Origin of the sequence: Micromonospora sp. NPDC005291 (assembly GCF_040607415.1) — a bacterium.
GTDB lineage: Bacteria > Actinomycetota > Actinomycetes > Mycobacteriales > Micromonosporaceae > Micromonospora.
The window spans coordinates 1-112,850 of the sequence record NZ_JBEXGR010000015.1; the positions used below are offsets into that span (position 1 = coordinate 1).

At 71.4% G+C, this 112,850-nt stretch carries 106 protein-coding genes, 1 tRNA gene and 1 pseudogene (1 of these 108 running past the window's edge); 62 read left to right on the top strand and 46 right to left on the bottom strand.

Annotated features, from left to right (window positions below; genetic code table 11):
- The first annotated feature begins 194 nt into the window (after window positions 1-194).
- From ABZT18_RS20225 to ABZT18_RS20245, 5 genes are all read left to right on the top strand, one after another.
- The gene (locus ABZT18_RS20225; protein ID WP_354996232.1) at window positions 195-605 is read left to right on the top strand and encodes an Asp23/Gls24 family envelope stress response protein; all 411 of its coding nucleotides are present in this window, start codon (window positions 195-197) and stop codon (window positions 603-605) included.
- Between the two features lie 140 nt (window positions 606-745).
- The gene (locus tag ABZT18_RS20230) at window positions 746-1,006 is read left to right on the top strand and encodes a hypothetical protein (RefSeq protein WP_354996231.1); all 261 of its coding nucleotides are present in this window, start codon (window positions 746-748) and stop codon (window positions 1,004-1,006) included.
- Between the two features lie 188 nt (window positions 1,007-1,194).
- Window positions 1,195-2,883 carry a methylmalonyl-CoA mutase family protein gene (locus ABZT18_RS20235; protein WP_355252159.1) on the top strand — a complete coding sequence of 563 codons (1,689 nt, stop codon included), beginning with the start codon at window positions 1,195-1,197 and terminating at the stop codon, window positions 2,881-2,883.
- 172 nt (window positions 2,884-3,055) lie between these two features.
- Complete coding sequence (locus ABZT18_RS20240) at window positions 3,056-3,973, top strand: tetratricopeptide repeat protein (RefSeq protein ID WP_354996229.1); 918 nt, start codon at window positions 3,056-3,058, stop codon at window positions 3,971-3,973.
- A gap of 66 nt (window positions 3,974-4,039) precedes the next feature.
- On the top strand, window positions 4,040-5,407 hold the full coding sequence (locus ABZT18_RS20245) for an arginase family protein (protein WP_355252162.1): 1,368 nt from the start codon (window positions 4,040-4,042) through the stop codon (window positions 5,405-5,407).
- Window positions 5,408-5,553: 146 nt separating this feature from the next.
- On the opposite strand, the gene ABZT18_RS20250 is transcribed toward ABZT18_RS20245, so the two are convergent.
- Window positions 5,554-7,518, bottom strand: coding sequence for a penicillin-binding transpeptidase domain-containing protein (locus ABZT18_RS20250; RefSeq protein WP_355252165.1), 1,965 nt, complete (start codon window positions 7,516-7,518; stop codon window positions 5,554-5,556).
- Window positions 7,519-7,805: 287 nt separating this feature from the next.
- Here ABZT18_RS20250 and ABZT18_RS20255 point away from each other — a divergent pair, with 287 nt between their 5' ends.
- Entirely contained in the window at window positions 7,806-12,887 is a 5,082-nt protein-coding gene (locus ABZT18_RS20255; protein ID WP_354996226.1) for an NAD-glutamate dehydrogenase, read from the top strand.
- 71 nt (window positions 12,888-12,958) lie between these two features.
- On the opposite strand, the gene ABZT18_RS20260 is transcribed toward ABZT18_RS20255, so the two are convergent.
- Both ABZT18_RS20260 and ABZT18_RS20265 read right to left on the bottom strand, forming a co-directional pair.
- Window positions 12,959-13,663 carry a class F sortase gene (locus ABZT18_RS20260; RefSeq protein WP_354996225.1) on the bottom strand — a complete coding sequence of 235 codons (705 nt, stop codon included), beginning with the start codon at window positions 13,661-13,663 and terminating at the stop codon, window positions 12,959-12,961.
- A 1-nt stretch (window position 13,664) separates the two neighbouring features.
- Window positions 13,665-14,912 carry a hypothetical protein gene (locus ABZT18_RS20265; RefSeq protein ID WP_355252168.1) on the bottom strand — a complete coding sequence of 416 codons (1,248 nt, stop codon included), beginning with the start codon at window positions 14,910-14,912 and terminating at the stop codon, window positions 13,665-13,667.
- A gap of 616 nt (window positions 14,913-15,528) precedes the next feature.
- On the opposite strand from ABZT18_RS20265, the gene ABZT18_RS20270 reads away from it, so the two are divergent.
- Entirely contained in the window at window positions 15,529-17,328 is a 1,800-nt protein-coding gene (locus tag ABZT18_RS20270) for a glycoside hydrolase family 6 protein (RefSeq protein WP_354996223.1), read from the top strand.
- A gap of 118 nt (window positions 17,329-17,446) precedes the next feature.
- Here ABZT18_RS20270 and ABZT18_RS20275 read toward each other — a convergent pair whose 3' ends face one another.
- The 3 genes from ABZT18_RS20275 to ABZT18_RS20285 all read right to left on the bottom strand — a co-directional run bounded on the left by ABZT18_RS20275 (window position 17,447) and on the right by ABZT18_RS20285 (window position 19,733).
- Window positions 17,447-17,833: a hypothetical protein gene (locus ABZT18_RS20275; protein WP_354996222.1), complete on the bottom strand. Its 387-nt coding sequence runs from the start codon at window positions 17,831-17,833 to the stop codon at window positions 17,447-17,449.
- A gap of 299 nt (window positions 17,834-18,132) precedes the next feature.
- Complete coding sequence (locus ABZT18_RS20280; protein WP_354996221.1) at window positions 18,133-19,128, bottom strand: hypothetical protein; 996 nt, start codon at window positions 19,126-19,128, stop codon at window positions 18,133-18,135.
- An 11-nt stretch (window positions 19,129-19,139) separates the two neighbouring features.
- Entirely contained in the window at window positions 19,140-19,733 is a 594-nt protein-coding gene (locus tag ABZT18_RS20285; RefSeq protein ID WP_355252171.1) for a hypothetical protein, read from the bottom strand.
- Between the two features lie 361 nt (window positions 19,734-20,094).
- Here ABZT18_RS20285 and ABZT18_RS20290 point away from each other — a divergent pair, with 361 nt between their 5' ends.
- The 8 genes from ABZT18_RS20290 (at window position 20,095) to ABZT18_RS20325 (ending at window position 30,289) form a co-directional block, all read left to right on the top strand.
- Entirely contained in the window at window positions 20,095-21,582 is a 1,488-nt protein-coding gene (locus ABZT18_RS20290; protein WP_354996219.1) for a catalase, read from the top strand.
- Window positions 21,583-21,825: 243 nt separating this feature from the next.
- Entirely contained in the window at window positions 21,826-24,168 is a 2,343-nt protein-coding gene (locus ABZT18_RS20295; RefSeq protein WP_354996218.1) for a nitrate- and nitrite sensing domain-containing protein, read from the top strand.
- Window positions 24,168-24,590, top strand: coding sequence for a roadblock/LC7 domain-containing protein (locus ABZT18_RS20300; RefSeq protein WP_354996217.1), 423 nt, complete (start codon window positions 24,168-24,170; stop codon window positions 24,588-24,590). Before ABZT18_RS20295 ends, ABZT18_RS20300 begins: the two co-directional genes overlap by 1 nt.
- Window positions 24,580-24,969 carry a DUF742 domain-containing protein gene (locus ABZT18_RS20305; protein ID WP_354996216.1) on the top strand — a complete coding sequence of 130 codons (390 nt, stop codon included), beginning with the start codon at window positions 24,580-24,582 and terminating at the stop codon, window positions 24,967-24,969. The genes ABZT18_RS20300 and ABZT18_RS20305 overlap by 11 nt, the downstream gene beginning before the upstream one ends.
- Window positions 24,950-25,552: an ATP/GTP-binding protein gene (locus tag ABZT18_RS20310; protein WP_354996215.1), complete on the top strand. Its 603-nt coding sequence runs from the start codon at window positions 24,950-24,952 to the stop codon at window positions 25,550-25,552. Before ABZT18_RS20305 ends, ABZT18_RS20310 begins: the two co-directional genes overlap by 20 nt.
- Window positions 25,553-25,639: 87 nt before the next feature.
- Window positions 25,640-26,677: a lactonase family protein gene (locus ABZT18_RS20315; protein ID WP_354996214.1), complete on the top strand. Its 1,038-nt coding sequence runs from the start codon at window positions 25,640-25,642 to the stop codon at window positions 26,675-26,677.
- Window positions 26,678-26,834: 157 nt separating this feature from the next.
- Window positions 26,835-28,592 carry a substrate-binding domain-containing protein gene (locus ABZT18_RS20320; protein ID WP_354996213.1) on the top strand — a complete coding sequence of 586 codons (1,758 nt, stop codon included), beginning with the start codon at window positions 26,835-26,837 and terminating at the stop codon, window positions 28,590-28,592.
- Window positions 28,593-28,873: 281 nt separating this feature from the next.
- Entirely contained in the window at window positions 28,874-30,289 is a 1,416-nt protein-coding gene (locus ABZT18_RS20325; RefSeq protein WP_354996245.1) for a sugar transferase, read from the top strand.
- Window positions 30,290-30,299: 10 nt separating this feature from the next.
- On the opposite strand, the gene ABZT18_RS20330 is transcribed toward ABZT18_RS20325, so the two are convergent.
- Window positions 30,300-31,430, bottom strand: coding sequence for a PP2C family protein-serine/threonine phosphatase (locus ABZT18_RS20330; protein WP_354996212.1), 1,131 nt, complete (start codon window positions 31,428-31,430; stop codon window positions 30,300-30,302).
- Between the two features lie 58 nt (window positions 31,431-31,488).
- Here ABZT18_RS20330 and ABZT18_RS20335 point away from each other — a divergent pair, with 58 nt between their 5' ends.
- Window positions 31,489-32,154 carry a MarR family transcriptional regulator gene (locus tag ABZT18_RS20335; RefSeq protein WP_354996211.1) on the top strand — a complete coding sequence of 222 codons (666 nt, stop codon included), beginning with the start codon at window positions 31,489-31,491 and terminating at the stop codon, window positions 32,152-32,154.
- Between the two features lie 32 nt (window positions 32,155-32,186).
- Here ABZT18_RS20335 and ABZT18_RS20340 read toward each other — a convergent pair whose 3' ends face one another.
- Entirely contained in the window at window positions 32,187-33,425 is a 1,239-nt protein-coding gene (locus ABZT18_RS20340; protein WP_354996210.1) for an ROK family transcriptional regulator, read from the bottom strand.
- Window positions 33,426-33,503: 78 nt separating this feature from the next.
- On the opposite strand from ABZT18_RS20340, the gene xylA reads away from it, so the two are divergent.
- From xylA to ABZT18_RS20355, 3 genes are all read left to right on the top strand, one after another.
- Window positions 33,504-34,691, top strand: coding sequence for a xylose isomerase (gene xylA, locus ABZT18_RS20345; RefSeq protein ID WP_354996209.1), 1,188 nt, complete (start codon window positions 33,504-33,506; stop codon window positions 34,689-34,691).
- Window positions 34,692-34,699: 8 nt separating this feature from the next.
- Window positions 34,700-36,127, top strand: a complete 1,428-nt coding sequence (gene xylB, locus ABZT18_RS20350; protein WP_354996208.1) for a xylulokinase — start codon at window positions 34,700-34,702, stop codon at window positions 36,125-36,127.
- A gap of 93 nt (window positions 36,128-36,220) precedes the next feature.
- Window positions 36,221-37,675 carry an MFS transporter gene (locus ABZT18_RS20355; protein ID WP_354996207.1) on the top strand — a complete coding sequence of 485 codons (1,455 nt, stop codon included), beginning with the start codon at window positions 36,221-36,223 and terminating at the stop codon, window positions 37,673-37,675.
- A gap of 175 nt (window positions 37,676-37,850) precedes the next feature.
- Here the strand turns inward: ABZT18_RS20355 and ABZT18_RS20360 are convergent, their stop codons facing one another.
- The 5 genes from ABZT18_RS20360 to ABZT18_RS20380 all read right to left on the bottom strand — a co-directional run bounded on the left by ABZT18_RS20360 (window position 37,851) and on the right by ABZT18_RS20380 (window position 44,157).
- Window positions 37,851-39,527 carry a glycoside hydrolase family 13 protein gene (locus ABZT18_RS20360; RefSeq protein ID WP_354996244.1) on the bottom strand — a complete coding sequence of 559 codons (1,677 nt, stop codon included), beginning with the start codon at window positions 39,525-39,527 and terminating at the stop codon, window positions 37,851-37,853.
- 95 nt (window positions 39,528-39,622) lie between these two features.
- A complete protein-coding gene (locus ABZT18_RS20365; protein ID WP_354996206.1) occupies window positions 39,623-40,669 on the bottom strand; it encodes a LacI family DNA-binding transcriptional regulator in 1,047 nt (348 codons plus the stop codon).
- Between the two features lie 67 nt (window positions 40,670-40,736).
- Entirely contained in the window at window positions 40,737-41,699 is a 963-nt protein-coding gene (locus tag ABZT18_RS20370) for a carbohydrate ABC transporter permease (RefSeq protein WP_354996205.1), read from the bottom strand.
- 1 nt (window position 41,700) lies between these two features.
- Window positions 41,701-42,747, bottom strand: a complete 1,047-nt coding sequence (locus tag ABZT18_RS20375) for a sugar ABC transporter permease (RefSeq protein WP_354996204.1) — start codon at window positions 42,745-42,747, stop codon at window positions 41,701-41,703.
- Between the two features lie 66 nt (window positions 42,748-42,813).
- Entirely contained in the window at window positions 42,814-44,157 is a 1,344-nt protein-coding gene (locus ABZT18_RS20380) for an ABC transporter substrate-binding protein (RefSeq protein ID WP_354996203.1), read from the bottom strand.
- Between the two features lie 251 nt (window positions 44,158-44,408).
- On the opposite strand from ABZT18_RS20380, the gene ABZT18_RS20385 reads away from it, so the two are divergent.
- Window positions 44,409-45,182, top strand: a complete 774-nt coding sequence (locus ABZT18_RS20385; protein ID WP_354996202.1) for a peptidoglycan DD-metalloendopeptidase family protein — start codon at window positions 44,409-44,411, stop codon at window positions 45,180-45,182.
- A gap of 52 nt (window positions 45,183-45,234) precedes the next feature.
- On the opposite strand, the gene ABZT18_RS20390 is transcribed toward ABZT18_RS20385, so the two are convergent.
- The 5 genes from ABZT18_RS20390 to ABZT18_RS20410 form a co-directional block, all read right to left on the bottom strand.
- Window positions 45,235-45,729, bottom strand: a complete 495-nt coding sequence (locus ABZT18_RS20390) for a TspO/MBR family protein (RefSeq protein WP_354996201.1) — start codon at window positions 45,727-45,729, stop codon at window positions 45,235-45,237.
- 147 nt (window positions 45,730-45,876) lie between these two features.
- A complete protein-coding gene (locus ABZT18_RS20395; protein WP_007464364.1) occupies window positions 45,877-46,020 on the bottom strand; it encodes a GPGG-motif small membrane protein in 144 nt (47 codons plus the stop codon).
- Window positions 46,011-46,787, bottom strand: coding sequence for a metallophosphoesterase (locus ABZT18_RS20400; protein ID WP_354996200.1), 777 nt, complete (start codon window positions 46,785-46,787; stop codon window positions 46,011-46,013). Before ABZT18_RS20400 ends, ABZT18_RS20395 begins: the two co-directional genes overlap by 10 nt.
- 10 nt (window positions 46,788-46,797) lie before the next feature.
- Window positions 46,798-47,073 carry a hypothetical protein gene (locus ABZT18_RS20405; RefSeq protein ID WP_354996199.1) on the bottom strand — a complete coding sequence of 92 codons (276 nt, stop codon included), beginning with the start codon at window positions 47,071-47,073 and terminating at the stop codon, window positions 46,798-46,800.
- Window positions 47,070-47,717: a nucleotidyltransferase gene (locus ABZT18_RS20410; RefSeq protein WP_354996198.1), complete on the bottom strand. Its 648-nt coding sequence runs from the start codon at window positions 47,715-47,717 to the stop codon at window positions 47,070-47,072. Before ABZT18_RS20410 ends, ABZT18_RS20405 begins: the two co-directional genes overlap by 4 nt.
- Window positions 47,718-47,818: 101 nt before the next feature.
- Here ABZT18_RS20410 and ABZT18_RS20415 point away from each other — a divergent pair, with 101 nt between their 5' ends.
- Window positions 47,819-48,511, top strand: a complete 693-nt coding sequence (locus ABZT18_RS20415; RefSeq protein ID WP_354996197.1) for a dTMP kinase — start codon at window positions 47,819-47,821, stop codon at window positions 48,509-48,511.
- Here ABZT18_RS20415 and ABZT18_RS20420 read toward each other — a convergent pair.
- A complete protein-coding gene (locus ABZT18_RS20420; protein ID WP_354996196.1) occupies window positions 48,496-49,188 on the bottom strand; it encodes an SDR family NAD(P)-dependent oxidoreductase in 693 nt (230 codons plus the stop codon). The two genes, ABZT18_RS20415 and ABZT18_RS20420, sit on opposite strands and share 16 nt — an antisense overlap.
- Window positions 49,189-49,348: 160 nt before the next feature.
- On the opposite strand from ABZT18_RS20420, the gene ABZT18_RS20425 reads away from it, so the two are divergent.
- The 4 genes from ABZT18_RS20425 to ABZT18_RS20440 all read left to right on the top strand — a co-directional run bounded on the left by ABZT18_RS20425 (window position 49,349) and on the right by ABZT18_RS20440 (window position 53,677).
- Complete coding sequence (locus ABZT18_RS20425; protein WP_354996195.1) at window positions 49,349-50,365, top strand: NAD-dependent epimerase/dehydratase family protein; 1,017 nt, start codon at window positions 49,349-49,351, stop codon at window positions 50,363-50,365.
- Window positions 50,366-50,441: 76 nt separating this feature from the next.
- On the top strand, window positions 50,442-51,356 hold the full coding sequence (locus ABZT18_RS20430; protein WP_354996194.1) for a MurR/RpiR family transcriptional regulator: 915 nt from the start codon (window positions 50,442-50,444) through the stop codon (window positions 51,354-51,356).
- A complete protein-coding gene (locus ABZT18_RS20435) occupies window positions 51,353-52,309 on the top strand; it encodes an N-acetylmuramic acid 6-phosphate etherase (RefSeq protein ID WP_354996193.1) in 957 nt (318 codons plus the stop codon). Before ABZT18_RS20430 ends, ABZT18_RS20435 begins: the two co-directional genes overlap by 4 nt.
- Window positions 52,310-52,687: 378 nt before the next feature.
- On the top strand, window positions 52,688-53,677 hold the full coding sequence (locus ABZT18_RS20440; protein WP_354996192.1) for a sigma-70 family RNA polymerase sigma factor: 990 nt from the start codon (window positions 52,688-52,690) through the stop codon (window positions 53,675-53,677).
- 72 nt (window positions 53,678-53,749) lie between these two features.
- Here the strand turns inward: ABZT18_RS20440 and ABZT18_RS20445 are convergent, their stop codons facing one another.
- Window positions 53,750-54,727, bottom strand: a complete 978-nt coding sequence (locus ABZT18_RS20445) for an NlpC/P60 family protein (protein ID WP_354996191.1) — start codon at window positions 54,725-54,727, stop codon at window positions 53,750-53,752.
- Between the two features lie 521 nt (window positions 54,728-55,248).
- Between ABZT18_RS20445 and ABZT18_RS20450 the strand changes: the two genes are divergently transcribed.
- Both ABZT18_RS20450 and ABZT18_RS20455 read left to right on the top strand, forming a co-directional pair.
- A complete protein-coding gene (locus ABZT18_RS20450) occupies window positions 55,249-55,749 on the top strand; it encodes a DUF6232 family protein (protein WP_354996190.1) in 501 nt (166 codons plus the stop codon).
- A 458-nt stretch (window positions 55,750-56,207) separates the two neighbouring features.
- Window positions 56,208-56,396, top strand: a complete 189-nt coding sequence (locus ABZT18_RS20455) for a hypothetical protein (protein ID WP_354996189.1) — start codon at window positions 56,208-56,210, stop codon at window positions 56,394-56,396.
- Window positions 56,397-56,433: 37 nt separating this feature from the next.
- Here ABZT18_RS20455 and ABZT18_RS20460 read toward each other — a convergent pair whose 3' ends face one another.
- The gene (locus ABZT18_RS20460; protein ID WP_354996188.1) at window positions 56,434-56,763 is read right to left on the bottom strand and encodes a DUF3817 domain-containing protein; all 330 of its coding nucleotides are present in this window, start codon (window positions 56,761-56,763) and stop codon (window positions 56,434-56,436) included.
- A gap of 25 nt (window positions 56,764-56,788) precedes the next feature.
- Window positions 56,789-57,217 (bottom strand): hypothetical protein, encoded by a 429-nt coding sequence (locus tag ABZT18_RS20465; RefSeq protein WP_354996187.1) that lies wholly within the window; start codon window positions 57,215-57,217, stop codon window positions 56,789-56,791.
- 130 nt (window positions 57,218-57,347) lie between these two features.
- Between ABZT18_RS20465 and ABZT18_RS20470 the strand changes: the two genes are divergently transcribed.
- From ABZT18_RS20470 to ABZT18_RS20480, 3 genes are all read left to right on the top strand, one after another.
- Window positions 57,348-57,689, top strand: a complete 342-nt coding sequence (locus ABZT18_RS20470) for a DUF6158 family protein (protein ID WP_354996186.1) — start codon at window positions 57,348-57,350, stop codon at window positions 57,687-57,689.
- On the top strand, window positions 57,689-58,027 hold the full coding sequence (locus ABZT18_RS20475; protein ID WP_354996185.1) for an SRPBCC family protein: 339 nt from the start codon (window positions 57,689-57,691) through the stop codon (window positions 58,025-58,027). The genes ABZT18_RS20470 and ABZT18_RS20475 overlap by 1 nt, the downstream gene beginning before the upstream one ends.
- Window positions 58,028-58,106: 79 nt before the next feature.
- On the top strand, window positions 58,107-58,646 hold the full coding sequence (locus tag ABZT18_RS20480; RefSeq protein ID WP_354996184.1) for a DUF1360 domain-containing protein: 540 nt from the start codon (window positions 58,107-58,109) through the stop codon (window positions 58,644-58,646).
- Between the two features lie 63 nt (window positions 58,647-58,709).
- Here the strand turns inward: ABZT18_RS20480 and ABZT18_RS20485 are convergent, their stop codons facing one another.
- From ABZT18_RS20485 to ABZT18_RS20495, 3 genes are all read right to left on the bottom strand, one after another.
- Window positions 58,710-58,904 (bottom strand): hypothetical protein, encoded by a 195-nt coding sequence (locus ABZT18_RS20485; RefSeq protein WP_053653058.1) that lies wholly within the window; start codon window positions 58,902-58,904, stop codon window positions 58,710-58,712.
- A gap of 23 nt (window positions 58,905-58,927) precedes the next feature.
- On the bottom strand, window positions 58,928-59,152 hold the full coding sequence (locus ABZT18_RS20490; protein ID WP_354996183.1) for a hypothetical protein: 225 nt from the start codon (window positions 59,150-59,152) through the stop codon (window positions 58,928-58,930).
- A gap of 399 nt (window positions 59,153-59,551) precedes the next feature.
- Window positions 59,552-60,646, bottom strand: coding sequence for a 3-deoxy-7-phosphoheptulonate synthase (locus tag ABZT18_RS20495; RefSeq protein ID WP_354996182.1), 1,095 nt, complete (start codon window positions 60,644-60,646; stop codon window positions 59,552-59,554).
- Between the two features lie 271 nt (window positions 60,647-60,917).
- On the opposite strand from ABZT18_RS20495, the gene ABZT18_RS20500 reads away from it, so the two are divergent.
- Window positions 60,918-61,133, top strand: a complete 216-nt coding sequence (locus ABZT18_RS20500) for a hypothetical protein (protein WP_354996181.1) — start codon at window positions 60,918-60,920, stop codon at window positions 61,131-61,133.
- Here ABZT18_RS20500 and ABZT18_RS20505 read toward each other — a convergent pair.
- The gene (locus ABZT18_RS20505) at window positions 61,100-61,858 is read right to left on the bottom strand and encodes a phosphodiesterase (protein ID WP_354996180.1); all 759 of its coding nucleotides are present in this window, start codon (window positions 61,856-61,858) and stop codon (window positions 61,100-61,102) included. The two genes, ABZT18_RS20500 and ABZT18_RS20505, sit on opposite strands and share 34 nt — an antisense overlap.
- 101 nt (window positions 61,859-61,959) lie before the next feature.
- Here ABZT18_RS20505 and ABZT18_RS20510 point away from each other — a divergent pair, with 101 nt between their 5' ends.
- The 4 genes from ABZT18_RS20510 (at window position 61,960) to ABZT18_RS20525 (ending at window position 66,495) form a co-directional block, all read left to right on the top strand.
- Complete coding sequence (locus ABZT18_RS20510) at window positions 61,960-63,249, top strand: pitrilysin family protein (RefSeq protein ID WP_354996179.1); 1,290 nt, start codon at window positions 61,960-61,962, stop codon at window positions 63,247-63,249.
- On the top strand, window positions 63,246-64,589 hold the full coding sequence (locus ABZT18_RS20515) for a pitrilysin family protein (RefSeq protein ID WP_354996178.1): 1,344 nt from the start codon (window positions 63,246-63,248) through the stop codon (window positions 64,587-64,589). Before ABZT18_RS20510 ends, ABZT18_RS20515 begins: the two co-directional genes overlap by 4 nt.
- A gap of 227 nt (window positions 64,590-64,816) precedes the next feature.
- Entirely contained in the window at window positions 64,817-65,842 is a 1,026-nt protein-coding gene (locus ABZT18_RS20520) for an aspartate-semialdehyde dehydrogenase (RefSeq protein WP_354996177.1), read from the top strand.
- 176 nt (window positions 65,843-66,018) lie between these two features.
- Window positions 66,019-66,495 (top strand): PPOX class F420-dependent oxidoreductase, encoded by a 477-nt coding sequence (locus ABZT18_RS20525; RefSeq protein ID WP_354996176.1) that lies wholly within the window; start codon window positions 66,019-66,021, stop codon window positions 66,493-66,495.
- An 18-nt stretch (window positions 66,496-66,513) separates the two neighbouring features.
- Here the strand turns inward: ABZT18_RS20525 and ABZT18_RS20530 are convergent, their stop codons facing one another.
- Window positions 66,514-67,095 carry a nucleotidyltransferase family protein gene (locus tag ABZT18_RS20530; RefSeq protein ID WP_354996175.1) on the bottom strand — a complete coding sequence of 194 codons (582 nt, stop codon included), beginning with the start codon at window positions 67,093-67,095 and terminating at the stop codon, window positions 66,514-66,516.
- A gap of 105 nt (window positions 67,096-67,200) precedes the next feature.
- On the opposite strand from ABZT18_RS20530, the gene ABZT18_RS20535 reads away from it, so the two are divergent.
- Window positions 67,201-67,617 carry a CBS domain-containing protein gene (locus ABZT18_RS20535; RefSeq protein WP_354996174.1) on the top strand — a complete coding sequence of 139 codons (417 nt, stop codon included), beginning with the start codon at window positions 67,201-67,203 and terminating at the stop codon, window positions 67,615-67,617.
- Window positions 67,618-67,692: 75 nt separating this feature from the next.
- Here ABZT18_RS20535 and ABZT18_RS20540 read toward each other — a convergent pair whose 3' ends face one another.
- Window positions 67,693-68,799, bottom strand: coding sequence for a crosslink repair DNA glycosylase YcaQ family protein (locus tag ABZT18_RS20540; protein WP_354996173.1), 1,107 nt, complete (start codon window positions 68,797-68,799; stop codon window positions 67,693-67,695).
- 199 nt (window positions 68,800-68,998) lie between these two features.
- Here ABZT18_RS20540 and ABZT18_RS20545 point away from each other — a divergent pair, with 199 nt between their 5' ends.
- The 5 genes from ABZT18_RS20545 to ABZT18_RS20565 all read left to right on the top strand — a co-directional run bounded on the left by ABZT18_RS20545 (window position 68,999) and on the right by ABZT18_RS20565 (window position 73,953).
- Complete coding sequence (locus ABZT18_RS20545) at window positions 68,999-69,370, top strand: SCP2 sterol-binding domain-containing protein (RefSeq protein WP_354996172.1); 372 nt, start codon at window positions 68,999-69,001, stop codon at window positions 69,368-69,370.
- On the top strand, window positions 69,370-71,430 hold the full coding sequence (locus ABZT18_RS20550; protein ID WP_354996171.1) for a glycogen debranching N-terminal domain-containing protein: 2,061 nt from the start codon (window positions 69,370-69,372) through the stop codon (window positions 71,428-71,430). The genes ABZT18_RS20545 and ABZT18_RS20550 overlap by 1 nt, the downstream gene beginning before the upstream one ends.
- 95 nt (window positions 71,431-71,525) lie before the next feature.
- Window positions 71,526-72,278 carry a lysophospholipid acyltransferase family protein gene (locus ABZT18_RS20555; protein WP_354996170.1) on the top strand — a complete coding sequence of 251 codons (753 nt, stop codon included), beginning with the start codon at window positions 71,526-71,528 and terminating at the stop codon, window positions 72,276-72,278.
- Window positions 72,279-72,359: 81 nt separating this feature from the next.
- On the top strand, window positions 72,360-72,968 hold the full coding sequence (locus tag ABZT18_RS20560; protein ID WP_354996169.1) for an isochorismatase family protein: 609 nt from the start codon (window positions 72,360-72,362) through the stop codon (window positions 72,966-72,968).
- Window positions 72,969-72,972: 4 nt separating this feature from the next.
- The gene (locus tag ABZT18_RS20565) at window positions 72,973-73,953 is read left to right on the top strand and encodes a DJ-1/PfpI family protein (protein WP_354996168.1); all 981 of its coding nucleotides are present in this window, start codon (window positions 72,973-72,975) and stop codon (window positions 73,951-73,953) included.
- Here the strand turns inward: ABZT18_RS20565 and ABZT18_RS20570 are convergent.
- The 6 genes from ABZT18_RS20570 to ABZT18_RS20595 form a co-directional block, all read right to left on the bottom strand.
- Window positions 73,835-74,557 carry a hypothetical protein gene (locus tag ABZT18_RS20570; RefSeq protein ID WP_354996167.1) on the bottom strand — a complete coding sequence of 241 codons (723 nt, stop codon included), beginning with the start codon at window positions 74,555-74,557 and terminating at the stop codon, window positions 73,835-73,837. The genes ABZT18_RS20565 and ABZT18_RS20570 overlap by 119 nt on opposite strands.
- Before the next feature lie 72 nt (window positions 74,558-74,629).
- A complete protein-coding gene (locus ABZT18_RS20575) occupies window positions 74,630-75,343 on the bottom strand; it encodes a response regulator transcription factor (RefSeq protein ID WP_354996166.1) in 714 nt (237 codons plus the stop codon).
- Window positions 75,316-76,458, bottom strand: coding sequence for a hypothetical protein (locus tag ABZT18_RS20580; protein WP_354996165.1), 1,143 nt, complete (start codon window positions 76,456-76,458; stop codon window positions 75,316-75,318). Before ABZT18_RS20580 ends, ABZT18_RS20575 begins: the two co-directional genes overlap by 28 nt.
- A 61-nt stretch (window positions 76,459-76,519) precedes the next feature.
- Window positions 76,520-77,698 (bottom strand): ATP-binding protein, encoded by a 1,179-nt coding sequence (locus ABZT18_RS20585; RefSeq protein ID WP_354996243.1) that lies wholly within the window; start codon window positions 77,696-77,698, stop codon window positions 76,520-76,522.
- Between the two features lie 118 nt (window positions 77,699-77,816).
- Window positions 77,817-78,212, bottom strand: coding sequence for a VOC family protein (locus tag ABZT18_RS20590; RefSeq protein ID WP_354996164.1), 396 nt, complete (start codon window positions 78,210-78,212; stop codon window positions 77,817-77,819).
- A 78-nt stretch (window positions 78,213-78,290) separates the two neighbouring features.
- Window positions 78,291-78,785 carry a hypothetical protein gene (locus tag ABZT18_RS20595; protein WP_354996163.1) on the bottom strand — a complete coding sequence of 165 codons (495 nt, stop codon included), beginning with the start codon at window positions 78,783-78,785 and terminating at the stop codon, window positions 78,291-78,293.
- A gap of 105 nt (window positions 78,786-78,890) precedes the next feature.
- Between ABZT18_RS20595 and ABZT18_RS20600 the strand changes: the two genes are divergently transcribed.
- Window positions 78,891-79,445: a hypothetical protein gene (locus tag ABZT18_RS20600; protein WP_354996162.1), complete on the top strand. Its 555-nt coding sequence runs from the start codon at window positions 78,891-78,893 to the stop codon at window positions 79,443-79,445.
- 137 nt (window positions 79,446-79,582) lie between these two features.
- On the top strand, window positions 79,583-80,017 hold the full coding sequence (locus ABZT18_RS20605) for a VOC family protein (protein ID WP_354996161.1): 435 nt from the start codon (window positions 79,583-79,585) through the stop codon (window positions 80,015-80,017).
- 254 nt (window positions 80,018-80,271) lie between these two features.
- Here the strand turns inward: ABZT18_RS20605 and ABZT18_RS20610 are convergent, their stop codons facing one another.
- Window positions 80,272-80,814, bottom strand: coding sequence for a PASTA domain-containing protein (locus ABZT18_RS20610; RefSeq protein ID WP_354996160.1), 543 nt, complete (start codon window positions 80,812-80,814; stop codon window positions 80,272-80,274).
- A gap of 803 nt (window positions 80,815-81,617) precedes the next feature.
- Between ABZT18_RS20610 and ABZT18_RS20615 the strand changes: the two genes are divergently transcribed.
- Window positions 81,618-81,920 (top strand): MerR family transcriptional regulator, encoded by a 303-nt coding sequence (locus ABZT18_RS20615; protein WP_354996159.1) that lies wholly within the window; start codon window positions 81,618-81,620, stop codon window positions 81,918-81,920.
- Between the two features lie 33 nt (window positions 81,921-81,953).
- Here the strand turns inward: ABZT18_RS20615 and ABZT18_RS20620 are convergent, their stop codons facing one another.
- Together ABZT18_RS20620 and ABZT18_RS20625 are read right to left on the bottom strand one after the other, a co-directional pair.
- Window positions 81,954-82,433 (bottom strand): hypothetical protein, encoded by a 480-nt coding sequence (locus ABZT18_RS20620; protein WP_354996158.1) that lies wholly within the window; start codon window positions 82,431-82,433, stop codon window positions 81,954-81,956.
- Between the two features lie 175 nt (window positions 82,434-82,608).
- Window positions 82,609-82,681: transfer RNA gene (locus ABZT18_RS20625), tRNA-Arg, on the bottom strand.
- 158 nt (window positions 82,682-82,839) lie between these two features.
- Here ABZT18_RS20625 and ABZT18_RS20630 point away from each other — a divergent pair.
- Entirely contained in the window at window positions 82,840-83,544 is a 705-nt protein-coding gene (locus tag ABZT18_RS20630) for a hypothetical protein (protein ID WP_354996157.1), read from the top strand.
- A gap of 232 nt (window positions 83,545-83,776) precedes the next feature.
- Here ABZT18_RS20630 and ABZT18_RS20635 read toward each other — a convergent pair.
- Together ABZT18_RS20635 and ABZT18_RS20640 are read right to left on the bottom strand one after the other, a co-directional pair.
- Window positions 83,777-84,715 (bottom strand): annotated as a pseudogene (locus tag ABZT18_RS20635) (alpha/beta hydrolase); the annotation flags it as partial.
- A 176-nt stretch (window positions 84,716-84,891) separates the two neighbouring features.
- A complete protein-coding gene (locus ABZT18_RS20640; protein WP_354996156.1) occupies window positions 84,892-85,332 on the bottom strand; it encodes an HPF/RaiA family ribosome-associated protein in 441 nt (146 codons plus the stop codon).
- 305 nt (window positions 85,333-85,637) lie between these two features.
- Here ABZT18_RS20640 and ABZT18_RS20645 point away from each other — a divergent pair, with 305 nt between their 5' ends.
- From ABZT18_RS20645 to ABZT18_RS20655, 3 genes are all read left to right on the top strand, one after another.
- Entirely contained in the window at window positions 85,638-86,390 is a 753-nt protein-coding gene (locus ABZT18_RS20645; RefSeq protein WP_354996155.1) for a single-stranded DNA-binding protein, read from the top strand.
- 261 nt (window positions 86,391-86,651) lie between these two features.
- Entirely contained in the window at window positions 86,652-87,716 is a 1,065-nt protein-coding gene (locus ABZT18_RS20650; RefSeq protein ID WP_354996154.1) for a cobalamin biosynthesis protein, read from the top strand.
- Entirely contained in the window at window positions 87,713-89,254 is a 1,542-nt protein-coding gene (locus ABZT18_RS20655) for a cobyric acid synthase (RefSeq protein WP_354996153.1), read from the top strand. Before ABZT18_RS20650 ends, ABZT18_RS20655 begins: the two co-directional genes overlap by 4 nt.
- 49 nt (window positions 89,255-89,303) lie before the next feature.
- Here the strand turns inward: ABZT18_RS20655 and ABZT18_RS20660 are convergent, their stop codons facing one another.
- Both ABZT18_RS20660 and ABZT18_RS20665 read right to left on the bottom strand, forming a co-directional pair.
- On the bottom strand, window positions 89,304-89,705 hold the full coding sequence (locus ABZT18_RS20660) for a rhodanese-like domain-containing protein (protein WP_354996242.1): 402 nt from the start codon (window positions 89,703-89,705) through the stop codon (window positions 89,304-89,306).
- 183 nt (window positions 89,706-89,888) lie between these two features.
- Window positions 89,889-90,662 carry an alpha/beta hydrolase gene (locus ABZT18_RS20665; RefSeq protein WP_354996152.1) on the bottom strand — a complete coding sequence of 258 codons (774 nt, stop codon included), beginning with the start codon at window positions 90,660-90,662 and terminating at the stop codon, window positions 89,889-89,891.
- A gap of 54 nt (window positions 90,663-90,716) precedes the next feature.
- Between ABZT18_RS20665 and ABZT18_RS20670 the strand changes: the two genes are divergently transcribed.
- The 6 genes from ABZT18_RS20670 (at window position 90,717) to ABZT18_RS20695 (ending at window position 96,504) form a co-directional block, all read left to right on the top strand.
- Window positions 90,717-91,238: a PadR family transcriptional regulator gene (locus tag ABZT18_RS20670; protein ID WP_354996151.1), complete on the top strand. Its 522-nt coding sequence runs from the start codon at window positions 90,717-90,719 to the stop codon at window positions 91,236-91,238.
- Window positions 91,235-91,903, top strand: a complete 669-nt coding sequence (locus ABZT18_RS20675) for a hypothetical protein (protein ID WP_354996150.1) — start codon at window positions 91,235-91,237, stop codon at window positions 91,901-91,903. The genes ABZT18_RS20670 and ABZT18_RS20675 overlap by 4 nt, the downstream gene beginning before the upstream one ends.
- 104 nt (window positions 91,904-92,007) lie before the next feature.
- Window positions 92,008-93,153, top strand: a complete 1,146-nt coding sequence (locus ABZT18_RS20680; protein WP_354996149.1) for a M48 family metallopeptidase — start codon at window positions 92,008-92,010, stop codon at window positions 93,151-93,153.
- A gap of 36 nt (window positions 93,154-93,189) precedes the next feature.
- A complete protein-coding gene (locus ABZT18_RS20685; protein ID WP_354996241.1) occupies window positions 93,190-94,542 on the top strand; it encodes a dipeptidase in 1,353 nt (450 codons plus the stop codon).
- Window positions 94,543-94,619: 77 nt separating this feature from the next.
- Window positions 94,620-94,826, top strand: a complete 207-nt coding sequence (locus ABZT18_RS20690; RefSeq protein ID WP_354996148.1) for a hypothetical protein — start codon at window positions 94,620-94,622, stop codon at window positions 94,824-94,826.
- An 85-nt stretch (window positions 94,827-94,911) separates the two neighbouring features.
- Window positions 94,912-96,504 (top strand): ATP-dependent DNA ligase, encoded by a 1,593-nt coding sequence (locus ABZT18_RS20695; protein WP_354996240.1) that lies wholly within the window; start codon window positions 94,912-94,914, stop codon window positions 96,502-96,504.
- 19 nt (window positions 96,505-96,523) lie between these two features.
- Here ABZT18_RS20695 and ABZT18_RS20700 read toward each other — a convergent pair whose 3' ends face one another.
- Window positions 96,524-97,252 carry a hypothetical protein gene (locus ABZT18_RS20700; protein ID WP_354996147.1) on the bottom strand — a complete coding sequence of 243 codons (729 nt, stop codon included), beginning with the start codon at window positions 97,250-97,252 and terminating at the stop codon, window positions 96,524-96,526.
- A gap of 103 nt (window positions 97,253-97,355) precedes the next feature.
- Complete coding sequence (locus ABZT18_RS20705) at window positions 97,356-98,177, bottom strand: SURF1 family protein (protein WP_354996146.1); 822 nt, start codon at window positions 98,175-98,177, stop codon at window positions 97,356-97,358.
- 183 nt (window positions 98,178-98,360) lie between these two features.
- On the opposite strand from ABZT18_RS20705, the gene ABZT18_RS20710 reads away from it, so the two are divergent.
- Window positions 98,361-99,764 (top strand): cobyrinate a,c-diamide synthase, encoded by a 1,404-nt coding sequence (locus tag ABZT18_RS20710; RefSeq protein WP_354996145.1) that lies wholly within the window; start codon window positions 98,361-98,363, stop codon window positions 99,762-99,764.
- Window positions 99,761-100,330, top strand: coding sequence for a GNAT family protein (locus ABZT18_RS20715; RefSeq protein WP_354996144.1), 570 nt, complete (start codon window positions 99,761-99,763; stop codon window positions 100,328-100,330). Before ABZT18_RS20710 ends, ABZT18_RS20715 begins: the two co-directional genes overlap by 4 nt.
- Before the next feature lie 10 nt (window positions 100,331-100,340).
- Here the strand turns inward: ABZT18_RS20715 and ABZT18_RS20720 are convergent, their stop codons facing one another.
- Window positions 100,341-102,470, bottom strand: a complete 2,130-nt coding sequence (locus ABZT18_RS20720) for a transglycosylase domain-containing protein (RefSeq protein WP_354996143.1) — start codon at window positions 102,468-102,470, stop codon at window positions 100,341-100,343.
- 121 nt (window positions 102,471-102,591) lie between these two features.
- Between ABZT18_RS20720 and cobC the strand changes: the two genes are divergently transcribed.
- The 3 genes from cobC to cobA are packed head-to-tail and all read left to right on the top strand — an operon-like array spanning window position 102,592 to window position 106,077.
- Window positions 102,592-103,695: an Rv2231c family pyridoxal phosphate-dependent protein CobC gene (gene cobC / locus ABZT18_RS20725; protein ID WP_354996142.1), complete on the top strand. Its 1,104-nt coding sequence runs from the start codon at window positions 102,592-102,594 to the stop codon at window positions 103,693-103,695.
- Window positions 103,695-104,780, top strand: a complete 1,086-nt coding sequence (cobT, locus tag ABZT18_RS20730) for a nicotinate-nucleotide--dimethylbenzimidazole phosphoribosyltransferase (protein WP_354996239.1) — start codon at window positions 103,695-103,697, stop codon at window positions 104,778-104,780. Before cobC ends, cobT begins: the two co-directional genes overlap by 1 nt.
- Window positions 104,781-104,820: 40 nt before the next feature.
- A complete protein-coding gene (cobA, locus tag ABZT18_RS20735) occupies window positions 104,821-106,077 on the top strand; it encodes a uroporphyrinogen-III C-methyltransferase (protein WP_354996141.1) in 1,257 nt (418 codons plus the stop codon).
- A gap of 206 nt (window positions 106,078-106,283) precedes the next feature.
- On the opposite strand, the gene otsB is transcribed toward cobA, so the two are convergent.
- A complete protein-coding gene (otsB, locus tag ABZT18_RS20740) occupies window positions 106,284-108,845 on the bottom strand; it encodes a trehalose-phosphatase (RefSeq protein ID WP_354996238.1) in 2,562 nt (853 codons plus the stop codon).
- A 41-nt stretch (window positions 108,846-108,886) separates the two neighbouring features.
- Window positions 108,887-110,287 (bottom strand): trehalose-6-phosphate synthase, encoded by a 1,401-nt coding sequence (locus tag ABZT18_RS20745; protein WP_354996140.1) that lies wholly within the window; start codon window positions 110,285-110,287, stop codon window positions 108,887-108,889.
- A gap of 306 nt (window positions 110,288-110,593) precedes the next feature.
- On the opposite strand from ABZT18_RS20745, the gene ettA reads away from it, so the two are divergent.
- The 3 genes in view from ettA to ABZT18_RS20760 are tightly spaced (at most 12 nt apart) and all read left to right on the top strand, a layout consistent with a single transcriptional unit that may run on beyond the window.
- Window positions 110,594-112,270, top strand: a complete 1,677-nt coding sequence (gene ettA / locus ABZT18_RS20750) for an energy-dependent translational throttle protein EttA (RefSeq protein WP_354996139.1) — start codon at window positions 110,594-110,596, stop codon at window positions 112,268-112,270.
- A 12-nt stretch (window positions 112,271-112,282) separates the two neighbouring features.
- On the top strand, window positions 112,283-112,729 hold the full coding sequence (locus ABZT18_RS20755; protein WP_354996138.1) for a thioesterase family protein: 447 nt from the start codon (window positions 112,283-112,285) through the stop codon (window positions 112,727-112,729).
- Window positions 112,726-112,850 carry the 5' end (the start) of a hypothetical protein gene (locus ABZT18_RS20760; RefSeq protein WP_354996137.1) on the top strand. Its footprint extends 601 nt past the window's final position, so 125 of the gene's 726 nt are visible here — the first part of the coding sequence; the start codon lies at window positions 112,726-112,728; the stop codon falls past the right edge of the window. The genes ABZT18_RS20755 and ABZT18_RS20760 overlap by 4 nt, the downstream gene beginning before the upstream one ends.

Sequence of the window (112,850 nt, forward strand, 5' to 3'; positions counted from 1 at the left end):
CGAAGTTCTGATCTGCCCCCGCTCGTCGAGCGGGATGTCGCGCCCCACCCCGCCGATCTAGGGCCTATCGTCGTGAGTCGATCTCCACAAGCGACAACGGTCCCTAGATCGACGAGGCAGTAGGCTCGCGGACGCGCGGGTGGTTTCCGTGCGGCCGGAGGCCGGCAGGCGTGGACTAGGGCGGGGAGTGGGACATGAGTGACGAGGCGACGCGGGAGCTGACCACGGTGTCGGCGGCGGCCGGCGGGACGACGCAGGTCTCCGACGAGGTGATCGAGAAGATCGCCGTCGCGGCGGCCCGCGCGGTGCCCGGGGTGGCCGAGTTGGGCGGGGACGTGGCCCGGTTCTTCAACTCGTTCCTCGACAAGGTGGGGCTGGACCAGGTGGGCGACGCCCGGCGGGGTTGCTCGGCCCACGTGACCGGGGACGCGGCCGTGGTGAACCTGGTGCTGGTGATCCAGGCAGGTCAGCCGGTTCCGGAGATCACCGGCCAGGTGCGGGCGCGGGTGACCGAGGCGGTCGAGGCGTACGGGTTGCGGGTCGACGAGGTCAACATCCGGGTGGACGACGTGGCGATGGGCGGGCCCGCGACTCCGACGGCCTGACCTCCGACAGGCCGGATCGGCTGGCGGCCTGTCGGCCGACGCGCTTGTCGGGCCCGGTGCCTCGGCGGTCGTGGGGGTGCCACTAGGCTCCTGGCGTCAAGGTCCTTAATGGACTACCTCGTCGGGAATGGACTATTTAGATGGCGAAAATCTCGCGTCGCCCCCGCCCTCGCAACGTCATCGCTGCTGTCGCTCTGGCCAGCGGCCTGGTGTTGGGCACCGCTTCGCCGGCTCTTGCGGACTACAACAGCCCGATGTACTCGACGATGTCGGCGTGCAAGGCGGCGCGGCCGGGGTACGTCTCCACGTGGACGTCGCCACAGCAGTGCTACCCGATGTACAACTGGAACGGCACCAAGTTGGTCGGATACGCGTTCCTGGTGAAGACCCGAAACAGCTAGATCAGTCGTCTGGCCACGGCTGCGGGAGCGGGTGGTCCCCGTTTCGGGATGACCGCCCGCGCCCGCATGCCTCCCGACCTGGAATCCGCTCACCTCACGTTACCCGCCGGTACGACGTGACTTAGCGATCGTTCAGGCGAGGGCTCTACACTCGGTGTGCAATCGAGGACCGAGGAGGAGCCCTGCGCATGGACGCCGACGAGATCGACGCCGGACGGGCACGCTGGCAGGCCCGGTACGACGCCGCGCGCAAGCGGGACGCGGACTTCACCACTCTCTCCGGGATGCCGGTGGAGCCGGTCTACGGGCCGCCGGAGGGCAGCGCGTACCCGGGCTTCGAGCGGATCGGCTGGCCGGGCGAGTATCCGTACACCCGGGGTTTGTATCCGACCGGCTATCGCGGGCGGACCTGGACGATCCGGCAGTTCGCCGGCTTCGGCAACGCCCAGCAGACCAACGAGCGCTACAAGATGATCCTCGGCGCCGGCGGCGGTGGCCTCTCGGTCGCGTTCGACATGCCGACGCTGATGGGCCGCGACTCGGACGACCCGCAGGCGCTCGGCGAGGTCGGCCACTGCGGCGTCGCCATCGACACCGCGACCGACATGCAGGCGCTCTTCGACGGCATCGACCTGGCCGACGTCACCACCTCGATGACCATCTCCGGCCCGGCCGTGCCGGTGTTCTGCATGTACCTGGTCGCCGCCGAGCGGCAGGGCGCCGACCTGTCCAAGCTGGACGGCACCCTACAGACGGACATCTTCAAGGAGTACATCGCGCAGAAGGAGTGGCTCTTCGACCCGGAGCCGCACCTGCGCCTGATCGGCGACCTGATGGAATACTGCGCCGCCGAGATTCCGCGCTACAAGCCGCTGTCGGTCTCCGGCTACCACATCCGCGAGGCCGGTTCGACCGCCGCGCAGGAGTTGGCGTACACCCTGGCCGACGGGTTCGGCTACGTGGAGCTGGGCCTTTCGCGCGGGTTGGACGTCAACGTGTTCGCGCCAGGGCTGAGCTTCTTCTTCGACTCGCACCTCGACTTCTTCGAGGAGATCGCCAAGTTCCGGGCCGCCCGCCGGATCTGGGCCCGCTGGCTGCGCGACGTTTACGGCGCGACCAGCGAGAAGGCCCTCTGGCTGCGGTTCCACACGCAGACCGCCGGGGTGTCGCTGACCGCGCAGCAGCCGGTCAACAACGTCGTACGCACCGCCGTCGAGGCCCTCGCGGCGGTGCTCGGCGGGACCAACTCGCTGCACACCAACGCGCTGGACGAGACCCTGGCGCTGCCCACCGACGAGTCCGCCGAGATCGCCCTGCGTACGCAGCAGGTGCTGATGGAGGAGACCGGCGTCGTCAACGTGGCCGACCCGCTCGGCGGTTCCTGGTACGTCGAGGCGCTCACCGACAAGATCGAGGCCGAGGCGGAGGAGATTTTCGCCCGGATCCGGCAGCTCGGCGGGGAGGGGCCGCACCAGATCGGCCCGATGACCTCGGGCATCCTGCGCGGTATCGAGGACGGCTGGTTCACCGGGCACATCGCCGAGTCGGCCTTCGTCTACCAGCAGGCTCTCGAAAAGGGCGACAAGAAGATCGTCGGGGTCAACTGCCACACCGGCACGGTGGCCAAGGAGCTGGAGATCCTGCGCATCTCGCACGAGGTGGAGCTGGAGCAGCGCCGGGTCCTCACCGAGCGCAAGAACGCGAGGGACGAGTCGGCGGTCCGCGAGGCGGTGACCCGGATGGTCCAGGCCAGCCGCACCGACGAGAACATGATCCCCGCCATGCTCGACGCCGTCCGCGCCGAAGCAACCCTGGGCGAGATCTGCGACGCGCTCCGGGCCGAATGGGGCACCTACCGCGAACCCGCCCGCTTCTGACCCACACACCCCCGCCGATCTTGCAATTGCTTGCCGGGCGGATGCCGCATATGCCGCGTCTCCCCGACAGAAAGTGCAAGATCGGCGGGGGTGTGGGGTAGGGCGTGAGAGTCGCAACGTCGGGGTTGCGGGTGAGCTGAGAATTCGGGCTCACGTGCGAGACTAGGTAACCATGAGCGACCCACGGATCACCTCGTCGATCTTCACCCGCGGCGCGGTCGACCTCAGCACGCTGCGCGGCCCCGCACCAGCCAGTACCCGCCCCGGCACACCCCCGCAGAGCGGCCCGTCCAACGGCGCCCCCGGCACGCCCACCTCCGGCGGTGACATCGTCGACGTCACCGAGGCGACCATCCAGTCCGACGTGCTCGAACGGTCGATGGCCATGCCCGTCGTCGTGTTCTTCGGCGCGGCCGGCTTCCCGGAGAGCGACGAGTTCGCCCCGGTCCTGGAGCGGATGAACGCCGAGGACGGCGGCACCTGGGTGCTGGCACGGGTCGACGTGCAGGAAAATCCCCGAATCGCCCAGATGTTCCGGGTCCAGGGCATCCCCATGGTCTACGCGGTCGTCGGCGGTCAGCCGGTCGACGCCTTCTCCGGTGTGGTGCCCGAGGCGCAGCTGCGGCAGTGGATCCAGGCCGTGCTCAAGGCCGGCGGTGTGGCCGTCGCCGAGCCGGAGGACCCGCGCCTCGACGAGGCGGACGACGCGCTGATGAGCGGCGATCTGGACGCCGCCGAGCAGGCGTACCGGAAGATCCTGGCCGACGCCCCGGCGGACGCCGCGGCCACGGCCGGGTTGGCCCAGGTCGGGGTGGCCCGCCGGGTGGCCGGCGCAGACCCCGCCGCCGCGCTGGCCGCTGCCGAGAGCGCCCCCGACGACGTGGCCGCCCAGCTGCTGGCCGCCGACATCGAGGTGCTCAGCGGCCTGGCCGAGCAGGCGTACGCCCGGCTCGTCGGTCTGGTCCGGCGCACCGCCGGTGAGGACCGCGAGACGGTCCGCCAGCACCTGGTCTCGCTCTTCTCCATCGCTGGCCCGGACGACCCGGCGGTCGCCTCGGCCCGCCGGGCACTGGCCAGCGCCCTGTTCTGAGTTCGTAGCACGCCAGCGCGGGCCGGCGTTCCGGCCGGCCCGCCCGACCACCGAGGACGGGAGCTCATGATGCGCCGGATCGCCGTCCTCGACGCGCCGACAAATCTCGGTCTGCGGCCGCCGACGTCCACGTCGGTTCCGGGTTGCGGCAAGGCGCCCGGAGCGCTGCGTGACCATGACCTGCTGGCCCGGCTGCGGGCCCGCGACGCCGGCTGCATCACCCCACCCCGGTACGACCCGGGCGACTGGCGGCCCGGCGACGGGGTGTGCCACGCCCGGGAGATCGCCGACTACTCGCTGGCCCTCGCCGAACGGATCGGCTCGATCATCGACCGGGGCGAGTTCCCGGTGGTGCTGGGCGGCGACTGCTCGGTGCTGCTCGGCTCGGCGCTGGCCATGCACCGCCTCGGTGAGGCGGTCGGCGGGCGGATCGGGCTGGTCTTCGTGGACGGGCACTCCGACTTCCGGCACCCCGGCAACGCCTCCTACGTGGGCGCTGCCGCCGGTGAGGACCTGGCCCTCGTCACCGGGCGGGGGCAGGCCGACCTGGCCGCGCTGGAGGGGCGCCGGCCCTACTTCCGCGACGTCGACGTGGTGGTGCTCGGCATCCGGGCGCAGGACGAGTACCGGCTCGACCTCCAGGCCGCCGGGATCACCACCCGGCCGGTGCCGGCGCTGCGGGCCGAAGGTGCCGCCCGGACGGCCCAGTGGGCGCACGAGCAGCTCGCCGACTGTGCGGGCTACTGGGTGCACATCGACGTGGACGTGCTCGACCCCGCGGTGATGCCCGCCGTGGACGCTCCCGACCCGGGTGGGATCGCCTTCGCCGAGCTGGAGATCCTGCTCGCAGGCCTGGTCGACACCCCACACTGCCTCGGCGTGGAGCTGACCGTCTTCGACCCCGACTACGACCCGGACGGCTCGTACGCGGCCGAGATCGTCAACACCGTGGTCGCCGGCCTGGCCCCGGTCAGCGCCCCGGAGGCGGTGCCGCCGCGGCTGCTCTCGTCCCGGCCGACCCCCAGCCCGCGGCGCGGTAACGGCCGGACCAAAGCCGCCGCTGAACGACCCGACGGCCCGCGAACCGTGCACCGCGACGAGGCGCCGTACGCCGCACCTGACTTCGCCGCCGGTGCCGGTTCCTCCGCCGACGCCCAGCCGGACAGCGTGCGTGCGGGGGAGCCGTCCGGCGTGCGTGTGGCCGAGCAGACCGGTGCTGACGTGGCGGGCCGGCTGTCCCTCGGCGGTCTGGCCCCGGCGGAGTCGGACCCGCTCCGCATCCTCGGCCCGATCCACTCGGAGCCGGTCGGCGTCCCGGCCCCCGTCGAGCGGGAGCCGGTGGGCCCACCCGCTTCGGCAGGCCCAGGCCTGCTGCGGCGACCGTCGTCAACCGCGCCGGACCCCAGTGACAACCCCAACGCCGACACAGCCTGACCCGCCCCTCCGGCCACACTCGCGGCTCCACGGCGGCGGACTGAGCTGATCGTCACGCTGTCGGGGATATGGGGGTGTCCCGGCTGTCTGGACACCCCCACATCGCCGATCTGGAGTCGATCACCGCGGCCGAGCAGCGCTCGGGGTCAGGTGGTGGGGAGGGCGCGGAGGAAGCGCTCGGCGATCGGGACGGCTGAGGCCGTGCTGGCGCCGCCCTTCTCCACGAAGACGGCGAACGCCACGTCGCCCCGCCAGCCGACGAACCAGGCGTGGGTGTGGGCCGGATTGTCGTCGTACTCGGCGGTGCCGGTCTTGCCGAAGACCTCGCCTGGCACATCCTTGAGCGCGCTGCCGGTGCCGGTGGTGACCACCTCGCGCATCATCGTGCGCAGCGCCGCGACCGATTCCGGCTTGAGCTGCTCGCCCGCCGGAGCCGACTTGGCCGGCGCCGGGTCGATCAACAGCTTCGGCTGTTCGAAGCGGCCTCGGGCGACGGCGGCGGTGGCACCGGCCATGGCCAGCGGGCTGACCAGCGTGGTGCCCTGCCCGAACGAGGCTGCGGCCTGCTCGGCCCGGCTGCCGCCCGTCGACACCTTGCCGGTGAAGGCGTCCGTGCCGAGGTCCCACTGACCCTCCAGGCCCAACGAGCGGCCGGCGGCCGCCAGCCCGTCGCCGCCGAGCTTCGGCGCCAGCGAGGCGAACGCCGTGTTGCAGGACTTGGCGAAGTCGGTGCGGAACGGCACCGAGCCGAGCTCGAAGTTGTCCGAGTTCTTGAAGGACCGGCCGTCCACGGTGAAGGTCTTCTTGCAGTCCACCGGCCCGTCCAGGGTGACCGCGCCCCGGTCCAGCAGGCCCAGGGTGCTGACCATCTTGAACGTGGAGCCCGGCGGCACCTGGGCGGTGAAGGCCAGGTTCTCCCCGGCTGGCCCGGGGCCGTTCGACGCGGCGAGCACCGCACCATCGCTGATCCGGAGCGCCACCAGCGCGGATCGGCGCGACTCGGCACGCAGCGCCCCGTCGGCGGCGTTCTGGACGGCGACGTCCAGCGTGGTCTTCAGGGCCTGACCGGGCTGCGGCTCCCGGCGGAACAGCTCGGTGCCGGTGGATTCCAACTTGCCGCCCTCGACCGGACGCTCGACCACCACGGTCAGCCCGGGGGCGCCGCGCAGCCGTTCGTCGTAGCGGCCCTGCAGCCCGCCGTGCCCGACCAGGTCGCCGGCGACGTACCGGTCGGGGTGCGCGGTCAGGTCGTCGGCCTGCGCCTGGTCGACTGTGCCGAGCACCGCCCGGGCGAACTCCCGGGTCGGCGCCAGGTCGATCTTGTCGGCGATGAACTTGGTGCCGGACAGGTCGTAGATCCGGGGCTTGATCTGCAGGTACGCCTCCTGGCGGAGCGACACCACCTCGACGAAGGCGCCCGGGTCGGCCTTGGCCACCCGCTCGGGCAGGTCGGTCAGGTCGACGCCGGGAATGAGCGCCGGGCGGATCGCCTTGAACGCCGCGCCGAGGTCCTTGACCAGCTTCTTGAGGTCGGCGACCTCGTTGGGCTGCACGCCAACCCGGACCACGGGGCGGGAAGCCACGATCGGTTGCCCGGCGGCGTCCAGCACCCCCGCGCGGGCACTGGCGTCGCGGCGCAGCCCCAACCGGTCACCCTTGGTGAGCTGCTCGTGCACCACCCTGGGCTCCCAGATCACCTGCCACTGGTCGCCGTCGCCCTGAGCGAGCCGCACCTCCCGGTCGTACGCCCAGCGGGTCTGACCGGGCAGGTTCCACTCCACCTGGACGGTCGCGGTCGCGATGTCCGCCGTGAGCTTCGGCTCGCCCCGACGCGTCAGCGTGGGCGGGGTGGCCGCCAGCTCACCGGAGAGTTCCTTGATCTCGCGAGTCACCTCGGCCGACGGCAGCTTGGTGCCGGTCGGGTCGATCAGGCCGACCGCCTGAAGATCGCCGCTGCGCCAGCCGGCGAGGAAGGCGTCAACGGTGCGCTGCGGCCCGTCCTCGCCCGAGCAACCAACCAGAACGCTGGCCGTGAGCAGCGCCGTGGTGAGGGCGGCGACCAGACGGCCGGTGGGGTTCGGCCGGTGGGGCCGGGGGTACGACAAGGGCATGGAGCGGGTCCTTCCGATCTCGGACTGCCCCCGCACGGTAGTACGCGATCGGTGTCCTCGACGTCCCCCGGTGGCCGGGCGCGCCAAAGACGGGCCGCGCCCGTGTGATGAACATCGCGTGGCGGGGTATCCCGCAACCGGCCAACCTCGGACCCGCAACGGGTGAAAGGACAAAGTCCCGATCCGGACGTCCGGCCAGTGGTCCGCCGACGGAGGCGCAGAACGGCAGGGCCTAGGCTGGGCGTCAGAGTGACCCACAACGCGGTGGGTCGAGGGGAGTGGCACCGATGGACCGGCGTCCGGCGATCAAACCGGAACCCGACCTCCGGCAGGATGACACCGGCCGGGACGACGACAGCTTCGATTCGGCTACCGACGGGGACGGCTACGGCCGGCTCGACACGGGAGTCACCGGGCTGACCGGGTCGAGCATCGACACCATCTACGATCTGGGCCTGCCGACCGAGGCGTTGGCCGACGATGTGGAGGACGCCGAGCTCGACGAACCCGTTCCCAACGCGGAGCGCCTGGTGGCCCAGGCTGTCGCGCTCGCCGGGGACGACCACGACGCGGCGACCCTGGTCAGCCGTTTCTGGCGGTTCGCCCCGGACGAGGAGCTGGTCGGCTTCACGGCAGAGGAAATGCTCGACGCGGCCCGGGCACACCGGGACCTCGCCCAGCAGCGGGTGCCTGGCGAGTTGAAGCTGCGGATCCACGAACCGCACGCGGACCAGCACCACACGGTCGTCGAGATCGTCACCGACGACATGCCGTTCCTGGTCGACTCGGTGACCGCGCTGCTCAACTCGTACCACCTCGACGTACACCTGCTGGTGCACCCGCTCGTGGTGGTGCGGCGTGAGCCGCTGGGCCGGCTCACCGAGGTCTCCGCGGACGTGGAGCCGGACGACGCGATCGCCGGCGACATCATCGAGAGCTGGATGCGGATCGAGATCGACCCGGTCCGGGACGCGGCCGAGCGGGAACGGCTGCGCCGCGAGTTGCAGCGGGTGCTCACCGATGTGCGGGAGGCTGTGGAGGACTGGCCGAAGATGCGTCAGCGTGCCCTCGCGCTCGCCGACGAGCTGGCCTCGGCCCGCACCTCCGACAACCGCCCACCGGTGCCGGAGAAGGACATCACCGACTCGGTGGAGCTGCTGCGGTGGCTCGCCCAGGACCACTTCACCTTCCTCGGCTACCGGGAGTACCGGCTGGTGAGCGCCCCCGGCGACGACGCCACCGACCCGGTCGACGGCAAGGCGTTGGAGGCGGTGCTCGGCACCGGTCTGGGCATCCTGCGGTCGGATTCGCCGGAGGCCCGGTCGCTGTCGTCGATGACGCACGAGGCGCACGAGAAGGTGCTGGAGAAGCGCCTTCTCATCATCACCAAGGCCAACTCGCGGGCCACCGTGCACCGCTCGGCGTACCTGGACTACATCGGCTTCAAGATCTTCAACTCCGACGGCGAGGTGATCGGCGAGCGGCGCTTCCTGGGCCTGTTCTCCACCGCCGCCTACCGGACCAGCGTCCGCGAGCTGCCGGTGGTACGCCGCAAGGTGGCCGAGGTGTTGGACCGCTCCGGCCTGAGCCGGCGCAGCCACTCCGGCAAGGATCTGATCCAGATCCTGGAGACCTACCCGCGCGACGAGCTGTTCCAGATCAAGACCGACGACCTGTACCACGCGGTGATCGGCGTACTGCGGATGGCTGGCCGTCGGCAGCTGCGGGTCTTCCTGCGTCGGGACGCGTACGGGCGGTTCATCTCCTGCCTGATCTACCTGCCCCGGGACCGGTTCACCACACAGAACCGGCTGCGGATGCAGGACATCCTGCTGCGTGAGCTGAACGGTGTCGGGGTGGACTACACCACCCGGGTCACCGAGTCGATGCTTGCCCGGGTGCACTTCATCGTCCGTACCGACCCGACCCGGCCGCCCGGTGAGATCGACGCCGACCTGTTGGCCGAGGAGTTGGCCGACGCGACCCGGCTCTGGGACGACGACTACCGGCTGGTGCTGGAACGCAAGCTCGGTGACGAGCAGGCCAAGCACCTGTTCGCCCGGTACGCCGACGCGTTCCCGGAGGGCTACAAGGACGGGCACACGCCGTACGAGGCGATGAAGGACCTGGCGAAGCTGGAGCTGCTGGAGGAGCCCGGCCAGCTGGAGATGCACCTGTTCCGCAAGCAGCTCGCGCCCCGACCCGGCACCCGGGTGCCCGGGGCGGACCTGGCCGAGGCGATGGACGTCCGGTTCAAGGTCTACCGGTACGGCGAGCCGATGATGCTCTCCGCCGTGCTGCCGGTGCTGCACTCGCTCGGCGTCCGGGTGGTCGACGAGCACCCGTACGAGGTGGACCGGATCGACGGCCGGGTGTATCTGTACGACTTCGGCCTGAGGTTGCCCGAGGGGCACCAGGAGTTGGCCGAGGTGCGCCCGCACGTGGAGAACGCGTTCGCGGCGGCCTGGCGCGGCGAGGCCGAGGTGGACCGCTTCAACGAGCTGGTGCTGCGCGGCGGGTTGACCTGGCGGCAGGTGGTGGTGCTCCGGGCGTACGCGAAGTACCTGCGGCAGGCCGGCACGGTCTTCTCACAGGACTACATGGAGCAGACGTTCATCGCGTACCCGAAGCTCGCCGCGTTGCTGGTGGAGCTGTTCGAGACCCGGTTCGCGCCGGGCGAGCTCACCGCCGAGGAGCGTCAGCAGCGCAGCGGTGAGCTGGTGGAGACGATCCGGGACGCGCTGGACGACGTGGCCAGCCTCGACCAGGATCGGATTCTGCGCTCCTACCTGACGCTGATCGAGGCGACCCTGCGGACCAGCTTCTACCAGAAGCGCGCAGGCGGGCGGCCGAAGGCGTACGTGGCCTTCAAGCTCGACCCGCAGGCCATTCCGGACCTGCCGGCGCCGCGGCCGAAGTTCGAGATCTTCGTCTACTCGCCCCGGTTCGAGGGCGTGCACCTGCGGTTCGGGCCGGTGGCCCGGGGCGGGTTGCGCTGGTCCGACCGGCGGGAGGACTTCCGTACCGAGGTGCTCGGCCTGGTCAAGGCGCAGATGGTGAAGAACACCGTGATCGTGCCGGTGGGCGCCAAGGGTGGCTTCGTGCTGAAGCAGAAGCCGGGTGACCGGGACGAGGCGGTCGCCTGCTACCAGGAGTTCGTCGGCGCGATGCTCGACGTCACCGACAACATCGTCAGCGGGCAGATCGTGCCGCCCGAGGACGTGGTCCGGCACGACGGCGACGACCCGTACCTGGTGGTGGCGGCGGACAAGGGCACCGCGACGTTCTCCGACATCGCCAACGAGATCTCCAAGACCCACAACTTCTGGATGGGCGATGCGTTCGCCTCCGGTGGTTCGGCCGGCTACGACCACAAGAGGATGGGCATCACCGCCCGGGGCGCCTGGGAGTCGGTCAAGCGGCACTTCCGGGAGTTGGGCCTGGACACCCAGACCCAGGACTTCACGGTGGTGGGCGTTGGCGACATGTCCGGTGACGTGTTCGGTAACGGGATGCTGCTCTCCGAGCACATCCGGCTGGTGGCCGCCTTCGACCACCGGCACATCTTCCTCGACCCGGAGCCGGACGCGGCCACCTCGTACGCCGAGCGCCGGCGGCTGTTCGACATGCCCCGTTCGTCCTGGGAGGAGTACAGCCCGGAGCTGATCTCGGCCGGTGGCGGCATCTTCTCGCGTACCGCGAAGTCCATCCCGATCACGCCGCAGGTCCGGGCGGCGATCGGCCTGGACGACGACGTCACGCAGCTCTCGCCGCAGGAGCTGATGAAGGCGATCGTCACCGCTCCGGTGGACCTGTTCTGGAACGGCGGTATCGGCACCTACGTCAAGGCGTCCACTCAGACCAACGCCGAGGTGGGCGACAAGTCCAACGACGCGATCCGGGTGGACGGGCGTAGCCTGCGCTGCCGGGTGGCGGGCGAGGGCGGCAACCTGGGCTGGACCCAGCTCGGCCGGATCGAGTACTCGTTGACCGGTGGCCGGATCTACACCGACTTCATCGACAACGCGGCCGGGGTGGACACCTCCGACCACGAGGTGAACATCAAGATCCTGCTGAACACCGCGGTCGCTGACGGCGAGCTGACCACGGCCGAGCGGGACGAGCTGCTGGCCGGGATGACCGACGAGGTCGCGGAGCTGGTGCTGCGGGACAACTACGACCAGGCCCGGGCGATCAACAACGCCCAGGCCCAGGCTGCCTCGCTGCTCCCGGTGCACCGTCGGATGATCAACGACCTGGAGCGCTCGGGTGCGTTGGACCGGGCACTGGAGGCGTTGCCGCCGGACGAGGAACTGGCGGTCCGCAGCGAGTCGGGGCTGACCGCGCCCGAGTTCGCGGTGCTGCTCGCGTACGTGAAGATCGTCCTGGAGCGGGAGATCCTCACCGAGGGCCTGGCCGACGAGGAGTGGACGACCGAGGTCCTGGTCAACTACTTCCCGACGCCGATGCGTGAGCGGTTCGCCGACCGGATGGGCCGGCACCGTCTGCGCCGGGACATCGTCACCACCGTGCTGGTCAACGAGGCGATCAACCGGGGCGGCATCTCGTTCGTCTTCCGGGTCGTCGAGGAGACCGCGGTCAGCGCGGCCGACGTGATCCGGGCGTACGTGGTGGTCAGCGAGGTGTTCGGGCTGCGTGAGCTGTGGGACGCGGTCGAGGCACTGGACAACAAGATCGCGCCGGACCTGCAGACCAGCGTGTACCTGGACACTCGGCGGCTGCTCGACCGTGCGGTGCGGTGGTTGGTGTCCAACCGGCGCTCGCCGATCGACGTGCCGGGCGAGATCGCCCGGCTGCGCGACGGTGTGGCCCGGCTGCTGCCGGGGCTGGAGGAGCTGTTCTACGGCACCGAGCGGCAGGGCATCGTGGCGCACATCGACTCGATGACCGATCGTGGCCTGCCCCGGGAGCTGGCGGAGCGCGCGACGCGGCTCATGTACAGCTTCGGTCTGATGGACGTGGTGGAGACCGCGACCGGCAGCGGGCGGGACGTCAGCGAGGTGGCCTCGGTCTACTTCGTGCTCTCCGACCTGTTCCGGGTGGACTCGCTGCTGTCGAAGATCTCCCTGCTGCCGCGGGAGGATCGCTGGCAGACGCTGGCCCGGATGGCGCTGCGCTACGACCTGTACGCCGCGCTGGCCGCGCTCACCGCGGAGGTGCTCGACTCGACCCCGGAGGAGCTGCCGCCGCACGAGCGGGTGCAGCAGTGGGAGCAGTCGAACGCCACCCCGATCCACCGCGCCCGCCGGGCGATGGGGGAGTTCGACGAGTCGCGGGCGGATCTCGCCGCCCTGTCGGTGCTGCTGCGCCAGATCCGCACCCTGGTGCGGACCTCCGCCGCAGCCTGACTCAGGTACACCGGACGCGGTCCGGCCGGACGGGGTGACCCGACCGGCCGGACCGCGTTCGTGTTGGCGGGTCACTCCACCAGGGTGGCGAAGACGACCACGTTGTCCGGATAACTCTTGACGGTCTCGTCGAACTGACCGCCGCAGGTCACCACGCGCAGACCGGGCCGGTCGTTCGGCCCGTAGACCAACTCGGTGGGGAAGGACGTCTTCGGGTACGACTTCACCGAGTCGACCCGGAAGGCGACCGGTTGTCCGTCCGCCCGCCCCACGGTGATCGTGTCGCCCGGGACGAGGGAACCGAGGTCGAAGAAGACGGCCGGGCCGAGCTTCGCCGAGTCCACGTGACCGACGATGACCGCGTTGCCGGTCTCGCCGGGGCTCGCGCCCGGCTCATACCAGCCGGCCTGGTCGGCCTTTTCCAGCGGGGGAACCTGGACCGTGCCGTCCGGGTTGGTGCCCAGCGACATGAGCGGCGCGTTGACGCCAATCCGGGGGATCTCGATGGTGGTCGGTGCGGAACGGGCCAGTCCGGCCGGAGCGTCCCCCTGCGCGACGGGTTCCCCGTCGACCGGAGGGACGTCGGTGCCGTTGACCGCCGGCCCGCTGACCTCGGGGCCGGCCTGGGCCAGCGGCTGTGGCGGGCGGGGAGCGGGCGTGGTTTTCAGGGAGGCGCCGATCATGCCGGCGCCGACCATGGCCAGGGTGACGACGACGGCCGCGCCGGCGGCACGCCACGGTTTCCCGTGACGGCCGCCGGCCCGTGTCGCCGTCACGTCAGACGAGGGAACCATCGGTCCGCCGACGACGCATCAGCACGATCCCGCCCAGCGCGGCAGCGCCGAGCACGCTCGCCCCGCCGGTGGCCAGGCCACGGTCGGTGCCGGTGCTGGCGCCACCGTCACCACCGTCGACACCGCCGTGCGGCAGCACGACGAGCTCGCCCTCGCCGCACGAGCCCTTGAGCTCGTAACGACCCGGCTTCGCGTCCTTGTCGACCTTGGCCTCGCCGTAGTAGACGAACTCGCGCTCCTTCTCCCAGCTGCGCTCGTCCGAGCTGCGCTCGTCGGAGCCGTATTCGCCGTTCTCCTTGGAGTCCCAGCTCTTGTCGGAGCTGCGCTCGTCGGAGCCGTACTCGCCGTTCTCCTTGGAGTCCCAGCCCTTGTCCGAGCCGTACTCGTCCGAGCTGCGCTCGTCGGAGCCGTATTCGCCGTTCTCCTTCGACTCCCAGCTCTTGTCGGAGCTGCGCTCGTCGGAGCCGTACTCGCCGTTCTCCTTGGACTCCCAGCCCTTGTCCGAGCCGTACTCGTCCGAGCTGCGCTCGTCCGAGCCGTACTCGCCGTGCTCCTTGGACTCCCAGTCCTTCTTGCCCTCGTCCTTGGAGTCCGAGTCCTTCTTGTCGCGGCTGTCTTCCGCGTCCTGGCCGTGCTCTTCGCCCTTCCAGTCCTTGCTGCCCTCGTCGCCGTGGGCGTCGGCGGCAGCGCCGCCACCCTGGCCGCCGGGCTGGGCGTCGTCAGCGGGCGGTTGCGGCTTGTCCTTGCCGTCTTCGCCCTTGCCGTCTTCGCCCTTACCGTGGTCGTCCTTGCCGTTCTCGTCCTTGCCGTTCTCGTCCTTGCCCTCGTGGTCCTTGCCCTTGTCGTCCTTGCCGTGTTCGTCCTTGCCCTCGTGGTCCTTGCCCTTGTCGTCCTTGCCGTGTTCGTCCTTGCCCTTGTCGCGGTCGGAGGAGTTCTCCTCCCCGCGCCACTCGCGGTCCTCGCCCCGGTCGTCGTGCACCGGCTTGAGCTTGACCTTGCCGGTGACCTTGGACCACACGAACGCGTGCTCCTGCCGATCCGGGCAGATCTCGAGGAGCTTGACCTCTTCGCCTGCCTTGACGACGTGCGGCTTGGCGAAGACCTTGCCGTCACGGTCCTTACCGCCGTCGTGGTGTCCGTCGGCGAACGCGATCCCCGGCGCGAACACCAGGAGCGATGCACCGCCGAGCGCGGCACCCGCAACGACCTTCCCGAGCATCTTCTTAGCCATGACCTGCGTCACTCCATCCCTGTTGTCCTGAGCCCGGCGACAACCGAGCTAAGACCGACGTTAGACGGTTTCATGACTTATGAAGTGAAAGATTCGTGTTCTGAGCTTTGGTGTAACTAAGAGGTGAAGGAGTGCTACGCGGCTTTCGCCGGGGAGAGCGCCGTCTCTGCTGGCCCACGTTGTTCCGTGCGTGCCACGGCCTTCCGTGCTCGCCGTGCGTGGCCGGCTGTGGTCGTCCGGTAGCGACGGGCAGGGTCGTGCTGGTGCGGCTCGGGCATGGTCGGGGGTATCGTCCGAAACGGGCCCAGGGCGGCCCCGGGGGCGCAAGGCATCGAGCCATTGCCATGGAAGCGCTCCCATGCGAGAATCGGCGAACGCGGTTCGGGGAGCCACACCGCGCAGGTAGGGAGTCGAGGGCACCCGGTTCACCGGGCGACATCCCACCGCCGATCGACCGGCCGCTGCGCCGGTTGGCACCACCACCACCCTCGCCCGTCCGGGTCGGGCACCCCCCAAAAAAATCCCGTTGGCGCCGGCGGCCGTCCGTGCAGGACGCCCACCGGGCCGTCTCGCCGGGCCGTACGTGGGCCCGGTCTCGCCCAAGGAGATCAGTGGCATGAATGTGTGGAGAAGGCTGTCCGGCCCACGCCGGGGCCTCGTGCTCGCCGGCGCGGGCGTCCTGGTCGCCGGCGGGTTGGTGACGATCCCGGTTACCGCGGCGCAGGCCGCGACGCAGTGCGACGTCGCCTACACGACCAACGACTGGCCCGGGGGCTTCACCGGGAACGTCACCATCAAGAACCTCGGTGACCCGATCAACGGCTGGACGTTGAGCTGGACTTTCCCCAACTCCAGCCAGCGGGTGCAGCAGGGCTGGTCGGCCGAGTTCAGTCAGTCCGGCAGCCAGGTGACCGCGCGCAACCTGTCCTACAACGGCAACCTCGCCACCGGCGCGTCGACCAGCCTCGGCTTCAACGGCGCGTGGAGCGGCAGCAACCCGAAGCCGACCTCGTTCACCGTCAACGGCGTGGTCTGCAACGGTGGTAGCCCCACCACCCCGCCGCCCACCACACCTCCGCCGACCACCCCGCCGCCGACCACGCCTCCGCCCACCACCCCGCCGCCCACCACGCCTCCGCCGACCACGCCTCCGCCGGGCACGAAGGTGGACAACCCGTACGCCGGGGTGCGCGGGTACGTGAACCCGGAGTGGAAGGCCAAGGCGGACGCCGAGGCGGGCGGAAGTCGGGTCTCCAGCAACCCCACGGCCGTCTGGCTGGACCGGATCGCCGCGATCAACGGCACGCCGGACAGCAGCTCCAACGGCGCGTTCGGGGTGCGTGAGCACCTGGATGAGGCGCTGCGTCAGGGCGCCGGTTACATCCAGTTCGTGATCTACAACCTGCCCGGCCGGGACTGCTCCGCGCTCGCCTCCAACGGTGAGCTTGGCCCGAACGAGCTGCCCCGATACAAGGCCGAGTACATCGACCCGATCGCCGCGATCCAGGGCGACGCGAAGTACCGGAACCTGCGGATCATCAACGTCATCGAGATCGACTCGCTGCCGAACCTGATCACCAACACGTCCGGTCAGGCCGGTGGCACGGTCATGTGCGACACGGTCAAGGCCAACGGCGCGTACGTCAACGGTGTCGGCTACGCCCTCGCCAAGCTCGGTTCGATCGGCAACGTCTACAACTACATCGACGCCGGCCACCACGGCTGGCTCGGTTGGGACACCAACTTCGGCCCGACCGCCGACATTCTGAAGACCGCCGCGGTCGCCTCCGGCAGCACGGTGAACAACGTGCACGGGTTCATCGTCAACACGGCGAACTACTCGGCGCTGCGCGAGCCGTACTTCAAGGTCACCGACAACGTGAACGGCCAGACGGTGCGGCAGTCCAAGTGGGTCGACTGGAACTACTACGTCGACGAGTTGTCGTTCGCCCAGGCGTTCCGCGACAAGCTGGTGTCGATCGGCTTCAACTCCGGCATCGGCATGCTGATCGACACGTCCCGCAACGGCTGGGGCGGCTCCGCGCGGCCCACCGGACCGGGCGCGACGACCAGCGTCGACACGTACGTCAATGGGGGTCGCCTCGACCGACGGGGCCACCTCGGCAACTGGTGCAACCAGGCCGGTGCCGGCCTCGGCGAGCGTCCCCGGGCCAACCCGGAGCCCGGCATCGACGCGTACGTCTGGGTGAAGCCGCCGGGTGAGTCGGACGGCTCCAGCAAGGAGATCCCGAACAACGAGGGCAAGGGCTTCGACCGGATGTGCGACCCGACGTACGGCGGCAACGCCCGCAACGGCAACAACCCGTCCGGAGCGCTGGCGAACGCGCCGATCTCCGGTGCGTGGTTCTCCGCCCAGTTCCAGGAGCTCATGCGCAACGCGTACCCGGTGCTCTGACCGGATCGCGTCCGCAACCACCCGCCGCCGGCAGTAGGTGAGGCACTGCCGGCGGCAGGTCCCCCGGGTCCCCGACCCGACCGTGATGGTCGGGTCGGGGACCCACCCCCGTACCCCGTCAGGGCACGGTGCGCTCGATCGCCGCCCGACCCTGCTCGGCCAGGTCGCGGCGGGCCTTGTCCAGGTTCTCCGGAGTGAGGTCCTGCCCGCGGGCCATCACCAGGTCCTCCGGCTCCCAGGGCTGCTCCGCCCCAGTGCGAATGTTGTCCCCGCCAGCGCCGGTGCCCGTACCGGTCGCCCCGGTGCCGGCAGCGTAGGGGTCACCGATCAGCTCGTCGGTGCCCGGCGCGAGGTCGTTCGGCCGGCTGCGGGGCTCGGAGAAGGCCGGGGTGTCCCGGTCCGGGCCACCGCCGGTCCGCAGCTGCGGGACGCTGGTGTCATCATCCACCGCCGAGGCCACCTCCGGGCTGTCCTCCAACGGCGGTTGGCGATCGCGATCGGTCATGGTGCTGCCTCCTGGGTCCGACACGGTGCCTGATTTCCCTCGCGTACCCCCTGGTGTCCTGCTCATGCCGCACGGCCCGGCCGTCAGGTGCCGGGCGTACGCCACCAAGAGGCCACCGATCACGCGCCGGATGTCGAACAGCCCGGCCGCGCGCGCCCTATTACCCCGGGAGCCGTATTCGGGTGTGCCGGGGCGGTCTGGTGGCCTTCCGGCCCGGACGGGCGACATCACAGGTGGCTTTGACGGATGCGCGGAGGCGCCCCGGCCGACCGGCCGGGGCGCCCCTGGTCTGTCGTCGCTCAGCGACCCAGCACGCGGTCCAGGAAGTCCCGGTAGCGGCGCACCGCCACCCGCAGCTGCTCGGTGTCCGCCGAGCCGGCGTCCTGCCATCCGCCGAGGGTGGTCTTCTGCGCGGCCAGCGCCGAGGCGAGGGCCTGGATGGCCTCCTCCACCAGCGCCTGCGCCTCGGCGGCTGCGCCCTGCGGATCGTCCACGAAGCGCAGCTGCACGTCCCGCCAACGGTCCCGGAACGCCTGTGCCGTGTCGGCGTCGAGGAGCGCGGCCGCCTCGGCTGCCACGGTCGACCCGGCCGGTAGGGACGTCCCAGCGGACCCCAGCGAGGTGCCGGTGCCGCGCCCGGCGAGCACCGGGTCGGCGTCCGGTGAGACCGCGTCCGGATCGACCATCTCCGGCGTCGCGCTGCCGTAGGCGGCCGCGTCCGAATCGCCACCGGCCACGGTCGGATCGCCGCGCCGCTCGGACGCACCGTTCGTGCTTCCCGGCGGTACGGCCGTCTGCGCGGACGTGTCTTCGTCGGCACGCCGGTCGTCGTCGGTGTCCGGGTCGACATCGGCGTCGGTGTTCCGGCGGTGCAACTCGGCGGTGGGATCGGCGCGCAGACCCGCACGCTCGCCGTCCTCGGCACCGTCGCCCGGCTGGGCGGTCCGCTCGGCCCGGGGGTCCGGCTGGTCCTGCGGGCGCGGGCTCGCCAGCGCGGACGCCGCCACCGCGTCGGCCACCGTGGTGGCGCCGAACGTGGTCGGCAGCGGCCCCGGCTCGTGGAACCCGCCCTCGTCGTACTGGTCGTCGGACCGGTCGTCCGGCCGGCGGCGCCGGTCGGAACCGTCGGTCCGCTCGTCGGCCGCGGACGGGTCGTCGAAGGTGCCCCGGTCGTCCAGGGCGTCCTCGGGCACGTCCGAGCGGCCGGCCCGGTCGCCGGCCGGGGGCACCGGAACCGGCTCGGACCGGACCGCCTCCGGATGGTCGTTGCTCACCTGCTGGTCTTCCTGGCGCATCGGTGGCCTCCTCAGCGGCTCGTGGCGTCGTGCGGGGTGTCCGGGTGGCGCTGCTCGGGCGGGTGGTGGCCGACCGGCTCCTCGCCGAGCAGGTCGGCGAAGAGTGCCCGGTAGTGCACGACCGCCTGGCGCAGCTCCTCGGTGCTTGCCTCGCCCCGGGAGTTGCGCAGGTGGATCTCGTGCGCGTCCCGGTAGTTGGTCAGCGTGCGGGCGTGGTCGACGGAGAGGTGGGCGGTCTGGTCGGAGAAGTCCCCGGTCGGGTAGCCCTGCTCCTCGATGAGCCGGGTGACCAGTTCGTCCGCGTCACCCACGGTCTCGCTCGGCGAGTCGATGAAGCGGACCTGGAGCTCCTCCCAGGCGGAGGCGTAGCGGGCCCGGGACTCCGGGCTGAGCGGGGTGAGCTCGAGTTCGGCGTGCCGGCGTTCCCGGTCGCGCAGCTCGCGCTCCGCGGCGGATCGGCTGTCCTGCTCGGCAACCACCCGGTCGTACTCCGGGCCGAACCGGCTGCGCAGCTCGCGGCGCCGGATGAGCGACCGGGCGGCCACGGCCAGTGCCGCGATCACCAGCACGACGAGCACGATGACGATTATCTGCGTGGGCGACATGGGCTCCTCCTTCGTTACCCGGTATTCCCTCCGCGTACTGATCGCCAATCCCGTTCCGGCGCACTTTCCTTGCCGGCCTGCGTTCGACGTCGAGATTTCCTCGCCAACGATGACGAGGCACACAGTGCCGCATCCGACTAAAACTTGACTCATTCCAGAAAACGAGCTTGGGTGGGGTGATGCCGGATCGCGACGGTGCGCGAACGGCCACACCTGGACGCCGACACGATCACCCGGCTGACCCGGGTCCGCCTGGACCGAGGGCGATCGTCGACACCGACGTCACCTACCGCGGCCGCTGCCCCGACTGTCAGCCCGAGCACCGATCAGACACGCCGCACCAGCCATCTGGAGGAGAGCGATGAGCGACCAGGCCAATAAGCCGATCCTCACCACCCGGCAGGGTCACCCCGTCAACAACAACCAGCAGCAGCGGACGGTCGGCTCGCGCGGCCCCGCGACGCTGGAGAACTACCAGTTCCTGGAGAAGATCAGCCACTTCGACCGGGAGCGGATCCCGGAGCGGGTGGTGCACGCGCGTGGCTTCGTCGCGCACGGCGAGTTCGAGGCGTACGGGACCATCGGCGACAAGCCGGCCGCGACGTACACCCGGGCCAAGCTGTTCCAGACCAAGGGCAAGAAGACCCCCGTCACCATCCGGTACTCCACCGTCATCGGCGGCCGGGACTCCTCCGAGGCCGCCCGCGACCCGCGCGGCTTCGCCGTCAAGTTCCGCACCGAGGACGGCAACTGGGACGTGGTGGGCAACAACCTCCAGGTCTTCTTCATCCGCGACGCGATCAAGTTCCCCGACGTGATCCACTCGCTGAAGCCGGACCCGGTGACCTTCCGCCAGGAGCCGAACCGGATCTTCGACTTCATGTCGAACACGCCGGAGTCGATGCACATGCTGACCTGGCTCTTCTCCCCGTACGGCATCCCGAAGAACTACCGCACCATGCGCGGCTCCGGGGTGAACACCTACCGTTTCGTCAACGCCCAGGGCGAGGGCGTGCTGGTCAAGTTCCACTGGATGACCCAGCAGGGCGAGCACAACCTGACCCAGGCCGAGGCGGACGCCATCCAGGCCACCGAGCTGGGCCACGCCTCCAGGGACCTCTACGAGGCCATCGAACGCGGTGAGTACCCGCAGTGGGAGCTCAACGTGCAGGTCATGAGCGACGACGAGCACCCGGAGCTGGACTTCGACCCGCTCGACGACACCAAGATCTGGCCGGAGGAGCAGTTCCCGTACCTGCCGGTCGGCATGATGACGCTCAACCGCAACATCACCGACCACCACAACGAGAACGAGCAGATCGCCTTCGGCACCGGCGTGCTGGTCGACGGCATCGACTTCTCCGACGACAAGATGCTGGTCGGCCGGACCTTCTCCTACTCGGACACCCAGCGCTACCGGGTCGGCCCGAACTACCTCCAGCTGCCGGTCAACCGGCCGCGCGAGGACGTCGAGGTCAGCACCAACCAGGGTGGCGGCCAGATGTCGTACGGGGTGGACAACCGGGGCGGTAACCCGCACATCAACTTCGAGCCGTCCTCGGTCGCCGGCCTGCAGGAGGCCGACGAGTCCTACCGGGAGTACCGGCCGTTCGTCTCCGGGCAGATCATGAAGGCTCCGATCGAGCGGCAGAACAACTATTCCCAGGCGGGCCACCGCTTCCGCGAGATGGCGGACTGGGAGCGCGACGACCTGATCCTCAACCTGACCGGGCTGCTGGCCCAGTGCGACAAGCACATCCAGGAGAAGATGGTCTGGCACTTCAGCCAGTGCGACGAGAACTACGGCCGTCGGATCGCCGAAGGGCTCGGCATCGCCGACAACTCCTGATCCGTCCCGCAGCACGACGAACGCCCCGCCGGTCCGCCGGCGGGGCGTTCGCCGTTGCCCGGTCGGCCGCGTCCCGGAGCGTCGATGTCGGTGCGACAGGCGGTAGTGCAACTGCCCTCGATTACGTATCCTGCCCAAGGCGCCCGCGCCGGTGCCCGGCGTCACTGCCGGGCGCGCAGCCGGCCGACGCGTTGCCCGGCGGTGCCGGCACCCCTCCTGCCACCCCTGTACGGGCGAGGTCTGATGAGAACCCGCGACTGGCCGATCCGCTCGAAGCTGACCGCGTTGGTCGTCGCGCCGGTGACCGCGCTCCTGGCGCTGTGGATCTTCGCGACCACGCTGACCTTCGGTCCCGCCCTGAACCTGCTCTCCGCCCGCACCCTGCTGTACGACCTGGGCCGCCCCGGCGAGGTCGTGGTCACCGAGTTGCAACGGGAACGCCGGCTCTCGGTCGTGCAGCTCGCGGGCACCACCGAGCTGCCCGCTCTGGCCGAGCAGCGCGAGCGCACCGATCGGGCGGTCGCCGAGCTGCGCCGCCGGGTCGACGGGGAAGCCCTGCGCGACGCCGCGGACGACCTGCTGGAGACCCGGGTCGACCAGCTGGTCACCGCCCTGGCGGCGCTGCCGGCCGGCCGGGACTTCATCGACGACCGCAAGGTGGACCGGGCCGGCGCGCTCGGCCTGTACAGCGGCATGGTCTCCTCGGCCTTCCAGGCGTTCGCCGGCATGGCGACCCTGACCGACCAGGACCTCAACCGGCAGGCACTGGCGCTCACCGCGTTGGGTCGCTCCCGGGAGTTGCTCGGCCAGAGCGACGCGATGCTGGCAGGTGCGCTGACCGCCGGTCGGTTCGCCGAGGGGGAGCACACCCAGCTCGTGCAGGCCATCGGCAACCAACGGTGGCTCATCGAGAGCGCCGTGGCCGACCTGCCCGAGACCGGCCGGGCCGCGTACCAACGGTTGACCGAGGGTGAGGCGTTCACCCGGCTACGCACGATGCAGGACACGCTGATCGAGGCCAACCGGTCCGGCCGGCCGCCGGTCGACGCGGCGGCCTGGCAGGCCAGCCATGACGCGGTGCAGCAGCAGTTGCGCGACTTCGAGCTGGCCGAGGCCGACGGTCTCACCGACCGCTCGGTGCCGATGGCGGTCCGCATCCTGGCGCGGCTGGCCGCCGCCGGCGTGCTCGGGCTCGTCGCCGTGGTGGTCTCGGTGCTGGTGGCGCTGCGGGTCGGCCGCACGTTGGCCCGGCGGCTCAGCGGCGTCCGGACCGCCGCGCTGGAGCTGGCCGAACACCGTCTGCCGGACGTGGTGACCCGGCTGCGTCGTGGCGAGGTGGTCGACGTCGCCCGGGAGGCACCGCCGCTGGATCACGGCCACGACGAGATCGGCGAGGTCGGGCGCGCCTTCACCGAGGTGCAGCGCACCGCCGTCCAGGCCGCGGTGGACGAGGTCACCCTGCGTCGCGGGCTCAACGAGGTCTTCCTCAACATCGCCCGACGGAGCCAGAGCCTGGTGCACCGTCAGCTGCATCTGCTGGACCGGATGGAGCGGCGCGCCGAGGACCCGGACGAGTTGGCCGAGCTGTTCCAGGTCGACCACCTGGCAACGCGGCTCCGCCGGCACGCCGAGGACCTGGTCATCCTCGCCGGCTCCGCGCCCGGCCGAGGGTGGCGCAACCCGGTCGCGATGGTCGATCTGATCCGCGGCGCGATCTCCGAGGTCGAGGCGTACGACCGGGTGGACATCACCGCCGTGCAACCGGCGGGTGTGCTGGGCCGGGCAGTCGGCGACGTCATCCACCTGCTCGCCGAGCTGGTCGAGAACGCGACCGCCTTCTCACCGCCGGACACCCGGGTCACCGTGACCGGCGAACCAGCGGCCGACGGGTACGCCCTGGAAATCACCGACCAGGGGCTGGGCATGTCCGCCGCGGCGCTGGAGACCGCCAACACCCGGCTGGCCAGCTCGCCCGAGTTCGACCCGGCGCAGAGCGCCCGACTCGGCCTGTTCGTGGTGGCCCGACTGGCTGCCCGGCACGGCGTGCAGGTGCGGTTGCGTCCCTCCGGGGAGGGCGGGGTGACCGCCGTGGTGCTGGTCCCCTCCGACCTGGTCACCACCGAGCCGCCGGCCGGCCCCGACCCTGCCACGCTGGGGGCCGCCTCGGCCGACCCGAGCCGGCGGCTGGCTCGAACGGCCCGCCGGGGCACCGCGCCCCGCCCACGTACCCGCCCGCCCACGGCCCCGCCCGCCGCCGCAGCCCCGCCCGCCGGAGCACCGGACACGTCGCCGGCCAACGGGCTCGGTGATAAAGGGTCAGCGACGGCCGACGAGCTGGACGGTCTGCCACGCCGGCAGCGGCGGCACACCCCCACGGCCCGGCCCCGGTCGACCGTCACCGACACCCCGACGCCCCGATCTCCGGAGGAGGTGCGTCGGGTGATGGCGGCCCTCCAGGCTGGCACCACCCGCGGACGCGCCACCGCAATCACTCCCGCCGCTGCGGCGGCACCGCCGGCGTCGACTGCTCCGCCCGGGCCGGCGACGCCCCCCGAACCTCCGACCGCGACTGAGAGGGACGCCTAGTGCGGCATTCGACGAAGCAGAGCGCCGGCCTCGACTGGTTGCTCGACGACCTGGTGCAACGCGTACCGGCCGCCCGGGAGGCGGTGGTGCTCTCCGCTGATGGTCTGCTGCTCGGCTGCTCGGCCGAGTTGGAGCGCTCCGACGCGGAGCACCTCTGCGCGCTCGCCGCCGGCTTCTCCAGCCTGGCCCGGGGCGCCAGCCGGCACGTGGACGGCGGCCCGGTCCGGCAGACCGTGGTCGAGATGGAGTCGGCGTACCTCTTCGTCACCGCCGCCGGACAGGGCGCCTGCCTGGCGGTGGTGAGCGACGTCGACGCGGACATCGGGCTGGTCGCGTACGAGATGGCGATGCTGGTCATCCGGGTGGGGGAGAGCCTCGCCGCGCCGGCCCGATCGTCGGTGGGAACCGGTGATGCGGGCTGAGCCGCCCGGGCCGCAGCACGAGTGGCTGGACGGCGACGCCGGCCCGGTGGTGCGCCCGTACACCCTCACCGGAGGCCGGGTACGCTCCGCCGTCGACGGTTTCAACCTGGTCGCGTTCGTGCTGGCCGGGTCGGACGTCGACGCGGCGAGCCATCCGCAGGTGCTCCCGGAGCATCGGCGGCTGGTCGCGTTGGCCCGCCGGCCGGTGTCGGTGGCCGAGTTGGCAGCCGAGCTGGACCTCGCGGTCGGTGTAGTCCGGGTCCTGCTCGGTGACCTCCTGGCTCAGGGCCTGGTCGCGGTGCACGAGCCGCCGGCCGCCGGAATCCTTCCCGACGACGACATCCTCAAGGCGGTGGTCAGTGGACTCCGTGCGCTATGACCATGCGGGCACCAGCACCACGATCCCGCTGGCACTGAAGATCCTCATCGCGGGAGGCTTCGGGGCTGGCAAGACGACGTTGGTGAGTGCCCTGAGTGAGGTGCGTCCGTTGCAGACCGAGGAGGTGTTGACCGGAGCCGGGATAGGCACCGACGACGTCTCCGGGGTGGAGGGAAAGTCGACCACCACGGTGGCGATGGACTTCGGCCGGATCACCATCAACGAAGACCTGCAGGTCTACCTGTTCGGCACCCCGGGTCAGGACCGGTTCTGGTTCCTCTGGGACGAGCTGGCCTTTGGCGCGCTCGGCGCGGTGGTGCTCGCCGACACCCGCCGGCTGGCCGACTGCTTCCCCTCGATCGACTACTTCGAGCAGCGCGGTATCCCGTTCGTGGTGGGCGTGAACTGCTTCGACGACTCCCGCCGTTTCAACCTGGAGACCGTACGCCGGGCGCTCGATCTGGACCCGGACGTGCCGATGGTGCTCTGCGACGCCCGGGACCGGCAGTCCGGAAAGATGGTATTGATCTCTCTGGTCGAGCACGTGGCGCGGCAGCGTGGGGAGCCGGTGCCGGCGGCCTGAGATCCGGGCTGGAAAGCCGGTTAACGGGCGGGCAACGCGGGCAGCCTCTGATTGGATCAGCGGAGAATGCCGGCGGAGGAGTGGAACGTGAGTGGTCGGGGCGAGATCGTCCATATCGGGGGTTACACCGCGGAGAGTGGCGGGCGGGGCAGCGGCATCGTCGCGGCACATCGTGACCCGGCGACCGGGGCGCTGACCCCGCTCGGCACGGTGGCGGTCACCCCGTCCCCCTCCTTCCTGGCGCGGCACCCCACCCACCCCGTGCTCTACGCGGTCAACGAGCTGGCCGACGGGGAGATCAGCGCCTGGCGGGTCGGGCCGGACGGCGCGTTGGATCCGCTCGGCAGCCGGTCGACCGGTGGCGCCGAACCCTGCCACCTGGCGGTGCTGTCCGACGGCGGTCACCTGGTGGCCGCCAACTACGGCAGCGGCAGCGTCGCGGTCCTCCCGCTCGACCCGCAGGGCGTGCCCGGCGAGCGCACCGACCTGGTGGTGCATGAGGGGCACGGCCCCGACCCGGAGCGTCAGGACCACGGGCACGCCCACATGGTCTCCCCGGGCGGGGGCCGGGGGCCGCTCCTCGCGGTGGACCTCGGCACCGACTCGGTCTACCGGTACGACCTGGACGGCGCGAGCGGGCGCCTGGTGCCCCGTGCGCCCCGGATCCGCACGACGCCCGGCACCGGGCCCCGGCATCTGGCCCGCCACCCGGACGGGCGGCGCTGCTACCTCGTCGGTGAGCTGGACGCCTCGGTCACCGCGTACGAACTGACCGACGACGGCGCGTTGCACCAGCGCGGTCGGGTCGAGGCGAGCGCGCGTCCCGGCCATGTCCAGCCGTCGGAGGTCGCGGTCGGCCCGGACGGCCGGTTCCTCTATGTCGCCAACCGCGGGGTGGGGACCCTGGCGGTCTTCACCCTGGCAGGTGAGCTGCCCGAGCTTGTGGCCGAAGTGGACACTGGCGGTCAGTGGCCCCGGCACTTCGCACTGATCGGCGAGCACCTCTACGTCGCCGATGAGCGGGCGGACATGGTGCGTGTCTTCCGGCGGGATGCGGCCACCGGCGTCCCGGAGCCCGTTGGAGAGCCGGTGCCGGTGCCGAGCCCGACCTGTGTGCTGCCCTGAGCCACGGAGTCGAGATGCGAGGGCGGCACTGATTCGGCCACGCCACGGGGCCGGCTCATCACTCTGTGTACCGAAAAGGCGATCAACTGTTTCTCCTGCGTAACTTTCGTCCGAACGGATGTGGCAGAGCGGGCACCTTGTACGCAAGATGGTCACCGTGTCAGCAGGCCGCCATCGCATGAGTTCGAAACTCCATCTAGCAGCCGCCGCCGGGACGGCGACGGTGCTCGTCGTCACGGCCGGTGCGTGGTTCGGCTATCGGGAGTTGATCCAGCCCAACTGCTCGGGCGAGATCCGGCTCGCCGTGGCGGTCGCCTCCGAGCTCGCGCCCGCGGTGGACGCCGCCGCGTCCCAGTGGGTGAAGGACGGCGCTGCCGTAGGCCCCACCTGCATCCGGGTGGACGTCTCCGCCTCCGACCCGGTCGACGTGGCTGCCGTGGTGGCGGCCAAGCACGGCGCGGTCCTGGCCGGAGTTGGGCAGGCCAGCGGCACCGCCGTCAGCCCGGACGTCTGGGTGCCCGACTCCTCGACCTGGCTGCTGCGGTTGAAGAAGGACGCGACCGCGTTCGCTCCGACCAACGGCGCGTCCATCGCGCGTAGCCCCATCGTCGTCGCGATGCCGGAGCCGATCGCCACCCGGCTGGGCTGGCCCGACAAGAAGTTCAACTGGACCGACCTGCTCAAGCAGGTCAACAACACCAGCACGCCCCTGCGTACCGGGATCGTCGAGCCGACCCGCGACGCGGCCGGCCTGTCCGGCCTGCTCTCGCTGACCGCGGCCGCCAGCGCCGCCGGCGGCGACGCCCAGCGCAACACCGTCGGCGCGCTTCGGGCACTGGCCACCGGGCGTTCCTCGCTCCGCAACGACCTGCTGGCCCGCTTCCCGACCGCCAACGACGCGACGTCCATCGCCAGCGGGCTCGGCGCCGCGGCGCTGTCCGAAGAAGACGTGATCGCCTACAACAGCAAGAAGCCGCCGGTGCCGCTCGCCGCGCTCTACATGGAGCCGGCGCCGATGCCGCTGGACTACCCGTACGCGGTGCTGCCGGGCATCGAGCCGAGCAAGGCGTCGGCGGCCCGGGTGCTGTTCGAGTTGCTCACCAGCCCCACCTTCCGCAACCGGCTCGCGGCGCAGTCACTGCGCGCGCCGGACGGCAACTGGGGCGATGGCTTCAAGGCGCCGCAGGGTGCTCCGAGCCCGTCCGGCGGCGCGCCGACCGCACCGGCGAACGGCGGCAGCGCCGCGGGTGGCCTCGACCCTGCTGCGATCCAGCGGGTCGTCTCCAGCTGGTCGATCGCTACCCAGTCCGGTCGGATGCTGGCCGTCATCGACGTCTCCGGCTCGATGAAGGAACCAGTGCCCAGCGCCAACAATCGCAGCCGGGAGGAGGTCACCGTGGACGCGGCCCGTCGCGGCCTCGGCCTCTTCGACGACTCCTGGTCGATCGGCCTGTGGACCTTCTCCACCAAACTGGTCGGCAACCGGGACTACAGGCAGCTGATCCCCATCGGGCCTCTCTCCGGCCAACGGGCCCAGTTGGATGCGGCGCTCGGCACCATCAAGCCCTCCAGTGGCGACACCGGCCTCTACGACACCATGCTCGCCGCGTACCAGGCGGTGCAGGAGGACTGGCAGCCCGGCCGGGTCAACTCGATCGTGCTGTTCACCGACGGCAAGAACGAGGACGACAACGGCCTCAACCAGCAGCAGCTGCTCGCCAAGCTCAAGCAGGTCGCCGACCCCGAGCGGCCGGTCCAGGTCATCATGATCGGTATCGGTGAGGGCGTCAGCAAGGCCGAGCTGGAGTCGATCACGAAGGTGACCGGCGGCGACATCTTCGTCACCAAGGACCCGAGCGAGATCGGCGCCATCTTCCTCAGCGCCATCGCGCGGCGCCCGCCGGCACCGCGCTGAGCCGACGCTCAGACGCGAAGGGGCCTGCCGTACCGTCGATCCGGTATGGCAGGCCCCTTTTCGGCCACGCGGTTGTTGAAGAAAAGTGACGGCAATACGTCCGAAGCAATCGGCCATCATAGTTGTCGAGGCAGGATGTCAACGTGTTCCGCGATAGTCGGTCCGCTCCCGGTCCGACCCGGCCGGGGCCATCCTGAACAGAGTGGGGAGGCCCGGTGACCGCGGCGACACTGTTGACCCCCGCCACGTCGGCGGAGCCGAACGGCCGTCGTGCCGGGCTGGTGGGGCGCGCCGACGAACGGTCCTACGTTCGGGTCCTGGTGGTGCTGGACACCACCATCCTCATCATCGCGCTGCTCATCGGGTACGTCACCCGCTTCGGTGACGACGAACCGACCGGCTCGGACGTCCCGTACGTGTTGGTCGCTCCCGGGTTGGTGCTGGCCTGGCTGATCTCGCTCAAGGCGCTCGGCTGCTACGACGACCGGGTGATCGGCTACGGGGCGGACGAGTACCGGCGGGTCAGCTCCGCCAGCCTGCGCCTGGCCGGCGCGATAGCGATCGTCGGCTACATCGCCGACGTCGGCGTTTCCCGGGGCTTCCTGGGCATCTCCTTCGCGGTGGGCACCGTCGGGCTGGAGGTGGCGCGGTTCGCCGCCCGCAAGCGCCTGCACCGGGCCCGCTCGATGGGCGTCGGGTGGTCCCGCAAGGTGCTGGTGGTCGGCGACACCGCCCACGTGTTGGAGTTGGTGCACACGCTGCGCCGCGAGCCGTACGCCGGCTACCAGGTGGTCGGCGCGTGCATCCCCGACGCGCTGCTCGCGCCGGTGGCGCAGCGGCTGGGTGACGTGCCGGTGGTGGGGTCGTTCCGCGGTATCCCGGAGGCCGCCACCGCGATCGGCGCGGACACCGTCGCGGTGACCGCCTCCGGCGAGCTGACCGCCACCCGGCTGCGCCGCCTCGGCTGGCAGTTGGAGGGGACCGGCGTCGACCTGGTCGTGGCACCCGCGCTGACCGACGTCGCCGGCCCGCGGATCCACACCCGGCCGGTCGCCGGCCTGCCGTTGATCCACGTCGAGGCGCCCGAGTTTCGCGGGGCACGCAAGCTGGTGAAGGGCTTCGTCGACCGGTCCGTGTCGTCCCTGGCGCTGGCGATGCTGCTGCCGCTGATCGCGTTCATCGCCCTGGCCATCAAACTCGACAGTCGGGGCCCGGTGTTGTTCCGACAGGTCCGCGTCGGGCGGGGCGGGCAGGAGTTCGGCGTGTTCAAGTTCCGCACCATGGTGGTGAACGCCGACGCGCTGCTCGCCGAGTTGACCGCCCGCAACGAAACCAACGGCCTGATGTTCAAGATGCGCCACGACCCCAGGGTCACCCGCGTCGGCCGGCTGCTGCGCAAGTGGTCGCTGGATGAGCTGCCGCAGCTGGTCAACGTGCTGTTGGGCCAGATGAGCCTGGTCGGGCCCCGCCCGCCGCTGCCCTCGGAGGTGGCCCGGTACGACGGCGACGTGGCCCGGCGGCTGTTGGTCAAGCCCGGCATGACCGGCCTGTGGCAGGTCAGCGGTCGCTCCGACCTGAGCTGGGAGGACGGCATCCGGCTCGATCTCTACTACGTGGAGAACTGGTCCCTCGCCGCCGACCTCACCATCCTCTGGAAGACCTTCGGTGCGGTCCTGAACGGCCGAGGCGCGTACTGACCGCCGCCGGTCACGGTTGTGGGCCGGTCCAGTCCAGGCAGACGACCACCGCGTCGTCGACCAGGTCACCGGCCACGAACGCGCGCAGGTCACCGATCAGTGACCGGACGGCGTCCAGTGGCGCCATCGGACCGGTCCGGCGCAAAAACCGGTCCAGGGCCGTCTCGCCGTAGCGCATCTGCTGCCCGGTGGCCTCCAGCACCCCGTCGCTGACGACGAACACACGGTCGTCGCGCTCCATGGGGAACTTCTGTTCGTGGTAGTCGGTCGCCTCGAACATGCCGAGCGGGAACTGCGCCTCCAGGGGCTGCTCGGTGACCTCCCCGTCGCGCACCAGGACCAGTCGGGGTGAGCCCGCGTCGACCACGGTCATCAGACCCGAACGCAGGTCCAGTTCCATCAGCAACGCGGACAGGTGCTGCTCGCCCCGGTACAGGTCGTAGATGGCCTGGTCGGCGAGGGCGGCCTGGTCGGCCAGGCTCAGCCCGGCGCGGCGCGCGTTGCGCAGCGCGTGGGTGGCCAACGAGGTGAGCAGGGAGGCGGCGACACCCTCACCGGTGCCGTTGATGGTGGACAACCAGAGCCGCTGCCCGTCGTCGGACCAGTCGAAGCTGTCGCCGCGCACCGTGTACGCCGGCTCCAACTGCCCGGCCAGGCTGAACGACGGTCGAATCCGGCTGCGGCCGGGGAGCAGGTCCCACTGCATCTCGGCGGCCAGGGTGAGGCGCTGGGAGCGCCGCGCCGCCCGGTAGACGTCGGTGCCGGCGGAGACCGCCGCCAACTCGTGGGCGAGCGCGGTGCCGATGTCGGCCAGCGCGGCGAGGACGTCGCGGTCGTCCGGGACGGGCGACAGGCACAGCACACCCCGGCGCTCGCCGCGCATGGTGACCGGCAACCAGGCGGTGCCGTCGGTCAGTATCGGTGACTGGTGGTCGAAGGCACGCCAGGCGGGGTGCCCGGGGCTCGTGATGGGGTCACCCTCGGTGAGCGGCAACAGCTCCGCGAGCCGGTAGTCGACCTGGTAGAGCTCGACGTCGGTGATTCCGTACGACCGGACGAGCACGTCCCCGACCCCGCCGACGAGCAGGTCGGCTGGTGTCTCGTTCAGGGCGCATCGTGCCTGATTGACCGGTTCGCTCATCATCACTCCCTTACTGAAAGCTCGACGACCAGTGGGTTCGGAGTAGTCTCGGGCCACCATGGCCGAACTGAACGGCCCACCGGGCCCCGAGACGAGTATGGCTGCCGCGTTGGATGCGGCGGCCGCTGCCCTGTTGGGCATCTGGGAATCCGCCCGGGAGGGGACCGCCAACCGCGTTTCCGGTGCCCAGCTACGGGCGGTGATGGTGGTGGAGCAGTCCGACGGGATCAACCTGCGTCGGCTCGCCACCCAGCTCGACATGCTCCTCAGCTCCGCCAGCCGTCTCTGCGACCGGTTGGTCGCTGCCGGCATGCTGCAGCGCGAGCCGGGCCACTTCGACAGGCGGGAAATCTCGCTGCATCTGACCCCGGATGCCCGCCGGCTCCTCGCTGAGCTGCGGGCCGACCGTCAGGCGCAGCTCGCCACCGTGCTGGATGGGATGAGCGCGACGGGCCGCGACGCGCTGTTGCGCGGGATGCGGGAGTTCGACGAGACCGCTCGCCGGCAGCAGGCCCAGAGCACGTCGGGACCGGGCGAGTCGACGGGCCAGGGTGGCTGGCCGGATGCCCCGGATCAGCCCGCTGGGCGTTCGGGGGAGTGGTCGGTCGATTCGGACCGGCAGACCCGCGCGGGGTGGGCGGGCCCGTCGGGCGGCCCGGAACGGTCGGTGGGCACCACTCGGGAGTGGCCGGCCGGCGACCCACCGGTGGCGCGGACCGCCTGATCCAGCCGCCGATCAACCGGAGTGGGTGCCGATCAGCCGGAGCGGGCCAGCCAACCGGCGGGCTGGGCGACGATCCGGCGGACCACCGAGCCGGCGGCACCCACCGCGGCAGCCTCCGCGCCGAGCGTCGACGGCCGGACCGTGACCGGCGACCAGGCGGCGGTGAGCACCCGGCTGGCGATCTCGGCGAGCACCGGAGGGCACAACCAGGGTGCCAGCGCCGCGTAACCGCCACCGAGCACCACGGTGTCCAGGTCGAGCAGGTTGACGACGCTGGCCACCGCGACACCGAGCGCCGTCCCGGCGTCGTGCAGCGCCCGCAGCGCGTCAGCGTCGCCGGCCTCGGCCAGCTCGGCCAGCCGTGCCGTCGCGGTGTCCGCGGGAAGCTCCGCCCGGACCAGCCCGGCGGCGGCCACGATCGCCTCCTGGCCGGCGTACTGCTCCAGGCACCCCTGCCCGCCGCAGCGGCACGGACGGCCCTCGGGGTGGACCGGGAGGTGCCCGATCTCGCCGCTCCAACCGCGGACGCCGCGGAACAGCGCCCCGTCCAGCACGATGCCGGCGCCGATACCCACCTCTCCGGAGATGTGCAGGAAGCTTGACGGGCCGGGTGGCCGGGAGTGCAGCTCGCCGAGCGCGGCGAGGTTGGCCTCGTTGTCCACCACCAGCGCCGGGATGCCGGGTACCTGCTCGATCAGCGGGGGGTGCTCGGCGAGCAGCGCGGGCACCGGCACGTCGCGCCAGCCGAGGTTCGGCGCGAGCCGGACCAGCCCGGCGTCGTCCACCAGGCCGGGCACCGCGAGCGCGGCCCCGGCCAGGGTGAGGCCCTGGTCGGCGGCGTCGTCCCGGGCCTCCGAGGCCAGCTCGACCAGCCGGGCCAGGGCGTCGGCGGGGGCCACCGGGCGCAGGTCGGCCCGATGCACGGTGCGGTGCCGGACCTGGCCGCCGAGGTCCACCACGCAGACCGCCAGGTAGTCGACGTTGACCTCCAGGCCGAGCCCGGCCGGGCCCTGGTCGGCCAGGACCAGCCCTCGTGCCGGGCGGCCGGCGCCGGCGCGGGGCGCGGGGTCGGATTCGCTGACCAACCGGCCGGCGAGCAGGTCCTCGACCACCGCGGACACCGTGGCTCTGGTCAGGCCGGTCGCGGTCGCCAGATCGGCCCGGGACGGGGGTCGGTGGGCTGCGGCGATCCGGCCGAGCACCAGGGCGAGGTTGAGCTCGCGCAGACTGCCCTGACGGGCTGCGCCGGCCGGGGCGTGGGTGAGGCTCACCCCTTGACAGTGCCATAGGCCGAGCAAATAATTCAATGGTTGAACAAATAGCGGACACCACCACCCCGGAGGTTGCTCATGGCACCCCGTCCCACTCCCGCCGACAAGTTCTCCTTCGGGCTCTGGACCGTCGGATGGCAGGCTCGCGATCCGTTCGGTGACGCGACCCGCCCCGAGCTCGACCCGGTCGAGGCGGTGCACCGGCTCGCCGAGCTGGGCGCGTACGGCATCACCTTCCACGACGACGACATGATTCCGTTCGGCGTCGACGCCGCCACCCGCGACCAGCACATCGCCCGGTTCCGCAAGGCCCTCGACGAGACCGGCCTCGTGGTGCCGATGGTCACCACCAACCTCTTCACCCACCCGGTCTTCAAGGACGGCGGCTTCACCAGCAACGACCGCGACGTCCGCCGGTACGCGCTGCGCAAGGTGCTGCGCAACGTCGACCTGGCCGCCGAGCTGGGCGCGAGCACCTTCGTGATGTGGGGCGGCCGCGAGGGTTCCGAGTACGACGTCGCCAAGGACGTCCGCGCCGCGCTGGACCGCTACCGCGAGGCGGTGGACCTGCTCACCCAGTACGTCATCGACCGCGGCTACAACCTGCGGTTCGCGCTGGAGCCCAAGCCCAACGAGCCGCGCGGCGACATCCTGCTGCCCACCGTCGGGCACGCGCTCGCCTTCATCTCCCAGCTGGCCCACCCGGAGATGGTCGGCCTCAACCCGGAGGTCGGCCACGAGCAGATGGCCGGGCTCAACTACGCCCACGGCATCGCGCAGGCGCTCTGGCAGGGCAAGCTGTTCCACCTGGACCTCAACGGCCAGCGCGGCATCAAGTACGACCAGGACCTGGTCTTCGGCCACGGTGACCTGATGAACTCGTTCGCCCTGGTGGACCTGCTGGAGAACGGCGGCCCGAACGGCGGGCCGACCTATGACGGCCCCCGACACTTCGACTACAAGCCCTCCCGGACCGAGGACATGGCCGGGGTGTGGGCGTCGGCGGCGGCCAACATGGCCACCTACCTGCTGCTCAAGGAGCGGGCCGCGGCGTTCCGCGCCGACCCCGAGGTGATCGAGGCGCTGGCCGCCAGCAAGGTCGGCGAGCTGAGCACCCCGACGCTCAACCCTGGCGAGGGGTACGAAGACCTGCTCGCCGACCGGACCGCCTTCGAGGAGTTCGACGTCGACGCGGTGGCCGCCCGGGGCTTCGGTTTCGTCCGGCTCAACCAGCTCGCCGTCGAGCACCTGCTCGGCGCCCGCTGAGGCCCGCCATGCCGTTGGTCGCAGGCGTTGACTCGTCCACCCAGTCGTGCAAGGTGGTCATCCGGGACGCGGAGACCGGTGCCCTGCTCCGGCAGGGCCGGGCGCCGCACCCGGACGGCACCGAGGTTGACCCGGAAGCCTGGTGGCAGGCGTTGCGCAGCGCTGCCGACGAGGCTGGCGGGTTGGCCGACGTGGCGGCGATCTCCGTCGCCGGCCAACAGCACGGCATGGTGTGTCTCGACGAGGACGGCCGGGTGGTCCGCCCGGCGTTGCTGTGGAACGACACCCGATCCGCCGACGCCGCCGCCGATCTCGTGGAGGAGGCCGGCGGCGGCGCGGCCGGGCGTCGGTTCTGGGCCGAGGCTGCCGGCAGTGTGCCGGTGGCCAGCTTCACCATCACCAAGCTGCGGTGGCTGGCCAGGCACGAGCCGGAGCTGGCCGCTCGGGTGGCCGCCGTCTGCCTGCCGCACGACTGGCTGACCTGGCGGATGGCCGGCGCACCGGGTTTGGGCGCGCTGCGTACCGACCGGGGTGATGCCAGCGGCACCGGCTACTGGTCGCCGGCCACCGGCGACTACCGACTGGACCTGCTGGAGCGGGGCTTCGGCCGGCGGTTGGTGGTGCCCGAGGTGCTCGGGCCGGGCGAGTCGGCGGGAAAGCTGGCCGACGGGCTGGGTGGGCCGGGCGGCGCGCTGCTCGGCGCGGGCACCGGGGACAACGCCGCCGCCGCGCTCGGCGTCGGTGCCGGCCCGGGTGACGTGGTCGTCTCGATCGGCACCTCCGGCACCGTGTTCAGCGTCGCCGACGTGCCGGCCGCCGACGAGAGCGGGACCGTGGCGGGCTTCGCCGACGCGTCCGGTCGTTTCCTGCCGCTGGTCTGCACGCTCAACGCGGCCCGGGTGCTGGACGCCGCGGCCGCGATGCTCGGCGTCAGTCTGGACGAGCTGGCCGAGCTGGCGCTCTCCGCGCCAGCCGGGGCAGACGGGCTGGTCATGGTTCCGTACCTGGAGGGTGAACGGACGCCGAACCGGCCGCTCGCCACCGGCGCGGTGCACGGGCTGACCCTGCGCACCTCGACCCCCGCGCACCTGGCGCGGGCCGCCGTGGAGGGCATGCTCTGCGCGCTCGCCGACGGCCTGGACGCACTGACCGCGCAGGGTGCCATCGTCCGCCGGGTCATCCTGGTCGGCGGCGGAGCCCGGTCGGCCGCGGTGCGCCAGATCGCGCCGCAGGTCTTCGGCTGCCCGGTCGTCGTCCCGCCAGCCGGGGAGTACGTCGCCGACGGCGCCGCCCGGCAGGCCGCCTGGGTCGTCCTGGGCGGTCCCACGCCGCCGGTCTGGGCGGTCGAGGGCACCGAGGAGTACGCGGCCGAGCCCGTCCCCGCTGTGCGTGACCAGTACGCCGCCGCGCGTGGGATGGTCCTCGACCGGAGTTGACCGTCGGGATCGACGCGGGTGGGTGCCGGTGGAACCTGACCAGCACCCACCCGCATGACGGCCTCCTCAGCGGAGTCTGGTTTGCTGCCGGTCATGACCGTGACCAGTGGCGGGGCCGGCCGGGGCCGGGCGGAGCCCGGCAAACGCCTGCCCGGTCGGGGCGGTGGCCCGGCGCACCGGTTCTACAGCGTCGTGGTGTTCGTGGTGCTCGCTTCGCTGGACAACGTGGCGATCGGGTTGGTCCCGCCGCTGTACGGCCCGATCTCCGAAGCGTTCGACGTGTCGGGGCGGCTGCTCGGTCTGGTCACCGCGGTCAGCTTCCTGGTCAGCGCGGTGGCAGCGGTCGGCTGGGCGTACGTCGGCGACCGGACCAACCGCAAGCCACTGCTCATGGTGGGCACGCTGTTGTGGGCGGCGGGCACCGGCGGCAGCGCGCTCGCCGGCGGCTACCTGACGTTCCTTGCGGCACAGCTGGTCGCCGCGGTCGGGCTCGGCGCGGTCGGCTCGGTGGGTTTCTCGGTGGTCACCGACCTGATCTCACCGACCCGCCGAGGGCTGGTGATGAGCTTCTGGGGGCTCTCCCAGGGGGTCGGCACCCTGGCGGGCACGCTCGGCGGCGGGCTGCTCGGGGCGACCGACTGGCGGCGACCGTTCCTGGTGCTGACCGGCGTCGGCCTGGTCGCCACCCTGGCCTACCTGTTCACGTACGACATTCGGCGTGGCCAGAGCGAGCCGGAGCTGGCCGACAGGCTGGACGCGGGTGCCGAGTACGACTATCGGATCAGCCGCGCCGATCTGCCGCGCATCCTGGCCCGACGGACCAACCGGTGGCTGATCCTGCAGGGCCTGACCGCGCAGGCCGCGTTCGGCTCGCTGGTGTGGCTGCCGGTGCTCTTCGCCGAACGGGCCGAGGCCCAGGGCTATTCGGCGTCGACCGCGGTGGTGGTGGGCAGCGTCTTCGCCACGCTGTTCCAGCTCGGTGGGGTGCTCTCCATCGTGGGTGGGCTGATCGGCGACGCGGTGCAACGGCGTACGCCGAGGGGGCGGGCCCTGGTCGCCGCGATCGGCATCCTCGCCGCGCTGCCGTTCTACCTGGTGCTGTTCTTCGTTCCGGTGACCATCGACGTGCCGGACGGCGCGAGCGGCGGTGCGGTGATCGCTGCGGTGCTGTCCAGTGTGTTCACCGAGCCGTCGGTGGGGCTGAGCCTGCTCACCGCGATCGTGGCGCTCGCGCTGACCTCTGCCAACTCGCCGAACTGGTTCGCGCTGATCGCCGACGTGAACCCGCCGGAGCACCGGGGCACCGTCTACAGCCTGGGCAACCTGGTGAACGGGGTCGGTCGCGCGGCCGGGAACGGCCTGGTCGGGGTGGTGTTCCAGGGGCTGCGAGCGGCGTTCCCGCCGCCACTGAACTTCGCCGTCGGGCTGGCCGCGTTCCAGCTCTTCTTCATACCCACCGGTGTCATGTACTGGCTCGCCTCGCGGACCTCACCGGCGGACATCGACAACGTGCACGACCTGCTGCACGCCCGCGCTGACCGCCTCTGACCGCCCACCGGTCCCGCTCGTCGGTCCAGGGCTTCGCAGTTTCAAGGATGTAGTGGCCTCCCGCCGGGGTTGAGGCCACGACATCCTTGACGTTGCGCGATCTTGGTGGGCCGGCCCACCCCCGCCGCCCCGGTCAGGAGCATGGGTCGGCGGGAATGGGCCGGTCGGGTGATGATCAGACGGAGCGCAGCCACACCGTCACGTCGGTCGGGACCGCGCCGTCGTCGTCCAGGGGTGCGCTGCCGGCAAGCACCTCGGCACCGGTCGGCAACGGCACCGGGGTGTCACCGAAGTTGGTCAGCACGGTCAGCTCCGCGTTGCGGAAGGTCAGCACCTCATCGCCCGAGGACAACCACTCCAGGGTGCCGCGACCCAGCCCGTGGGCGCGGCGCAGCCGCAGCGCCGTGCGGTACAGCTCGTACGTCGAGCCGGGCACGTCGCGCTGGCGGTCCAGCGCGTACTCCGCCCAGAGCGGAGGCTGCGGCAGCCAACTGGCGTCGGTCGGCCCAAAGCCGTACGACGGGGCGTCGGCCTCCCACGGGATCGGCACCCGGCAACCGTCCCGTCCGCGCTGGGTGTGGCCGCTGCGCGCCCAGGTCGGGTCCTGCCGGGCCTCGTCGGGCAGCGTGGTGTGCTCGGGCAGCCCCAGCTCCTCGCCCTGGAAGAGGTACGCCGAGCCGGGCAGGGCGAGCATCAGCAGAGTGGCCGCCCGGGCCCGGCGCAGGCCGAGCGCGGCGTCCGGCTGCGGGTCGCCGATGCCGATGCCGTTGGGCCGTACGGTGCCGATCGGCAGGCCGAGCCGGGAGGCGTGCCGCACCACGTCGTGGTTGGACAGCACCCAGGTGGTCGGCGCGCCGACCGAATCGGTCGCCTCCAGCGAGCGGGTGATCACCGCGTACTGGGCCGGTGCGGTCCAGGCGGCGAGCAGGTACTCGAAGTTGAACGCCTGGTGCATCTCGTCGGGGCGGACGTAGCGGGCCAACCGTTCGGCCGGCTCCACCCACGCCTCGGCGACCAGCACCCGCTCGCCGGGGTAGCTGTCCAGAACCTGCCGCCACTGCCGGTAGATCTCGTGCACGCCCTCCTGGTCCCACATCGGCGGGCGCGGCTTGTCGACCTCGTTGCCGGAGAGGATCTCCTGTGGCTCCTGCCAGTCGGCCAGGTCGGCCTGCTTGACCAGGCCGTGCGCCACGTCGACCCGGAAGCCGTCCACGCCGCGGTCCAGCCAGAACCGCAGCACGTCCAGGAACTCCGCGTGCACCTCCGGGTTGTCCCAGTTGAGGTCCGGCTGCCCGGTGTCGAACAGGTGCAGGTACCACTGGCCGGGTTGCCCGTCCGGGTCGACCGTCCGGGTCCAGGCTGGACCGCCGAAGACGCTCTGCCAGTCGTTGGGCGGCTGGTCGCCGGCCGGGCCGAGACCGTCTCGGAAGATGTACCGGGACCGCTCCGGGCTGCCGGGCGCGGTGGGCAGCGCGGCCTGGAACCAGCGATGCGCCGACGAGGTGTGGTTCGGGACGAGGTCGACGATCACCCGCAGGCTGCGGGAACGGGCCTCGGTGATCAGCTTGTCCGCGTCGGGAAGGGTGCCGAACAGCGGGTCGATGTCGCGGTAGTCGGCCACGTCGTAGCCGGCGTCGGCCTGCGGCGACGGGTAGAAGGGGGAGAGCCAGATCGCGTCCACGCCCAGCTCGACCAGGTGGTCGAGGCGGGCGGTGATGCCGGGCAGGTCGCCGATCCCGTCCCCGTCCGAGTCGGCGAACGAGCGCGGGTAGATCTGGTAGATGGTGGCCTCGGTCCACCAGCCGGTGACCGGGTGACCGGAGGGGGTCTGCTGCGTCGGATCGGTGTTCAGGGTCGTCTCCCGTGTCGAGCTGTGGGTGGACTGCCGGCGGTGCTGCTGCCGGCCGCGTCGCCGCCAGCCGCCGGCCGGCGGCGGATGGTTGGAGTTCAGTCTGCCCGGGGCGGTGCGGTCGAGTCCCGGACGACCAACCGAGTGGGCAGGATCACCGGCGTGTCGCAAGCGGCCTTCCGCTGACCCACGATGGGACCCGGAGGTCGGGACCCGAGCGGGTCGAGCAGCATCTGGGCGGCCAGCCGGCCCTGCTCGGCGGCGGGCTGGGCGATGGTGCTGAGCCCGAGCACACCAGCCAGGTCGTGGTTGTCGATGCCGATCACGCTGACGTCCTGCGGCACCCGCAGCCTGGCGTCACGTAGCGCGGTCATCGCGCCCATCGCCATCTCGTCGCAGGCCGCGACGATCGCGGTCGGCGGCTCGCCACGGGCCAGCAACTCGGCGGTGGCCCGGTTGCCGCCGTCGATGGTGAAGGTGGACTCGACATCCAGGCTCGGGTCGAGTCGCAGGCCAGCGGACCGCAGCTCCGCCTGGTAGCCCCGACGCCGGTCGAGGTGGGTGGTGAAGGCCAACTCGTCGTCCGGGTCGCCGGAGATGTGCGCGATCCGGTGATGGCCGAGGTCGATGAGGTGCCGGGTGGCTGCCCGGGCCGCCGCCACGTCGTCGATACGTACGCACGGCCAGTTGGGCACCCTGCTCCCCGAGCTGATGGTCACTCCGGGCAGATCCAGAGTGGCCAGCGCCGTCAGGTCGGTGGGCCGTAGTGGCGTGGCGACCAACATGATTGCGTCCACCCGCTTGTGCAGGTTGGCCGTACGCAGGACCCGCTGGCGGAGATGCTCCCGGCCGCCCAGGTTGTAGAGCAGCAGGTCGTAGCCGGACTGGTGGAGGTAATCCTCGACCGCCTCGACGACGGTGCTGAAGAACCAGCGGGTGATCCGGGGGACCACCACGGCGACCGTGCCGGTCCGGCCACCAGCGAGCCGGGACGCGCTCGGTGACACCTCGTAGTCGAGCTGTTCGGCGGCGGCGAGCACCCGGCGCCGGGTGGCGGCCGAGACCGTCGGCAGCCCCCGCAGGGCCCGCGATACGGTGGCCGTGGAGACCCCGGCCAGCCGGGCGACATCATCGATCCTCGTCACGGTTTCCCCCGCTCGGTGCCCGGCGCCCGCCGCCGCCCGAGGGGCCAGGCGGCGGCGGGCGCGCGGGTCAGCCCTTGACGCTGCCGGCGAGCAGACCTCGCACGAAGAAGCGCTGGAGGGACAGGAAGACAACGAGCGGTACGACGATCGAGACGAACGCTCCGGCGGTCAGCCGTTGCCACTCGTTGCCCCGGGTGCCGGCCATCCCGGCGAGCTTGACGGTGAGCGGGGCCGTCTCGTCGCCGCCGGCGAAGATGAGCGCGACCAGCAGGTCGTTCCAGACCCAGAGGAACTGGAAGATGCCGAACGCCGCCAGCGCCGGCACGATCAGCGGCAGCACGATGGTGCGGAAGATCTTCGGGTGGCTGGCCCCGTCGACCCGGGCCGCCTCCATCAGGTCTCCGGGCAGTTGCGAAATGAAGTTGTGCAACAGGAAGACGGCGAACGGGAGTGCGAAGCAGGTGTGCGCGAACCACACCTGCGCGAACTTCTGTTCGTCGACCAGGCCCCAGGCCGGCATCAGGGTGACGCCGCCGAGGGTCACGCCGGTGGAGAAGAACTTCAGCAGTGGCACGAGGGCCATCTGCAACGGCACGATCTGCAACGCGAAGATCGCGATGTAGATCCAGTCCCGGCCGCGGAAGTTGATCCACGCGAGCGCGTACGCGGCGAGGCACGCGAAGGCGAGCGGGAAGAGCACCGAGGGGATGGTGATCGCCAGGGAGTTGATGAAGGACCCGGCGAGCTGTCCGGAGGACGACGACTGCCCGAACAGGACCTGCTGGTAGTTCTCCAAGGTGAACTGTGGGTTGGTGAAGGCCGTCCACCAGCCGGTGGTCTTGATCTCGTCCTCTGGGCGGAGGGAGGAGACGAGCAGGCCGAAGGTCGGGATGGTCCAGACCACCGCGACGACGATCGAGACGAGCGTCGCGGTGCGGCTGTTCAACCGCTTGCGGACCCGCCCGGCGGTGGTCTTCGGTGCGTCGGTCTTCTGGGTTCCGGCGGCGACGGTGGGCGTTGCAGTCGTCATCTCAGCCCTCCCGCTGCTGACGGAGGTTGCGGATCTGGTAGATCACGATCGGGATGACCAGGATGAAGAGGAAGACCGCGAGCGCGGAGCCCTGCCCGTTCTCGCCGTACCGGAATGCCTGGTTGTACATCTCGTTGGCGATCACGCTCGTGTCGTAGTTACCGTTGGTCGAGGTCCGGACGATGTCAAAGACCTTGAGCGTGGCGATCGTGAGCGTCACCACCACGACGATCAGCGCCGGCCGGATGCTCGGCATGGTGATCCGCCAGAACATCTGCCACGGGTTGACCCCGTCGAGCCGGGCGGCCTCCACGATGTCGCCCGGGATGGACTTGATCGCGGCGGAGAGCACCACCATGGCGAAGCCGGCCTGGATCCAGACCATGATGACGATCAGCAGCAGCGTGTTCAGCGGTGATTCGAGCAGCCACTGCTTGGGCTCACCACCGAGGCTGACCACGATCTGGTTGAGCAGACCGATCTGGTCGCCGTCGCCCCGGTAGGCGTAGACGAACTTCCAGATGATGCTGGCGCCCACGAAGGAGATGGCCATCGGCAGGAAGATCAGTGACTTGGCCACCGCCTCGAACCGGGCCTTGTCCACCAGGACGGCGTAGATCAGGCCGAAGCCGGTCGCGACCAGCGGGACAAGGACCACCCAGACCAGGGTGTTGATCAGGACCCGGACGATCGAGCTGTCGGAGAACATCCAGCCGTAGTTGCGCAGCCCGACCCAGTCGTTGCTGCCTGCGTCCATGAAGGACAGCAGTGTGGTGCGGATGGCCGGAACGACCAACCCGACCGTGAGCAGCAGCAGCGTCGGCAGCAGGAAGAAGAGCGCGAAGAGTCCCTCTCCCTGCTTGCGCCGGCGGGGGAGCGGGGTGCCGCTGACGGACGCGGCGACCAGCTGTGCCTCCCGCCGCCGAGCGAACCAGGCCGGCACCACGTCGAGAAGCAGGAGCAGACCGCCCACCACCACGACGAAAGCGATCAGCCCGTACATCAGCATGAGGAACTTCGGCTGCTCCTCCGCGAAGTCGAACTCCATCGACCCTCCCAGGTCTGGATCCGCCGGTGGGCCGGCCCGCGGGTGCGGACCGGCCCACCGCTCAGATCACTTCCAGCTGCTCTCGATGCCCTGGAGCACCGACGCGGTGTCCTTGCCGTTGATCCACTCGACCATGCCCTTCCAGAACGTCCCCGCGCCGACCGCGGCCGGCATCAGGTCGGATCCGTCGAAGCGGAAGACGCCGGTCTTGTCCTGCAGGATCTGGACGGAGAGCTTGTCGATCGGGCTGGCGACGTTGGCGATGTCCAGCTTGTTGTTCGCCGTCACCCAGTTACCGAGCTTCGCGCGGCTGTTGACGTACTCAGCCGAGGCGAGGTAGGTCTGCACCGCCTGCACCTCGGGGCGGTCGGTGAAGCCGACGACGAACTCGCCCGCGCCGAGCACCGGCTTGCCCTTGGCCGTGTCGATGGCCGGGAAGTAGAAGGCGAACGCGTCGCCGTCCTCGGCCACCTTGGTGCCCTTGGGGAACTGGTTGGCGTAGAACGACGCCTGCCGGTGCATGGCGCACTTGCCGGTGGTGACCGGCAGGCCGGCCTCACCGAAGGCGGTGGTGCCGATGCTCTTCACCCCGCCGAAGCCGCCGTTCATGTACTTCTCGTTCTTCAGGATCGTGCCGGCCCGGTTGACCGCGTCGACGATCCGCGGGTCGTTGAACGGGATGGCGTGGGTGGTCCACTGGTCGTAGACCTCGGGGCCCTGCGTACGCAGGATCACGTCCTCGATCCAGTCGGTGGCCGGCCAGCCGGTGGCGTCACCGGACTCGATGCCGGCGCACCACGGCTTGATGCCGCTCGCCGCGATCGTGTCGCTGAGCTTGATCATGTCGTTCCAGCTGGTGGGGACCGTCCAGCCCTTCTCCTTGAAGAGCTTCGGCGAGTACCAGACGAAGGACTTCACGTTGGCGCCGAGCGGCACACCGTAGAGGGTGCCGTTGACGGTGCCGTACTTCAGCCAGTCGGCCGGCATGTTCTGCTCGGCCATCGTCTTGGTGTCGGCACCGAGCGACTTCAGCTTGCTGGCGTCGGCGAACCGCTTGACCAGGCCCGGCTGGGGCACGAAGGCCAGGTCGGGCGCGTTGCCACCGTCGACCCGGACCGGGAGCTGCGCCTCGAACTCGGCGTTGCCCTCGTAGTCGATCTCGATGCCGGTGCAGTCCTCGAACGTCTTCCAGGAGTTCCTCAGCAGGTCGGCCTCGGCGTCACGGATGGACGCGTAGATGGAGACCTTCTTGCCGTCGTGTCCGTCGTACTTGTCGTATGCGGCACACTCCGCGGAGCCCGCGTTGTTGCTCTTCTTGTCGTCGCCGGTACCGCAGGCGGTGGCGCTGAGCGCCAGCCCGAGTACGCCGGCGATCGCGAAGGCCTGGCGTGGTCTGGTGAAGACCGCCATGCCGTCCTCCTTTCTAGCCGGCGCGGTCGTGCTCAGAGGCCCGGCGCCGGTCCCGATGGGCGTGCACACATGTAAGCGCTTGCATGCGGCCCGGTCCAGCCCCTGTCAGACACGAGCGAGTAACAATCCGGAAACCTGTGGGCGACCTCGTGGGCGCGCTCCCGGGCCAGATCCCCGACTCTTTCGAAGATTGGCGATATCTGTCAGGCTGAACACATCGCATCGAAGGTTTTCAACATAGGAGGCGCTGTATGCGAAAGCGATGGATCAGCCTGCTGGTGACCGGTCTGCTCGTCGGGGGAGTGCTGACGCCGGCGAGTCCGGCGCTGGCCGCGCCAACCTTCAAGGTGCCGTTCCCGTGCGGCCAGTCCTGGTCCGGGCAGACCCGGTCCGATCACAGCCCGGCGTACGCCGTCGACTTCAACCGCACCGACGACCTCGGCGACCCGGTGGTGGCCAGCGCCCCCGGCACGGTCGACCGGGTGACGGACCTCGGCGGCACCAGCTATGGCAAATACGTCCGGATCAACCACGGTGGCGGTTACAGCACGTACTACGCCCACCTCAACGGCTTCAACGTCTCGGTGGGGCAGACCGTCGGCTACGGCAAGGTGCTCGGCTGGGTGGGCAGCACCGGTGGCTCGACCGGCCCGCACCTGCACTACGAGCAGCGCCTCAACGGCAGCGACGTCCAGGTCCGCTTCAACGGCACTCTCGGCCTGTACTGGGGCAGTAGGACATACACCAGCGACAACGGGTGCTCTTCGGGCAGCGGCAACGGCACGGTCGACACCAGCGGCACCGCGCTGACCGTCCGCTCCGGCCCCGGCACCGGGTACGCCTCCGTGGGCACCGTCGCCGACGGCGCCCGGGTGACCATCGCCTGCCAGACCAGCGGCACCACGGTCACCGGCACGTACGGCACCAGTTCGATCTGGGACCGGATCGGCGCCGGCCGCTACATCGCCGACGCGTACGTGTACACCGGGCACGACGGCTACATCCCGAACGTCCCCCGCTGCTGACCGCGAAGCGACGATGGTCTCCGGCGGGCGACGCTCGTCGGAGACCCGTGGGTCAGGAGTTGAGCCGCCAGATGGACAGGTTCAACGAGGCGGCGAAGGTGACCCAGGCCCAGTAGGGCAGCAGCAGCGCAGCCGCCACCCGAGAGACCCGGGCGAACAGCACCACGGTGAGCCCGATCGCAAGCCACATCACCACGATCTCGGCGAACGCCAGCCCGTACTGCCCCGCGCCGAAGAACAGCGGGGTCCAGATCGCGTTGAGCACCAGTTGGGCGGTCCACGCCCAGAGCGGCAGGGAGAAGCCGACCCGGCGCCAGACCAGCCAGCCGGCCAGCGCGATCAGCACGTAGAGCACGGTCCAGGCCGGTCCGAACAGCCACGAGGGGGGCGCCCAGCTGGGCTGCCGCAGGCTCGCGTACTCGTCGGTGGTGCCCTGCACCCCCAGCCCGCCGATCGCGGCCGCGACGAAGACGGCTGCCGCGAAGCCCACCAGTGCCCACCGGGAGCGCCGGCCCGAGATCGCCCGCCTGTCCTGAGATGTCTCCATCGTCGAGATGTTTCCGTTCCGCACGGGGGCAAACCGTCAGGACACAGACAAAAAGCGCCGGGGCCGCTGCGGCCGATGCTTCTGTCGGGAGGACGAAGCTCCGGTCGCGGCGACCCCGGCGGGTCCCGGTGTTGCGAGGTACGAACGTCAATTGAAGATGCTGACACCACCCGGGCCGACCAACAGCCCGACGACGATGAGGACGATGCCCCACAGGATCTGCCGGCGGAACAGCGCGAGGATGCCGGCGACCACGAGTACGACTGCGAGAATCCAGAGAATCAGCTCCATGGCTGCTGAATACCCGACGCGCCGATCCGGGAAACCTGGTCGGTGTCGAGTTGATCGCCCAAATGAAAGACGCTGTAGGCCTGCTTGATCACCGGGTGCGCGACATTGCGGACGCGTACCCCGCCGGGGGTCGTGCCGCGCTCGGTGCCGGCATGCGCGTGTCCGTGCAGGGCCAGCGCCGTGGGCGCCGAGTCGATGGCCTGCCCCAACTGGTACGACCCGAGGAACGGGTAGATCTCCAACGGTTCGCCGGCCAGAGTGTCCGGCACCGGTGCGTAGTGGGTGAGCGCGACCAGCATGTCGCATTCCAGCGAGCGCAGCGCCGTGCCGAGGCGGTCCGCGCTGTCGGTGGTGGTCCGGACGAACGCCTTCATCTCCGGCTCGCCGAAGTCACTCGCACACCGCCCGGCGAACCCGCCGCCGAAGCCCTTGACGCCCGCGATGCCGAGCCGGCCGCCCGCGCAGTCCAGCACCACACCGTTGCCCTCCAGCACGGTGATGCCCGCGTCCTCGAGCACCTTGACCACCTGTGGCACCTGGTCACACTGGTGGTCGTGGTTGCCCAGCACGGTCACCACCGGCACGGCCAACCCACCGAACTCCTCTGCCACACAGCGCGCCTCGGCCTCGGTGCCGTGCCGGGTCAGGTCCCCGGCCAACAGCAGCACGTCCGCGCACTCCGGCAGCTCCTCCAACGCCGGTCGGAACCGGCCGACCACGTCCTCGTCCAGATGCACGTCGCCCACGGCGGCGATCCGGATCACCATGAAACCTCCCTCAGGGCAGTTGCTCGATCTCCGTGGGCGCCTGGACGCGGATCACCCCGATGTCACTGGTGATCGGCACGTCCGGGAAGCGCTCGGACACCCGGCGCAGGATCTCCTCACGCCGGTGCGGGCTCTCCACCTCGCCGTAGAGCACGAGGGCGCGTTCCCTTCGGACCACGGTGATTCCCTGTTCGGCGACGGCGGGGTCCTCGGCCAGCAGCCGGTGGATCTCCGCTTCGACGTACTCGTCCGGTGGCCCGGCGCCGATGTCGCGATGGTGGGTCACGATGTCCCCTCTCCTGGCTGGGTGCCGGCGGCCGGCACCACCTCCAGCCGGTCCAACAGCACCAGGAACGCCTCGGCGTACGGCGAGTGCTGCGTCTCCTTGCGTACCCGCTCCCAGTCGATCTGTTCCCTCAGCGACCGGGCCAACGGCAGGCCCCGGGCGAAGTCGCAGTAGTGCTGGGAAAAGCTGAGCAGCTTGTGCACCATCAGCTGGGTGGCGGACAGGACCGGCATGTGAATCGCGTCCACCGGCCGGATGACCGTGTCGGCGAACGTCTCCTCGGTCACCGGTGTCTCGATCGGCCGGTGGATCAGATCCACCATCCGCCCGTCGTCGAAGACCTTCACCAGCCAGTCCTCAGGTGGGCGCTCGGCGACGAAACCGGCGGCCACCAGGGCCTCGAGGGACCGTTCCACGTCGGCCTCCCGGATCAGGAAGTCGACGTCGTGCTCGCTGGAGTGGCCCCCGTGGGCGTAGACGGCGAAGCTGCCGCCCAGGGCGAACGGGATCTCGGACTGCTTGAGCACGGCGGCGACCTTCTTGAGGGTGTGCACCAGACTCTCGTCCCCGCGCTCAGCCATCTGGTTCTCCCGTCGGTCATGTTGGTGGACAGGCGGTTGGATTCGAACTCCGGTACCCGGCATTCCGGTCGGCCACACCTGCTGACGTCGCGCTCGGGTTTGAACAGGGACAAAGCATCACAAACCTCGCGGACTCGGTGCGTGGGTCGGATAACCTGTCGAGGGTGGCCAGATCATCGGGGATGCGACGACGCAAGGCTCGGTTGCGCACCGTCGCCCTGATCGGCATCGACGGTTCGGGTAAGACCACTCAGGCACACCGGCTGGCCGACGCGCTGACCGCCGCCGGCCGCCCCGCCAAATACCGCCGCAACGCCAGTGGGCGCCGTTGGCTCGGCCGGCTCGCCCACCGGCTCGGTCGGCCCGACGCACAGCGCCTCGTCGGGCGCGACGGCATGCTGGCGGTGGAGTCCGTGCTCCGCTGGCTCGCCATCGCCATAGCCCTGCTCAGCTGCCTGCTCACCGGCCGTACGGCAGTGATGGATCGCTACTCGGCCTGTCAGTACGCGAGCATCCGGGCGCACGGTGGGCACCGCTGGGAGCGGTTGGCCCGGGCCGGCTACCGGCTCTTTCCGACGCCGCAGGTGACCTTCCTGCTCGCCGTCGACCCGGAGGAGGCGTACCGGCGCATCGAGAAGCGCGGCACCGACCACGAGACGATGGGCTGGCTGACCGCGGCGGACACCGCCTACCGGGCCCTGCCCGAGTACCCGAGCTTCGTGCTGGTGGACGCGGGCCGCCCGGCCGAGGAGGTGACCGAGCAGATCCAGGCGCACCTGGAGCCCTGGCTGCCGCCTCCCTCCGCGTCGGGGCTGGGTGACGACGTTGGGCCGTTGGCCGCTCAGGCCCGCCCGTAGACCGGGACGGTGGCGCCGCTGGTCGGGGCGGACTCCGCTGACGCGAGGAACCGGATCACCGACGCGATCTCGTTCGGGGCCACCCAGCGGGAGTGGTCGGCGTCGGGCTGCGCGGCCCGGTTCGCCGGGGTGTCGATGACGCTGGGCAGCACGGTGTTGCAGCGCACGTTGCGGGACCGGTACTCCACCGCGACCGTGTTGGCGAACGCCAGCACCGCCGCCTTGGCCGTCACGTAGCCGGCCGCGCCAGGGAACGGGGCGACCGCCGCGCGGGCCGAGACGCAGACCACCGCGCCGCCGCCGGCCGCCACCAGGTGCGGCAGCGCGGCCTGGGTGACCAGGTAGGTCGGCCGCAGGTTGACGATGAGCATCCGCTCGAAATCCTCGACCGGCGTCTCGTGCACCAGACCCCCGCTGGCGTACCCACCGACGAGGTTGACCACTGCCCGCAGCGGCGCCACCGGGTCACCGGCAGCGGCCTCGACCGCCCGCGCCGCGCCCGCCGGATCGCTCAGGTCCGCGACCAGCCGGACCAGCGCGTCCGCCGTCGGCTCCGGACCGGGCCGGGTTTTCCGCTCGGGTACGACCACCCGCCAGCCCGCCTCGACGAACGCGGCGACGACAGCCCCGCCGAGCCCGCCGGCCCCCCCAGTAACCAACACGCTCTGCCCCGCCATACCCCCACCCTAGTGCCCTCCCGGCGCCACCCGCCCGCCCCCGTTGATCATGAAGTTATTGCCGCGACACGCCGGTTTGAGTGGCAACAACTTCATGATCGCGGTCTGCCGTGGGCAGAGTGGTTGGTTCGTTTGGGTGTTGGGGGCGCAGGATCGGTGGATGCGGATCCTCATTCTCGGTGGCACCCAGTTCCTTGGTCGGGCGACGGCCACGCTCGCGGTCGAGCAGGGGCACGAGGTGACCTGCGCGGCCCGGGGCGTCTCCGGCGTCGCGCCGGCCGGGGTCCGGTTCGTGCCGGTCGACCGGGACGATCCCGACGCGCTGGTGTCGCTCGCGGGCGAGGGCTTCGACGCGGTGCTGGACGTGACCCGGCAGGTCAGTCATGCCCGCCACGCGCTCACCGCACTGGCCGACCACGTCGGCCACTGGTCGTTCGTGTCGACGATCTCGGTGTACGCGGACGACACCACCCCGGGTCAGACCGCGACGGACGCGCCGGTGCTGGCACCCGCCCCGCCGGACGTGGACGGTCCGATCGGCCCGGACCACCGCTGGTACGGCGAGTGCAAGGTGAGCATCGAGCAGTTGGTCCGGGAGCGGATGGGCATGGCCCGTTCGTTCATCTGCCGGGCGGGGCTGATCGTCGGTGTGGAGGACCCGAGCGACCGCTTCCCGTACTGGGTGCGGCGGCTGGCGGCCGGTGGGGAGGTTCTCGCGCCCGGACGCCCGACCGACCGGGTGCAGTTCGTGGATGTCGCCGATCTGGCGGGTTGGTTGCTGCACGCCGCGGGCACCCGCCTCAGCGGCACGTACGACGGCATGGGCCCGGCGATGTCCCGGGCTGCCCTGCTGGCCGGGGTTGCCGCTGGGCTGGGCGTCTCCGATCCCGCCCTCACCTGGGTCGATCAGGAGTTCCTGCTGTCCCGCGACGTACGCGAGTGGTCGGGCGAGCGGGCTCTGCCGCTCTGGGTGCGACTGCCGGAGTCCGGCGGCCTGATGGACCGGGATGCGCGACCGGCTTTGAATGCCGGGCTGGCGGTCCGTCCGCTGCCCGACACCGTTCGGGCGACCGCGTCCTGGATGACAGCACACCCGGCCGCCGTACGGCAGGGCGGACTCGACCCGGCGGATGAGGCGGCGGTGCTGCGGGAGTGGCAGGCTGTGCGGAACAGGTGATCCCGGCAGACGGCACTTTTCCCCGCCCCGGACAGTCGTAGTTGACGCTCACGCTTCGTGAAAGTAAGTTTCACCCGTGGCGAAGAGTCCGAAGATTTCTGCGAGTCACGAGCCCGGTGGGCTGATCGTCCACATCAGTGGGCTGTTGCCGTCGCTGTCGCCGGCCGAGCAGCGGGTTGCCCGGCTGGTGGTGTCCGACCCGGCCGCCGCCGCCCGGCGAACCATCACCGACCTCGCCACCGCAGCGGAGACGTCGGAGGCGACCGTCATCCGGTTCTGCCGTTCGGTGGGCATGGACGGTTACCCCCAGCTGCGCATCCGGCTCGCCGCCGAGGCCGCCCGCCGGATCGAGCCGCCGGACGCCCGGGTGGTCGGCGGTGACATCCCGCCCGGCGCCGACCTCGCCCAGATCATCGCCACCATCGCGTTCAACGACGCCCGTGCGGTCGAGGAGACTGCCGAGCAACTCGACCCTGCCGTCTGTGAGCAGGTGGTCGAAGCGATAAATGGTGCCGGTCGGATCGACATCTACGGTGCCGGCGCCAGTGGGTTCGTCGCTTCGGACTTCCAACAGAAGCTGCACCGCATCGGCCGGATCGCCTTCTACTTCCCGGACGTGCACACCGCGCTGACCTCGGCCGCCCTCCTCGGGCGGGGTGACGTGGCGATCGGCATCTCGCACACCGGCACCACCTCGGATGTGATCGAGGTGCTGGAGCAGGCCCGTACGCGGGGCGCCGTCACCGTGGCGCTGACCAACTTCCCGCGCTCGCCGATCACCGAGGTGGCGGACTTCGTGTTGACCACGGCGGCCCGGGAGACCACCTACCGCTCCGGCGCGACGGCCAGCCGGCTGGCCCAGCTCACCGTGGTCGACTGCCTCTTCGTCGGGGTGGCCGCCCGCAACCGTGCCAAGGCCCGCAAGGCCCTCGAGGCGACCGCCGAGGCGGTCCAGTCGCACCGGGTGGGTGCCAACCGGAGGCGGGCATGACGGCCGGTGCGGTGGAGCCGGACGAGGACATGCCAGCACCGCCCGCCCGCCCGATGGTCCGGGTGGGCGCCCCCACCGAACGGCGCAACCCGCTCAGCGCCGATCTTGACCTGATGTCGACGCGGGACGTGCTCACCGTGATCAATGATGCCGACCGGCGAGTGCCGGCGGCGGTCGCCGCGGTGCTCGACGAGATCGCCACCACCGTCGACCTGGCGGTCGCGGCGCTGCGCGGCGGACACCGGGTGCACTACTTCGGTGCCGGCACCTCCGGTCGGCTCGGTGTGCTCGACGCGGCCGAGCTCGCTCCCACCTTCAACTCGCCCCGGCACTGGTTCTGCGCCCACCTCGCCGGTTTCCCGGACGCCATGTGGCGCGCTGTGGAGGACGCCGAGGACGACGACCGGGGCGGCGCGGTCGAGGCTGCCGGTTGTGTGCGTGCCGGTGACCTGGTGGTCGGTCTGGCAGCCAGCGGACGCACCCCGTACGTCCTCGGGGCGCTCGCCGCGGGTGGTGCCAAGGGCGCCTCGACGGTGCTGCTCTGCGCCAATCCGGAGGCGGAGGCCGCCCGGTCGGTCGACGTGTTCATCGGGGTGGACACCGGACCCGAGGTGGTCACCGGGTCGACCCGGATGAAGGCGGGCACGGCGCAGAAGTTGGTGCTCAACACGTTCTCGACCGCCGTCATGGTGCGCCTGGGGCGGGTCTACTCGAACCTCATGATCGATATGGTGGCGACCAACGCGAAGCTCCGCGGACGAATGATCTCAATTCTGGTCGAGGCCACCGGCTGTTCGGAGCAGGTCTCCCAGCGGGCCCTCGCCGAGGCTGACGGTGACCTGAAGACGGCGCTCGTCTCCCTGGTCTCCGGTGCCGAGGTCGACGCCGCCCGGGCAGCGCTGGCCCGCTCCGCCGACCAGGTGCGCGGCGCCCTCGCCCTGCTCGCCTCCTGAGCCCCGCGAGCCTGGGGAAGCCAACGCGGCTCCGGATTGTTCATCTGGGCGGGGGGTAATAACAACCCCGTGGATGAACCGACCGGTCCACCGGTGCGTATCTGGCAGTGACCAGGATCGCAACGTGGTGGTGACCCGGGTCGCTGTGCCCCCGCGGCGGGCGGTGTTGCCATGGTGCGGTAACCCGTACGTGGTGCCCAGCGGCGAGCCACCCGGCGGGGTGCTGACAGCAAACATGGACCGTGCTCTCAGCTACTACTCAGGCATTCGTGACACTTTCGACTCACGACATGGAATCCCCGGCACGTCTCATCTGTTGTGTAGGTGTCAGCACCGATGGGCACAGCAGAAGTTACCAGGGGCTGATGGACGTGGGGAATGGCAAGGAACCGGGCAACCGGCGCGAGCGAGGGGACCGTGGGCAACGTGGACAAGAACATCGGCATGCGAACCGACGAGGTTGCCGAGGAGCGCGACCTGGTCGGCGTCTACCTGCACGAGATCTCCCGGACGCCACTGCTGGACGCCGCCAAGGAAGTCGATCTCTCCAAGGCGATCGAGGCCGGCCTCTACGCCGAGCATCTGCTCGGTGAGGACGCCGTCCCCTCCGGTGTCGACCGGGCCGACGTGGAGTGGCTGGTCGTCGAGGGGGAGCGCGCGAAGGACCTCTTCATCCGCGCCAACCTCCGACTGGTCGTGTCGATCGCCCGCCGTTACGTACGTTCGGGCATGCCCATGCTGGACCTGATCCAGGAGGGCAACACCGGCCTGGTCCGGGCGGTCGAGAAGTTCGACTACGAGCGCGGTTACAAGTTCTCCACCTATGCCACCTGGTGGATCCGTCAGGCGATCAGCCGTGCGATCGCCCAGCAGGAGCGCACCGTCCGTCTGCCGGTGCACCTCGTGGAGGACGTCAATCGGATGCGCAACGTGGCCCGGCAGCTGACCCGCGAGCTGGGCGCCGACCCGGAGCCGGAGCAGATCGCGGCATCCCTCGGCGTCACCGTCGAGCGGGTCAACGAGCTGCGCCGCTGGTCGCAGGACACGGTCTCGCTGGACACCCCGGTGGGCGACGACGGCGACACCAAACTCGGCGACCTGGTCGCCGACAGTGACGCGCCGTCGCCGGAGGACATCGTTCTCAGCGGCCTGGAGCGGCAGCGCATCGAAGGGCTGCTCAACCACCTCGACGACCGGTCCGCCGGCATCATGCGGGCCCGCTACGGGCTGGAGGACGGCCGCGAGCACTCGCTCACCGAGGTCGCGTCCCGGTTCTCGCTGTCCCGCGAGCGGATCCGGCAGCTGGAGATCCAGGCCCTCGGCCGGCTGCGTGAGCTGGCCCGGGCGGAGGGGCTGCAGGCAGCCTGACCTGGTAGTAATGACGGCGAACGGCCGGCGTCCGATAGGGGGACGCCGGCCGTTCGCCGTAGCCGGTCGTAACTAGCGAACCCGGCCGTAGCCCTGGATGGGCATCATGTTCATGCCCCGCTTGAGCACGTTGCGGCCGGCGCTCGGTGCGTCGATCACCTGACCGTCGCCGACGTAGAGAGCGACGTGCCCGAGCCCGTTGTAGAAGATGAGGTCGCCCGGGCGCAGGTCGCCCCGGCCGATGTGGGCGACCGCGCTCCACTGCATGCGGGTGTTGTGCGGCAGCGACTTTCCGGCCGCCCGCCAGGCCGCCGAGGTCAGCCCGGAACAGTCGTAGCCGTTCGGCCCGTCGGCCGCCCAGACGTACGGCTTGCCCAGCGCTCCGAACGCGTAGCGCACCGCTGCGCCGGCATCACCAGCCACCGCGGGCACATTCCTGGCCTCGGCCGCCGCCGCCTTGGGTTGGGGTCGCTCGGTGGCCGCCCCGTACGCCTGCCGGCGTAGCTCGTACAGCTTGGCCAGGTCTTCCTCGATCTGCTTCTTACCCGCCGTGAGCTGACGGGCCTGCGCGGCCTGCCGGGTCAGCGTGGCGTCCAGGCGGGACTTCTCGTCGAGCAGGCGCTGCTGGTCGGCGGTGAAGCCGGAGATGCTCGCCTGCCGCTGGCGGGTCAACTGGTCGAGTGTGCCGAGTCGATCCAGCAGCGCGGCGGAGCCGCCGGAGTGCAGCAGGGCGTCCGCGGTGCGCAGCCCGCCGCTCTTGTACGCGGTGGTGGCCAACTGGGCCACGTCGGCCCGGCTCTGCTCGGCCTGCTGTTCCAGCGGGCCGATGCGGGCCTGTAATCGGGCCGCTGCGGCCTCGTTGGTCTTGATCTCCTCACGGAGCTTGTTGTACGACTCGACGACCCGCTCCAACTCGGCCGAGGACGTCTCGATCCGGTGGGTCAGGTCGGCGGGGGACGGCTCGGCGCGGGCCACCGCCGTCGGGGCGATCAGCGCGGCCGACATGCCGGCGAGCGCCATGGTGCGCAGCAGGTTTCTCAGGGATGACAAGAGCGGAAGGCCCCTCTCCCACGGCCGTCGGGGCTGCTGATGCCCTCGGCGACACCGGCCGGGGCCATCCGGGCGGACGGCACTGGGCCGGACCGGCCTACCCAACCTAACCCGGGACGGATGTCGCTCGCAGTGGAAGCAGGGGCGAATGTTGGTCGAGTGGCGGGCCGTGCCCCTGCGCTGGGTGGCGCGATCGTGGCTGATGACACCTGCGGCGGAGGGCGCACCACCCTTTTTGGTAGGGCAGTGACGGATATATGACGTTCGTCGTTCCGGGCGTATGCCGCCGGATTCCTGCCCGCCATAACCGATAAAACCTGAAATGGATGCTGTTTCTCGGCGATGTCCCCGGTTGGGTGAGCTGTCGGGAGCCCGCAAATGCCCAGGCCGGCTGGCGGTGCCCCAACACAATGAAGACCGGAGCCGGGATTCCCGTCGACAAGTAGCGATGCCTGTCACCGGCGGGCCAACTCGGCCAACCGTCCCCCGCGGGAGGAACCGTGAATCGTGAAGGCGCAAGGATGCGACCGCCGCGAACGGTGCCGGGCGCCCGGTCGACCCTGCTGTACGCGCGGCCCGGGATCATCGTGACCGTCGACCGGTTTACCGTCGGCCGAACCACTTACCGCGTCGCTGACCTGACCCATCTGCGTACCACCCGGGGCCCGCACGACCGAATCGCCGTCCGGGCCGTCGTCATCACCGCCACCATGCTCGCCGGTGTCGGGCTGCTGCTCGGCTTCACCGGAGGTCTGCAACGGCTGACCGCCGGGGCGTACCTCATCCTCGGTGCGGTGTTCCTGCTTCCGGCCGCGCTCGCCCTGGTCGGCGACCGCTGGCGGCCCCCGTCGTACGAGCTGTGGGGGTGGTACCGGGGAGCGGAGGCGCTGCTGTTCAGCGCCGACGACGAGCGGCAGTTCGGCCAGGTCACCCGGGCGCTGTTGCGGGCCCGGGAAGTCAACCGGTACGGCGGCTGGGTCGACCCGCTCGCCTCGGCCGACCCGTGGCGGCCCAGCCGCTGATCCGGCGCAGCAGCCCCAGATCCAACGCCGTTCCCCACAGGCGGCCGGCCAATCCGGGTGGGGCAGACCGTTACGCCCTCACCCGGCCGCAATTCGGTCATTGATTCACCAGCCGAATTTGCCGATCTTCGATATTGTTATTTGATGATCGGCTCAGTATGTTGAGCGCGCCATACAGGCGATCGATCAACACGGGGGCTGGTTGATGATGGTTCTTGGTGGGCGTCGCATGTCCTTTTCAGGCACCCGTCGTCGCACTTGGGCTCTATTCCTCAACCCCAACGGGACTCCTCCGAGGCGGACCGGCTGCGCGTGGAGGGCCTTCAGGTTCCGGCCACGCTCTCCGACCGGGCTGGTGGCGATGCCCGTGGCAGCGGCATGGCGGCGTGTCGCTCGCCATTCTCATATCCGACAAGAGGAGCGAGGCGTAGTTGTCCGCCGAGCGTAGAGGAGACGACATGACCAGACCGGCCAAGCGAGGTGGGTGGCGACCGCCTGGTGCCCGCAATCCAAAGGCGTACGCCTTGTCGGTAGCGGGGGCGGTGCTGATTCTGGTGGGACTGGTGGCGGTCGACTCGGTCCTACTGGTTGCGGTCGGGGCCGGGCTGGCCCTGGCCGGATGGCTGCTCGCCCGACGCGCGGCTTGAAGGTCGGAACAGCCCGACCTTCAAGCCGCGTTCATCGTCATCGGGGGAGGGCCGGCTCCGGCGTACGGTCCGCGGGGCGGGCCAGCCACCCGGTGACCCGGCGCTCGGCGTAGAACGAGACGAAGGGCACAGTGCCGGCCAGCATCACCAGCAGCATCCGCTTCAGCGGCCAGTCGGCTCGGCGGCTCAGGTCGAACGCGGCCAGCAGGTAGATCATGTAGAGGAAGCCGTGGGCCTGGCCCACCGTCTCCACCACGACCGGGTTGTCGAACCCGTACTTCAGTGGCATGCCGATCACGACCAGCAGGATCAGCGCCACGCCCACGATCCAGGCGATCACGCGGTACCGGGTAAGGGCAGCGCCCACCTTCGTCCGTCCTTCCGAGCCCGGCTCAGCCGGGATAGTCACCGGGTCGAGCGCCTGGATTGGCGTTCAACCATGACAGGTAGTGGTTGTAGGCGGCCAGTTCCGCGTCCTCGACGGCGTCACCGGTGGCCCGCACCCGGGACACCCGCACCGGTCGGCGTACCCCCGGTCGGGACCCGGTGGTGACCGTCAGCTCGGCGGCCGGAACATCGGCCGGGTCAGCCGGCGGCGCGTCGGCCTCCGCCGTGTTTCGGCGGGCCAGCTTCACCTCGCGCCACCAGACGTAGACCACGAAGCCGGCGAAGATCGGCCATTCGACCGCGTACCCCCAGCTGATGCTGTTGCCGGCGGTGGCCCGGCTGACCTGCCACCAGCCCAGCCCGAGGAAACCCATGACCAGCACGACCATGGCCACGTGACGCGCGATCCACGCCGGGGTCCAGAGCCACCTCATGGCATCGAGGGTACCGGGAGCGCAGCCGGTCTCCGACACCGTGTCGTAGCTGTCGCGCGGTCGGGATGGTTTGGCGTCACCACGTCTGGGCATTCGTCTAGACGCCAGCCCAAACGAGATCAGGGGGGCGATGATGACCGGATCGGTACGTGAGGACGGCTTTGCGTCCAGCGGCAGCGCGGACATGAGCCCGGAGCAGCGGGTGCCCGAGTGGGGCGGCGATGAGCTCGCCGACCCGGCGGGCGCCACGGGTCTCGATGGCGACCTGCTCGGCATCGACCCGACGGAGTTGAACGACGAGGATCTGATCCGCGAGATGCACAGCCTGCACCGGACCCGCCTGGACACGCTGCGGCATGCGGCGGACTCCGCGCTCGCCAACCACCTGCGGCGCACGGCGGAGCTTGAGACCGAGTACCTGGCCCGCCACCCGGGCCGGGAGGTCGACCCGAGCCGCCTGCGGGACGCCTGATGCCGGCGCGTGCCGTGCGGGGCATGTCCGCGCCACCCGAGGTGGTCTTCAACACGGCCACCGACCCCGCCCGCGCCTCAGCCTGGCTGCCGGAGCCGCTGCGCGGCGATGGCAGCCCCGCCGCGGAGATCAGCGGTGAGGAGTTGCGGGCCAGATGGGGTGATGGCGACACCGGTGACTGGTCCGCCGAGATCCGGGTGGAACCGGCGGATTCTGGCGGTGCCCGGATCGAGCTCGACCTGGCCGACGGGTCGGACGGACCAGGTCCGGATCAGCTGGCCGACGAAGCGCTGACCAACCTGGTACGCGAGGTCGCCGACAACCTCCAGGCCGGCTGAAGCCCACCGCTGGCCGCGCGGGACGCCGCTCCCGCGCCACGACGAGATGTCACCATGAGATGAGATGTGAGGAGACCGGGTGACCGACACTGGCCTGCGACAGAAGGTAACGCGGCTGCGCCGGGCGTACGCGCCGCACGAGCATCGCCCGCTCGGCGGCTACCTGGTGGCGATGGGCACCTATGCCGGGGTGGCCGGGGCGCTCGCTGGCCTGGTCAAGGCGACCGGGCGGCCGGTGCCGGAGCGGCCGGCCCCGGCCGACGTGGTGCTGCTCTCCATCGCCACGCACAAGCTGAGCCGGCTGCTGTCCAAGGACGCGGTGACCAGCCCGCTGCGGGCGCCGTTCACCCAGTACGACCGCCCGATCGGCAGCGGCGAGGTGATGGAGCAGGTCCGCGACTCGGGCAGCTCCACCCGGCACGCCATCGGCGAGTTGCTGAGCTGCCCGTTCTGCCTGGCGGTCTGGGTGGCCACCGGGCTGACCGGCGGTCTGGTGCTCGCGCCCCGGCTGACCCGGCTCGTGGCCACCGCCCTGACGGCGGTCGCCGCGTCCGACTTCCTCCAGATGGCGTACGCGGCGGCGCAGCAGGCCGCCGAGGGCGGGCACAAGGACGACTGACGCGAAGACGAGCAGACGCAGCAGCGGGGGCCGGCAGACGCCGGCCCCCGCTGCACGTACGCCTCAGCGCTGCATACCGGACCAGCCGTGCGGCGACTCCGGCTCCCGTTCGTCCTCGTCCGCACCGGTGATGATGTCCCGGTCCACCGCCGTCTTGTCGTGTTCGTTGGCGAAGTCCGGCTCGGGCGTGGTGTCCCTGCCCTTCGGCGGTTGACCCAGCGCCGGCACCTTCTCGTCGTGGTCCTCGTGGTGCGTCATGTCGGTGTCCCTTCTGCGGTCACTCACGCGATGGAGCCGCCGAGCAGGTCGCTGGCCTCGTCCACCGCGTACTCGCCCTCGGGCAGCGCGTCGATTCGGGCTAGCAGGTCCGCCGGGAGTTCGGCGGCGACCGCCCGGCGGTAGATGTCCGCCTGGGTGATCCGCTCCTGGCCCCGGTAGATGTCGTCGAGCAGGTCGTCGAGGGCTCGGGTGTCCGGCTCGCCGGCCACGGATGCGTCGTCGGTCACGTGGATCAGCTACCCGGGCGGGAATCGGTCAAACGTCGCGCCAGCGGCCCGCGCCGGACCGTGGCGTCTCCCTTTGCTCTGCTTCAACCCACGCAACGTTTCCGGGCCTGACTGTTGCTTCGGTTGAAGCAGAGCAAAGGCGGCGTTGAGGGGGTGCCGGGCCCGGGGACACAGCGTCCGTCGGGAAAGACAGCGCCGCCCCCGGCCGGTGGGCCGGGGGCGGAGCTGGTGTCGGTGTGCAGGTCGCCTCTCGGCGAGTGGCACTACGCGGCTCCAGCCGGACGGTATTCCGCGAAGGCTATTTAGGTGAGGCCCGGGGACACTGGACACACCGACACCCCAGTCAACGAGCCGACCCCCAGCCATGTTCCGGGCACTGCGGTGACGGCCGTCACTCGATCAGGCCATCGTCGGCAGGGTGGCTCGGCGGGCCTGCACGGCGGAGGCCAGGTGGTCGAGCACCTCGGCCGTGTCGTCCCAGCCGAGGCAGGCGTCGGTGACCGAGCGGCCGTACTCCAGCTCCCGGGTCGGGTCGAGTTCCTGCCGGCCGGGCAGCAGGAACGACTCCAGCATCACGCCGGTGATCCCGCGCTGACCGGCGGCGAGCTGGGCGGCCACGTCCGCGGCGACCAGCGGCTGGTTGCGGTGGTCCTTGCCGCTGTTGGCGTGACTGGCGTCGATCACCAGCCGCTCCGGCAACCCGGCCGCCCGGAGCAGGTCGAGCGCGCCGGCGACCGAGTCAGCGTCGTAGTTGGGCCGGCCGCCCCCGCCGCGCAGCACCAGGTGCCCGTCGGTGTTACCCCGGGTGTGCATGATCGCCGGGGTGCCGGAGAAGTCGATGCCGGGGAAGACGTGCGGTACACCGGCGGCGCGGATCGCGTCCACGGCGGTGCCGATGCTGCCGTCCGGGCGGTTCTTCATGCCGATCGGCATGGACAGGCCGGAGGCGAGCTGTCGGTGCACCTGGCTCTCCACGGTGCGGGCGCCGATCGCGCCCCAGGCCACGGTGTCCGCGATGTACTGCGGCGTGATCGGGTCGAGGAACTCGCAGCCCACCGGCAGGCCGAGACGCAGCACGTCGAGCAGCAGCGCCCGGGCCAGCCGCAGGCCGGTGTTGACGTCGCCGCTGCCGTCCAGGCCCGGGTCGTTGATCAGGCCCTTCCAGCCGACCGTGGAGCGCGGCTTCTCGAAGTAGACCCGCATGACGATCAGCAGATCGTCGGCCAGCCGGTCGGCGGCGGTGCGCAGACGCTGGGCGTAGTCGAGTGCGGCGGCCGGATCGTGCACCGAGCAGGGGCCGACAACGACCAGCAGGCGGTCGTCCTCGCGGTCCAACACCCGACCCACCTCGCGGCGGCCGCTCAGCACGGCCGAGGCGAGCGGGGCGTCCAGGGGTAACTCGTGGTGCAGCAGGGCGGGCGTGGTCAGCGGCACGACACGGTCGATCCGCTGATCACTGACCCGATTGGTCTCCGGGGTCGTCACGGTGGGCATCCTTTCGCCGACCATGCCCGGGGCCGGTGCCCGGGACGAGCCGGCTGCTCGTACGCAAAAGGGCAGGAGCAACAGCTCCTGCCCAGCCGGCTCGGTCCGTGGTGACGTCAGCTCATGGTGAAATCACCGGCCTGCGAGCCGGCTGCCTAAACCATCGATACGACCACGTCACGAGCCCAGCCTACCCGACGCCGCCGGAACTCAGCGGGTCGTCCCAAGACGCTGGACGATCACCGCGTGGCAGGGCCGGGGTGGGGGTAACAGGGGTGCCATGACAGACGAGCAGAGCGATCAGGACCGGGTGGAATCCCGCGCGCACCTCCTACCCGAGGAGGCGGCGGTGGGCAGCGACGACCCGGAGGCGCAGGCGGAGGCCATCCTCGCCGACTCGGACATCCGTGAGGAGGACCAGAACGCCGCCCCGGACACGGTGCTGGAACGCCGTACCTCGGATCAGACGGTGGTCGCCGTCGAGCCGCCCGACTGAGCGGTCGCCCCGCGCGCCCGGCGTGACCCCCGGTAGGTCTGCTCCCGCAGCCAGGCCAGCGGACCGGTCGCCCGCAGTTCGGGTGGCAGGTTGCGCACCGGGTCGAAAGCCAGCGCCGCGTCCTCCTCGGCGCTGAGCTGGGCGCCGATGCTGACCTGCCCCACCGGCCGCCACGGCCCCACGGCGGACGCGACCGCGAGCACCAGGCGCGGCGTGTCCGTCCGGGTCGCGGCGGCCACCGTGGTCAGGCTGCGGCCGAGGCTGACCGAGTCGGGGTCGGCCAGCGCGGCCAGCCAGAGTCGGCGTGGGCCCACGCGGTAGCACATGATCGTGCTGTACGTCCCGGTGAAGCAGCGTCGGGGCAGCGGCAGGTTCCGCAGCGCCGGAGCCGCGCCGCTGGAGCTGACCAGCAGGTCGAACGGGAGCCCGGCGCCGGAGTGCAGGCGCAGCGCGAGGCCCAGCACGTCCGGCCAACTGCCGGGCGTGGGCGTCCCCTTGGAGAGACGGACGGTGGCCCGGTACCGGCCGGGGTAGTCGAGCATCGCGACCCCGGTGGGTGGTCCGGGCGTACCCCAGATCAACACCTCGCCGACGAACGAGCGACCGGCCGGATGCAGCAGCCGGCCGCGGCGCAGCCGGCTGAGCGCGGCGGTGGCGCGTTCGACGGCGGTGGCGGCCGGCCCGGCGGTCCGGGACGCGGGCGGGATGGCGGTCGGCGGGGTCATGCCCCTCCGGTACCCCGACCGGCGGCCTCGATGCCCGGGAGTCGGCTCGCCGACGGACCGCACGTCACCTTTCCGCCCGCTAGATCGGATAGCGTCGGGGCATGCCCGACAGTGGTTACCCCTGGCCCATCGAGACGTCCCGACTGGACAACGGCCTGCGCGTGGTGGTGAGTGAGGACCGCACCGCCCCCGCCGTGGCCGTCAACCTCTGGTACGACGTCGGCTCCCGGCACGAGCCGGCCGGGCAGACCGGCTTCGCCCACCTCTTCGAGCATCTGATGTTCGAGGGCTCGGTGAACGTGGCGAAGACCGAGCACATGAAGCTGATCCAGGGCTCCGGCGGCTCGCTCAACGCCACCACCAACCCGGACCGGACCAACTACTTCGAGACGGTCCCGGCCGAGCACCTGGAGTTGGCGCTCTGGCTGGAGGCCGACCGGATGGGCGGCCTGGTCCCCGCGCTGACCCAGGAGACGCTGGACAACCAGCGGGACGTGGTCAAGAACGAGCGCCGGCAGCGCTATGAGAACGTTCCGTACGGGGACGCCTGGCTGCGATTGTTGCCGTTGCTCTACCCGCCGGGGCACCCGTACCATCACGCGACGATCGGCTCGATGGCCGACCTGAACGCCGCCGACCTCGCCACCTTCCAGGCGTTCCACCAGACCTACTACGCGCCCAACAACGCGGTGCTCACCGTGGTCGGCGACGCCACCGCCTCCGACGTGTTCGCGCTCGCCGACAAGTACTTCGGGGCGCTGCCCGCACGCGATGACATCCCGCCGGCTCCGGACGGCCGTACCGTCCAGGCGACCGGGCAGGCGGCCGTCGAGTCGGTGAGCGCCGACGTGCCAGCGCCACGGGTCTACATCGCCCACCGCACCCACCCGTTCGGCAGTTCGGGATACAACGTGATCACCGTGCTCGCCACCGTTCTCGGCAGCGGTCGGGGCAGCCGGCTCTACCAGCGGCTCGCCGACGGCGAGAGGATCGCCCAGCCGGACCTGGTCGGGGCGTACGGAGTGGACCTCGCGCACGCGCCAGCGCCGCTGATCGCCACCGCCACCGCCCGCCCCGGGGTGAGCGCCGAGCGGCTGGCCGAAGGGCTGGCCGAGGTCGTCGACGAGCTGGCCACCGTGCCGGTCACCGCCGCGGAGCTGGACCGGGCAAAGGCGTTGCTCAGCACCGGATGGTGGCGTCAGCTGTCCACGGTGGACGGCCGCGCGGACCTGCTCGGGCGGTACGCCACGCAGTTCGGTGACCCCGCCCGCATCGCCGACCAGCTGCCGGGCCTGCTCGCGGTCACCGCCGAGCAGATCGCCGAGGCCGCCGCCGAGGTGCTCGCCACCGACCGGGTGACCCTGACCTACCTGCCCGAGGAGACCTCATGACGCTGATCGCCGACCGTCCCGGCCCGGGCGCCGCCCGCCCGTACCGGTTCCCGCCGGTGGTCCGTCGCGCCGTGGCCGGTGGCCACGTTGTCGCCGCGCACCTACCCGGGCAGAACCTCGCCGTGGCTCTGCTGCTGCTCGACGTGGGCGCCAGCCAGGAGCCCGTCGGCAAGGAGGGCCTGTCCGGGGTGCTCGCCAAGGCGCTGGAGGAGGGGACCGCGCAGCGGGACGCCGCCGCGTACGCGCTCGCCGTCGAAGGGCTCGGCACGGCGTTGGTGACCGGGCTGGACTGGGACTCGTTCCAGGCCAGCGTGGTGATCCCGGTGGACCGGCTCAGCGCCGCCGTGGAGTTGCTCGCCGAGGCGGTCCGGACGCCCAGGCTGGATCCCGCCGACGTGCGTCGGGTCCGCGACGACGAGGCCACCGCGCTGCGGATGGACTGGGCCAACCCGGGCCCGCGAGCCGACGCCGCGCTGCGCGCGGACCTCTTCGGCGCGGAGAACCGCTGGGGACGTCCGATGCACGGCGACCCGGAGTCGGTCGCCGGGTTGGACGTGGAGGACGTGACGGTCTTCCACTCCGAGTGGTTCCTGCGCCCCGGCACTCTCATCGTCGCCGGTGACCTGGACCGGATCGACCTGGACGCGCTGGCCGCCGCGGCGTTCGCCGGCACCGGTGGCGGCCCGGCCGAGCGGGGCGGCCCGATCGAGGTGCCGCTGCACACCGGCCGGCGGATCATCCTGGTGGACCGGCCCGGCTCGGTGCAGTCCACGCTGCGGCTGGGCCACCCGGCGCCACACCGGGCGCACCCCGACCACGTGCCGATGGCGCTCGCCGGCACGGTGCTCGGCGGGGCGTTCACCTCCCGGCTCAACCACCTGCTCCGCGAGGTGCACGGCTACACCTATGGCATCCGGGGTGACTTCGCCTCGTCCCGGCGGTTCGGGCGGTTCGCGGTCAGCTCCGGTGTGCAGACGGCGGTCACCGCGCCGGCCCTGGTCGAGGCGGTGGGCGAGATCACCCGTACCCAGGCCAGTGGGGTGACGGAGGACGAGCTGGAGGTCGCTCGATCCTGGCGCGCCGGGCAGCTCTCGGTCGAGTTGCAGAGCCCACGGGCGATCGCCTCCGCGCTGACCACGCTGGTGGTGCACGACCTGCCGGACGACTACCACGCTCGGCTGCGGGAGTCGCTGCTCGCCGCCACCGTGGACGAGGTTTCCGCAGCGGCTGCCACCCACCTGCACCCCGAAGCGCTGACCCTGGTCATCGAGGGCGACGCCGCCACCATCCGCGACGAACTAACGGCAGCCGCTCTAGGCGACCTGATCACCAACCCCTAACCCACACCCACACCCACCCACCCACCCACCCCCTTCCTCCTCGTTGATCAAGAGGTTTGCGTCAACCGGAGCACGATTTCTGACGCAAACCTCTTGATCAACTCCGGAGTTGGGGGGCGGGGGGAGGCGGGGTGAGGTGGGTGGGGCCGTGAGGGTGGTGAGGTGTGACGCGGGAGTGGTGGGAAAGGGCTCCCGGTTGTGGGGGTGGGCTGGGTAGCCTCGCGGGCATGAGGATCGGCATTGTGGGGGCCACCGGCCAGGTCGGTGGCGTGATGCGGCAGGTGCTGGCGGAACGGGAGTTCCCGGCGGAGCAGGTGCGGTTGTTCGCCTCGGCCCGGTCAGCAGGGCGGACGCTGCCCTGGCGGGACGGCGAGGTGACCGTCGAGGACGCCGCGACCGCGGACTACTCCGAGTTGGACATCGTGCTCTTCTCGGCCGGTAAGGGCACCGCCCAGGAGTTGGCCCCCCGGGTGGCCGAGGCCGGCGCCGTGGTGATCGACAACTCCTCGGCGTTCCGGATGGACCCGCTGGTGCCGCTGGTGGTCGCCGAGGTCAACCCGCACGCGTCCCTCGACCGCCCGAAGGGCATCATCGCCAACCCCAACTGCACCACGATGGCCGCGATGCCGGTGCTGCGCCCGCTGCACGCCGAGGCCGGCCTGGTCAGCCTGGTCGTCTCGACGTACCAGGCAGTCTCCGGTGCCGGGCTGGCCGGCGTCGCCGAGCTGGACGAGCAGGTCCGCAAGGTCGCCGAGCACGCCGCCGGGCTGGCCTTCGACGGCTCGGCCGTGGAATTCCCCGCGCCGCGTTCGTTCGCCGAGCCGATCGCCTTCAACGTGCTCCCGCTGGCCGGCTCGATCGTCGACGACGGCTCGTTCGAGACCGACGAGGAACAGAAGCTGCGCAACGAGAGCCGCAAGATCCTGGAGATCCCCGATCTGTTGGTCTCCGGCACCTGCGTCCGGGTGCCGGTCTTCACCGGCCACTCGCTCCAGATCAACGCCCGGTTCGCCCGGCCGATCACCCCGCAGCGGGCCCACGAACTGCTCGCCGACGCTCCCGGGGTCGCGCTGACCGCCGTACCGACGCCGTTGCAGGCTGCCGGGCAGGACCCGACCTACGTGGGACGGATCCGCGCCGACGAGACCGTCGAGTACGGGCTGGCGCTGTTCTGCTCCAACGACAACCTCCGCAAGGGTGCCGCGCTCAACGCGGTGCAGATCGCCGAGCTGGTCGCCGCCGAGCGTCGCTGACCGTCGCCGTCACTCCGAGGCCCCTGCCGGCAACCCGGCGGGGGCCTCGGTCTGTTCCGGCGAGGCGGACGCTGATCGCCGTACGCAGCATGGCGGGATGCGGGTCGGCGAGTGCGGCAGGGGCGGGGTGCGGGCGCCGGGCAAGCCCTGCGCGGCGGCCGGCCGGTCGTGCTTGGATGGACGAACCGACCCCGTGTCACCTGGAGGAAGCCGTGCCGGACGACCGTACCCAGCAGGCGTTGACCGACCTGATCGCCGGCCGTTCGATGGGCGTGCTGGCGACACTCAAGCGCGACGGTCGGCCGCAGATGTCCACAGTGGTCTACTCGTTCGACCGCGAGGCGGGGCTGATCCGGGTCTCGGTCACCGACGACCGCGCCAAGACCGCCAATCTGCGCCGGGACCCGCGGGCCAGCTTCCACGTCAGCAGTGCGGACGGCTGGGCGTACGCGGTGGTCGAGGGGCGCGCCGAGCTGACCGCGTCGGCCACGGAGCCCGGCGACGAGACCGTTGAGGAGCTGGTGGGGCTCTACCGGTCGCTGAGCGGCGAACACCCGGACTGGGACGACTACCGGCAGGCCATGGTCACCGAGCGGCGACTGGTGCTGCGCCTGCACGTGGAGCGCATCTACGGCATGCCGCCCCGAGGCTGACGCGACCGACTGTGTCGGTCAGCCCGGCTCGATCACGGTCACACCGGGCCAACGCTGCGCCGGCCGGTGCCGGGCCAGCCGTTGCCGGGACCGGGCGACATCCACCCGGGCGGGGTTGTGCCGCCACACCCCGCCCAACAGGTCCGTCAGGCCGTACGGGGCGCAGACCGCCAGCCGGTCGGCCCGGTCCAGCCGAACCGCCACGGCGGTGGCGTACTCCGGCCAGGTGGCGACCGCCTCGGCCACGCTGCGGTACGGGGCGATCGGGTCGCCACCGAACTTCGCCGCGTACCACGTGTGCACGGCCGCCTGGTTGCGCGCCTCCCACGGCGGCTCCGGCCAGGCCGCCGTCAGGCGGGCGGTGGCCCGGAGGTCGTCCTCGCGGCTCAGCGCCGTCGGGTCGAAGAAGACAACGTCCACGTCCCGGACCGTCGCCGGGTCGAACCCGTCGCCGTAACGCTCGCCCCAGACCAGGTCGCGCAGGGCCCCCGCGCCGATCCAGGCGTCCGGTAGGCCGGAATCGCGCACCACGGTCAGCGCCCGGGTCAGCCAGCCGCTGCCGGCGACCAGCTCCCGCAGCTCGTGCTCACCCGTCACCATCCGCCCACCGTAGGCGGCGGAGCGCGGGCCGCTCGGCCGGCCACCCGCGTTACCCCGCCCCTGGCGGCGGGTAGACGGGCGTGCCGACACCGAGAGGGGAGCACCATGACAACGGTCGGAGAGTTCATGACGACCCGGTTGGTGACGATGGACGGCAACGACACGCTCATCGCAGCGGCGCAGGAGATGCGTGACAGCGCGATTGGCGACGTGGTGGTGACCGACGGCGACAGCGTGGTCGGCATCGTCACGGACCGGGACATCACGGTCCGGGGTGTCGCCGAGAACATGGACCCGGGCTCGACCCGGCTGAGCCAGATCACCACCCGAGATGTGGTGACCGTGAGCCAGTACGACGACGCGGTGGCCGCCGCGGACCTGATGCGCACCTACGCCGTACGCCGGCTGCCGGTGATCGACGACGGGCGCCTGGTCGGTCTGGTCTCGATGGGTGACCTCGCGGTCGAGCGCGAACCGCAGTCGGTGCTGGCGGACATCAGCGCCGACGAACCGAACAACTGACCCGTCCGCCGCGGGCGCGCCGGTTCTCCCCTCGTGGGAGGGCCGGCGCTGCGGCGTCCGGACCCGGCTGAGTGGTCAGGACTGGTCGACCAGGACCCGCACGTCGGTGGCGGCGCGAGCGGCGGCCACCGTCGCGGCCTCGGCGTCGACCTCCCGCCGGATCCGGGCCGACAGCGCCGACCACGGGCTGACCGTCAGCTCCAGCCGCCCCTTTCCGGCCTGCCGCGCCCGCCAGGTGCCGACCACCTCGCCGTCCACCAGCAGGGCGCCGGGATTGCCGATCGCCCGCCACATCTGCCGCTGGTGCTCCCGCTCCGGCACGAGCAGGTCACGGTCGCGGCCGGCGAGGAAGGGGTCGCCCGGCGGCAGCAGCCGCACCAGCCGTGGCGCGGACGCGCCGGTCAACGAGTCGAGCGCGTCGGCCGGCAGCCAGGCGGCCCGCCCGTCGACCCGCACCTCGGCCAGGCCCGCCGGCCAGACCCGACGCAGCTCCGTCGTCGAGGTGCCGAGGAAGCCGGCGGCGTCGGCCGGGGTGGCCGGGCCGAGCAGCCGCAGGTACGTCATGACCAGCTCACCGGTGTGCGCCGCCGCGACGGGCGGACCTGACCAGTCGGGCAGAGGGGCGAGCCGGGCGGCCCGGCCGGACACCACGAGGCGCACCCCGCCGGCGAGACCGGCCTGCTGGAACACCGCACCGGAGATGTGCCTGGCCTCGCACGCCCGGCAGTCGTAGGTCAGCTCGACGGGCACCCGGTCGGAGACGGCCCGGCTGACCACGCCGCGCTCCAACTCGGAGGTGACCACCGACTGGAACGCTTCGGCCGTGGCCCGGAACGCGGCCAGCCCGAGCCGCGCCCCCGCGCCGATCTGGCCCGGGATCCGCCGGGTGGCGTCGGTGTCGCTGAGCGGCCAGAGCGCCGCGGCCAGCGCCGGCAGTTCGGCCCGGCGGTGCAGGTGTGGGGCGCCGCGGATCGACCAGACCAGCTCCAGACGTTCGTCCGGCCCGGTCGCACCCCGGGTCGCCAGCGCTTGCCGGGCCGTGCCGTAGGGCGTGTCCTGAACGCCGAGCGTCAGCACCGCCAGATCGCCCGGTCGCCGGTCGGCGGAGCGGTCGAGCTGTTGGGCCGCCACCCGGTAGGCGAGCACCTGCCGCCGGTCGACCTCTGGCATCTGCCTGGTCATGCGTCTCCCGTCCGGGTCGTCCCGTCTGGCCCGGCACGCTACCCGGCTCGTCCGACACCGCCCGGCCGTTCACCCGATCCGGGCGAGGTTGACCGCGGAACCGGCGGGGACCCGTGCGGGGACGTGTAAGCCGGCCGTCCGCCCGACGCGAGCGCGGTGGGTCGGATCCCGGGCCCGGCAACTGGGAGGAGTGGACCCGATGGTGGACGCGACCACGAGGTTCTTCGAGGACCTGGACCGGCGGGGGTACGAACCCCTGCTGGCGAAGACCTCCGGGACACTGCGCATCGACCTGCACGAGGGGGCGCAGACCCGGCACTGGCTGCTGAGGATCGACCACGGCCAGCTGAACGTGAGTCAGGAGGACCAGGAGGCCGACACGGTGATCGGGGCCAGCCCGGCGCTCTTCGACGACATCGCCTCGGGCCGCGAGCACGGCCTGGCCGCCCTGTTTCGCGGGGACATGACGGTGACGGGCGACGCCCGGCTGGTGGTGCAGGTGGAACGGATCTTCCCGGGGCCCCCGGATGCCCGTGGACCCCGTCGCCGCTTCGTGGGTGAGGTGCACTGATGGGCCAGAGCAACACGGTCCGGATCCTCGACGGCAACACCTTCGTCGTCTGCGAGGACACCGGCGACATCGAGGCGACGCCGAGCGAACCGACCGGGCTCTTCTCCATCGACACCCGATTCCTGTCGACCTGGGTGCTGACCGTCAACGGTGAGCGGCTCAACTCGCTCTCCTTCGACGACCTGCAGTACTTCGAGTCGCGGTTCTTCCTCGTCCCGGGGATGGCCACGCACTACGTGGACGCGAAGCTGTCGATCATCCGGGAGCGCGCGGTGGGTGGCAGCTTTCGGGAGCAGCTCACCATCCTCAACCACGACGAGAAGCCGGTCGACCTGGAAGTCCGGATGGACGCGGCGTCGGACTTCGCCGACCTGTTCCAGGTCAAGGACGAGATTCTGAACAAGAAGGGCGAGATCTACACCGAGGTGGAGTCGGACAGGCTGCGGTTGGGCTACCGGCGGGGCAACTTCCGGCGGGAAACGGTCATCTCGTCGTCGATGTCGGCCCGGTACGACAGCAAGGGGTTCGCGTACACCGTCCACCTGGAGCCCAACGAGCAGTGGGACGCCTCGATCGACGTCCAGACGCACGCCGTCGGACCCGGCGGCCGGGACCTGCGTTTCGGACTGCGGGTGCACGGCACCGAGCGGCTCGCCCTCCAGCACGATCTGGAGCAGTGGATCGCCGACGCCCCCAAGGTCAACAGTGAGCACGGCCGGGTGGCCAGCACGTACCGCCGCAGCCTGATCGACCTGGCGGCGCTGCGCTTCTCACCGTTGTCGCTGGGCGGTGCCACCCTGCCGGCCGCCGGCCTGCCCTGGTTCATGACCATGTTCGGTCGGGACAGCATCCTCACCTGCCTGCAGACGCTGCCGTTCACGCCGCAGTTGTCCAAGACCACGCTGCGCGTCCTGGCCTCCCTACAGGGCAGTCGGTTCGACGACTTCCGGGACGAGGACCCAGGGCGGATCCTGCACGAGATGCGCTACGGCGAGACCGCCGCCTTCGAGGAGCAGCCGCATTCGCCGTACTACGGCTCGGTGGACGCGACGCCGTTGTTCGTCGTGCTGCTCGACGAGTACGAGCGGTGGACCGGTGACGGCGCGCTGGTCAAGGAGTTGGAGCGGGAGTCCCGGGCGGCGCTGAGGTGGATCGACAACTACGCCGATCTGGTCGGCAACGGCTACATCTGGTACGAGCGGCGCAACACCGACACCGGCCTGGAGAACCAGTGCTGGAAGGACTCCTGGGACTCGATCTCCTATTCCGACGGCACGCTGCCGCCGTTCCCGCGGGCCACGTGCGAAGTGCAGGGGTACGCGTACGACGCGAAGATCCGCGCGGCCCGGATGGCCCGCGAGTTCTGGGATGACCCGGAGTTCGCCGACCAGTTGGAGCGGGAGGCGATGCAGCTGAAGGAGCGGTTCAACCGGGACTGGTGGGTGGCCGACGGCGAGTACTTCGCCCTGGCCCTGGACCCGGACGGCCGCCAGTGCGACATCCTCAGCTCGAACATCGGCCACCTGCTGTGGAGCGGGATCGTCGACCAGGAGCGAGCCGAGAAGATCGCGCAGCACCTGGTGGGGCCGCGGCTCTTCACCGGCTGGGGCGTACGCACGCTGGCCGAGGGGGAGGTCCGATACAACCCGATCGGCTACCACAACGGCACGATCTGGCCGTTCGACAACTCGTTCATCGCCTGGGGCCTGCGCCGGTACGGCTTCGCCGAGGAGGCCGCCACCATCGCCAGCGGCATCCTGGATGCGGCCACCTACTTCGATGGCCGGTTGCCGGAGGCGTTCGGCGGCTACCCACGGGAGCTGACCAAGTTCCCGGTGGAGTACCCGACGGCGTGTAGCCCACAGGCCTGGTCGACCGGTACGCCGCTGCTGCTGCTGCGCACCATGCTCGGTCTGGAGCCGCACGAGGGTCATCTGGCGGTCGAGCCGCGGCTGCCGGTGGGGATGGGCCGGATCGAGGTGCTGGACATCCCGGGTCGCTGGGGTCGGGTGGACGCGTTCGCCCGGGGCCGACTGGACCTGGACAACCTCGCCGACTGACCAGCTCGACGAAGAACCGGCGGTGGCGCGCAGCCCCGCGCCGCCGCCGGCTCTCCACCCAGGCGATCCACAGAGCGGCAGGGTAGATTCTGCGGATGCCGGAGCTCGTTTACCCGCCCGTTATCGCCTCCCTCAAGACGATGTTCCGGGTCCTCGACCTGAAGATCACCATCGAGGGCGCCCACCACGTACCCCGCACCGGCGGGGCGGTGCTGGCCAGCAACCACGTCAGCTACCTCGACTTCATCTTCGCCGGCCTGGGCGCGAACGAGTCGGGTCGACTGGTTCGGTTCATGGCCAAGAAGTCGGTCTTCGCGCACCGGATCGGCGGCCCGTTGATGCGCGGGATGAAGCACATCCCGGTGGACCGTGAGGCCGGCGCGGCCTCGTTCCGCACCGCCGTGGAAGCGCTCAAGCGCGGCGAGGTCGTCGGCGTCTTCCCCGAGGCGACGATCAGCCGGTCGTTCACCGTCAAGGAGCTCAAGAGCGGCACCGTCCGGATGGCCCGCTCGGCGAAGGTGCCGGTGTTGCCGGTCGCGCTCTGGGGCACGCAGCGGCTCTGGACCAAGGGTCGGCCGCGTACGCTCACCCGCCGGCACACGCCGATCACCATCCTGATCGGCGAGCCGATCAATCCGGCGGACTTCCCGGACCCGAACGTGCTGGCCGCCGAGTTGACCGTCCGGCTGGGCGCGCTCGTCGACCGGGCCCAGCGGGAGTACCCGGACGCGCCGGCCGGCCCGGACGACACCTGGTGGCAGCCCGCGCACCTGGGGGGCAGCGCACCCACGCTGGACGAGGCCGCCGCTCTGGAGGCCGCCGCCGAGCACCGCACCTCCACCGCCTGACGCCGTGGTGGCCGGATCGTTCCGCATCTGGGCATGATGGTGTCTCCCGGTGCGGTCGCGATCCGGTCAGGATCTTCAGTCATGAGCAGAGCAGCACTCGTCGTGATCGACGTCCAGGAATCCTTCCGCCAGCGCCCGATCTGGGCGTACGGCTCGAACCCCGACATGATCCGGCAGGTCGAACGTCTGGTCGTCGCCGCCCGGGAGCGCGGCGACCTGGTGGTCTGGGTCCTGCACTCCGAGCCCGGCACGGGCGGGTTGTTCGACCCCGCACTCGGGCACGTCCGGCTGATCGACGGGCTGGTCCCGGCCGAGGGCGAGCCGACGCTGGTCAAGACCGCGCACAACGCGTTCACCACCACGAATCTCCAGCAGTTGCTCACTGAGGCCGGCATCCACGACCTCACCGTCTGTGGCATCCGCACCGAGCAGTGCGTGGAGACCACCACCCGGGTCGGCTCGGATCTCGGCTACCGGATGACCTTCGTCACCGACGCCACGCTGACCTTCCCCATCCCACACCGGGACCTGCCGGCGACCGCCACGGTCGCGGAGATCCTCGCCGACCCGCGCACCCTGACCAACGAGGAGATCGTCACCCGCACCGAGTACGTGTTGGCTGGCCGCTTCGCGACCATCCGCACCGTGGACGAGGTGACCGGCGCGACCCTCGCCGGCACCCGGAGCTGACGCGATGTCCCGGGTCGTCTTCCTGCTGGTCCCGCAGTTGCATCTGCTGGATCTCGCCGGGCCGGCCCAGGTCTTCTCCAGCGCCGCCGACTTCGGGTACGACTATCAGCTGCACTACGTCGCCGAGCGGGAGCAGGTGCCCACCGTGCAGGGCGTACCGCTGATCGCCGACACCCGGTGGCCCGAGCTGACCCCGGACGACCTGGTGATCGTGCCCGGTTGGCGGCCATCGGCGCACGGACCGCAGGGGCCGGTGTCGCCCGGCGACCTGCGGCGGCTGGCCGACCATCACGCGGCGGGCGGCACCGTGGCCAGCGTCTGCGCCGGGGCGTACGCCCTCGGGCGGGCCGGCCTGCTCGACGGTCGACGCTGCACCACCCACCACGAGGTGCAGGACGACCTGGCCCGCCGACACCCGGCGGCCCTGGTCATCCGCGACGTGCTGTACGTGGTCGACGATCGGGTGGTCACCTCGGCCGGCATCGCCAGTGGCATCGACGTGGCGCTGCACCTGGTGGCCACCCGGCACGGCCCGGGGACCGCTGCGAAGATCGCCCGCACGCTGGTCGTCTACGCCCGGCGCAACGGGCACGAGCCGCAGGCCAGCGCGATGATGCGGCACCGCTCCCACCTGTCCGACTCGGTGCACCGGGTGCAGGACCTGATCGACAGCCGGTACGCGGACCCGCTGCCACTGGCCGAGCTGGCCGCCGCTGGCGGCGTGGCCGAACGGACGCTGACCCGGCTGTTCCGTTCGACGACGGGGCTCACCCCGCTCGGCTACCAGCAGTTGCTGCGGGTGGAACGCGCCGAGCACCTGATCGGGCACGGCACGACCATGGAAGCCGCCGCGCGGACCGTCGGCTTCACCGATGCCCGGATGCTGCGCCGCCTGCGAGCCCGCCCCACGAGGTCGGCTCTGGACCCGAGCGGTAGTAGTCGTCCCGGGAGTGGAACTCCACCGGCAGAGAGCCGGGCAGCGTGACCCGGGTGTCCCCGGCGAGCAGGCTGGGGCCGGCCCGCAGCAGCAGCACGTCGCGCTCCTGACCCGAGAGGTCGACCAGTTCCGGGCGGGTGAGCCGGAACATGGCCACCGCCCGGCGAACCTGCCGGGCCAGCGCGACGACTTCACTGGGCGGCCCGCCGAGGGCCAACGCCGGCTGCTGAATGGTGCGCAACGCGTCGCAGACGATCAGCACCTGCGCCGACGCGTCCCGCTCGGCTGCCCGCAGCTCCAACCGGGACGGCCACTGCCAGCGGATCTGCCCGCTCATCAGGCCGTTCAGCCGGCCGGCCGGTCGGGACCGGGGCGTGTCGTCGACGACCAGCGACAACTGCGAGCCGCTGCCTGCCCAGCAGATCCGCTGGTCGGTGACGGTCACCGAGACCGGCTCGGGCAGCCGCCAACCGCGCCGCGCTTCGCTCGGCCCGAGCAGGTAGCCCGCGACCAGTAGCCGGTGCCGCCCGAGCACCTGCTCACCGGGCACCGGACGCAGGTCGTAGCGGCGATCAAGGGTCGGCCCCACATCGTCGTCCGGAGCATCGAAGCGGTGGGGGCCGATGAAAAAGGGGGACGCGTCGGCGTGCATCGTCACGACCTCCCGGTCAGCTGGCTGTGCTGTGAAGCCTTGCGGATCGGGCGACCGCTGTCATGACGCCCGTTAGGGGGTCGGCCGGTCGTGCATCGCCTGTGACCGGTAGATGCCAATCTCCTCCGGGCGGACGAGGCCGTCCTCGATCGCGCGGGCGAGTAGTGCCGCCTTTGTGGCGGCTGGCCGCCCCGCCCGGGTGTACTTGATCCGCGCACGGTCCACGTACTGCTTGACCGTGTGCTCGCTGATCTGCATCCGGCGGGCCACCGACGCCTTGGACATCGACTGGAACCAGAGCAGCAGCGCCTCACGCTCCTTGTCGGACAGCATCGGCCGGTCCGGCCGTGGGTCGCCGACCATCGCACCGGCCAGCGCGGGCGGCACGTACGGGCGGTCACTCGCGGCGGCCAGCACGGTCGCCACGCAGTGCTCCCGTCCCTCGTGCTTGGCCAGGAACGCCACCGCCCCGGCGTCCAGCGCGGCGAGCATGGTCTCCGGGTCTGTGTGCTCCGAATAGACCACCACCCGTCGCCCGGCGGCGCTCAGCTCGGCCAACTTGTCCAGCGCCATCCGCCCGTGCAGCCGTAGGTCGAGCAGAACCACGTCGGCGGTCGGCGCAACTCGCAGCACTTCGTCCGGGTCGTCGCCGGTGGCCAGCACGGTCAGCCGAGGCTCGGTGGCGAGCCAGGCGCGAACCCCCTCGACCACCACCGGGTGGTCGTCGACGATCGCCACCCCGATCGGCCGGTCACCGGTCACCGCCGCCACCGGGTCTGCGCCCATCTGATGTCCCCGTCCCGTTCGTAGAGGTGCTGCACCGGCCCGTCGTCGTGCTCCCCGAGTGGCGGGCCCGTCGCCTCCGGACCCTCCCGGTCGGGCGTGACCAGGCTGACCACCACCTCGTTCGGGCCGGAGACCACGGTCAGCCGGGCCCAGCCCCGGGCGTCGGCGAGAATGCCGGTGAGCGGGTCGGCCAGCCGGCGCCGGATCTCCACCGGCAGCGGCGGTGGGGTGCCGATGGTGACCAGGTCGATCGGCAGGCCGTTGCGTTCGGCCAGGTCGGCGGCGGCCCGCAGCTCGTGCAGCAGCGGGTCCGGCACGTCGTCAGACTCGGCGATCAGGCGGCGCAGCCGGGCTGCGGCCAGCACGCACCGGCGCTGCACCTCCGGGTCGTCCGGGTCGGCCTGACCGGCGGCCAACTCCCCGAGCACCCGCCCGGCCGCCGAGCTGACCAGCGCGAGCCGGTCCCGGCGTTCCCGAAGAGCACGCTCGGCGGCATCCCGCTCCGCGGCCATCGCATGACCGGCGGCCGAGACAGCGGCCCGTTCCCGAGCCATGCCGACGATCGTCGTGCTGCCCACGAACACCGCCACCGGCAGCGAGAACGTGCCGTAGACGTACATCACGTAGCGGGCCACGTCGGCCGGGTCGTGGCCGTGCCCGAGCACGGCGACCAGCGCGATCAACGCGTGCGTGGTCAGCAGCGCGATCAGCCCCACGACCCGCCGGCCCCACAGCGCCAGCACGAAGAACCAGCCGAGCGTGCCCCACACCCAGTTGGCGGCGGTGAACAACTGCTGCTCACCGGCCGCGGCGAAGACCGCCGCATCAACGGCGAGCAGCAGCCCGGCGAACGCCCATGGCAGCAGCGGCGCGCCGCGCAGAAGCCGCACCCCGGCCACCGCGCCGGCCACCGCGACCAGCACCCAGCCGCCGAGCACCACCGCCGGCGCGGCGAACTCCGCGCGCGCGGCCAGCACCGCCGGCAGCCCGATCGCGACGTGCCAGGCCAGCGCGATGGCGACGGCGACGATCCGGGCTCCCCGGTCGGATGCGTGCGCCACGGCAGCCGGCGCGGCGAGCCCCGCGGTGGACGTCGGCTCCCGGGGCACCGGCACGCTGACCGATATCCCGACCGGGACCTCCGATAAGGCGGTGCGGGGCGCCGGGGCGCCGAGGTCAGCCGACACCGGGCCACTCCAGTCGAATCCGCGTGCCCGCGCCGACTGCCGAGTGCACGTCGGCCCGCCCACCGACCGCAGCCATCCGGCCGCCGATCGACTCGCGCAACCCGTACCGGTGGGGTGGGACGGTGGCCGGGTCGAAACCGGGGCCGTCGTCGACGACCTCGACCACGACGGCGATCGCGTGCCGGGTCAGCCGCAGTGTGGCCCGCGCGCCCGGGGCGTGGCGGACCACGTTGGACAGGGCCGCGTAGGCGCTCTCGCTGATCGCGTCGGCCACGCCGGCGGGGACCGCGCACGACGCCAGGTCGAGATCTACCGAAAGCTCGGGCAGCCGCCCCGCCACCACCCGCAACCGCCCGTCCAGCGGCACCGGGCCGTCGCCGGCCACCGGGCCGACCTTGGTGAGCGCGACGAGGCTACGCAGATCGGCGCCACACCGTTCGCGAAAGGCGGCCGAGGGCCCGGCCACCGCGCCGAGCCCCACCATGGTGAGCGTGCCGAGCACCGTGTCGTGCAGGTCGCGATTCTGCTCGCGTTCGGCGTCGCGGGCGGCCCGCGCGACCAACGCCTCCCGGGTCAGCCGCTGATGTTCGACGAACGCGCCGTCCGCACGGCCGATCCGTCGGCGCATCACCGCCGTCATCATCGCCGTGCAGGCGGTCTGCACCAGCAGGGTGGCCGCGTGCGCCCGAGCCTCGACGGGATTGCCGGCCGCCTGCGCGCCCATCACGTACGTGGCGACGACGAGCAGCCCGGCCGGGATGGACCAGCGCGCCGGGGCAGTGGCCTGCGCATTGATCACCGTGGTGCTGGCCAGCACCGCGATCCAACTGCCCTCGCCGGGCAGCACCCCGGGTGCCACCAGCACGGGAATGAGGAGACAGGCCACCGCGGTGACCGCGACGTCACCGGCGACCAGGGCCGGGGTGATCCCATGGCGCAACGCGCGGTGGGCGTACCAGAGTGACCAGCCGGTCAGCGCGACCACACCAGGCAGCAACACGGCTGGCTCGACCGACGGGGCCTGCACCGACAGGGCCACCGCCGCACCGACCAGGCCGCAGGTCAGCCGCAGCAACGCCGGCAATGTGGTGAAGATGAGGCCGAATGCGCCGCCGGCCGGATTGTCCAGCGTGGGCGGCGGCACGGTTGAGGCGGCAACGGCCGGCATCGGGAAGTGTCCTTCCGACAACGACCCGGTCCGGGTCCGCGCGGCGTAGATCGACATCGGACAATAGCATGCCCGACCGTGAGCGATGCCCGACCGTGAGCGGAGTGTCGCTAATTCATCACCCTGTGCTGCGAGGTTGGAGCAGGTCCCACCGGTTGCCGTAGAGGTCGGCGAAGACCGCGACCGAGCCGTACGTCTCGTGGCGCGGCTCCTCCAGGAAGCGCACCCCGGCCGCCACCATCCGGGCGTGGTCCCGGGCGAAGTCCTCGGTGTACAGGAACAGCCCGACCCGGCCGCCGGTCTGGTCCCCGACCCGAGCACGCTGCTCGGCCTTACTCGCCCGGGCCAGCAGCAACGCCGTCTCCCGGGAGCCCGCCGGACGGACCACCACCCAGCGTGAGCCGTCCGGTCGGACGGTGTCCTCCACCAACTCGAAACCGAGGTCGCCGACATAGAAGTCGATCGCCTCGTCGTACTCGTTGACCAGCAGCGCGACAAGCCCCAGGTGTGCCATTCGGCCATCCTGCCGGCGGGCGCTCCGGGCTCACCCGGCGGCGTCCCCACGGGTCGCCCGCGTCACTTCGCCGGTCACTCAGGCGAACGCGATCGGGGTGGACTGAATGAACCAGCCGACGTCCCGACCATGGTCATCCACGGCGTTCACGTAGTCGATCGCCGCGTACTGGCGCCCGGCCTCGGGCATCACGAAGCTCTCCTGGATGTCGACGCCCGTGCCCGAGACGACGCGCACCACGTGGCGACCCGGTGGGACCTTCACTGGGAACAGGACGAAGTTGTGCTGGCCCTCGACCGCGAAGTGTTGATCGATGACCTCGGTGCCGTCGATGCTGACCGTGAGGACGACCGGGTCGTCCCTGAACGACTGGTTGCTCACCCAGAGGTGCAGGTTGGCCAGGTGCTCCTCGACGAGGCGGACGGCAGGCGCACCTGCCGTCGGCGACGACGGATCCGGTGCCGCGCTCGGCGGTGGGGGACCCGGCGTCGCGCTCGGCCCGGTGCAGCCCACCACGGCGAGGACCGCCGCCACACTCAGGACGGCGGCACGCAGGAAGACGCTGTTGTCCATCCTGCTGGGACGCCGAACGGCGGGTGTCGGTTCCGTTTCTCTTGGCCGGAACCGAGCGTGCTCGCCGTCCGTCCCATCTCTGCTGATGGGAAGGCGGTGAGCCGGATGCGCTCGGGTGGGTCGGTACTGGCGGTGGCGCTCCTCGGCGTGGCGTTGGGCGGGTGCGCGGGCATGGAAACCGGGCCGGTGGACGAGCCCGGTCCGGCCCAGGTCATCGAGATGTGGACGTCGTGCGCCGAAGCGGCACCGCAGGCCGGCAACGCGTTTTCGGTCCCGAACACGGGGGCGCCGTCACCGGCCGTGGTCGAACCGAAGATCGGGCGCATCGACCCCGCCTTCACCTCGGTCGCCGCCGTGCTCTGCGGGCGGGGGATCCGGCCTGGCCCCGACGGAGGTCAGGAGCAGATCGTCACCGAGCGACGCGCCGACGAGATCGCGCCGCTGCTCGCCGCCCTGCGCCTGCCCAACCAGCGGGCCGACGGGGAGATCGCCTGCACCCTCGACCTGGTCATCCCGCCCTGGCTGGCCCTGCTCGACGACCGGGGACGCTGGCTGCGGCCGTACCTACCGACAGACACTTGCGGCAAGCCGCGCGCCGAGGTGAGCGCCGCGCTGGCCGGGCTGCCGTGGACCACTGTGGACACCCGTACCGTCAGGTAGGTCGAATCCCCGGCGGCCGAGGCCGCCGGATGCGCGCAACAGTGGGCGGACATGGTGTGGGTGGAAACCCTGCTGGGGCCTGTTTGAGCCGGCAGGGCTGGCAAGCGAACGTCACAGGTGCGCACTACGGTCCCGGTATGGCTGCCAAGATCACCCTGACACTCGACTCCACCGACGCGCAGGTGCTCGCCTCCTTCTGGAAGACGGCCCTGGGCTACATCGATCAGCCGCCGCCACCGCCGTTCGCGACACGGGCGGAGTGGCTCGCGCAGTTCGACCTGCCGGAGGACGACCTTCCTGAGCACGCCGCGTGGCTGTGCGACCCGGATGGTGTCGGCCCCCGCCTCTCCATCCTCAACGTGCCCGAGCCCAAGACGGCGAAGAACCGCCTCCACATCGACATCCGGGTGCCGGGGCACGGTAGTCCCGACGAGCGGTGGGCGCGGATCAGGGCGGAGGCCGAGAGGCTGGTGCAGGCCGGCGGACGTGTCCTGGAGGAGGACGACCGGCATCACGTGGTGATGGCCGACCCGGAGGGCAACGAGTTCTGCGTGGCGGCAACCGCGGCCTGATTGGCGACTACGCGGCCCATGGGCAGGCTGCGCTGAACACTGGCCGGACCGGCAACGGGGACGGGATGTGCGGGCAGGCCGTCGTGGTGGCCGGCCTGCCCGCAGATCCAATCAAACCTAGCGGCGTTTCGCAGGGCAGCTTCCCCCGCTTGGGTGCCATGTAGGCCGTGGCCAGACGCATCATCCGTTGATCGCTGGAATCTGTCCCGAGCACGTCCGGGATTCTTACTGCCCCGGAAGGTATCCGCACACTGCTAACCCTCCTTGGAGCAGGTCAGCACGACCGTGCGATCGGGAGCGGCCATCACGCCAGCCTTCGTGCTCTGCTTCTTAACCGTCCAGTTCGGCGGGTACAGCACCAACTTGTCATCGGCGTCCTGCGACCCGAAAGTCACCTTTGTGAAGCCCAGATCGGTCAGCGTCTCGTACGCGACCTGCGCGTTCTGCCCGACCAGGTTCGGCATTTTCACCTTGGCTGGCGCCGCGGGCGTCGGCGGCGGCGCGGAAGAGTTCGCCGGGGCGGCGGAGGTCGCCGGAGCAGCCGGGGTCGTCACGACCGGGCTGCTCACCGCCGGAGTGCTGACGGCCGGCGGAAGGGAAACCAATGGCTGTCCGGCCGCCGGAGTCTTCTGATCGCTCGCACCCTGGGCGATCGCTCCCACGATCCCGCCGATGCAACACAGTGCGACGAGGCCAGCGACGACAAGCCCGATGATCGCGCCCTTCGACAGACGTGGCTTCGCGGGCGGTGGAGGAGGCAATGAAGGGGTGGCATGAGGTTGGGGAGGGTAGGTCACGCGGCCAGCCTGCACCCATGATCATCTGAGGGAAATCCACCGCACGGTCACGGCCAGTGCCCAATACGCCACCCGTTCGTCCCCGGATGGCTCCGCTACTCGCCCTGCTCAGGTCGAGCTGTCCGTCGACGCCGGCCACGCTCTCCTGATGATCTCTCCGAGCATGGAGAACGACTACGTACGCCCTCGCAGAAAATCTATGCGCCAAGCGCTAGACATTCCCGCCGTAGCCGGCTAACGTTCCTGAGGTCGAACACGGAGCAAACAAAGACGCTGACGTCGCCGCCCCACACGAGGGCGAAGGAGCGGGGCCAGGGAACGTGTAGGTCCTGCTCGGCACAGCGGCAGAAATATGCCGCAGTGAGGTAGTACGCACGAGAGGTTTTCAGTGGTAACCGGGCGTGATGCGCGACCGGGTGTGACAGCGGGTGGGGCCGAGGCTGGTTCAGGGCTTCACCCGAGGCAGGAAGTTCGTCGTACGTGTCAGGGCCATGAAGTCGCGTGGGGCTCGGACGCCGACGGACAGCACGGAGTACAGCAAAGGAAATCAGAGGCAAGGGAGGGCATTACACCGTTGGATCGCCCGCTGTCAGCCGCATTCGTGGGCTGGGCGCGGACACCGCAGTTTCCATCGAACGAGAGGTGGTCTTCGGTCACGCATATGCGATCCTCGCACCTGACGCCGTCCTTGACGGCTGGTGCGGATACGACAAGCCGACGTTCTGTCGGTAGATGGTGTTCCTGACCCACAACCCTTGGGCCCCGGTGCTTTCGAGCACCGGGGCCCTCGTGATGGAGGTTCCATGACCCAATCCGACGACATGCTCGACGACGAGGACTACCCCGCCTACACGATGGGCCGGGCCGCCGAGATCCTCGGCTGCTCGCAGGACTTCCTGCGCCGACTCGGCGAGGCGAAACTGATCGACCCACAGCGCTCCGGTGGCGGGCACCGTCGCTACTCCCGCTATCAACTGCGTCTGGCCGCGCGAGCCCGGGAGATGTGCGACCAGGGCACCGACATGGCCTCAGCCTGCCGGATCATCATTCTTGAGGACCAACTCGAAGAGGCCCTTCGGCGCAACGAGCGCCACCAGCAGGGCTGAGCGCTGTCTGCAACCGTTGCTGTCGACCGTTTTTCAGAGGCAGATCCAGCAGTAGATGCTTTCCCCGCTCGTGCGTGCTCTGCGGGCCAGCCCAACAAATTCCCGCAGGCGCGACAGCATGACCTCCGGCTGCGTGTCGTTGTAGTGGGACAGCTCCTCGATGTGTGACCACTGCTCGGCCAGGCCCGGCAAGCGGTCATCGGGGATTTCGGCGAGAGCATCGCGGGCGCGCTCGCTCAGTACGACGACCCAGGGGCCTTCGTACTCACGGTCCTCGCGAGCGCCGTCCGGCCAGACAAGTCGTTCCCCGACCAGGCCGGCGGCCCATGGCACGTCGAGAGCGAACGAGACGACCTTGCCGAGGACTACGGGCGGATCGATCCCCTTGCCGTCCACGGCATCCACGACGGGGGAATCTCCCTCTCGCACCACAGGGCCGCCATCGGTGGCGACCATCAGTTTGGCGACAGCCTCGTCGTCAGAACCGCGGAAGTAGTCGTACAGAACACCCACAGAAGCCTCCCGATCGGCCGTCACGCCGCCACTCGTGGGGCGACCGAGAGAACATATAACCCCGCCGCCAAGGGAGGCGGACCTCCTCTTCGGGCAGGTCTACGGCAAGGCGGTACGGGGCTGTGGTGATCGTTCGGGCCGGAAGCGGGGAGCCGCTGACCCTCGGTGCGGTGGGTGCGCCCGGCAGGATTCGAACCTGCGGCCTTGGGATTAGAAGTCCCCTGCTCTATCCGCTGAGCTACGGGCGCGCGGCGTGGAAGTCGCGCCAGAAGGGTACCGCCGACCCATCGCGCAGCGGGGTAAAGGGTGCCCGCATCCACGTCGCCGAGCAGGGTCTCATGGAGACCGACTGGCCGGCATCCGGGTTCCCACGGACCGGCCTGTCCACGGACCGTACCTTTGGCTGGTGTTGCTGGATCCCGACGCCGAGAACGACGTCGCCTACGAGCTGTGCCAGATCGTCGGTCGCGCCATCCTGCCGTACCGATCGGACGACGCTGACCTGGTCTTCGGCACCGCGTTCTTCTTTCAGGCCGGCGACGACCCGGTGGGGGAGTCGCTGCTGACGGCGGTCGACCTGGTCGGCACGCCCGGTGGTGAGCTGGGGCTGCGGGCGAGCGTCACCGAGCCGGCCGGGGTCGCCCCAGCCGTTGTTTCCGAGGTCGAGATCGTGCCCGGCTGGGCCCGCTTCCCGGGCGATGGGGTCGCGGTGCTGCCGACCGCCGGCCTGCACCGGTATGCCGGCGACGGCGGCTGGCGGTGGCGGGTCCAGCCGGTGCCTGCGGGGATCGCCGCCGGGCCCGAGGTGGTCGCCCGCCTCGGCGCCGACGCCGGTTCCGCTTTCGTGCTGGCCCATGGGGTACGCGAAGACGGGTCGCGCCCCCTGGAGGTGGCGATCGAGCGGGTGGTCCGTGACGGGGACGCCGTGCGGATCACCACGGAGCTGCCGTCGGGGTACGTCGGCGCGCCGGTCTTCGTCGTCCAGTCCGACGCCACCGGGGAGGTGTCGCTGTACTGCCTGGGCCTGGTGCTCCCCGGCGACGGCGGTCACCCGGTGGCGACCTTCGACCGGATCCGAGCCGTCCTCCCGGTGACGCCCGGCGACGTCTGAGCAGGGACCCGCACCGCCCTGCGGCCTGTCAGTCGCCGGGCGTCGCCGCACCTGCCGCGTCGGCCGTGGAACGTCGGCTCTCCGGCGGTCGGGCCTCGCCAGTGGTCGGGTCGGTGTCAGTCGGGGCCTCGACGGCCGGCACGGTGTCGCCTAGTGCGAGGTCGGCCGGCGAAGGGTCGGCTGGTGCGAGGTCAGCCGGCGCAGGGTCGGCCGGGGCGGTGGGGCCGGCGGCGAGGAACGCCTCGGCCCAGCGGCCGACCTCGTCGAAGACCTTTCGGCGTACGGCGGAGCCGGAGAGCGTCAGGTCGTGCAGCCCGCCGTCGAAGCGGGCCAGGGTGACGTGGCGGCCGAGGCGGGGCGCGTACCGGACCATGTGTTCGACGTCCAGCACGGCGTCGGCCAGGGTCGCGTTGTCGTGCCACCTGGTGCCCCGGAACGAGCGGGTCGAGCAGGCCAGCAGCACCGGCACCTGGATGTCCAGCCCGGCGCGCAGTTGGCGTTGACCGGTGCGGATCGCGTTCAGCCAGCCGGCACGGACGGGGAACCCGGCCAGCGGCTTCCACGCCAGGTCGTAGGTCCACTCGCCCCGGTGGTCGGCGTGCAGGCTCTCGCCGTACACCGTGCCCAGCCCGAACGGCAGGATGCGGTGCGGCGCCCTGCGGCCCAGCCGGGAGGCGGCGGCCGCGAGGGGTCGGCGCACCGCCCAGGGGGCGTTCAGGTCGAAGAACGGGCTGTTGAGCACCAGGCCGTCGATGGTGCCGGTGTCGCGGCGGGCGTGCGCCCAGAGCGAGATGATCAGGCCGCCGGTGGAGTGGCCCATCGTCAGCAGGGTGTCGTGCCCGTCGTCCTTGCGGATGATCTCGGCGGCGGCGTCCAGCTCGGGGAAGTAGTCGCTGATGTCGCGGCAGAAGTTCGGGGTCTGGCCCGGGAGCAGGCTGCGACCGTATTTGCGCAGGTCGAGCGCGTAGAAATCCCAGCCCCGCTCGGCGAAGAAATCGGCCAGGTGGGTCTGGAAGAAGTAGTCGACGAAGCCGTGCACGTAGAGCACGGCCCGCCCGGTGGGGCGCTCCGCCCGCCGCCGGACCAGGGTCGCGACGACGGGCCCTTCGTCATCGGTGCCCAGGTCGATCGTCTGCCGCTCGTACGGCGGCCCCAACACGTCCGGTTCCACGAACGCGACGCTACGCCGCCAACCTACCCAGCGGTAGCCCTCGCCTGGCCCACCCCGCCCGTCCCCGCTCACCCACCCCGCCTGTCCCGCGATCTTGCACTCGTTGCCGTGACATAAACGCGCAGAAGCCGCGTTCTGGGGACCGAAAGTGCAAGATCGCGGGGACGGGGCGTGGGTCAGGCCGTTTCCGCGTCGACCCGGCTCGGGTCGGCGGCGGGGAGCTGCTCCTGGTCGTCGGCTGGGTCCACGTCGGCCTGGGGCTGCGGGACGTCGCGCAGGTGCTTGTTGTGCCGGGGCTCCTGGCGGGTCTTGGCGTCGTTGAGCCGGCGGCGCAGGTCGTCGCGGACGTCGTTGAGCGCGGCGTGCAGGTCCTCCTCCGCGGAGGTGGTGACGATCTTCTGCCGGCCGGCGATCCAGCACTCCAGGGTCACCTTCTGGCCGCGGGCCTCGCGGTCCTTCACCGACACCTCCAGCTCGGTGGCGTCGGCGTGGAAGCTGGCCAGCCGGGCGTCGAGGGTGGCGAACTGCTCGGCGATCCAGTTGCGGTCGCCCTGCGAGAACCCGGCGCCCACCCGCAGGCACTCAGCAACGGTGGCCGGGTTTGCCACGGCGCTCATCGTCGCGCCTCGGAAGCGTTCGCGGAGCTGATGGTGGTGATCATCATGGCGCTGACCTCTCGTCGACGTGGAGCTGTCGGTGGTGCGTTGATCAAATCCATACCCAGTTCGGTCGGCCCCGGAAACCGCCGACGCCCTACCGGGCGGGTCAGCCGTACCACATCAGGGGCGTGATCAGGGCGTTGTCCACAGGTGGGTTCGTCGTCCACAGGTCGGGGACGGTCGCTGGCGGCGGTCGCCCTCGACGCACAGGCTCGGTGGCGAGTCGACTCGCGCTGGCAGGCCCCGATCCCCTTGGAGAGACGATGTTCGACACTTACGTAACAATTGTCGGCAATGTGCTGACCGCGCCCGAGTGGCGACGTACCACCCAGAGCAACACCCTGGTGGCCAACTTCAAGGTCGCCTCGACCGCCCGCCGGCTCGATCGGGAAAGCGGGCGCTGGGTTGACGGCAACTCGCTCCGCGTCCGCGTCAACTGTTGGCGCAAGCTCGCCGAAGGGGTGGCGGCCTCCGTGATGGTCGGCGACCCGGTTGTGGTCTGCGGCCGGCTCTACACCCGCGACTGGACCGACGACGCCGGCAACCACCGCACCCTCTACGAGCTGGAGGCGGTCGCCGTTGGCCACGACCTGTCCCGGGGTCGGGCCCGCTTCCTGCGCAACCGGCCGAGCATGACGACCAGCACCGTCGAGGACGCCGAGGCCGAGAGTCGGGTGCACGGCGAGCCCACCGAGCCGGTGCCGGCCGGGCAGTCGCCCGTGCTGCCCGACTACCGTCCGCTGGACGACGACTTCGAGCTGCCCGACTATGCCGCGCTGCGAACCAACCCGTTCGTCGACGGCCCGTTGGACGACGACGGCTCCCTGAACGGCGGGCAGGCCAACGTCCCGCAGGGCCTCGACGACGAGCTGGCCCTCCCACCCGAGGAGAACGACGACAACGCCGACGACGACCTGGACGACGAGCTGGGGCCGGCACCCGACGAGGGTCAGCCGGAGCCCGCGCAGTCCGGTCGGGGGCGGCGTGGCCGGGGTCGGATCTCGCAGCCGGCGTGACCGAACGGTTCGGCCCTCGCGGGTCGGGCGGCAACCCAGCTGTCTGAGGTTCTGCGGTGACCGCGCGGGGCTCCGGTGGCACGGCACGACGGGGGCGGGGTGGCGACGCGACCAGCGTCGTCACCCCGCGTGACGGCACCGGCGGGGTGGTGGAGGGCGGCGGTCGGGGCTGATCACGAGGCGCTCGTCGCTGACGGAGCACCGTGGGTTGGGCTGATTCACCGGGCGCTCGTCTAGGCTGGCCGGCCGGAGGTGGTGTGGGTGCGACGGACAGCGCCGGTGGCGAACGCGGTGGGGCTGCTGGCTGGGTACGCGCTGGACAGTCTGGTCGGCGACCCACGTCGGTGGCACCCGGTGGCTGGCTTCGGGCAGGCCGCGGGCGCGCTGGAGCGCCGCCTCCACCGGCCGGACCGGACGGCGGGTGCCGCGTTCACCGCGCTGGCAGTCGGTGGGCCGGTGCTGCTCGGGGCGGTCGCCGCGGCGGCTACCCGGCATCGGCCGGTGACCCGTGCGGTGCTCGTGGCCGCTGGCACGTGGACCGTGCTGGGCGGCCGTACTCTGCGGCACGAAGCCACCGTCATGGGTCGGACGCTGCGTGACGGTGACCTGCCCGCTGCCCGGCGGCGCCTCGGTCACCTCTGCGGGCGGGACCCGTCGACGCTGGGCGAGTCGGAGCTGGCCCGCGCCACCGTGGAGTCGGTTGCGGAGAACACCTCCGACGCGATCGTCGCTCCGCTGGTCTGGGGTGCGGTCGCCGGCCTGCCCGGGCTGCTGGGCTACCGCGCGGCGAACACCCTCGACGCGATGGTCGGGCACCGGTCGGCGCGCTACGCGCGGTTCGGCACCCCGGCCGCACGGTTGGACGACGTGCTCAACCTGGTGCCGTCCCGGCTGACCGGGCTGCTCACCATCGCCGTCGCGCCGGTCGCGAACGGGGATCGGCAGCGGGCCTGGCGGGTGTGGCGGCGTGACCGCAACGACCACCCGAGCCCCAACGCCGGCCAGTGCGAGGCAGCGATGGCCGGTGCGCTCGGCGTCCGCCTCGGTGGCCGCAACATCTACTTTGGGCGCTCCGAGGTGCGGCCCTTCCTCGGCGACGGTCCCCGTCCGGAGGCGCGGCACCTGAAGCGGGCCGCCCGGATCTCCGGCGCGGTTGGGCTGGCCGCCGTCGGGCTGGCCGCCGCGTACCCGGTGACTGTCGGCCGCCTGCTCGGTGCGGTCGGCCGGCGTGGCCTTGGCACCATCGGCCGGCGTGGCCCTGGTGCGGTTGGTGGGCGTGGGCGTGGGCTGCGGGCTGTCGGGGCGGGTCGGGGGAGTGGGCGGTGAGCGGTGGGCTGCTGGTCGCCGGCACGACCTCCGACGCCGGCAAGAGTGTGCTCACCGCCGGCATCTGCCGCTGGCTGCACCGGCAGGGCGTGAAGGTGGCGCCGTTCAAGGCGCAGAACATGTCGAACAACTCGGCCGTGGTCGTTGGGCCGGACGGGCGCGGCGGCGAGATCGGACGAGCCCAGGCCATGCAGGCCGCAGCCTGCGGGCTCGCACCCGACCTGAGGTTCAACCCGGTGCTCCTCAAGCCGGGCAGCGACCTGGCCAGCCAGGTGGTGCTGCTCGGTGAGGCGGTCGACACGATCACCGCGGGCACCTTCCGGCAGCTACGTCCCCGGCTCGCCGAGACCGCGTACGCGGCGCTGGCCGAGCTGCGTGACACGTACGACGTGGTGATCTGCGAGGGCGCCGGCAGCCCAGCGGAGATCAACCTGCGGGCCGGCGACTACGTCAACATGGGGCTGGCCCGGCACGCCAACCTGCCCACCATCGTGGTCGGCGATATCGACCGGGGTGGCGTCTTCGCCTCGATGTTCGGCACCGTCGCCCTGCTCGACCCGGCCGACCAGGCGCTGCTCGCCGGTTTCGTGATCAACAAGTTCAGGGGCGACCTCGGGCTGCTCCAGCCGGGGCTGGACATGCTGCGGCACGTCACCGGCCGCCCCACCTACGGGGTGCTGCCCTGGGCGCTGGACCTGTGGCTCGACGCCGAGGATTCACTGGCCTATGGCCGGGTGCTCGGCCGCCCCGCCGCCCCACACGGCACCGAATGGTTGGACGTGGCCGTCGTCCGCCTGCCCCGGATCAGCAACGCCACGGACGTGGAGGCGCTCGCCACCGAGCCGGGTGTCCGTGTACGCCTCACCATCGAACCCGCCGAGCTGGCCGCCGCCGACCTGGTCGTCCTGCCCGGCTCCAAGTCGACCGTCGCGGACCTCGCCTGGCTGCGCGAGACCGGCCTCGCCGACGCCGTGGCCGCACATGTGAGGGCCGGTAAGCCGCTGCTCGGCCTCTGCGGCGGTTTCCAGATGCTCGGCCGTGCCATCCACGACACGGTGGAGAGCCGACGGGGCAGCGTGCCAGGGCTCGGCCTGCTGCCCATCGAGATCACCTTCGATCCGCGCAAGACCGTCCGGCAGTCGGTGGGCACCGTCCATGGTGGTCTCCCGGTGCGCGGCTACGAGATCCATCACGGGTACGTCTCGCAGGCCGACTCCACCCTGACCCCGCTGCTGACCGGCGACGATGGTGTCGGCGAGGGAGCGGTGCTCGGTGCGGTGCACGGCACGCACTGGCACGGGGCGTTCGAGTCCGACGAGTTCCGCCGGTGGTTCCTCACCGAGGCGGCTCGGCTGGCGGGCCGCGCCGGGTTCCGGGTCGCACCGGCCACCAGCTTCGCCGCCGCCCGGGAACGCTCGCTCGACCTGCTCGGTGACCTGGTCGAGGAACACCTGGACACCGACGCCCTCTGGCACCTCATCGAAACCGGCCCACCAGCCGGCCTTCCGTTCATCCCACCCGGCCCCCCACCGTCCTGACCGGCCGGGCGTCAAAGGCCGGTCGGGGCGTCAAAGGCCGGTCGGGGCGTCAGGGGCGGATGTCGGCCGGGCGATCGGTTGTGGGGAGGCCAGCGGCGAGCCAGGCGTCGACGCCGCCGATCATGTCGGTGGCTCGGCGCAGCCCCAGGGTCTGGAGGCTGGCGGCGGCCAGGCTGGAGCTGTAGCCCTGCCGGCACGCCAGCACGATTTCCCGGTCGTAACCGGTGGCCTCCGGGATACGCCAGGCGCTGGCCGGATCGAGCCGCCATTCCAGCACGGTCCGGTCGATGACGACCGCGCCTGGCAGGTCGCCCTGTTCGCGGCGCTGCGACTCGGTACGGGTGTCGATCAGCAGCGCGCCGCCACGGACCGCCTCGACGGTCTGCTGCGGAGTCAGTCGGTGCAGCCCTGCGCGGGCCTGTTCGAGCAGGGCGTCGATGCCGGGGCTCATCACGTCTCGGAGCACCACCCGATCATGCCGACCGGTGAGCGTCCCGGGCGGCGAACGGGCCGTGCGTCACCCGTCGCCGCCCCAATTCCCCCGGACGTGACGGGTGGCCGGTCACGCGGTCAGTCAGACGGGTCAGCCCCGGTACGGCTGCGGCGGGATGGAGTGGCGGCGCTGGCGGAATCGTCAGGCGAAGGCGGGATGGGCGAGAGCGGCGGCGGTGACCTGAGCGAACTGCTCGGGCGCGTCGAGCATGATGTTGTGTCCGGCGTTGGGCACGGTCACCATCCGCACTCCGGCCGAGGTCAGCGACTCCGCTCCAGCGACCGGCCCGCTCCGACCGCCCTGGAGGTAGGTGCGCGGCATCGGTAGGCGTTCCAGCAGGTGCCGCATGGCGGGGCGGGTGCCGGTCATCAGGCCGATCGCGGTGCGGTGCAGGCCGGTCGGGTCGGCGAGTCGCATGGTGGCGGCCCAGGCCGGGCCCACCCGGTCCAGAGTCGCGGGAAAGCCACTGGAGAGGAACTCCGCCTCGGAGTATCGGGCCAGGCCGCTGCTGCCGGCGGTTGGTGGCGGGTTCGGGTCGAGGTTCGCCTCGATCAGGACCAACTGCCCGACCAGGTCCGGGCGGTGGTGGGCGAGAGCGATGGCCACCGCGCCGCCCATGCTGTGCGCCACGATGTCGGCCGCCCGGACGCCGGCCGCGTCGAGCGTGGCGGCCAGCGCCTCGGCGTGCTCGGTGAGGGTGTAGCCGAACGCGGTCGGTCGGTCGCTCAACCCGAAGCCGAGGAGGTCGACGAAGAGGGATCGGTGGCCGGCCAACTCGGGGAGAGTGGCGGCTGGCAGGAAGTACGGCGCGGACATCGCGCCGAGCCCGTGCACGTACACCCGGGTTGGCGCACGGCCGGAGATTTCCACCCACCGCATCTGGGCCCCGTCCGGGCCCACGGTCGCAGCATTCATGGCCACACAATACCTCCGCGCCGAGGTATATCGTCAAGAGGGCATAATGGGACTGTGCTCGAACTCGCCATCCTCGGTTTCCTGGCCGACCGGCCCCTGCACGGCTACGACCTGAAGCGGCGCATCGCCCAGCTCACCGGGCACGTCCGACCGATCGCCGACGGGACCCTCTATCCCGCGATCAAGCGGCTGGAACGGGCCGGCCTGCTCACCCGGCGGGTAGAGCCCGGTGCCGGCGCGGCCCCCCGCCAGACGCTGGCGCTGACCGGGGCGGGTCGGGTCGAGCTGGACAACCGGCTCCGCGAGCCCGACGAGCTGGAGATCAGCGACGAGAACCGTTGGTTCGTCCTGCTGGCCTTTCTCCGCCACCTCGAGGACCCGGCCGCCCGTGACCAGGTGCTCCACCGACGGTTGGCCTTCCTCCGTACCCCGAGCAGCTTCTTCTACGAGGGCGACCGGCCGGTACGCGCCGAGGAGATCACCGACCCGTACCGCCAGGGGATGCTGATCATCGCCCGAGCCACCAGCCAGGCCGAACTGCGCTGGCTCGGGGAGATGTTGGGCGAGCCGGAGTGACCCTGGAAGGTGGCCGGCCCTCGACGGCCGAGGAGGACGTCGGCGCGCCGGTGGCGGTCGTCGAGGCGTACACCGGACTGGCCCGTCGGGTGCTCGCGGGCCCGGCACGGTTGGGGCGGACCCGGCTGGTGGCGGTCGACGGGCCGAGCGGCGCGGGAAAGAGCCGGTTCGCCGCGCGTCTCGGGGATGCCCTGGCGACGTTGCCCGGCGGCCGGCCGCCGGTGGTGCACACCGACGACCTGCTCGACGGCTGGGACGACCAGCTCACCTTCTGGCCCCGGCTCGATGAGGAGGTGCTGGCCCCGCTGCGCGAAGGGAAGCCTGGTGCCTACCGGCGCTACAGCTGGGTCCGGCGATGCTTCCTGCCCCGGCCGGTCCCGGTGCCGGTGGCGCCGGTGCTGATTCTGGAGGGGGTCAGTGCGGCCCGTGCCGTTGTCCGGCCGGAGCTGACCCTGGCCGTGTTCGTCACCGCGCCCGCGTCGTTGCGACTGGCCCGCGCGGTTGCCCGGGACGGGTCGGAGATCCTGCCTGAGCTGCGTCGGTGGCATGCCGGGGAGCGGGCGCACTTCGCCGCCGACGACACGGCCGCCCGCGCGGACCTCGTGGTGGACGGGGCGCCGACGCTGCCGCACGACGCGGACCGGTACTACACGCGTATCCGCTGAGCGGGGCATGGACGTCCGCCATCGGCTACGGCACGATGCGAGAGGGCCGCCACCGGCTACGGCACGATCCAGAAGGCTCAGGCGCGGCGATCGGGGGACTCATCATGTCGGCTACGGATACGCCCGCGCGGCGCCGGATCACCCTCACCGGCATCAGCTCACGAGCGTGGGAGCATCCGGCCGACCGGGGTGCCCTGGTCGCGCTGCGGGAGCTACGCGGTTTCGACGACGTGGTGCGGTCGTTCTTCGGCATGTGGAACGAGCGCGGTTTCCGCCTGTCGGTGCTGGCCTCCGGCATCCGGGTCGACCACCGGCAGTACCCGGCGGTGTGGCAGCGCTACACCGAGGCCGCGGCGGCGCTCGACGTGGCCGAGCTGCCCGAGCTGTACGTGACCCAGTCGCCCTGGTTGGGTGCCGAGGCGGTTGGCCTGGACCGGCCGTTCATCGTGCTCAACTCCGCCTGCGTGCAGCAACTCGACGAGGATGAGCTGCGCTGCCTGCTCGGCCACGAGTTGGGGCACGTCGGCAGTGGGCACGCGGTCTACAAGACGATGCTGATGATCCTCACCCGGTGGGCCGCCAACCTGAGCTGGTTGCCGGTCGGCGCGATCGCGCTGCGGGCCATCATCGCGGCGATGCTGGAGTGGTGGCGCAAGGCGGAACTGTCCGCCGACCGGGCCGGTCTGCTCGCCGGGCAGGACCCGGCCGCCGCGCTGCGGCTGCTGATGAAACTCGCCGGGGGCGGCGACCTGTCCCAGATCGACACCACCGCCTTCCTTGAACAGGCCGCCGAGTACGCCGGTGGCGGCGACCTTCGCGACAGCCTGCACAAGATTCGGATGACCGCGTGGAGCACCCATCCGACGCCGGTGGCGCGGGCCGCCCAGCTGCGGCAGTGGATCGACTCCGGGGCGTACGGGCAGGTGCTGGGCGGGGACTATCCGCGCCGCGACGACGACAGCTCGACCAGCGTCTCGGAGGAGATCAAGGCGGCTGCCGAGTCGTACCGGGAGGAGTTCAGCCGGTCCACCGACCCGCTGGTCGGGTTGCTGCGCCGGCTCGGTGACGGCGCCAGCGATGTCGGCGAGTGGGTGGGCGGCACCGCCGGTCGGGCCCGCTCGTGGATGGACGCTGCCACCGAGGCCGCGGGCCGCGCGCACCGCGCCGGCCGGACCGCGCCCGGCGCGACGGCGGGCGCGGGCCCCACGGGGAGCGGTGACGGTACGGGCTCCGCCGGCACACCCCGGTAAGGCCGGCATACGATGCCGGTCATGACCACACCGATCATGTCCGAGTCCGAGGTGCGGGCCGCCGTCGAGCGGGAGATGCCCGGCGTCCGGGCCGACCTGGAGCGTCTCGTCCGCATCCCCGGCATCGCCTTCGAGGGCTTCGACCACTCGCACGTGGAACGCTCCGCCGAGGCCGTCGCCGAGCTGCTGCGCGGCTGTGGCCTGGACGTCGACATCGTGCGTTCCGGTGGCCAGCCCGCGGTGATCGGCCGTCGGGCCGCCCCGCCCGGTGCGCCCACCGTGCTGCTCTACGCCCACCACGACGTCCAGCCGGTCGGCGACCGGTCGCTGTGGGAGTCCGACCCGTTCGAGCCGGTGGAACGGGACGGCCGGCTCTACGCCCGGGGCGCTGCCGACGACAAGGCCGGCATCATGGCGCACGTCGCGGCGCTGCGCGCGTACGGCGACGCGCTGCCGGTCGGCGTGGTCCTCTTCATCGAGGGCGAGGAGGAGTACGGCTCCGACTCGCTGGAGCAACTGCTGGTCGAGCACCGCGACGAGATCGCCTCGGACGTCATCGTGATCGCCGACTCGGGCAACTGGGACATCGGCGTACCGGCGCTGACCACCTCGCTGCGCGGCATCGTCAACTGCTTCGTCGAGGTGCGCACGCTGGACCACGCGGTGCACAGCGGCATGTACGGCGGTGCCGTTCCCGACGCGCTGACCGCGCTGGTCCGGCTGCTGGCGACCCTGCACGACGACGCCGGTGACGTGGCCGTGGCCGGGCTGGTGGGCCGCGAGGGCGCCACCGTCGACTACCCGGAGGAGCGGGTCCGGGCCGAGGCGGGGCTCGCCGAGGGCGTGCAGTTCATCGGCACCGGCCGGATCACCGACCGGCTCTGGACCAAGCCCGCGCTGGCGATCCTCGGCATCGACGCGCCGTCCACCGGCGAGGCGCCGAACGCCCTGGTCCCGGCCACGAAGGCGAAGCTCAGCATTCGCCTCGCCCCGGGCGACGACCCCAAGCGGGCGTACGCGGCGGTGCGCGCGCACCTGGAGAAGCACGCGCCGTGGGGCGCCCAGGTGGCGGTCAGCTTCGAGCACGACGGCGACCCGTGCGTGATCGACGCGTCCGGGCCGATGTTCGACGCCGCCCGTTCGGCGTTTCGGGCCGCCTGGGACGGCACCGAGCCGGTGGACATCGGCGTCGGCGGCTCGATCCCGTTCATCGCCACCTTTCAGGAGATGTTCCCGAAGGCGGCGATTCTGGTGACCGGCGTGGAGGACCCGCACGCTCGCGCACACGGCCCGAACGAGAGTCTGCACCTGGGGGAGTTCGCCCGGGTCTGTCTCGCCGAGGCGCTCCTGCTGGGCAAGGTGGCGGCGGCGGGCACCAACGGGAGTTAGGTGTCAGAACGGCAACTTCGTGCCTGATCTGGGAGTTTGCGGCGTGTCGGACGACCGGTTGTTATAGCCTTTCGAACATGAGTACGAACGAGGTGATGGCCCGGTTGGGGGCCGCTGTCAGCGCGCTGGGGGACGTCGACGTCTCCGCGTGGTCCGAGGACACGCTCAACGAACAGCTCGGTGAGCTCTCCGCCGCACTGGTCGCCCTCGACTCGGTGCTCGCCCGGGTCGCGGGCGAGGTCCGCGCCCGAGGGCTGCGCATCGAGGAGCCCGTCTCCGCCTGATCCGTCGTCCGCGTGAGCGGGCGGCACCCTGCCGACACCGCCCGGGCACGGCAATGCCCGGGCGGTGTCGCAGGTGACTGGCAGGATGAGCTGCGTGCGGTTCCTCGACCTGGCAGCCACCTCCGCCGCCGTCGGCGCCACCAGCGGCCGACGGGCCAAGGTGGAGCTGCTCGCTGATGCGCTGCGCCGGCTCGACCCGGGTGAGGTGGAGCCGGGCGCCGGCTATCTCGCCGGTGAGCTGCGCCAACGGCAGACCGGTGTCGGTTACGCGAGCTTGCGTGACCTGCCGCCACCGGCCGCCGAGCCGACATTGACCGTGGTCGCCGTCGATGCGGCTATCGCGCAGATCGCCGCGGTGCATGGCGCGGGCTCGCAGGCCCGACGTCGGGCGCTGCTCGGCGCCCTCTACGCGGCGGCGACGGCCGACGAGCAGCGTCTTCTCACCGCCCTGTTCAGCGGCGAGCTGCGCCAGGGTGCCCAGGCAGGGCTCCTGGCCGACGCGGTGGCGCGGGCCGCCGAGGTGCCCGTGGCAGCGGTCCGACGGGCCCTGCTGCTCGCCGGTGACCTGCGGGCCGTGGCGGTGGCCGCGTTGGCCGGAGGAGCCGCCGAGCTGGCCGGTTTCGGCCTGCAGGTCGGCCGGCCGCTGGCGCCGATGCTCGCGCAGAGCGCACCCTCGGTCGACGAGGCACTCGCCGCGACCGGCACGCCGGCGGTGGTCGACGTGAAGCTCGACGGCATCCGCATCCAGGTGCACCGCTCCGGCGCCGACATCGCCGTCTTCACCCGCAGCCTCGACGAGATCACCGCCCGGGTGCCCGAGGTGGTCGCTGCGGTCCGTGCCCTGCCCGGCCGGGAGTTGGTGCTCGACGGCGAGGCGATCGGCCTGGACGAGACCGGCCGGCCGCTGCCGTTCCAGCAGACCTCCAGCCGGGCCGCCCGACGCACCACCCCCAGCACCACCGGGCGCACACCGGTCGCCCCGGCGGTGCTCGCGGCAGCCGCCAGCACCGGCGCGACCGTGCTCACTCCGTACTTCTTCGATTTGCTGCACCTCGACGGCGAAGATCTGATCGACCTGCCCGGCCGGGAGCGGTGGGCCGCCCTCGCCGGTGCGGTGGACGCGTCGCTGCTGGTCGGGCGCATGGAGGTTGACGGCCCGGAGCAGGCCGCCGCCGCGTTCGCCGCCGCGCTCGACGCCGGGCAGGAGGGTGTGGTGGTCAAGGCGCCCGACGCCCCCTACGACGCCGGCCGGCGCGGTGCCGCCTGGGTCAAGGTCAAGCCCCGGCACACCCTCGATCTGGTGGTGCTCGCCGTCGAGTGGGGCAGTGGCCGACGGCAGGGCTGGCTGTCCAACCTGCATCTCGGCGCGCGCGACCCGCACACCGGTGGCTTCGTGATGCTCGGCAAGACGTTCAAGGGGCTCACCGACGAGTTGCTGCGCTGGCAGACCGAGCGGTTCCTCGACCTCGCCGTGGAGCGCGGCGACTGGGTGGTCCGGGTCCGCCCCGAGCAGGTGGTGGAGATCGCCTTCGACGGGGTGCAGACGAGCTCCCGCTATCCCGGGGGGATGGCGCTGCGGTTCGCCCGGGTGGTGCGGTATCGCGATGACAAGTCCGCCGCCGAGGCGGACACCATCGACGCGGTCCGTGCCATCCACGCCGGCCGCCCCACCGGCTGACCGGGCGCAGCGGCCCGGGTCACCTGCTGGACAGCGACCGCGCGTAGTTGACCTGGTTGTTGAGGTGCTGGACCTGGCCCTGGTCGCTGACCGGGATCCGGGCCACGTACTGCTGCGCACCGTTGGTGACCGTCACCTGGACGGTGCCGTGGTGCCGGGTCTCCTTGACCAGCAGGAAGAGCAGGCTGAAGAAGGCCAGGCAGAAGAAGCCGACGATGGCACAGACCATTGCCCAGGTGGCGATCTTCTCCTCGCGCTGCCAGTAGTCAGCCACGTGCCAGGTGGCACCTGCCAGCGGCAGCACCCCGGTCGGCGTACGGATCACTGGCGGGCTCACCGTGATCTCGGCGATCTGCACCGCGACCACCTCCGGTCCGGCGGCGTACCCGGCGGCCTGGTGCTGCACGACCGGAGGGTACGGCCCGGCGGCCGGCCACGCGCCCGGGACGTGACTGGGCGGTCCGGAGAACGGGGCCGGCGGTCCGGAGAACTGAGCCGGCGGTCCGGAGAACTGAGCCGGAGGCCCGGAGGGCTGCACGGGTGCCGGCGCGGCGGGAAACTGCGCGGTCGGCGTCGTCGTGGGTGTGGCCGTCGGTGTACCGAAGACCGCGGCGGCCGGGTGCGCTGTGGCTGGCGGGGTGGGCGGCAGCGGCGCGGTCGGCGGCTCGGCGGCCCACGGGTCGGTCGGCGGGTACGCCTGGGTCGCCGGACCCGACTCGGGCAGCGGTGCCGTGGGATCCACGGTCATCGGACCCCCCAACGCGTGATGATCACGCGGCGGAGACTACCGGCTGCCGGGGTGTCCCGTGTTCCCCCGAGTGTCCGATTGCGACCCCCGCGCGGTCACCCGGTCAGGCGGACGCGATCGGCGTCGGCTCGGCCGCCCGGTCCAGCGGACCCTTGGTGATGCCGATGCCGGCGGCGCGGCGGGCCTCCCGGCGGGCCACCCAGCCGTAGCCGAACAGGGACATCACCGCGAAGAGCCACCACTGCACGACGTAGCCGAAGTTCTGCCAGTTGTTGGCGTGCCCGACCGGCACCGCACTGAACGCCGGGTCGGCCGCCGGGGTCTGCTCGTCCAGCAGCAGGTAGGCGCCGTAGACCGGGTAGGGCATCTCGCCGGCCAGCCGCGACACCCCGATGCGCCGGATCTCCAGCCGCCCGTCGCGCCGCGCCACCGCGCCGGCGCCGCTCTCGGTCTCGTGCACCCGGCCGACCACCGTCACGTCGCCGGTCGGCACGGCGGGCAGCTGCGGTTGAGCGGTGGCCCCACCCGGCGCCGGTGGGATCCAGCCCTGGTCCACCAGCAGCGCCGTGCCGTCGGCGAGCACCAGGGGAGTGAGCACCTCGAAGCCGACCCGGCTGTCCACCGTTCGCCCACGGACCAGCACGGTGTTCGTCGGGTCGTACCGGCCGGTGGCGGTGACCCGGGTCCAGACCTTGTCCTCGGCAGGGGCCGGGCCGACCGTTCCCGGACCGCCGGCGGGGGCGCGCAGCGCGTTGGCCAGTGGCGCGGGGGCCATCCGCTGGCCCGCGTCGATCCGTTCGTTGACCTCGGTGCGCCCCCGATAGCGGTCCAGCTGCCAGTTGCCGAGGAACACCATGACGGCGGCGGCGACCAGGGTCAGCGCGAGAGCGCCCAGCCAACGTGGGCTCAGCAGGAACCGGTACACGGCACCGAGGCTACCCGTATGACCGGCGCCACTGACCTGGAGCGGGTCAGGATCTGGCCGGGACCGCTCGGCTGGCCCCGGTTGGCGGTGCTCGCGCGCCCGACCGGACGGGTATCGTCACGCGGACGGACGACCCCCCGGGTCGCCCGTCGCGTACCCGCTGCCGCTCGCGAGGAGTCGATGATGACCGTCGTGCCGCGCCTGGTGCTCAGCGCGCCGTCCTCCGGGCACGGTAAGAACGCGCTGGCGATCGGGCTGCTCGCCGCACTGGCCGAGCGGGGGGTCGACGTCGCCGGGTTCAAGCTCGGGCCGGACCATGTCGACGCCGCCTACCTCGGTCTCGCCTCCGGTCGGCCGGGTCGGGTGATCGATCCCCGGCTGGTCGGCGTCGACCGGCTCGCCCCGCTGGTGGCGCACGGCGCCGCCGGTGCCGGGCTCGCCGTCGTGCAGGGCAGCATGGGGCTGTACGACTCGGTCGGCGGCCGTCCGGAGCAGGAGTCCACGGCCGCCGCGGCCGCCGCGCTGCGCAGCCCGGTGGTGCTCGTGGTCGATGTGGCCGCGATGGGTCAGTCGGTGGCGGCCCTCGTGCACGGATTCCGCTCGTACGACGAGCAGTTGTGGCTCGGCGGGGTGATCCTCAACCGGGTGGCGTCCTCGCGGCACGAGGACATGCTGCGCGAGGCGTTGGACGACGTGGGCGTGCCGGTCTACGGCGCGCTGCGTCGCCACGATCTGCCGGCGGTGCTGCCGTCGCGGCGGCACGGCGTGGCGCCGGTGGTCGACGGGTCCGCCGACGCTGTCCGCGCGGTCCGCCGGCTGGGCGAGGCCGTCGCCGCGACGGTCGATCTGGAACGGCTGCTGGGGCTGGCCCGCTCCGCACCGCCGCTGCCGGCCCCGGCCTGGTCTCCCGAGGAGGCCCTGGGTGCGCTCACCGCCCCGGCGGACCGCCCGCTGGTGGCACTGGCGGGTGGGCCGGGCGGCAGTTTCAGTCACCCGGAGACCGCCGAGCTGCTGCGGGCCGCCGGCGCCGAGGTCGTCACCGTCGATCCGTTGCGCGACGAGGCGCTGCCGGTCGGCACCCGCGCGCTGGTCGTCGGCGGCGCGCTCCCCGAGGGGTACGCCGAGCAGTTGTCGGCCAACCGGCGGCTCTGCATCGCGGTGGCCGAGTTGGCGCGTACCGGGCGTCCGGTGGTGGCTGAGGGCACCGGGCTGCTCTGGTTGGCCCGGGAGTTGGACGGGCTGCCGATGTGCGGTGTCCTGGACGCGGTCGGCGTCAGCCGGGACGGCCTGGTGGTGGGTTACCGGGAGGCGACCGCCCAGACCGACAGCGTGGTCGCCGCCCAGGGCACGGTGCTGGTCGGCCACAAGGCGCACCGTGCGGTGCTCACTCCCCGCGCCGGTCAGCGCCCGGCCTGGAACTGGGATGGTGGCGCGCCGGAGGGCTTCGTCTGGCGCAACGTGCACGCCTCGCAGCTCACCCTGCACTGGGCCGGTCATCCGGCGACGGCGGCCCGGTTGGTCGCCGCGGCGGCGGCCGACCCGACGCACGAGGTGGTGCCCGCGCAGCCCGGCGAGGTGTCGGTGTGATCGGTCAGGTGGCGGTGCGCCGATTTCCGGCGTTGACCGTCTCCACCCCGCGCACGGAGGTGCGTCGGCTCACCGCGGCGGACGCGGCGGCGGCCGGGGAGATCTTCGCCGACAAGTTGACCCGGCGCTGGCTCCCGCTGCCCGACGACTCCGGCCCGATCGACGGGCACGCCTGGTGCACTGATCTGGCCCGGCAGCGGCGGGACAGCGGTGAGGGCGACCACTACGCGGTGCTCCGGCGCGAGGACGACCAGGTGGTGGGCTCGCTGTGGACGCGGCGCACCGACTGGGGCGCCCACCTCACCGAGATCTCCTATGCGATGGCGTCGCACGCGCGTGGCTTCGGCCTTGCCGCCGAAGCCGTGGACGCGGTGGCTATCGCGCTGATCCTGGAGCACGGCTTCCAACGGGTCGAGCTGCGGGTGGCGCCCGGCAACCTGGCCTCGCGCCGGGTCGCGGAGAAGGCCGGGTTCAGCTACGAGGGTCTGCTGCGTAACGCAGGGTTCGTCGGCGGTGGCCGGGTGGATCTCGAGCTCTGGTCGTTCGTCGCCGCCGACCTGCGCTGACCTCGCCGGGTCAGCCGACGATGGCCTCCGATGGTGGGGTGAACTGGCGGGTCGGTGTGCCCTTCAGCCCGTCGCGCAGGGTTTCCGCGACCGCGGCGATCGGGATCTGGGACTGCCCGTCACCGACCGCGTTGAACGGGTTGTCCGGGTCGGAGATGAAGCTCGCCGCGGCCAACTCCGGCGTGTAGCCGACGAACCAGGCGGACCGGGTGCTGTCGGTGGTACCGGTCTTGCCGGCCACTGGGCGCCCGACCGTACCCCGGACGCTGTCGGCGGTTGACCAGCCGCCGCAACTGCCGCGCGCCGGCGTGTCCCCGGTTGGGCAGCGGGCCGCGTCGGTGGCCGCACGAGCGGCGTCCGCGCTGACCACCTGCCGGCAGCGTGGCTTGGCCACCTCACGATGGATGCCGCCCGGGGTGGTGTACGTGGCCGGTGTGCCGTCCCGGTTCATGATCGCCTGCACGGGGATCGCCTCGCAGTAGCGGCCGTCGGCCGCAACGGCGGCGTAGGCGTTCGCCATCTCCAGCGGGGTGGCGTCGGAGACGCCCAGGGTGAACGCGCCCCACTTCTTCACCTTGGTCGGGGACGCCTGTTCCCGGTCGACGTCGGTGCGCCACCGCAGCCCGAGCTGCTCGGCCAACCGGACCGCCCGGTCCGCGCCGACCTTCTCCTCCAGCCACACGAAGTAGGTGTTGACCGATTTGCCGAAGCCGGACCACATGGTCTGCTGGCCGGTCATCGCGCCGCTGGCGTTGGAGGGCGCCCAACCGTCGTACACGGCCGACTTGTACCGGTACGGGGCGTTGAACGAGGTGGAGAGCGTCATCCCGGAGTCCAGCGCGGCCAGCATCGGGAACATCTTGAACGTCGACCCGGCCTGGTAGCCCGCCAGTTCACCGCCGCCGAGCAGCGGCGCCACCGTGTTCGGGTAGTTGGCCTTCACCTTCGGACCGGCCTCCGGGTTGGAGCTCTGCGGGTTCTCGCTCAGGTCCAGCGAGTACGTCCGGTTCACCGCCATCGCCTTCACCCGCCCGGTGCCCGGCTCGGAGACCACGATCCCGTTGGCGAACGGGCTGCCGGTGGCACCCTTGGCGCCGACGTTCTTCTCCGCCGCCTCCTGGACCTTCGGATCGATGCTGAGCACGATCCGGTAGCCGCCGCGGCGCAGCTTGTCCATCCTTTCCAGCCGGTTCGCCCCGAACGCGGGTTGCGCACTCCACCAGTTCTTCAGGTAGTCGCAGGCGAAGCCCCAGCTGTTGTACTTCTCCGCCACCGCGGCGCAGTCGTGCGGCGGGGTCGTCAGCTTCAGCCGGATCGGTTCGGACTTGGCGGCGGTGGCTGAGTCGGGGGAGAGGTAGCCGAGCTGGTTCATCCGGTCCAGCACGTAGTTGCGCCGCGCGGTGGCCTCCTTCTGGTCGGAGTCGGCCGGGTCGTACTCGGACGGGGACTTGACCAGCCCGGCGAGGGTGGCGGCCTCGACCGGGGTCAGGTCCTTGGGGGTCTTGGAGAAGAAGATCTCGCTGGCCGCGTAGATGCCGTACGCCCGGTGCCCGAAGTACGCCGAGTTCAGGTAGCGCTCCATGATCTGCTCTTTGCTGATCTCCTTCTCCAGGTCCAGCGCCATCCGCATTTCCTTGACCTTGCGCAGGCTGGTCTGCTGGGTGGCTTCCTGGACCTCCTTGGGCGTGGTCGCGCTGTCCCGGAGGGCCATCCGGACGTACTGCATGGTCAGCGTGGAGGCGCCCTGGGAGCCGCCGGATCGGGCGTTGGACACGAAGGCGCGGGCCACGCCCTTCGGGTCGACGCCGTGGTGCTGGTAGAAGCGGGAGTCCTCGGCGGCGACGATCGCCTGCTGGATGTTCGGCGACATGTCCGACAGCTTCGTGTACTGCCGGTACTCCTCGTAGAACATGGTCAGCACGGTCTTGCCGTCCGGGGCGTAGAGGTATGAGGTTTCGGCGGGCAGGGCGGTGGTCAGCACCTTGGTCTTCTGTTCCACGGCGTGCGCGGTGGCCTTCGCGCCGAGCCCGGTGAGGGCGACCAGTGGGTACGCGGCGGCGGCGATCACGATTCCGGCGATCAGTCCGGCGCGGAGAAGAGGGACGAGTCGACCAGCGGTAGCAAGGGGTCGGTTGCTCACCTAGCCAAGTTATGACATTTCCGATTCGTACATGAGAACAACTCTTAAACCGGCGGGTGGTGACGTGGCTTACGCCGCGATCGACTGTCCCACCGGTCACCTTCCCGGCAGGATCGCGGACATGTGTGATCAGTCGAGCGGGGTGGCACCGGTGGCCGGGGTCGAGCCGACGGTTGCCCCCGAGCCAGACCTGGCGCACCACGGTGACGCGGAGGTCGGCGACGGCCTGATCGACCTCGCCGTCAACGTCCGTCGGGCGCGTCCTCCCGCCTGGTTGGCCGGCCCGATCGCCGCGACCCTCACCGATCTGGCCCACTACCCGGACCCGGCGCCGGCCCGGGCCGCGGTCGCCGCCCGACACCGCCGTCACCCGAACGAGGTGCTGCTCACTGCCGGCGCCGCCGAGGGTTTCGTGCTGATCGCCCAGGCGCTACGGGGAATTCGCCGGCCGGTCGTGGTGCACCCCCAGTTCACCGAGCCGGAGGCGGCTCTGCGGGCCGCCGGACACCCGGTGGAGCGAGTGCTGCTGGACCCCGCCGACGACTTCCGACTCGACCCGTCCCGGGTGCCTGCCGACGCCGACCTGGTGATGATCGGCAACCCGACGAACCCGACCTCGGTGCTGCACCAGGCGCAGACGGTGGCCGCGCTGGCCCGCCCCGGCCGGGTGCTCGTGGTCGACGAGGCGTTCGCCGACACCACCATCGCCCCCGGGCACCCCGGCGAACCGGAGTCGCTGGCCGAGCGGCGCGACCTACCCGGTCTGCTCGTGGTGCGCAGCCTCACCAAGACGTGGGGCCTGGCCGGCCTACGGATCGGCTACCTGCTCGGCCCCCCGGACCTGCTGTCCCGGCTGGCCGCCGTCCAGCCGCTCTGGGCCGTGTCCACGCCCGCGCTGGCCGCCGCGTCGGCCTGCGCGACCGCCGTCGCGGTCCAGGCCGAACGCGCGATCGCCGCCGACCTCGCCGCCGACCGCGACTACCTGGTCGCCCGCCTGGCCGACCTGCCCGGTGTACGCGTCGTCGGCCGCCCCGCCAGCGCGTTCGTCCTGCTGCACCTGCCGGGTGCGACCCCGATCCGGGCCGCCCTGCGCGAGCGGGGCTGGGCGGTGCGCCGGGGCGACACGTTTCCCGGCCTCGGCGCGGACTGGCTGCGCGTGGCGGTGCGCGACCGTAACACCACCGACGCGTTCATCGAGGTGCTGCGCGAGACCATGGAGGCATGATGCTGGAGACCACGATCGCGGCGATCCGACCGGCGGACGAAACGGCCATGGCCGCCGCCCGGGAGCTGCACGGCCGGCTGACCAAGCCGGCGGGCTCGCTGGGCGCGCTGGAGGAGCTTTCGGTACGCCTCGCGGGCCTGGCCGGGGTATGCCCGCCACCGCTGCCCGAGCCGGCCGCGGTGGCGATCTTCGCCGGTGACCACGGGGTGCACGCCCAGGGGGTGAGCCCGTGGCCGCAGGAGGTCACCGGGCAGATGATCGGCAACTTCCTGGCCGGCGGGGCGGTGGTCAACGCGTTCGCCCGGCAGGCTGGCGCCTCGGTCACCGTGGTCGACGTCGGTGTGGCCAACCCCCTGCCCGCTCAGCCCGCCGCCGAGGCGGCCATCCTCGACCCGTCCGCGCCCCGACTGGTCGTCGCGTCCGTCCGCCGGGGCACCCGCGACCTCGCGGTGACCGCCGCACTAACCCGGGACGAGGCGCTGGCGGCCTTGCAGACGGGGATCCGGATCGCCGACGAGCTGATCGACGCCGGAGCCGGCATCCTGCTCACCGGTGACATGGGCATCGGCAACACCACCCCGGCCGCGACGCTGATCGCCGCGTTCACCGGTGCCGACCCGCTCGACGCCACCGGCCGGGGCACCGGGGTCGACGACCCGACGTACGCCCACAAGGTGGGCGTGGTGCGGGCCGCGCTGGCCCGACACGCGCCCGACCCGGCCGACCCGCTGGGTGTCCTGGCCGCCGTCGGTGGCCTGGAGCATGCCGCCCTGGCCGGGCTGATCCTGGGCGCCGCAGCCCGCCGCACGCCGGTGCTGTTGGACGGCGTGATCGCGGTCTCGGCCGCGCTCGCCGCCGCCGCGTTCGCCCCGGACGCGGTCTGCGCCATGGTCGCCGGCCACCGTTCGTCCGAGCCGGGCGCGACGGTGGCACTGCGCCACCTCGGCCTCGACCCGCTGATCGACCTGGGGCTGCGCCTCGGCGAGGGCACCGGTGCCCTGCTGGCGTTGCCTATGGTCACCGGCGCGGTCCGGGTGCTGCGCGAGGTTGCCACCTTCGACTCCGCCGGTGTGGCCGAGAAGTGACCACGCGCAGCGAGCGAGCCGCCCGGCTCGGTGGTGCGGCGTGACCACCAATCCGTACCCCCTCGGTTTGCGGCTCGACGGGCGGCGGGTGGTCGTGGTGGGCGGTGGCGCGGTCGCCACCCGGCGCGTGCCGGCGTTGCTGGACGCCGGTGCGGACGTCCTGCTGGTGGCACCGGAGCTGACCCCGGCACTGCGTGCCCGGGTCGACGCCGGCCGGCTGCGCTGGGTGCCACGCCGGTTCGCGCCCGAGGACCTGGACGGGGCGTGGCTGGTCCAGGTGGCGATCGACGACCCGGCCGCGGCGGAGTCGGTCAGCGTCGCCGCCGCCGAGCAGCGGATCTTCTGCGTCCGGGCCGACGACCGGACGGCCGCCACGGCCTGGACCCCGGCGGTGACCCGCCACGGCCCGGTCACGGTGGCGGTGCTGGGCGGCGGCGACCCCCGCCGTGCGATGACCGTCCGCGACGCGGTGCGCGACCTGCTCGCGGCGCGCCTGACGCCCGCCCCGACGCCCGACCTGCCCGCTGCCGCGGACCTACCGAACGCCAAGACCACGACCGGTGGACGGCAGGCCGGGCGGGTGGCGCTGGTCGGTGCGGGGCCGGGTGACCCGGAGCTGATCACCGTGAAGGGCTGGCGCCTGCTCACCGAGGCCGACGTGGTCGTCGCCGACCGCCTGGTGCCCGGGCTGCTCCTGGACGAGCTGCGCCCCGACGTCGAGCTGGTGGACGCCTCGAAGATCCCCTACGGCCCGTCCCGGGCACAGGAGGAGATCAACCAGATCCTGGTCGACCGTGCCCAGGCTGGCGCGTTCGTCGTCCGGCTCAAGGGCGGCGATCCGTACGTGTTCGGTCGCGGCGGCGAGGAACTGCTGGCTTGCGCGGAGGCCGGTGTGCCGGTGACCGTGGTTCCCGGGGTGACCAGCTCGATCGCCGCACCGGCGGCGGCTGGCATCCCGGTCACCCACCGGGCTGTGGCGCACGAGTTCACAGTGGTCTCGGGGCACCTGGCACCCGACTCGCCAACGTCCCTGGTGCGCTGGGAGGCCCTCGCGGGCCTGCGCGGCACCCTGGTGATCCTCATGGGGCTGAAGAACCTCGCCGCCATCACGGCCACCCTCATCGCCCACGGCCGGTCGCCACAGACGCCGGCCGCAGTCGTTCAGGAAGCCACGACGGGCACCCAGCGGGTGCTGCGATCGACGCTCGGCGCGGTGGCCGACGACCTGCTCGCCGCCGACGTACGGCCGCCCGCCGTCGTCGTGGTGGGAGACGTGGTGGGCGCGCTCGACGGCTGAGGACCCGGCGTGCGGGCCAGCGTGGCCCTGGGTGGCGCCGCCGGCACGAGGGTCGGATGGTCCCCGGGCGCGGGCGCGGGCGAGGGTGGTGGCGGTGGCGCTCGGGTGACCGGTATCAGCCGGTGTGGCCACCGACTGACGGGGCTGGATCGACTGACGGGGCCGGAGCGCAAGCGCTCCGGCCCCGTCGTCGTACGAGCGGTCGACTACTGCTTGAGCATGTTGTCCAGCAGCAGGGCGCACCGGATCAGACCGAGGTGGCTGTAGGCCTGCGGGTGGTTGCCCAGGCCGCGCTCGGCGAGCGGGTCGTACTGCTCGGGGAGCAGCCCGGTCGGGCCGGCGGTGAGCACCATCTGCGCGAACAGTTCCTCGGCGTCGGTGCGGCGGCCGGTGCGCAGGTACGCCTCGATCAGCCACGCCGTGCAGATGTGGAAACCGCCCTCACGGCCGGGCAGGCCGTCGTCCCAGTGGTAGCGGTAGACGACCGGGCCGCTGCGCAGGTCAGCTTCGATGCGAAGGACGGTGGACAGGAAGCGCGGGTCGTCACCCGGGAGCAGGCCGGAGAGCCCGATCCAGAGCGACGAGGCGTCCATGTCCTCGTCGCCGTACGCGACGCTGTACGCCTCGACGTCTTCGTGCCAGCCGTGCTCCAGCACGTTGGCGCCGATCCGGTCGCGCAGGTCCTTCCACTCGGGTCGGTCCTCGCCGCCGTGCTCGCGCATCACGTGCAGCGCCCGGTCGACGGTCATCCAGCACATCACCTTGGAGAAGACGTGGTGCCGAGGTGGCAGCCGGGCCTCCCAGATGCCGTGGTCGGGCTCGTGCCAGCGCCGCCGGACCGCCTCGACCATGTTTTCCAGGACACGCCACTCGTCGTCGCGGACGGAGCCGCGAGCGTCGGCGACGGCTGCGATCAGGTCGGCGATCGGGCCGAAGACGTCCAGCTGCAGCTGGTGGTTGGCGAGGTTGCCGACGCGGACCGGCCGGGAGCCGGCGTACCCGGGCAGCGTGTCGATGACCGCCTCGGCGCCCAGCTCGTAGCCGTCGATGGTGTAGAGCGGGTGCAGTCGCTCCGGGTGGCCGCCGGTGCGTTCGATGCAGCCGTCCACCCAGCGCAGCAGCGCCTCGGCCTCCTCGATCGAGCCGAGGTCGACCAGCGAGCGGGCGGTCAGCGCCGCGTCGCGCAGCCAGCAGTAGCGGTAGTCCCAGTTACGGACGCCGCCCAGCTCCTCGGGGAGCGAGGTGGTCGCCGCGGCCAGGATCGAGCCGGTGGCCTCGTGACAGAGCCCGCGCAGGGTGAGCGCACTGCGGGCGACCAGGTCACGGGCGGTGGACGGCAGCCGTAGCGAGGCCACCCAGTCCTTCCACGGCTGCTCGGCGGCGGCCTGCCGCTCGTGGATCGGCACCCGGTGGTGCTCCAGGCTGTGCGTGCCGAAGCGCAGCTCCAGCACGACCTGCCCACCGGCGGCGGAGAGGTCGACGATCGCCTTGGCGGTCTCGTACCCGCCGTCGTTGCCGACCTCCCACTCCAGACCGGGGGAGTAGAGCGCGATCGGCTCGTTGGAGCCGAGCACCAACAGGCCGTCGCCGAGCGGCTGCAACTGCACGGCGACCTGACCGAACTCGGGCCTTGGCGCGAACTCCACCCGGGCCTTGCCGCTGCCGGTGAGCACCCGGATCAGGGTCGAGTCGCCGGTGATGGCGGTCGGGCCTTCCGGGGTGGTCTCCCGGGCCGGCTTGTCCAGCCAGTCGGTGACGGTGAGCCCGGACCACCGGGTCTCCACGGTCATCGTGCCGGAGCGGTAGCGCTGGCCCAGTGGGATGCCGCCGCGTTCCGGGGCGACGCTGAAGTGACCGGCCGGGCTGCCACCGACCAGGTCGGCGAAGATCGCCGCCGAGTCCGGCTTGGGGTGGCAGAGCCAGCTCACCTTTGCCTCGGGGGTGAGCAGTGCGACCGTACGACCGTTGGCCAACATGGAGTGCCGCTCGATCGGCACCGCCCGCTCGCCGAACAGCCAGTGCCGCCGGGTCTCCAGCAGCAATGCCAGCGCGCGTGCGGCCTCCAGCGGGTCGGCGACCCGGTAGCCGGCCTGGGTGTCCCCGGGGCCGATCTTGATGCCGAGGTCGGGGCCGTGCAGGTGGCCGAACGCGTTCTCGTCGGTGATGTCGTCGCCGATGAACAGCACCGCGCTGGAAGCGAGCTGGGTGCGCAGTTGGTCGACCGCTGTGCCCTTGTGGGTGGCCACGACGGAGAGCTCGATGACCTCCTTGCCCTGGGTCACCGTGACGCCGTCGAAGGTGGCCGGGCCGTTGCGGACCGCCTCGATGGCCGCGGCGGCCACCTGTGGGTCGACCCCGCGGGTGTGCATCGCGACGCTGGCCGGCTTGCGTTCCAGCCGGATGCCCGGGTGCTCGGCGGCGATCTCGCGCAGTGCGTTTCGGACCTGGGTGCGCACCGCGACCAGCTCGGGGGAAAGCCGCTCGACGAAGCCGATGTCGAACTCGGAGCCGTGGCTGCCGACGAGGTGCACCTCGCTGGGCAGCCGGGAGAGTGCGGCCAGATCGCGCAGCGCCCGGCCCGAGACCACCGCCACGGTGGTCTGCGGCAGCGCGGCGAGCGCACGGACCGCCGCCACCGACTCGGGCAGCGGGACGGCCGTGCTCGGGTCCTCCACGATCGGCGCCAGCGTGCCGTCATAGTCACAGGCGATCAGGAGCTGGGGGACCCGGGCGATCCGGCCGATGGCGGAGCGCAGCTCGGGGTCCATCACCCCGGTTGCGTTTGCCGCCCCATTGTTGACGGGCGTGTTCACTCGGCCTCCGCCTCCGAAACTCCGAGCTCGGAGAGGAAAGACCTGGCCCAGTGGCCCACGTCGTGGGTACGCAGGTGACGTTGCATTGTCCGCATCCGGCGGCGTGCCTCGGTTTTCTCCACGTGCACTGCCCGGAGGAGGGCGTCCTTGACCGCGTCCGGGTCGTGCGGGTTACACAAAAAGGCCTGGCGAAGCTCGGTGGCGGCGCCGGCGAATTCACTGAGCACGAGCGCGCCACCCTGGTCGGCGCGCGATGCGACGTACTCCTTTGCCACCAGATTCATTCCGTCTCGCAGCGGGGTCACCATCATCACGTCGGCAGCAACGTACATCGCGGCCAGCTCACTGCGACTGTACGACTGATGCAGGTAATGCACGGCCGGCACGCCGACCCGGCCGAATTCGCCATTAATCCGACCAACCTCGCGCTCTACCTTGACCCGAAGTGCCTGGTAGTGCTCGACGCGCTCTCGGCTGGGTGTGGCGACCTGCACCATAACCGCGTCGGGAACTGTCAACTTTCCGTCAGCCAACAGTTCGCGGAAGGCCTTGAGTCGCAACTCGATGCCCTTGGTGTAATCCAGCCGGTCAACGCCCAGGATTATCGTCTTCGGGTCGCCCAGCTCGGCGCGGATCTGCTTGGCCCGGGCCTGGATCGCCGGGTCGGCGGCCATCCGCTCCATCTCCTGGGTGTCGATCGAGATGGGGAAGGCACCTGCCTTCACCTGCCGACCGTCAACCTGGATCATCTGCCCCTCGTAGCGCAGCCCGAGCAGGTGCCGGGCCAGCCGGACGAAATTCTGCGCGGCCAGCCGCTGCTGGAAACCGACCAGGTCGGCGCCGAGCAGGCCGCGCAGCAGCTCGGTGCGGAACGGCATCTGCATGAACAGCTCGATCGGCGGGAACGGGATGTGCAGGAAGAACCCGATCCGCAGGTCCGGGCGCAGCTCACGGAGCATCGCCGGCACCAACTGGAGCTGGTAGTCCTGCACCCAGACCGTCGCGCCCTCGGCCGCGACGTCCGCCGCGGCCTCCGCGAACCGCGCGTTGACGAGGCGGTACGCCTCCCGCCAGCGGCGCTTGTAGGCCGGCGTCTCCACCGCGTCGTGGTAGAGCGGCCAGATGGTCGCGTTGGACTGGCCCTCGTAGTAGCGCTCCAGCTCCTCGGCGCTGAGGGGGACCGGGTGTAGCCGGATCCCCTCCAGGTCGAACGGCTCGGGGGCTGCGCCGGTGCCACCGGCCCAGCCGACCCAGGTGCCCTGGTGTTCGGCGAGCACGGGATGCAGCGCGGTGACCAGCCCGCCGGGGCTGCGTCGCCACTGCCGTCCCTCGGGTGTGCTCACCTCGTCGACCGGCAGACGGTTCGCCACTACGACAAAGGAGCTACGGACGGTCACGATCGGCCACCTCCGGGTGCTGACGGGTCCACCGCGATGAGCGTACTGAGCGTAGCTGCGGCCCCTGGTGCCCCGTGCCGGAGTCTCCTACCCGCCATGTGCTCGCCAAATCCTGAAGGTGATCTTGTCGACAACCGCTCGCCCGCGTACTCCTGAGGTGGGGTGATGTGGGCGAAGCGCGCCGTACCTGTCAGGATTGACGATGGCGTGCGCGCGGCCGGCTCCCGGCCGGCGGCGGCGGGCGGTCCTCGCAGCCCGCGCCGCGCCGCCGATCAGCGACAGCAACCGACGGAGGTAGCCCGCACCGTGGCCCAGTACATCTACGTCCTGGAAAAGGCGCGCAAGGCGCACGGCGACAAGGTCGTGCTCGACAACGTCACGTTGAGCTTCCTGCCGGGGGCCAAGATCGGTGTGCTCGGTCCAAACGGCGCCGGTAAGTCCAGCCTCCTCAAGATCATGGCAGGGCTGGACAAGCCGAGCAACGGCGAGGCCCGGCTCATGCCCGGCTACACCGTCGGCATGCTCGCCCAGGAGCCCCCGCTCAACGAGACCAAGACCGTGCTCGGCAACGTCGAGGAGGCGGTCGCCGAGACCAAGGCCAAGCTGGAGCGGTTCAACAAGATCGCCGAGCAGATGGCGACCGACTACACCGACGAGCTGATGGACGAGATGGGCAAGCTCCAGGAGGAGCTCGACCACCTCGACGCCTGGGACGTCGACTCCAAGCTCGAACTGGCCATGGACGCGCTGCGCTGCCCGCCGCCGGACGCCGACGTGACCCAGCTCTCCGGTGGTGAGCGCCGCCGGGTCGCGCTCTGCAAGCTGCTGCTGGAGGCACCCGACCTGCTGCTGCTCGACGAGCCCACCAACCACCTGGACGCGGAGAGCGTCTCCTGGCTGGAGCAGCACCTGGCGAAGTACGCCGGCACCGTCATGGCGATTACCCACGACCGGTACTTCCTCGACAACGTGGCCAACTGGATCCTGGAGTTGGACCGCGGCCGGACGTACCCGTACGAGGGCAACTACTCCACCTACCTGGAGAAGAAGGCCGCCCGCCTGGCCGTCGAGGGCCGCCGCGACGCCAAGATGAAGAAGCGCCTCACCGAGGAGCTGGAGTGGGTCCGCTCCAACGCCAAGGCCCGGCAGACCAAGTCCAAGGCCCGCCTGGACCGGTACGACGAGATGGCCACCGAGGCGGAGAAGACCCGCAAGCTGGACTTCGAGGAGATCCAGATCCCGCCGGGCCCGCGCCTGGGCAGCACGGTGATCGAGGCGAACAAGCTCAGCAAGGGCTTTGGCGACCGGCTGCTGATCGACAACCTGTCGTTCTCGCTGCCGCGTAACGGCATCGTCGGCATCATCGGTCCCAACGGCGTCGGCAAGACCACGCTGTTCAAGACCATCGTCGGGCTGGAGGAGCCGACCGACGGCGCCGTCCGCGTCGGCCCCACCGTCTCCCTGTCGTACGTCGACCAGAACCGGGAGGGCCTCAACGGCGACAAGACCGTCTGGGAGGTCGTCTCCGACGGGCTGGACTACCTGATGGTGGGCAAGGTCGAGATGCCGTCGCGGGCGTACATCGCCGCTTTCGGCTTCAAGGGACCGGACCAGCAGAAGCCGACCAAGGTGCTCTCCGGCGGTGAGCGCAACCGGCTCAACCTGGCGTTGACGCTGAAGATCGGCGGCAACGTCATCCTGCTCGACGAGCCGACGAACGACCTGGACGTGGAGACGCTGTCCAGCCTGGAGAACGCGCTGCTGGAGTTCCCCGGCTGCGCCGTGGTCATCTCGCACGACCGGATGTTCCTGGACCGGGTCGCCACGCACATCCTGGCCTGGGAGGGCGACGACCAGGACCCGGCGAAGTGGTTCTGGTTCGAGGGCAACTTCGACGCGTACGAGAAGAACAAGATCGACCGCCTCGGCGCGGAGGCTGCCCGGCCGCACCGGGTGACCTACCGCAAGCTGACCCGCGACTGAGCGGCGGAGAAGGTGTCTGACCGGTTCGTCTACCACTGCACGCTGCGCTGGTCCGACCTGGACGCGTACGGCCACGTCAACAACTCGCGCTTCCTCACCCTGTACGAGGAGGCGCGGGTGGCGTTGATGTTCGCCGGGGGTCGGGCCTGGGGAGTGGGCTCGTTCGCCGACGGGGTGGTGATCCGCCGGCACGAGGTCGACTACCTGCGCCCGGTCGACTACGCGCTGGGTCGGGCCACCGCGGAGGCCGCGCCCACCGTCCGGATCGAGCTGTGGGTGGAGGAGATCAAGGCCTCGCGGTTCACCGTCGCCTACGAGCTGTACGACGGCGAGGTGCTGGCCAGCCGTGCCCGCTCGGTGCTGGTGCCGTTCGACCTGACCCGTCAGGTGCCCCGGCGGATCACCGCCGAGGAGCGGGAGTTCCTGCTCACGTACGCACCCCAGGGCGGCGTGGCATGACCCGGCCCGGCACGGCTGAGCCTGGCCGTGCCTCGACGCCGACGCACGGCGTCACCGGGGTGGCGGACGCGGGTGCCTTCCTGGCCCGGCTGGTGCGGCTGGATCCGGTCGCACCGGTTCG

Coding starts and splice junctions, on each gene's coding strand:
- ABZT18_RS20225 (WP_354996232.1), top strand. CDS start 195: ATGAGTGACGAGGCGACGCGGGAGCTGACCACGGTGTCGGCGGCGGCC.
- ABZT18_RS20230 (WP_354996231.1), top strand. CDS start 746: ATGGCGAAAATCTCGCGTCGCCCCCGCCCTCGCAACGTCATCGCTGCT.
- ABZT18_RS20235 (WP_355252159.1), top strand. CDS start 1,195: ATGGACGCCGACGAGATCGACGCCGGACGGGCACGCTGGCAGGCCCGG.
- ABZT18_RS20240 (WP_354996229.1), top strand. CDS start 3,056: ATGAGCGACCCACGGATCACCTCGTCGATCTTCACCCGCGGCGCGGTC.
- ABZT18_RS20245 (WP_355252162.1), top strand. CDS start 4,040: ATGATGCGCCGGATCGCCGTCCTCGACGCGCCGACAAATCTCGGTCTG.
- ABZT18_RS20250 (WP_355252165.1), bottom strand. CDS start 7,518: ATGCCCTTGTCGTACCCCCGGCCCCACCGGCCGAACCCCACCGGCCGT.
- ABZT18_RS20255 (WP_354996226.1), top strand. CDS start 7,806: ATGGACCGGCGTCCGGCGATCAAACCGGAACCCGACCTCCGGCAGGAT.
- ABZT18_RS20265 (WP_355252168.1), bottom strand. CDS start 14,912: ATGGCTAAGAAGATGCTCGGGAAGGTCGTTGCGGGTGCCGCGCTCGGC.
- ABZT18_RS20270 (WP_354996223.1), top strand. CDS start 15,529: ATGAATGTGTGGAGAAGGCTGTCCGGCCCACGCCGGGGCCTCGTGCTC.
- ABZT18_RS20275 (WP_354996222.1), bottom strand. CDS start 17,833: ATGACCGATCGCGATCGCCAACCGCCGTTGGAGGACAGCCCGGAGGTG.
- ABZT18_RS20280 (WP_354996221.1), bottom strand. CDS start 19,128: ATGCGCCAGGAAGACCAGCAGGTGAGCAACGACCATCCGGAGGCGGTC.
- ABZT18_RS20285 (WP_355252171.1), bottom strand. CDS start 19,733: ATGTCGCCCACGCAGATAATCGTCATCGTGCTCGTCGTGCTGGTGATC.
- ABZT18_RS20290 (WP_354996219.1), top strand. CDS start 20,095: ATGAGCGACCAGGCCAATAAGCCGATCCTCACCACCCGGCAGGGTCAC.
- ABZT18_RS20295 (WP_354996218.1), top strand. CDS start 21,826: ATGAGAACCCGCGACTGGCCGATCCGCTCGAAGCTGACCGCGTTGGTC.
- ABZT18_RS20305 (WP_354996216.1), top strand. CDS start 24,580: ATGCGGGCTGAGCCGCCCGGGCCGCAGCACGAGTGGCTGGACGGCGAC.
- ABZT18_RS20330 (WP_354996212.1), bottom strand. CDS start 31,430: ATGAGCGAACCGGTCAATCAGGCACGATGCGCCCTGAACGAGACACCA.
- ABZT18_RS20335 (WP_354996211.1), top strand. CDS start 31,489: ATGGCCGAACTGAACGGCCCACCGGGCCCCGAGACGAGTATGGCTGCC.
- xylA (WP_354996209.1), top strand. CDS start 33,504: ATGGCACCCCGTCCCACTCCCGCCGACAAGTTCTCCTTCGGGCTCTGG.
- xylB (WP_354996208.1), top strand. CDS start 34,700: ATGCCGTTGGTCGCAGGCGTTGACTCGTCCACCCAGTCGTGCAAGGTG.
- ABZT18_RS20355 (WP_354996207.1), top strand. CDS start 36,221: ATGACCGTGACCAGTGGCGGGGCCGGCCGGGGCCGGGCGGAGCCCGGC.
- ABZT18_RS20370 (WP_354996205.1), bottom strand. CDS start 41,699: ATGACGACTGCAACGCCCACCGTCGCCGCCGGAACCCAGAAGACCGAC.
- ABZT18_RS20375 (WP_354996204.1), bottom strand. CDS start 42,747: ATGGAGTTCGACTTCGCGGAGGAGCAGCCGAAGTTCCTCATGCTGATG.
- ABZT18_RS20380 (WP_354996203.1), bottom strand. CDS start 44,157: ATGGCGGTCTTCACCAGACCACGCCAGGCCTTCGCGATCGCCGGCGTA.
- ABZT18_RS20385 (WP_354996202.1), top strand. CDS start 44,409: ATGCGAAAGCGATGGATCAGCCTGCTGGTGACCGGTCTGCTCGTCGGG.
- ABZT18_RS20390 (WP_354996201.1), bottom strand. CDS start 45,729: ATGGAGACATCTCAGGACAGGCGGGCGATCTCGGGCCGGCGCTCCCGG.
- ABZT18_RS20395 (WP_007464364.1), bottom strand. CDS start 46,020: ATGGAGCTGATTCTCTGGATTCTCGCAGTCGTACTCGTGGTCGCCGGC.
- ABZT18_RS20400 (WP_354996200.1), bottom strand. CDS start 46,787: ATGGTGATCCGGATCGCCGCCGTGGGCGACGTGCATCTGGACGAGGAC.
- ABZT18_RS20410 (WP_354996198.1), bottom strand. CDS start 47,717: ATGCCGGGTACCGGAGTTCGAATCCAACCGCCTGTCCACCAACATGAC.
- ABZT18_RS20420 (WP_354996196.1), bottom strand. CDS start 49,188: ATGGCGGGGCAGAGCGTGTTGGTTACTGGGGGGGCCGGCGGGCTCGGC.
- ABZT18_RS20425 (WP_354996195.1), top strand. CDS start 49,349: ATGCGGATCCTCATTCTCGGTGGCACCCAGTTCCTTGGTCGGGCGACG.
- ABZT18_RS20435 (WP_354996193.1), top strand. CDS start 51,353: ATGACGGCCGGTGCGGTGGAGCCGGACGAGGACATGCCAGCACCGCCC.
- ABZT18_RS20440 (WP_354996192.1), top strand. CDS start 52,688: ATGGCAAGGAACCGGGCAACCGGCGCGAGCGAGGGGACCGTGGGCAAC.
- ABZT18_RS20450 (WP_354996190.1), top strand. CDS start 55,249: ATGCGACCGCCGCGAACGGTGCCGGGCGCCCGGTCGACCCTGCTGTAC.
- ABZT18_RS20455 (WP_354996189.1), top strand. CDS start 56,208: ATGACCAGACCGGCCAAGCGAGGTGGGTGGCGACCGCCTGGTGCCCGC.
- ABZT18_RS20465 (WP_354996187.1), bottom strand. CDS start 57,217: ATGAGGTGGCTCTGGACCCCGGCGTGGATCGCGCGTCACGTGGCCATG.
- ABZT18_RS20470 (WP_354996186.1), top strand. CDS start 57,348: ATGATGACCGGATCGGTACGTGAGGACGGCTTTGCGTCCAGCGGCAGC.
- ABZT18_RS20475 (WP_354996185.1), top strand. CDS start 57,689: ATGCCGGCGCGTGCCGTGCGGGGCATGTCCGCGCCACCCGAGGTGGTC.
- ABZT18_RS20485 (WP_053653058.1), bottom strand. CDS start 58,904: ATGACGCACCACGAGGACCACGACGAGAAGGTGCCGGCGCTGGGTCAA.
- ABZT18_RS20495 (WP_354996182.1), bottom strand. CDS start 60,646: ATGCCCACCGTGACGACCCCGGAGACCAATCGGGTCAGTGATCAGCGG.
- ABZT18_RS20500 (WP_354996181.1), top strand. CDS start 60,918: ATGACAGACGAGCAGAGCGATCAGGACCGGGTGGAATCCCGCGCGCAC.
- ABZT18_RS20505 (WP_354996180.1), bottom strand. CDS start 61,858: ATGACCCCGCCGACCGCCATCCCGCCCGCGTCCCGGACCGCCGGGCCG.
- ABZT18_RS20510 (WP_354996179.1), top strand. CDS start 61,960: ATGCCCGACAGTGGTTACCCCTGGCCCATCGAGACGTCCCGACTGGAC.
- ABZT18_RS20515 (WP_354996178.1), top strand. CDS start 63,246: ATGACGCTGATCGCCGACCGTCCCGGCCCGGGCGCCGCCCGCCCGTAC.
- ABZT18_RS20520 (WP_354996177.1), top strand. CDS start 64,817: ATGAGGATCGGCATTGTGGGGGCCACCGGCCAGGTCGGTGGCGTGATG.
- ABZT18_RS20525 (WP_354996176.1), top strand. CDS start 66,019: ATGGACGAACCGACCCCGTGTCACCTGGAGGAAGCCGTGCCGGACGAC.
- ABZT18_RS20530 (WP_354996175.1), bottom strand. CDS start 67,095: ATGGTGACGGGTGAGCACGAGCTGCGGGAGCTGGTCGCCGGCAGCGGC.
- ABZT18_RS20535 (WP_354996174.1), top strand. CDS start 67,201: ATGACAACGGTCGGAGAGTTCATGACGACCCGGTTGGTGACGATGGAC.
- ABZT18_RS20540 (WP_354996173.1), bottom strand. CDS start 68,799: ATGACCAGGCAGATGCCAGAGGTCGACCGGCGGCAGGTGCTCGCCTAC.
- ABZT18_RS20545 (WP_354996172.1), top strand. CDS start 68,999: ATGGTGGACGCGACCACGAGGTTCTTCGAGGACCTGGACCGGCGGGGG.
- ABZT18_RS20550 (WP_354996171.1), top strand. CDS start 69,370: ATGGGCCAGAGCAACACGGTCCGGATCCTCGACGGCAACACCTTCGTC.
- ABZT18_RS20555 (WP_354996170.1), top strand. CDS start 71,526: ATGCCGGAGCTCGTTTACCCGCCCGTTATCGCCTCCCTCAAGACGATG.
- ABZT18_RS20560 (WP_354996169.1), top strand. CDS start 72,360: ATGAGCAGAGCAGCACTCGTCGTGATCGACGTCCAGGAATCCTTCCGC.
- ABZT18_RS20565 (WP_354996168.1), top strand. CDS start 72,973: ATGTCCCGGGTCGTCTTCCTGCTGGTCCCGCAGTTGCATCTGCTGGAT.
- ABZT18_RS20570 (WP_354996167.1), bottom strand. CDS start 74,557: ATGCACGCCGACGCGTCCCCCTTTTTCATCGGCCCCCACCGCTTCGAT.
- ABZT18_RS20575 (WP_354996166.1), bottom strand. CDS start 75,343: ATGGGCGCAGACCCGGTGGCGGCGGTGACCGGTGACCGGCCGATCGGG.
- ABZT18_RS20585 (WP_354996243.1), bottom strand. CDS start 77,698: ATGCCGGCCGTTGCCGCCTCAACCGTGCCGCCGCCCACGCTGGACAAT.
- ABZT18_RS20590 (WP_354996164.1), bottom strand. CDS start 78,212: ATGGCACACCTGGGGCTTGTCGCGCTGCTGGTCAACGAGTACGACGAG.
- ABZT18_RS20595 (WP_354996163.1), bottom strand. CDS start 78,785: ATGGACAACAGCGTCTTCCTGCGTGCCGCCGTCCTGAGTGTGGCGGCG.
- ABZT18_RS20600 (WP_354996162.1), top strand. CDS start 78,891: ATGCGCTCGGGTGGGTCGGTACTGGCGGTGGCGCTCCTCGGCGTGGCG.
- ABZT18_RS20605 (WP_354996161.1), top strand. CDS start 79,583: ATGGCTGCCAAGATCACCCTGACACTCGACTCCACCGACGCGCAGGTG.
- ABZT18_RS20615 (WP_354996159.1), top strand. CDS start 81,618: ATGACCCAATCCGACGACATGCTCGACGACGAGGACTACCCCGCCTAC.
- ABZT18_RS20640 (WP_354996156.1), bottom strand. CDS start 85,332: ATGAGCGCCGTGGCAAACCCGGCCACCGTTGCTGAGTGCCTGCGGGTG.
- ABZT18_RS20645 (WP_354996155.1), top strand. CDS start 85,638: ATGTTCGACACTTACGTAACAATTGTCGGCAATGTGCTGACCGCGCCC.
- ABZT18_RS20660 (WP_354996242.1), bottom strand. CDS start 89,705: ATGAGCCCCGGCATCGACGCCCTGCTCGAACAGGCCCGCGCAGGGCTG.
- ABZT18_RS20665 (WP_354996152.1), bottom strand. CDS start 90,662: ATGAATGCTGCGACCGTGGGCCCGGACGGGGCCCAGATGCGGTGGGTG.
- ABZT18_RS20680 (WP_354996149.1), top strand. CDS start 92,008: ATGTCGGCTACGGATACGCCCGCGCGGCGCCGGATCACCCTCACCGGC.
- ABZT18_RS20685 (WP_354996241.1), top strand. CDS start 93,190: ATGTCCGAGTCCGAGGTGCGGGCCGCCGTCGAGCGGGAGATGCCCGGC.
- ABZT18_RS20690 (WP_354996148.1), top strand. CDS start 94,620: ATGAGTACGAACGAGGTGATGGCCCGGTTGGGGGCCGCTGTCAGCGCG.
- ABZT18_RS20695 (WP_354996240.1), top strand. CDS start 94,912: ATGAGCTGCGTGCGGTTCCTCGACCTGGCAGCCACCTCCGCCGCCGTC.
- ABZT18_RS20700 (WP_354996147.1), bottom strand. CDS start 97,252: ATGACCGTGGATCCCACGGCACCGCTGCCCGAGTCGGGTCCGGCGACC.
- ABZT18_RS20710 (WP_354996145.1), top strand. CDS start 98,361: ATGACCGTCGTGCCGCGCCTGGTGCTCAGCGCGCCGTCCTCCGGGCAC.
- cobC (WP_354996142.1), top strand. CDS start 102,592: ATGTGTGATCAGTCGAGCGGGGTGGCACCGGTGGCCGGGGTCGAGCCG.
- cobT (WP_354996239.1), top strand. CDS start 103,695: ATGCTGGAGACCACGATCGCGGCGATCCGACCGGCGGACGAAACGGCC.
- otsB (WP_354996238.1), bottom strand. CDS start 108,845: ATGGACCCCGAGCTGCGCTCCGCCATCGGCCGGATCGCCCGGGTCCCC.